This window comes from Leifsonia tongyongensis (assembly GCF_010686705.1).
In the GTDB taxonomy this organism is placed as follows: domain Bacteria; phylum Actinomycetota; class Actinomycetes; order Actinomycetales; family Microbacteriaceae; genus Diaminobutyricibacter; species Diaminobutyricibacter tongyongensis.
Window position 1 is genome coordinate 228,208 of record NZ_JAAGWY010000003.1, and the last position, 115,343, is coordinate 343,550.

A 115,343-nucleotide genomic window follows, 5' to 3' on the forward strand; every position below is an offset into this window, starting at 1 on the left:
ACGGCATGCTCGGCCGATGGGAGAACACCTGTGCCGGGATGCCCACATCGAGCGGTTTCGCGCCCTCGAGAACCAGGACGGCGACGTGGTGGTCGGTGCGACTCATCGGGTCTCCTTCGACTCGAAAGCTCAGCTGCTCGGCGCGACCGTGGTTCGGCTCCGCCGATGCGCTCGTCGGCGGTTCCGCGCCTATTCTGTACCAGTCCGCGGCTTCGCAGAAGTGCCCGGCTTCGCAGTCGTGCCCGGCTTCGCGGTCGTGCCGACCTTCGGCGCTTTCGTCGTGGCCCGTGCGGTCGCCGCAGCCGCGGACGCTGGGCGCTTCACCGGGGCGCGACGTGCCGGGGTGGCGGCGACGGCATCCGCCGCATCCGCCGCACGGGCCGCAGCGGGCGCGAGCGGAGTCAGCCGCGCGAGCTGTGTCACGTGGCCGGGGTTCAGCTCGTCCAGGGACGCGACGCCGAGGAGGCGCATCGTGCGGGCGATCTGGCCCGACAGGATCGCGATGGTGCGGTCGACGCCTTCGCGTCCGCCGGCCATGAGCCCGTACAGGTATGCGCGCCCGATCATCGTGAACCGGGCGCCGAGGGCGATGGCGGCGACGATGTCGGCACCGGACATGATGCCCGTGTCCAGGTGGACCTCGGTGTCGCGCCCGACCTCGCGGACGACCTCGGGCAGCAGGTGGAACGGAATGGGGGCGCGGTCCAGCTGGCGTCCGCCGTGGTTCGACAGAGTGATCCCGTCGACGCCCATGGCGGCGAGCTTCTTCGCGTCGTCGACGTTCTGCACGCCCTTGACGACGAGCTTGCCCGGCCACTGCTCCTTGATCCAGGCGAGGTCTTCGAACGTGACCGTCGGATCGAACATGGAGTCGAGCAAGGCCGCCACCGTGCCCGACCAGCGATCGAGCGACGCGAACGCGAGGGGTTCCGTCGTGAGGAAGTTGATCCACCAGGCCGGGCGCGGGATGGCGTTGACGACGGTCTTGGGGGTCAGGGTCGGCGGAATGGTCATCCCGTTGCGGGTGTCGCGGAGGCGCTGACCGGCGACCGGGACGTCGACCGTCACGAGAAGGGTGTCGAACCCGGAAGCGGCTGCGCGTTCGACGAGTGCCATCGAGCGTTCGCGATCCTTCCACATGTACAGCTGGAACCAGTTGCGTCCGTTCGGATTCGCGGCCTTCACGTCTTCGATCGAGGCGGTGCCCATGGTCGAGAGCGAGAAGGGGATGCCTGCCGCACCGGCCGCAGCCGCGCCGGCACGTTCGCCCTCGGTCTGCATCATCCGCGTGAAGCCCGTCGGGGCGATTCCGAAGGGGAGCGCGACGGGTGCGCCGAGCACCTCACGTGTGGTGTCGACGGTCGACACGTCCCGCAGGATCGACGGGTTGAACTGGATGTCCTCGAATGCCTGCCGGGCACGGGCGAGCGAGATCTCGGCCTCTGCGGCGCCCTCGGTGTAGTCGAACGCAGCCTTGGGCGTGCGGCGTTTCGCGATCGCCCGCAGGTCGGAGATCGTCAGCGCAGCATCCAGGCGCCGCTTTTTGGCGTCGAGTTCCGGCTTCTTGAATCTCATCAGTGGCGCGAGATCACGGGGGCGGGGGATGCGGCGTTCAACCATGGGGGCTTTTCCTGTCTGGGTTCGGTCACGTCGTGACGGTCGTGGCGATCGGTGCGATTGGCGCGGTCGGTGCGTTGAAGGTCGGTGCGTGTCGGTCGGAGGTGAGGCGCGAGTCGCGGTAGTAGTCGGTGATGTGGTCGTGGACGAGCGTGCGGGCGAGGTCGGCGTGGCCCGAGCGGATGGCCGACAGGATGCCGCGATGCTCGCCGCGGAGGCGGGCGGCCATGCCCTCCCAGTCGGGCAGGCGCTCGGCGCCGGCGCGCACATAGCCCTCGATGGAGGTGCGGAGGCCGGCCATCATGGCCGAGACGACCTGGTTTTCGGCGGCGACGGCGAGTGCGAGATGGAACTGGGCGTCGAGGGCGAGGAATTCCCGCGGAGTCAGGTGGGGCGCATCCATCGCGTCGAGGAGTTCGACGGCGTCGCTGAGCTCGACGGAACCCTCTTCGCCGTCGCGGGCCGGCGCGCGGTCGGCGAGTTCGCCGACGACGGCCGTCTCGAGGAGGAGCCGGGTGCGCACGACGTCGGCGACGGGGAACCCGTTCGCCGCGACCTGAAGTCGCATGAGCGCCTGCATGCCGCCGTTCGGCCGGGCCACGATGATCGCACCGGAGTTCGGCCCCGAGCCCGTCTGGGTGCGGATGAGCCCCATGACCTCGAGCACGCGCACGGCTTCGCGCACACTCGACCGCCCGACGTCGAGCTCACTGGCCAGGGCGCGCTCGGGAGGAAGGTGATCGCCGGGCTGAAGTCGCCCTTCAACGAGCTGCGTCTCGATGTGGGAGAGCACCTGTTCCCACGCGCGGCGGTCGTCGGCGGTCATGCTGACTCCTTCGGGCGGGCTGCGGTGGGGTGAGGCACGTGGCCTCGGTGTGGTCAGACCACATGTGGTCCGACCACAGACTAACGCATCACGGCGCCCGCCGCTACGGGTTGCTACGGCTCAGGCGGTGCCTTCGTCGGGCTGCACCGCCGGGCGCACCACCTCGATGTCCTCGACCCGCCCCTTCGGCATGGCGAGGCCCGCGCCGATCGTGAGGATCGCGGCGATGGCGACGGAGAGGAACACCGCGCCTCCGGCCGCCTCCACCGTCCCGGGGTCGTGTTCGCCGCCTGCGGAGCCGGCAATGATCGCGTTGGCGATCGCGCCGAAGATCGCGACACCGACGGAGCTGCCGATCGAGCGGGCGAACAGGTTGGTGCCGGTGACGACGCCGCGTTCGTTCCACGGCACGCTCGACTGCGCGGCGATGAGCGTCGGGGTCGCGACGAGTCCCATTCCGAGTCCGATGATGAAACAGCTGATCGCGACGAAGGCGACATTCGGATGCGGCGATGTCAGCACGAGGCTGATCGCGCCGATGATCGCGATACCCATACCGACGAGGGCGGTGTTGCGGAAGCCGATACGCAGGTAGAAGCGGCCGGAGAGGGCCGCACTGATCGGCCATCCGATCGTGAGTGCCGCGACGGCAAGGCCCGCGACGACCGGCACCGCGCCGATCGACCCCTCGAGGTAGGTGGGCACGTACGAGGTCAGCCCGATGAGCATGGCACCGACGCCGAGCGAGATCAGGGTCGTGGTCACCAGGAGCCGCCGCGAGAAGATCCAGAGGGGCAGGATGGGCTCGGCCGCGCGCCGTTCGACGAGCACGAAGGCGACGAGCAGGATGGCGCTGAGCACGAATGCGCCGATGCTCTGCACCGAGTCCCAGGCCCACGCCTGGCCGCCCTCGAGCACGGCGAGGATGAGGAGGCTCATCCCGGCTGTGAGCAGCACGGCCCCCGCATAGTCGATGCGGTGGCGGCGGGGCTCGATGCTTTCATGGAAGTTGCGGATGAGCATCCACCCCGCGACGATGCACAACGGCACATTGACGAAGAAGATCCAGCGCCAGGAGGTGAACTGCGAGAAGATGCCGCCCAGCGTGGGGCCGACGACCGACGAGATCGCCCAGACGCTCGCGAGGTACCCCTGCACCTTCGCGCGCTCGGCGACGGTGTAGATGTCGCCGGCGATGGTGACCGCCATCGGCTGCACCGCGCCCGCGCCGAGGCCCTGAACGACGCGGAAGGCGATGAGGGCCGGCATGCTCCAGGCGAACCCGCAGAGGATCGAGCCGAGCAGGAAGAGCGAGATGCCGATCAGGACGATCGGTTTGCGGCCGACTGTGTCGGCGAGTTTCGCGTAGACGGGCACGGAGGCCGCCTGGGCGAGGAGGTAGACCGAGAAGAGCCACGGGAATTGGGAGAACCCGCCGAGGTCGGCGACGATCGACGGGACCGCGGTCGCGAGGATCGTCGCATCGATGGCGACGAGGCCCGTCGTGAGCATGAGGGCGATGAGCACCGGCCCGCGCTCCGAACGGAACCCGACCCCTTCGCGTACGGCGGTGGACATGGGCCTCCTGGGGGCTTGCCGGCGGATCGGACTCTCAGAACAACGTACGCGTTCCTGTTGCATTCCCGTGAGCCGGGCATGCATAATGTGAAACATGTCTTTCACATCTCCCGAAGACAGCGGGCGCCCCGAAGTACGCCGCGAGGTCACGGATGTGCGCGCACTCCGTGCCCTCGCGCATCCGCTGCGCCTCGCGCTCCTCAACCACCTGATGTCGTTCGGTGCCCAGACGGCGAGCCAGTGTGCGGAGGTCGTGGGCTCGACCGCATCCAACTGCAGCTACCACCTCCGCTCGCTCGCACGCTTCGGACTGGTCGAGTCGGTGGAGCCGGTGGATGGTCGCGAGCACCCGTGGCGCAGCACGGCGACAGGGCTGCAGTTCGGGGCCAGCGCTGCGCAGGGGGGAGACGCAGCGACCGCGCTCGGCATCGACTCCGCGGAACGCCTGCTCGTCGACCGGCAGATCGACGACGAGGCGAACCTCGCGCACCGGGCAGTCGCGCAACGTGACGAGATCCCTGCCGCGTGGCGCGACGCGACCATGCTTTCCGGGTATTCGCTGCGCCTGACCCCGGATGAGCTCAAGGCGCTCGGCGAGAAGCTCGACGCGCTCATCCGCCCCTACATCGGCCTGACCCGCGCCGACGCCCCCGCCGACAGCGATGTCGTTGCGCTGACCCTGAACGCTTTCCTGCATCCGGATGCGCTGCGCACCGCGGCCGCACACCTCACCAACCCGACCCCGAAAGACGGCGAGCGATGACCGACACCCTCCCCGCAGCCAAGCGGCAGCGCTCACCGCTCCGGCAGCGGAACTTCGCCCTCGTGTGGTCGAGCAGCTTCGTCTCCGACGCCGGCGACTGGCTGCTGATGATCGCGCTGCCGCTCTTCGCTTTCGCCGTGACCGGTTCGGCGCTCGGCGCGTCCACGGTCTTCCTCGCAGAACTGCTGCCGGCTCTCGTGCTCGGCAGCTTCCTCGGTGTGCTCGTCGACCGCTGGGACCACCGACGCACGATGATCGTCGTCAACCTGCTGCAGGGACTGTTCCTGCTGCCCCTCCTCTTCGCGTCGGCCGAGCACATCTGGATCGTCTACATCGTCGCAGCGGTCGAAGCGTGCCTGGCGGCGCTCTTCAACCCGGCACGGCAGGCGCTCGTCCCGCGCCTGGTCGAACCCGACCAGCTCGGCACGGGCAACTCCCTGATGGCGGTGAGCGAGAATCTCGCCCGCCTGATCGGCTCCCCGCTCGGCGGTCTCGCCTTCGCGACGGTCGGGTTGCCCGGGGTGGTCATGGTGGATGCGGCCACCTACGTCGTCAGCGCGATACTCGTCGCTGCGAGCCGGCCGATTCCCGCACCCGCTGAGGCCGCGGACGGGCCGCTGCCGCGCATCCACTTCCTCCACCAGTGGGTGGACGGCCTGTCCACGATCCGGCGCACCCGGCCGCTCGGCACGATCGCCGTCCTCACCTTGCTCGGCCAGTTCGCCCAGGGCATCTTCCTCGTGCTGTTCATCGTGTACGTGGTCCAGCAGCTCGACGCGGGCGACACGGCCGTCGGCCTGCTCCGTGGTGTGCAGGCGATCGGGGGAGTCGCGGGCGGCCTGCTGGTCGGCGTGCTCATCCGCCGGGTCTCACCGCGGGCGCTGGTCGGCTGGGGGTTCGTGCTCTTCGGTGCGATCTCCATGCTCACCTGGAACCTCTACTCGGTGACGACAGCGATCGGCGTGTACGTGGCGCTGTTCATCGTGGTCGGCATCCCGGCCGTGGCGACCACAGCAGGCGAGATCACGATCGTTCAGAAGGTGACGCCACCGGATGCGCTTGGCCGGGTCATCGCCAGCGTGCAGACTCTCGGCGGCGCTGCACAGGGCCTCGGACTGCTCGCAGCCGGGCTGCTCGTTCAGCATGTGGACGTGGTGACCATCCTGAACGGCCAGGCGACCGTGTACATCCTCTGCGGACTGATCGGACTGGCCTTCCTCGGGCGCAGGTCGGCGCCGGGCGCCGATCCTGCGACGCCCGCAGGGCCGCCGAGCGCCCAGTAGCGCGAAACTCGGCCTGATTGCCGGGGAAATCCGCCACCGGGCACGTATGGTGGCCGTGTGTGGCGACTCGACAGAAGACATGAGGAGGACGACGTGACGTCGGATTCCCGGACCGACGACGCCCTCAACCCCCGGAACTCCACCGAGCCTCACAAGCTGAGCCTGGGAGACCCCAACGTGGTCGCGGGCAACATCGCCGAGCCGGTGTGGCGACGCTGGCGCGAAGAGCTCGAGAACGTCGGGGGCCGGTCACCCCTGCTCCACTTCGACGACAACGCACGAACGCGGATCGAGCTGAGTTCGACCCATCCCGGCGGCCTCCCTCAGTTCATCACCGGGCAGAGCACGCTCCTCTCCAGTCTCATCCGCGACGAACTGGCCCTGCGCAACGCCCGCCTCGCGGCGAACGCGATCACGTCGAAAGGCATCGAGCTGCGGTCGGTGCGCGGCATCGAATCCGTGCACCTGGCGATCGGTCTCGCCCAGTGGAGGCACGGCGGCGACGAGTTCATGGCGCCGATCCTGCTGCGTCCGCTCGCCATCCGCCGGTACGGGCGCGACTTCGAGCTGAAGCTGAAGGGCCAGCCGTTCCTCAACCCGGAACTCGCCCGTGCGCTCTCCGAGCAGTTCCAGATCACGCTCGACGCTCAGGCGTTCGTCGCCCTCGCGCTCACCAACGGCGTCTTCAAGCCCCAGCCGGTCATCGATCGGCTGCGGGGGCTCACCTCCCACCTCGCCTGGTTCAACGTCCAGCCCCGGCTCGTGGTGTCGTCCTTCGCGGATGTCGCCAGCGGCATGCGCGCGGACGCCGAGAACCTCGACAGCCCGGTGCTCGACGCGCTCGCAGGAAACCCATCCGCCCGCCGCACCATCGAAGAGGCGTACCGCCCCGCCGAGACGGTCGGGCAGGACGAGCGGCCGCCCGCGACGGACACGCTGCTGCTCGACGCCGACGAAGAGCAGGAGAACGTCGTCGCCCAGATCGGCGCAGGCAACTCGCTCGTCGTCAAGACGCTGCCGGGCACGGGCGGAACCCAGACGATCGTGAACGCCATCGGTGTTCTCGTCGCTCAGCACAAGCGGGTGCTCGTGGTCAGCCCGCGGCGTTCCAGCCTCGACGACATCGCCCACCGGCTGAGCCAGGTCGGGCTCGCCGGCCTCGCCGTGACGCCACGCACGCTGCGCCGCGACGTCATCCAGTCGATCGGGCGCAACGAGAAGGCGACGCAACCGCGGGTCACCGAGGTCGATGATGCGCTCGTCCGCCTCCGCAAGGTGCTGCTCGACTACCGCCACGCGCTGGTGCGGCGCGATCCGGCACTCGGCGTCTCGGTGCTCGACGCCATCCACGAACTCTCGCGCCTCGCGCTCCTGCCCACCCCGCCGTCGACGACGGCACGACTCGACAGGCTGTCGATCGAACTGCTCGCGACCGACAGGTCGGATGCGGCCGATGCGCTCATCAAGGCCGCGCGTCTCGGCGAGTTCCGCTACGGCCCGAACGACTCGCCCTGGTACGGGGCCTCCTTCGCCACGACGGCCGAAGGCAATGCGGCGCACGAACTCGCGAAGAAGCTGAACCGTGCGGAGCTCCCGCGCCTGCTCGACCGCGCGAACACCCTGATCGGGCAGACGCGGATGCGCCCCTTCGAGTCGATCGCCGAACTGGGCGTCTACCTGCGACTCCTGCTCGACGTGCGCGAGACGCTCGACAAGTTCCAGCCGTCCGTCTACGACCGTTCGCTCGCCGAACTGATCGCCGCGACCTCGAACCGTCGTGACGCGCCGAACATGTCGGGCGCGAACCGGCGTCGCCTGCGCAAACTGGCGCTCGAATACGTCCGTCCCGGCGTTCACGTCACCGACCTGAACGAATGCCTGCGGCGCATCCAGCAGCAGCGCATCCTGTGGCAGCGTTTCGCGGCCGCGGGAGTGGTCCCCGAGGTTCCGGTGGGGATCGCGGATGTCATGGTCGCCTACCAGCGCGTCGCCGAAGATCTCGCCCGCCTCGACATCCCGCTGCGCCGGGTCGGAACGCCGTACTCGCTGGCGGTGCTCCCGATCGCCCAGCTGACCTCGCAGATGGCGGGGCTCGCGGCGGACTCCGAAGTGCTCGCCAACCTGCAGGAACGCACGGCGCTGCTCGCTTCGCTGCGCGACCGCAACCTGGACCCGCTGCTGGCCGACCTGTCGGAGCGTCATGTTCCCGAGAGCCAGGTGAGCGCCGAACTCGAGCTCGCCTGGTGGCAGTCGGTGCTCGAGACGCTGCTCGCGGGCGACCGCGCGCTCCTGAACGCCAACACCGGCGTGCTCGACCGGCTCGAGGCGGACTTCCGGCTGGTCGACGAGGCCCATGCGTCGGCGACCGGGCAACAGCTGGCGTGGATGCTCGCCGAGACCTGGAAGATCGGCGTCGTCGACTGGCCGGACGAGGCAGCAGCCCTGCGCCGGCTCCTCAAAGGCGAGCGCGCGACGGCCGAGACCCTCAACGCCGCGACCCTGAACTCCGTCGCGCCGCACCTGGCACGTGCCCTTGCCCCGGTATGGCTGGCGTCACCGTACGACGTGCCGGCGATCTCGACGGAACTCAGCTTCGACGCGGTCTTCATCGTCGATGCGGGCGCGTCGAGCCTGGCCGAGAACGTGGGTGTGGTGCGCCGTGCGCGCCAGGTCGTCGCATTCGGTGACCCGGTCACCCAGACGCCCTCGCCCTTCGAGATCGGGCTCCACGAGCTTCCGGATGAGCAGGCCGACCTCGACGTCGACCGGCTGCACGCCGACTCGGCTCTCGCCCAGCTGAGCGAACTGCTCCCTGTGTTCACGCTCACCCGGAGCTACCGGGCCGGCGGCGAAGACCTCGCAGACCTGGTCAACAGGCGCTTCTACGGCGGCAAGATCGACTCGCTGCCGTGGGCGGGAACCTTCCTCGGGCACGGCAGCCTCACCCTCAACTACGTCGAGGGCGGCCACGGCATGCCGGATGCCGACAGCGGCGCCGTCGAGAGCGTCGACGCCGAAGTGTCCAAAGTCGTCGACCTCGTGCTCGACCACGCCCTCAACCGTCCGCGTGAGTCGTTGATGGTCATCACGGCCAGCGCCCGTCATGCGGTGCGCGTGCACCAGGCGGTGCTGGCGGCGTTCGCGTCCCGCAGCGACCTGGCCGACTTCATCCTGAAAGACCGCGCTGAGCCGTTCACGGTCGTGACCCTCGAGCAGTCGGTCGCGCAGAGCCGCGACCGGGTGATCTTCTCGATCGGCTACGGCCGCACCCCGCACGGTCGTCTGCTCTCCAACTTCGGAGCGCTCGCGGAGCCGGGCGGCGAACGGCTGCTCGCGGTCGGCATGACGCGTGCCCGCCGTTCGATGGACATCGTCTCGTGCTTCGCGCCCGACGACATCGACGACTCGAGGATGCGGCACGGGATCGTCGCGCTCGCGCAGGTGCTGAGTGAAGCGGATGCGATCCAGTCCGCCGAATTCATGGTCGAGGAGAGCGAACCGATGCTCGTCGACCTGGCCAAGAGACTCGAGCGCCGTGGACTCACCGTGCGGCTCGGCTACCGCGGCAAGCTGGCGCTGGTCGCCTCGCACGCGGGGCGCGCGGTCGCGATCGAGACGGACGCGGTTGTCAACCAGGGGAGCCTGCGCGAGTCGCTGCGGCTGCGTCCGGAGGTGCTGCGCCGGCTCGGCTGGCATTACCTCCGGGTGCACAGCTTCGAGCTGTTCGCCGACCCGGACGCCGTGGCCGTGCGGATCGCCCGCCTGATCGGCGTGACGGATGCGAGCACCGAGACGGCGCCCATCCACATCCCCGTCGCCGTCTGAGGGCTGGTCCGCCCGGTCTGCCCGGTCTGTTGGGAGGGACGGCCGGGATCCGCGCCGCCAGCCCGCGCGGGTTCTAGCGGTCAGCGCGACTGACGTCTTTTGCCGAATCGCGGGCGGATGCTGGACCCGGGTGGCGCGGTTACGCTTGAAGGATGAGCCAGAAGCCGGTGCGACGCGGAGCGCGGCGCGCGCAGCTGCCTGCCGCGCCGGGCACCGACCCGACGCCGCAGAAGGTGCCGAAGCAGGCGGATGCGCCGGTTCGTGCCGGCGAGGACACCGACCGCGCCTGGGGCGACACCTCCGACTCGAACGACGAGCGCCTCAAGGGAGATGTCCCGCCGCACTGGTAGCGCCCGCGCGCGTTGCGCCGCGCGCGTTGCGCCCCCGTTGCGCCGCACCAGTTGCGCCGCACCTGTGCGGCACCCGTTGCGCCCGCGCGCGTTGCGCCGCACCGCACTCGTTGGCAGCGCGCGCACTCGTTGGCATCGACCGCACGCGTACGTACGGGTGCGGTCGAACATACGGAGTGCGCTGGGGCAGCGGGAAGCTGGGCTCAGGCGTCGGGGGTGTGCTTGCCGCCGGCGGGCGCCTGGTCGCGTGCGAGCAGGTCGCGGATCTCGGTGAGCAGGTCGAGCTCGGTTACGGGTGCCTCGGCATCCACGACGCCGGTCTCGCGGCGTTTCTGGGCGTGCTCCTTGGCGAGGTTGATCGGGTAGACGAACACGAAATACACGACGACCGCGACGATCAGGAATTGGATGACCGCACCCAGAACCAGCCCGAGCTGGACCTTGCCGTGCCCGATCTGAATGACGCCGAGGTTGTTCAGGCTGTCGGCCTGGAAGAAGGCGCCGATCAGCGGGTTGAAGATCCCGTTGACGACCGCATTGACGACACCGGTGAAGGCTGCGCCGATGACGACGGCGACAGCCAGGTCGATGACGTTGCCACGGAGGATGAACTCCCTGAACCCTTTGAGCATGAGAGCTCCTTCTCGTCGAATCAGGACGCGGAGGTGGTGCTTTTTGCCGGCGTGGAGGAAGTCGAGGTGGACGAAGAGGATGCCGCCGCAGGTGCGGGGGCGGATGCCGGCGTCGCAGCGGGCGCAGGCGACCCGGTTCCGGCATCCTTGGGCGCGCCGCCCGGGCGGGAGTCGGTGCGGTAGAAGCCCGACCCGTTGAACGTCACACCGACGGCGCTGAACACTTTGCGCAACGCGCCGCCGCAGTTCGGGCAGTCGGTGAGCGAGTCGTCGGTGAACGACTGCTGGATGTCGAAGGCGTGCCCGCAGGTCGGGCACTTATAGGAATAGGTGGGCACTTCAGCCTCGGCTTTCAGGGGTGTTGCTGGACGCCGTCGAACTCGCCGGCGGCACGCTCACGTGAATTGGACGATCCGTGTCGGGGTGACCGCGCCGTCGACCGGCTGGTCGTGTTTCTCGCGGGGAACCTCGTCGACGAGTTCGGCATCGAACAGTACGGCGTATACAGGGGGACATTTTTCCATGCTGCCGAGCGTTTTGTCGAAATAGCCCCGGCCCCAGCCCATGCGCATCCCGGTCTGGTCGACGGCCGCGGCGGGGACGACGATGAGGTCGACGTCGTTGATGGCGATCGGACCGAGCAGGCCGCCGACCGGTTCGGGCAGCCCATACAGGCCCTCGGTCTCGCTTTCGCCGTCGCCGGTCGTCCAGTCGAGCAGCCCGTCTTCGCGACTGATCGGGAGGAGAACGCGGATGCCCTGACGGTGCGCCCAGTTGAGGAACGGGCGGGTGTTCGGCTCGGCTGTCGTCGAGAGGTAGGCGGCGATCGACTGCGCGGAGAGGTCGGTGGCCAGATCGACGAGGTTGCGGGTGATCCCGGCGGTCGCCGCATCGCGTTCCGGACCGGTCAGATTGCGTCGTCGCTCGCGGAGTTCGGCACGCAGTGCGCGCTTGCGGTTGCCTGCATCCGAGTCCATGTACGTCATCCTAAATGCCGATAACCTGTCCAACATGGCAATCAAAGTGACCAAGGCAGTTATTCCTGCAGCGGGGCTCGGCACCAGATTCCTTCCTGCGACCAAGGCGATGCCGAAGGAGATGCTTCCCGTCGTCGACAAGCCGGCCATCCAGTACGTGGTCGAGGAGGCCGTCGAAGCGGGCCTCCACGACGTGCTGCTGGTGACGGGCCGGAACAAGAACGCGCTCGAGAACCATTTCGACCGCGCCACCGAACTCGAGGCCACCCTGAAGCAGAAGGGCGACATCGAGCGCCTGCAGAAGGTCATGTACTCCACCGATCTCGCCGACATGCACTATGTGCGCCAGGGTGACCCGAAGGGGCTCGGGCATGCTGTGCTGCGCGCCAAGATGCACGTCGGCCGCGAACCCTTCGCTGTGCTCCTCGGCGACGACATCATCGACAGCCGCGATGTTCTGCTGAAGCGGATGCTCGACGTGCAGGAGGCACGCAACGCGACGGTGATCGCGCTTCTCGAGGTCGACCCCGACCAGATCCACCTCTACGGTGCAGCGGCGGTCGAGGCGACAGACGAGGAAGACGTCGTACGCATCACCGGGCTGGTCGAGAAGCCGGACCGCGAGCACGCCCCGTCGAACTACGCGATCATCGGCCGTTACGTGCTGCGCCCCGAGGTCTTCGACGTGCTGGAGAAGACGGAGCCCGGCAAGGGCGGCGAGATCCAGCTGACGGATGCGCTGCAGAAGATGGCGCAGGCTCCGGAGTGGACCGGCGGCGTCTACGGCGTCGTCTTCCGGGGTCGCCGTTACGATACCGGCGACAGGCTCGACTACATCAAGGCGATCGTCCAGCTCGCCGTCGACCGGGAAGACCTGGGACCTGCGCTGCGGCCCTGGCTGCGGACCTTCGTCGACGGCCTGGACGACAACCCCAAGCCGGACGACATCGTCGAGGAGCTGCCCGTGCCGGTCGGCGACGGCGTGGACACCGGTCGCTGAGCGATCGGCCATAAAGAGAGGTCAGAGGTCCGTCAGTGTCGATCGTTGTTCCGACCCTGCGCGAGGGTTCGGTGGGGCTGCGGCCGATCCGCCTGCGCGACGCGCGCGCACTCGAGCGCTCGCTGCTCGACAACCGGAGCTGGCTGCGGCAGTGGGAGGCCACGAGCCCGTACGCCCCGATGGCGTTCGACACCAGGTCGAGCATCCGTTCGCTCCAGAACAACGCGCGCGCCGGCCACGGCCTGCCGTTCATCGTCGAGTACGACGGGGAGCTCGCCGGCCAGCTGAACGTCTCGTCGATCACGTACGGGTCGCTGTCGTCGGCGACGATCGGCTACTGGATCGCCGAGCAGTTCGCCGGCCGCAACATCACGCCGACGGCGGTCGCCCTGGCCACCGACTACTGCTTCTACCAGCTCGGCCTGCACCGCATGGAGATCTGCATCCGCCCGGAGAACGCGCCCAGCCTGCGCGTCGTCGAAAAGCTCGGGTTCCGCTACGAGGGGCTCCGCCGCCGGTACATCCACATCAACGGGGACTGGCGCGACCATTTCTGTTTCGGGCTGGTCTCGGAAGAACTGACGCAGGGCGTCCTCCGCCGGTGGCTCGACGGGCAGGCGCCGCAGGATGCCGCGACCGTTTCGGCGGAGGACCGCGCTGCGGCGGCCATCCCGCTTCCGGTCGCGCGCGATCGGTGACACACCCCACGGCATAGGACCAGAGACCGACCGTTCCCCCTACCGTAGGAACATGAGCGGGGACGTGCTTGGCGGTGGGGTCGTGGTCGCCCTTGCGGCTGCCTTGTGGCTGGCGTACCTGATCCCGGTCTGGCTGCGCCGGCGCGAGTATCTCGCGACCGAGCGCAACGCCGTGAGGCTGCAGCAGACGCTCCGGATCCTCGCTGAGACGTCGGAGCTTCCACAGGCCGTGCGCTATGAGGCCACGGCGCGGACGGTCGCGGAGCAGCAGCGCATCCTGCGCAAGGCCGAAGGCCGCGTCAAGGCGGATGCCCGCGCTGCGGCCGAAGCCGATGCGCGACGTGAACGAGCTGTCGCCGAGGCGCAGCGGGCTGCCGCCGAAGAGGCGGAAAGAGCGGCCCTGGCCGCGATCGACGTCGAACGGGCATCCCGGGCAGGCGTCGCCGCGTCCGCACGCGACCGGGATGCTGCGCCTCGCGCCGCCCGGTCCGTGATCGCGCCGAGCGCGCAACGCCGTCGCCGCCGCCTGCGCCGCGTACGGGCGACCACGTCGGCGATCCTCCTGGCCGGGCTTCTGGGGACGATCGGGGGTGTCGCGCTGCTCGCGACGGGTGGGACGTGGATGCTGCTCGCGGCATCCGCTGCTGTCGCCGTCGCCAGCTTCGGGATGCTCGGCCGCCTCGCCCGCGTCCGCCATCGCCCGCAGGCGGTCCGCCCTGTCGCCGTGGCGCCCGTCGCCGCTCAGCTCTACGACCACGCGGACGACGAGGTCGTGCCCGAGGCGCGTCCGACCTGGACTCCCCAGCCGCTCCCGAAGCCGCTCCATCTTTCGCGAGGCACGATCGCTGCAAGCGCGATGGCCTCCATCGATGCGGCGACGGAGCTGCGCCGCGCGGCCGCCCGTGCGGAGATCGAGGAGCGCGCGGCACGTCTCGCGTCCGAGGTCACGGCCCTCCGGCCGCCCGTCCCGGTGTCCGTTCCCGCAGCTGCCGCTGTGGGGCACGGGAGCGCGGGCCCCTCGTCGCCCGTGCCGGCCGACCCGCGTTTCGCCGCGATGGGACTCGTAGACGACGCCGCATTTTCGTCGATCGACCTCGACGCAGCGCTCCGTCGGCGCCGTGCCGTCGGTTAGTTTTCCTCAGTTCGATCTGGTGCCGGTCGGGGTGCTATCGTAGCTAAGCAGTTCCCGGGGCTATGGCGCAGTTGGTAGCGCGCTTCGTTCGCATCGAAGAGGTCAGGAGTTCGAATCTCCTTAGCTCCACCACGTGACACTGTCGTGTGTCCATCGCCGCGAGCAGTGCGGTTCAGGATCATCCACGATACGGACGCCTAGACTGGCCCAAGCAATCCCGAGGCCATCGAGTAGGTGCGGAGTACAGGTTTGAAAGCGCTGGTAGGCATCCTTCGCGAGCTGATGCCGCTGCTTCCCCGGTCGGGCAGGCGGTTCCTGAAACTGTATGCGGTGCTCCTGGGGCTCCTCGCACTGCTCGACGCTTTCTCCCTCGGTCTGCTCGCCGTCGTGATCTCACCGCTCGTCTCCGGTCACCCGCTGACCCTGCCGGGAATCGGCACGGTATCGACGACCGGCCTCATCTGGCTGCTGGTGATCATCTGCGCAGTCGTGGTCCTGAAGGGCGTCCTCGCTTCGGTGCTCCAGTTCTACGCGACACGACGATTCGCGTCCTATGAGCTGGAGATCGGCGACCGCCTGCTCGCGGGCTATCTTGCGGCGCCCTGGGTCGAGCGCCTGAAACGCAACTCGGCAGACGTGGTGCGCATCGCCGACTGGGGCATCGCCAACACCATCGCGGGTGTCCTGCTGCCGGCGGCGACCCTCGTCGGCGAAGCGATGACGTTCATCGTCGTGCTCGCGGTGCTGGTGATCGCGCAGCCCGCGATCGCCATCACAGCGCTGCTGTACCTCGGCCTCGTCGGTGTGGTGCTCTACTTCTGGGTGTCCCGCAACTCGCAGATCGCCGGCCGGGTCAACCGCGACTACTCGTTCACCGTGTCTCGTCTTCTCACCGAGATGATGGGCGCGCTCAAGGAGATCACACTCCGCAACAAGGCCGGCGAAGTCGCAGCGGTCGTGCACGCCAACCGGATCCGCACGTCGCGGGCGCGGGCGAACATCCAGTTCTTCGGCATCGTTCCGCGCTATGTGCTCGAGACGGCGCTGATCGGTGGGTTCGTGCTGGTCGGCGTCGTCGGCTATCTCACCACCGGCGGCATCGTCGGAGCGGTGACCGCGGTCTCCGTCTTCAGTCTCGCCGGGTTCCGCATGGTCCCGTCCATCACCCGGTTCCAGGCGATCGTCTCCGTGACAGCGGCGAACATTCCGCACGCCCGCAACGTGATCGATGACATCCACTCGATGGAGAAGCTGCAGCTCATCTCGCAGGAAGGGCTCGACTCCGGGACGCTCGCCGAGCATCCGTCGAACCTCGAGCTCCGGGACGTCGGGTTCCGTTACGCGCCGGAGGCGGCACCGGCCCTCCGTCACGTGAACCTGACCATTCCCTTCGGTTCCACGGTGGCGTTCGTCGGGTCGTCGGGTGCGGGCAAGTCGACCCTGGTCGACCTCATCCTCGGGCTCGTCGACCCCACCGAGGGCACGATCTCGATCGACGGGACTCCGCTGCGTCACATCGCGTCAGCCTGGCACTCCCGCGTCGGCTACGTCCCGCAGGACGTCTCGCTCTTCGACGCGACGGTCGGCCAGAACGTCGCGCTGACCTGGACGAACGACATCGACGAGGAGCGGGCCAGGCGCGCGCTGCAACAGGCGCAGCTGTGGGACATCATCGACGGCCGCGAGGGCGGCCTCAACGGGTCGATCGGCGAGCGCGGGCTCTCCCTGTCCGGTGGACAGCGCCAGCGCCTCGGTATCGCGCGGGCGCTCTACGTCGATCCGTACGTTCTGGTGATGGACGAGGCGACCAGCGCTCTCGACACCGCGACCGAGGCCGCAGTGGCGCAGGCGATCCGCGACCTGCACGGCAAGGTGACGGTCATCCTGGTCGCGCACCGGCTCTCGACGATCCGCCACGCGGACCAGATCTTCTTCATGTCCGGCGGCGAGGTCGCGGCGAGCGGGACGTTCGACGAGCTCATCCGCTCGGTTCCCGAATTCGCGGAGCAGGCCGCGCTCGCGGGGATGACGGGCTGAACCGCGTGAACGAACCCCTCGTCGACGCGGTCATCGCCATTCACGATCCGGGTCGCCCGATCGCGCGCGCCGTGCGATCCCTGACCGAATCGGGTCTCCCGGTCGGCGAAGGCGGCGTGCGGATCACGGTCGTGTGCCACAACCTGTCGGCTCAGCCCATCACCCAGGCGCTGGGGGAGGACCTCACCGCGCAGGTGCGGCTGGTGGAGCATCCGGACGGCATCCGCAGCCCGGCCGGACCGTTCAATGCCGGCATCGCCGCCGCAACGGGACGCTTCGTCTCGATCATGGGATCCGACGACTATCTCGAGCCGGGAGCGCTTCGCGCGTGGTGCGATGAAGCAGGTGACGCCGCCGACGCCGTAATCGCCCCCCAGGCGCACGCGAACGGGGCGAAGGTCAGGACGCCTCCGGTGCGACCGTTCCGTCGTGGAGACCGGGATGCGCTCAAGGATCGGCTCTTCTACCGGACCGCGCCCCTGGGGCTGATCCGCCGGGAGGCCGTCGAGCGGCTCGGGCTGACGCTGACCGAAGGGCTCGCCTCAGGCGAGGACCAGGGGTTCAGCGCACGCCTCTGGGTGGAAGGGCGCGGCATCCGCTATGCCGCTCGCGCGCCCCGCTACATCGTGGGCGCCGATGCCGAGGCCCGCGTGAGCATGACCTATCGGCCGATGCATCAGGACCTGGCGTTCGTCGATGGCCTGCTCGACGATCCGTGGTTCGCCGGTCTGCCCGGCCGCACCCGGAGTGCGCTGGCCGTCAAGATCGCACGCGTCCATCTGTTCTCGGCGGTGCTGGTGCGCATCGACGGCGGAGTGTGGGACGACGACGACCACGCGTACCTGGCCGAACTCGTGGAACGGATGCGGGCCCTGGCGCCGGGGTTCGAGCGCTCGCTCTCCATCGCCGACGTCCGCGTTCTCGACGCGCTCGTGGACCGAGCTGCCCGTGTCGAGCAGCTTGCGTCGCTCTCGCGAGCCCGCCGCCGGTTCGGTCGGCCGTCGACCCTGCTGACCCGGCACCCGGCAACACTGCTCAGCGTCGAGGCGCCTCTGCGGTTCATCGCCGCGTCCGCGCTGCTGTAGGCGGCAGCGCGGTGTAGGCGGCCGCGCGGGTCCGTGCCGGCTCGCGCTACGACGCTTCGCCAGGGGTTCCGAGGAGGGCGGCGATCGAGGTCTTCCAGGTCGCCTGCTGCGCCTCGGCCGAGAGGTCCTTCGCCGCGGCATCGGCCGCCTGCTTCCACGATGCGACCTTCTCCGGGGTCAGGGCGCGGATCACCGAACGAAGCGACTCCACCGTGAAGTCCGGGACGATCTCGCCGAGACCGTACTGCGTGAGGATCGCGACCATCTCCGGCGACGGCCCGATGATGAGGCCCAGTCGCGCCTGCACCGCTTCGAAGAACTTGTTCGGAAGCGCGTGCGCGAGGTTGAAGTTCGTCGGTGGCAGGAAGGTCATCGACACGTCGTATTCGGCCAGGGTGTCGACCAGCCGCGCGTACGGAACCGGGTCGCGGAACGTCAGGCCGGGCACACCTTCGCCCAGCGTCCTGAGTTCGGCGACATAGTCGGGCTCGTGTGGCATGACGATCATGTCGAGGGTCACATTCGGGGGAGCATCCTTCATCACCTCGATGAAGTTCTCGAGGCGCCGGTAGCGCTGGCCTGCGGCCGAATGGATGAGCCGGATGGGCGAATGCACCGGAGCCGGTTCGCGTTCGGAGTACGGGGCGGCATTCGTGACGACGCCGACCGTGACCCCGTAGTCGGCTTCATACTGGTCGGCGATGCCGCGCGCCACAGTCGTGATCGACGTCAGCCTCTTCAAGTAGGTACGGCACATCCACCGCATGAAGGGGGCGACGGTGAGCCGCCAGCGGAGGTCGTCGTCCTTCTCCTTCGGTGCGAACTCGTGGAGGTCGCCGTGAACGCCGCGACGAGGCTCGAGCGAGAGCGCCAGGGGGATCGCGTTGAGGTCGTTCGCGAGGATCCCGTCGAACGTGCGGCCGGCTAGTCGCGGCTTCGCCTCCGCCACAGCCTTGATGTTCCAGTACGCCTTTTCGTAGCGGCGCGTCGCGATGGCGACCCGGTCGTCGACCCAGGCTCGGGCCTCGCCAGGTATCTCGATGTGCTCGACGACGCCCTCCGGGGCATCCCCGAAACCGCACGTGGTGACGTCGTAGAGCGGTGCGAACAACTGGACCTGTTTCAGCACTCTCGGATCGGAGCGGATCGGAGAGAACGACAGGATCAGCAGGGAAGGGCGATTCGGCATGGAACGATCCTCCCATTCTTGGCGAACCGCTCGTGCGCGGCTACTTGAGCAGCCGCGACAGCACCCGGTCTGCCAGCGGCTTGCCGCCCGTCTGGCAGGTCGGGCAGTACTCGAGGGTCGAATCGTGGAAGATCACCTGCCGCACGGTGTCGCCGCAGACAGGGCAGGGCTGGCCCGCCTTCCCGTGCACCTGAAGCCCGGACTTCTTCTCGCGTTTCAGTTCGGAGGCGGCCAGGCCGTCGGCGCGCGCGATCGCCTCGCGGAGAGTGGACTGCATGGCGGCATAGAGCCTGGCGACGTCGTCGTCGCTCATCGCCGCCGGTTTGAACGGGGACATCTTCGCGGCGTGGAGGATCTCGTCGGAGTAGGCATTGCCGATCCCCGCGATCACCGCCTGGTTGCGCAGCACCCCCTTGATCTGCGCTCTGCCCGCCGAGGCCAGGATCGCGGCGAACTCCGCTTCGGTGAAGTCGTCGGCAAGCGGGTCCGGCCCGAGCCGGGCGACACCCGGCACCTCGGAGGGGTCGTGGACCACGTAGATGGCCAGGCTCTTCTTGGTTCCCGCCTCGGTGATATCGAGGCCCGAGCCGTCGTCGAGCACGAGTCGCGCAGCCAGCGGTCCCCTTCCGAGTCCTTTGAGCGGCGCGGGCGCGGCCTCGCGCCAGCGGATCCAGCCCGCACGGGCAAGGTGCATGACGACGTGCAGGTCGCCGACGGCGATGTCGAGGAACTTGCCGTGTCGCGTCACACCGGAGATCGTCTGGCCGGCGAGCGCCGACACGGGCGGATCGAACGTCTTGAGCACCGCAAACGAAACGATGTCGAAACGGTCGAGGGTGCGCCCTGACAGGCGTGCGGCGAGGTCGGCGGCAAGCGCGTTGACCTCGGGAAGCTCAGGCACCATCCCATTCTGCGCCATGCCGCCGACAGCGCGGCGGAACCGTCAGACTTCGACGGCGATCTCGTACACTTCCGCGGTCGGGTGGCCGGTGCGCTCGTGGATGCGCATCACCGACTCCTTGGTGGGGCCTTCGGAGAGACAGAACGCCTTGCCCGCCTCGGGGTCGAGCCAGGCCTTGATGAAGTGGACGCCTTCTTCGCCTTCGATGGCGAGGTCGGCCGCGTGGGCTTCGGCCAGTTCGTCGGCACTGACGCCGACGAAGCCGTCGTGAACATCCATGAATGTTGCCATGAGCGGATCCTTTCGTAGGTGGTGCTGCAGCCGGTCATCGGTGCACGATCAGTGTCGGGCGGCGCGCGTGCGCACACATCGGTCATCCGACCGATCATCGTCGGGCCGCGCGGAGTTACCATATGGCCATGCCCACTGAGGAAGTCTCAGCTGCGGAGCAGATCCGGATTTCGCCCGTACCCGTCGGGAGAGACGACCTGTTGGCGCTCGCGGAGCGGCGGTGGACGGCCGCCGCGGCCGGCGACGGACACCTGCTGCTGCTCGCGGGCGAGGCCGGGATCGGCAAGAGCAGGCTCCTCGACGACATCGCGAGCCGCACCGGCGGTGTCCGGACCCGCCTCGGCGCCGCCGCCTTCCGACGCGGCTCGGAGATCGTGGGAGGAGTCCTGCTCGAACTGGCGGCCGACCTCCGCCGAGCGCACCAGGCCGACGTCGCCGACCGGCTCCGCGGAGTGATCTTCGCGGGCGCGGAAGGCGGGGACAGCGCCCGCCGTCGCCGCGTCCTCGTGACCGACCTCGCCGACATCCTGGTCGAATTCCTCGAAACCAGCGGGCCGACGCTTCTCTCGCTCGAAGACCTGCACTGGGCGGACGAACTGAGCCTCGATGTGTTCGAACGGCTGGCCGTCCCCCTCAGGCAGACGCGGACACTGGTGCTGGCCACCTATCGGACGGAAGAACTCTTTCCCGGCACGCCGCTGCGTCAGTGGCGCGACAGGCTCGTCGGGCAACGCCTCGCCGAAGAGGCCCATGTCCGGCGCCTCGATCGCGCGCAGACGGGCGAACTCGCCGAAGCGATCACCGGAACCGTGCTCTCGTCGGTCTACCTCGATCAGCTCTATGCCCGCAGCGACGGCATTCCGCTCCACGTGGAGGAGCTGATCGCGGCAGGTGCGGTCAGCCGGGTGCCGGGGACGGTCGCGGAGGCGGTCATGCTCGGCCGGGGTGCACTCAGCCCCCACGCGCGTGCCCTGGTCGACGCGGCGGCCGTCATCGGACGGTCCTTCGACATCGACGTGCTCGCCGGGACCGTCGGCGAATCGGTCGACGAACTCGATTCCGGACTCACCGAGCTCCTCGACCGGCACGTCATCGTCTCGACCGGGGACGGAACGAATTTCGACTTCCGTCACGCCATGATCCGCGACACCATCTACGAGAGCATCCCGCCGAGCAGGCGCCGGCGGCTGCACGAGGCGGCCGGGGTCGCGGCGATCGTCGCGGAGTACTGTTACGCGGACGTCTCCGACCACTACGAGCGGGCGAACCTGCCCGACATCGCGTACGGGCACGCCCTGTTCGCGGCCGCGGACGCTGCGCGGGTATCCGCTCATCGGGAGGCGGCGACGCTGTACGAGCGCGCGCGCCGCACCGCGCCATCCGGGCTTCCGCCGTCCGAACGGGCCGACCTGCACGCCCGCCTCGCCGCGGAGCTGGCTGCCGTCGACGAGAACGAGGAGGCGGCCGAGCATTTCTCGAGGGCCATCCACCTGTTCCGCGTGGCCGGAGACGAAGTGGCTGCGGCGGCCATCGTTCCGCGATTGATGTCGGCGCGCCATCTCGTCGGGCATCCGATCGAGTCGCGGGTGCGCCTCGCCCTCGATGCGCTAGCACGGCTGAGCGACGCGGGCATCGACCAGGCGACCGTTCCTCCGCTGGTGCGCTACGAACTGTTCTCCGCGCTCGCCGCGGCCTACATGCTGGACAGGCGGCTCTACACCGCGATGGAATACGGGACGGCTGCAGCGGCGATCAGGCTCCCAGACGATCCTGACGATGTCGCGACCGTGGCCGCGCGGGTCAATCTCAACGCGACCCTCGGGGCCGTGATGGTGTTCGCGGGGCGGATGGAGGAAGGCTGGCGTCTCCTCGAGAGCGCCATCGTCAGCGGGCGCAAGGCGGGAGTCGAGGCGGAGACCGCGCGCGCCTTCCGGATGCTCGGGTCGTCGGCATCCGTGCTGGTCGAATACGACCGTGCCGAACGCTGGCTCGACGACGGGCTCGCGTACACCGAACGGACGGAGCGGTGGAACGATCACCACTACCTCGCCTCGCACCTCGCGCACGTGTGCTGGGCGCGCGGCGACTGGCAGCGAGCCGACCATGAGGCGAGAAAGGCGCTCGCCGACGGGCGCGGCGGCATCACCACGCGTGTGACGGCGCTGATCGTGCTCGGCTACCTGGCAGTGGGGCGAGGGGACGCCGCTGAGGCGCGCACGGTTCTCGACGAGGCGCGCTCGATCGGCGAGCACATGAACGAGCTCCAGCGGCTGTCCCCGGCGCTCTGGGGGCTGGCCGAACTCGCCCTTCTCGAGGATCGCGCACAGGATGCGGTCGAGCTCTGCGACCGGGCTCTCCGCGATTCGGAGCGCGTCGGCGACGCGGCCTACCTGTTCCCCTTCCTCGTCACCGGGGTGAGGGCGCACCTGGCCATGCACGCGGCGACGGCGGCGCGCGCCTGGACGGCACGCTGCTCGCAGCTGATCACCTCCAGGGGCATCCCGGGAACGCTGCCCGCGCTCGAACATGCTGACGGCCTCCTGGCATCGGGGGAGACGCACTGGGTGCAGGCGAGGGAGCACCTCGAGTCCGCGCTCTCCGGCTGGGAGGAGCGCCACCGGTTCTGGGAGTCCGCCCAGGCGTCGATCGATCTCGCCGCCGCCCTCAACCGGTCCCGCCGGGGCAGGGAGGCCGCGGAGGCGTCGGCGCACGCTCGCGCGCTGGCCCGGCAGGCGGGGGCGCAGACCCTCGAACGGCGAGCGGATGCACTGGGCGTCCGCACCGCGCCGGAATCGGGGATCGCGCCGCTGTCCGAGCGAGAATTCGAGGTCGCCGCTCTGATCGCCGCAGGAGCGACCAATAAAGAGATCGGTGCCACGCTCACGATCGCTCCCAAGACCGTCGGCGCCCACGTCGAGCACATCCTCGCGAAGCTCGATGCGTCGCGACGCTCCGAGATCGCAGCCTGGGTGGCCGAGCACCGGGTCGAGTCCCACTAGCGGCGCTGCACCTCCGTTACGCCTGGACGACGAGCAGCACCGCGAGCGTCACCATGAGGACGGCGACGCCCGCATCGAGGATGCGCCACGCGATGGGACGCGCGAAGAGCGGCGCGAGGAAGCGGGCGCCGAAGCCGAGGGCGGCGAACCAGATCGTGCTGGCGATGAGGGCGCCGAGCCCGAAGAACCAGCGCCCGGGGTCACCGTGCGGCGTGGCGAGGGAGCCGAGCAGGACGACCGTGTCCAGGTAGACGTGCGGGTTCAGCCAGGTGAGGGCGACGCAGGTCAGCACGGCGGATGCGAGGGTGGTGCGTGCGGCGCTGCCGCCGGTCTCGAGCCGCTCGGGTCGGAACGCGCGCCGAGCGGCGAGGATTCCGTAGAGGACCAGGAACGCGAACCCGGCCCACCTCACGACTTCCAGGGCGGCTGGTGCTGCGCGCACCAGACCGCCGATCCCGGCGATTCCGAGGGCGATGAGGATGCCGTCGCTCGCGATGCAGATCAGCACGACCGGAAGGACGTGTTCCCGGCGAAGGCCCTGGCGCAGGACGAAGGCGTTCTGTGCGCCGATAGCAATGATCAGGGACGCCCCCGCAGCCAGGCCGGCGAGGATGGTCGTTGCGATGGCTGCGGCGGGCATGGTTCGACGTTAGGGGAGATCTGGACTGAAGTGAAGTTCATTATTCTTCAACCGCATTAGCATTGCTTGTGATGGAGGCCAACGTCGAACACTTGAGAACGCTCGCCGCGGTCGTGGACCACGGCAGTTTCGAACGCGCGGCCGAGGCGCTCCGCATTACGCCGTCGGCGGTGAGCCAGCGCATCAAGGCCCTCGAGCAGCGCGCGGGCCGCGTGCTGGTGCTCCGGTCGAAGCCCGCCGCCGTGACGGAGTCGGGGCAGGTGCTCCTCCGCCTGGCACGGCAGGTCGCCCTCCTCGAAGGCGAAGCGCTCGCACGGCTCGGCACCGAAGCGGAGGGAGCCGTCCGCGCCATCCCGCTCGTCGTGAACGCCGACTCGCTGGCGACCTGGGTCCTTCCCGCGCTGGCGGGTCTCGACGGAATGAGTTTCGAACTGTACCTCGACGACCAGGCTCACTCCACCGCCCGGCTGCGCGACGGCACGGTCGTCGGCGCGGTGACGTCCGATCCGGTCCCCGTGCAGGGCTGCGTCGTACGGCCACTCGGCTCGATGACGTATCGCGCCGTCGCCACGCCGGAATTCGCCGCACGGTGGTTTCCGGCTGGACCGACCAGGGAAGCACTCGCCGTGGCCCCGATGATCGTCTTCGACCGCAAAGACACTCTCCAGGATCGCTATCTCGACGCGCGCGGGACGGACGCCGAGCCCCCTCGGCACCAGGTTCCCGCATCCACCGAGTTCGTGGCCGCGACCGCACTCGGCCTCGGCTGGGCGATGATCCCCGACCAGCAATCGGCCGGACTCGTGACGGAGGGCCGCCTGATCGACCTCGACCCCGCGCATCCGATCGATGTGCCGCTGTTCTGGCAGCACTGGTCGGTGGAGTCCGAATCCCTCGCGAGAGTCACGGATGCGCTGGCGCAGCAGGCCGCGCTGGCGCTTACCGTCAGTCCGACAGCACCCGCTCGAGGGCGTCCGCGAAGAAGTCCGCTGCCTCGACGGTGAGGCAGAGCGGCGGCTTGATCTTGAGCACGTTCTTGTAGTCGCCGGTCGGCTGCACGATGCATCCCTCGGCGAGCAGGGCGTCGCAGATCCGGGCGGCCTCGGCTCCAGCGGGTTCGAGGGTCACCGGGTCTCTCACCAGTTCGACGCCCAGGTAGAGGCCGAGACCGTGCACGGCTCCGATGGTCGGGAAGCGTTTCGCGAGCTCGTCGAGTCGGGCAGCGAGGTGGGCGCCGACGATGCGCGCGTTCTCCTGCAGGTGCTCGTCGCGCATGATGTCGAGCACGGTCAGCCCGACCCTGGCGCTGACGGGGCTGCCTCCTGCCGAGGAGAAGAAGCTGCCTTCGGCGGCGAATCGCTCGGCGATCTCTCGTGTCGTGATGACGGCGCCGAGAGGATGGCCGTTGCCCATCGCCTTGGCGACCGTGATGATGTCGGGGATCACCCCCTGCTGCTCGCTGCCCCAGAAGTATTCGCCCAGGCGTCCGTAGCCGACCTGAACCTCGTCGGCGATGCAGACGCCGCCGCGCTCCCGCACCAGTTCGTAGGCGCCGGCGAGGTAGCCGTCCGGCAGCATGACACCGCCGGCGTTCCCGAAGACGGGTTCGGCGATGAACCCGGCGAGCCCTGCGTCGTCGGGACCTGCGTCGTCGAGCGCTGCAAGCTGGGCTGCGACGTCGGCGAGGTAGCCGGCCGCGGCACCGGGGCCGCGATACTTTCCGCGATAGGAGTGGGGCGATTCGACGAGTCGCACCCAGTCCGGCCGGGTCTCGAGGGCACGCGGGTTGTCGCCGATCGACGAGGAGACGGCGTCTGCGCCGACGGTCCAGCCGTGGTAGGCCTCGCGAACGGCGAGGATGGTGCGCCGCCCCGTGAACGTCTGGGCGAGGCGGATCGCGAGGTCGACGGCCTCGCTTCCACTGTTCACGAGGAAGACGGTGTCGAGCGGGCCGGGAGCCAGCTCGGCGAGCCGGGAGGTGAAATCCGAGAGCTCCTCGTAGTGGAAGCGCGAGTTCGTGTTGAGGAGCGCCCACTGGTCGCGGACCGCGTTCACGAGACGGGGATGGGCATGGCCGACGGCGGTCACATTGTTGACCATGTCGACGTAGGTCTGGGCGCGCGTGTCGACGAGGTGATGGCGCCAGCCCCGCTCGATCTGCGGCGGATGCGCGTAATAGTGCTCCTGAACCCGGGCGAAACTCGCGTCGCGGCGTCGCAGCAGGGCGTCAGGGTCCTCCTCAGGAGCGGCGAGTCCGATGCCGAACAGCGGTGAGGGATCCGGGCTGAGCGCGCGCCATTCAGGTTCGGCGCCGGGTCGCACGAACGCGGGTGGCCGGTGCCCCGCGAGACGGGAGAGCTGCACGGTGAGCGTCTCGGTCGTCCCCAGCGGGTCGCCCGCGGCGACCTCACGAGCGGCGGCATCGAGGGGGACCAGCCCGCTGAACCAGACATCGAGTCCGGGGGAGCTGAGTACCCAGTCGTCGCCCGACGCCGTGAGCATCCCGGACACGGGGGCGTGCACGCGCGTGCCCTCGGGAACCCGGGCGGTGACCGCGAGCGCGAGGGTCGGCGTCGCTGCGGCGGACTCCGGGACGGCGCGCGTGAGACGGAACTCGCCGTAGCGCGTCACGGCGCGCCCGTTCGAGCGGCCGGTCTCCGTGAGGAGTCGCGCTTCGATGTCCGGCTCCAGCCAACGGCCTTCGTCGAGACGGTGGCTGGTGACCGAGAGGTCGAGAACATCGGAATCGTCGAACCCGAGGTCGAAGAGTGGGAGCGGCGCGCACGCGGCGGCATCGCGCCGGAGTCGCCAGCGGATGAGCGACTCCACTTCGTCGGGATCGACGCGCCTGGCGACGTCGAACACCAGCCATTCGTGCGCCCTGTTCTCAGCGGCGTAGGTGTTCCCGGCATCCACGGCGACCTGCTGCTCACCGCTCACCACCAGGACCGCGGCGCGGAGGAGTACGAGCGGCCAGAGCGCTTCGATCTCCGGGTCGGTCAACGGCTGGTGCGCGGTGAACGCAGCGATCGTCTCGAGCGCTCGCAGCGGCTCGCCCGGCACGTGGTGCAGCGCGGATGCGACGGCGACGGCGAGTTCCGCGACGATCCAGCCGCGGGAGACGTCCCCGAAGTCGATCACGCCCGCCGGTACATCCGTGCCGTCGATGTCGGCACCGGTGATCACGATGTTGTCGTCGGTCACATCGCCGTGGATCACCCCGATGCGCAGGGAGTCCCGCAGGGGCTCGAGTCGGGCGAGGGCGCCACGCGTGGCCTCCTCGATGAGGCGTCGCCGTGCAGGCTGGGCCACATGATCGGCCAGCCGGTCGACGACCTCGCCGGCGATCCGCAGGTCCCACTGGGTCGACCGCTCGGTGCCCGGGTGTTCGAGTCCGGTCAGCCCGGCGGCCACCCGGCCGGCGATGTCGCCGAGGGAGCGCAGCTGGGCATCCGAGAGCTCGCCCTCGCCGGTGAGCGGATCACCGTCGACATACGTGAGCAGCCGCGCGATGAGACGCTCGCCCCCCAGCTCGACCCGTTGCAGGTCGGAGCCGTCCAGCCCGGGGAGCGCCCGGGGAGCGATGACGCCGCGATCGTGCAGCGCGCCCATCGCCAGGTTCTGCGCGGCGAGCTCATCGGCTGAGAAGACCGGATTGGCGACCTTGAGGACGAAGACGCCGGATGGCCCATCGATGCGGAAGTTGCGATCCTGCTGGCTGCCCAGCTCGGTCGGTGTGCCGTCCACGCCGAAACGGTCGCGCGCGATCGCCTGGGCGTCGGCAGCGGTGACGTCGGGGCGCGGGAGCGCGGAGGGCTGGGCCAGGAAGTCGAAATTCGTCATGGTCTCTCATCGTGGTCGAGTCGGTCATGAGGGATGTGGTCATTGTACTGACGAAACAGCATCGCTTCGAATTCGCAAATGCGGAGTACGCAATAGACTGGCTCTCATGATGACGAATCACGAATCGACACTCGAGGACGGACTCGACTCGATCGACCGTGCGCTCATCGTCGCGCTGCAGGAAGACGGTCGTCTCAGCTACGCCGAACTCGGCGAACTCGTCGGGTTGTCGCCCGGTGGAGCGCGCCTGCGGGTGCTGCGTCTCCAGGAGCGCGGGATCCTGCAGGTCGTGGGAGTGACCGACCCGCTGAAGCTCGGGTACGAGCGCATGGCGATGATCGGGATCGAGGTCGACGGCGACATCCGCGCGGTGGCCGATGCGATCGGCGCGATCGACGGGGTGATCTACCTCGTGCTGGCGGCGGGCACGTTCGACATCCTCGTCGAGGTCATCGCGGCCGACTCGGAGGCCCTGTTCGAGCTCATCAACGAGCGCATCCGCGCCGTTCCGGGCGTCGCAAAGGCACAGACGTTCTCCTATTACTCCATCCACACGCACCGCTTCACCTGGGGGCCACGATGACCGATCCGGATCTTCCCCTGCTCGGTCGTGCCGCGATCGTCACCGGCGTATCGCGCCGGCGCGGCATCGGCTTCGCCATCGCGCACCGCCTCGCCGAGCTGGGCGCCGACCTGTTCGTCCATCACTTCGCGCCGCACGACAGCGAGCTTCCCTGGGGTGCGGACGATCTGGGCGCCGTCTTCACCGCGCTCCGGGATGCACAGCCCTCGGGCGCACGGTTCGGTGAGCTGAGCGCCGACCTGGCCGTTGCCGATTCGGCCGCCGCGGTGATCACCGCTGCCATCGAGGACGTGGGCACCCCGCGCATCCTGGTCTGCAACCACGCGCGCAGCGGTGGTGACGGCTCGATCTTCGACATGACGGCCGAACGCCTCGACGCGCACTGGTCGGTGAACACGCGTGCGACACTGCTGCTCACGCGGTACTTCGCCGAAGCGTTCTCCGGCTCGCCCGTCGACGGCTCAGCACCGCCGGCGACGGCGCCCGGCGTCAGGCAGCGGACCGACGGCCCGTTCGACGAGCACCAGACGGGCCGCGTGTTCTGGATGACCTCGGGCCAGCAGGACGGGCCGATGCCCGGAGAGGTCGCGTACGCGGCGAGCAAGGCAGCACTCGCAGGGCTCACGCCGACGGTGGCGAGCGAACTGCTCACCCGGGGCATCCTGCTCAACACGATCAACCCTGGGCCGGTCAACACGGGCTACCTCGATGAAGAGACCACCGACCGTCCCCTCGACGAGATACAGGAACGCATGCGGAGCCTGCCGCTCGGTCGATTCGGCCTTCCGGACGACCCGGCCCGGCTGATCGGCTGGCTCGCCACGGACGAAGGCCGCTGGGTGGTCGGGCAGGTGATCACCAGCGACGGCGGATTCCGGCTGTGACCGGGCATGGCGCGACCGCGCGCCGCAGCGTCGTTGCCAGCCAACGCTCGGCGACGGGTGCCTAAGATCACTGTGTGAAGAACCCGGGTACGGTTGCGCTCGCGGCCGTGATCGATGTCGCCGGGGTGGTGCTTTTCGTGCTCCTCGGCCGGTCGAGCCATTCCGAGGCCCTCACCTCCATCGGTACCCTCGACACCCTGTGGCCGTTCCTGGCCGGGCTTGCGCTCGGATGGGTGCTCACGTTCGCCTGGCTCCGTCCGCTGGCGATCCTCTGGCCGGGCATCCCGATCTGGATCATCACGGTCGCCGCGGCCATGCTGTTCCGTGCATCGGCCGGCCAGGGCGTCGACGCCGCGTTCGTCGTCGTCGCCACCGTGTTCCTCGGACTCTTCCTCGTCGGATGGCGGCTGATCGCCATGCCCATCGCGAGGCGCCGCGTCGCCTGAGCTAGTCGACGATGTGCAGCTCGCGGCTCGTGTTGTTCAGCCGGCGCGCCCCATCGGCCGTGGCCACGACGATGTCCTCGATGCGAACGCCGAACCGGCCGGGGAGGTAGATCCCCGGCTCGATCGAGAAGCACATCCCGGCACGGATCGGGTGCTCCTCGCCCTCGACCATGTACGGCGGTTCGTGGGTGGTGAGGCCGATGCCATGACCCACCCGGTGGATGAAGCGGTCGCCGAATCCCGCATCCGCGATGACCCGGCGCGCGACACGATCGATCTCCTGGCAAGTGACCCCTACCGCGACAGCCTCGAACGCCTCCTGCTGCGCCCGCCTGACGACCTCGTAGACCTCGCGCTCCTCAGCGGTCGGCTCCCCGACGTGGACGGTGCGGGTCGTGTCCGACCCGTAGCCGTCCTTCAGCCCCCCGAAGTCGAGCACCACCATGTCGCCCGTTTCGATCGTGCGCTCTCCCGCCTCGTGGTGCGGGTTGGCGCCGTTGGGACCGGAGCCCACCACGGTGAAGTCCACCTGCGAATGCCCGTGCTCGCGCAGCAGCGCGGCCAGGTCGGCGGCGACCTCGTTCTCCGTACGGCCGGCGAAACGGACGTGGATGATCTGCTCGAACGTGGCGTCGGCCGCAGCTCCCGCCGAGGCGAGTCGCTCGATCTCGTCGTCGCCCTTGACAGCACGCAACATCGGGAGGGCGCGCGTCATCGCTTCGAAGCGGGCGCGGGGCAGCTTCTGCTGGAGCCCGAGAAGGTGCATCGCCCACGTCGAATCGGAGATCGCATAGCCTCCCTCCGGAGCCAGCAGCCCCGCGGTGGGCACATACTCGTCCGTCCCGTCCGACCAGTCGACGAGGTGGACGGACCCGGCCCCGAGCGCTTCGGCTGCACTGTCGTGCTCGAGGATCGGAACGACCATGCTCGGCTCGCCGTCGGCAGGGATCACGAGCAGGGTGATCCGCTCGGTGACGGCCACGGGCAGATAGTCGATGAAGTAGGCGAGGTCGGGGCCCGGCGCGATCAGCAGACCGTCGAGACCCGCATCCCGGGCCTGGGCCGCTCCGCGCTGGAGCCGGGCCGCATAGTCGTCGGCGGTGAACGGTCTCATGGGCGCTCCCCTTCTGCAGCTCGCGTTCCCTGTGCAGGACCGGCCCGGTCGTCGATCGGGCCGAGATAGGCGTTGGCCACGGTCGAATGCGCCGACTCTGCATCCGAGGGATGGAAGATGCCGGCGAGCACGTCGCGGTACAGCCTGCCGAGCTCGCTCGAGGCGAAATAGGTCGAGCCTCCGCTGACGCGCACCGCCTGGTCGACGACGTGCCTGGCGGTCTCGGTCGCCCTGATCTTCAGCCCGACGAGCCGGGGGAACCACTGGCTGCCGTGGTCGACCCGCTGGTCGACGTCTCGGGCGAGCGTGTCGAGCTGGGGCGGTAGGGCGTCTTGCGCGATCGCCGCATCCGCAATGCGCCACCGGATGTCCGGGTCCTGAGCGTAGGTGCGCCCCTCGTTCTTGAGGGAGGTGCGCCGCCGGGCCGCAGCGACGGCGAGTTCGAGCGCGCGAGCTCCGATGCCCGTGTACACCGCGGCGAGCAGGATCTCGAAGTTCGCGAAGATCGCGAAGACGAGCGAATCGGGGTTCGGACCGGGGTCGAGCCGCCGGACGATCCGGTCGGCCGGTGCGTAGGCTCCGTCGAGCACGGTCGTGTTGCTCTGGCTGGCCCGCATGCCGATGGTGTCCCAGTCCTCCTTCACCTCGAACCCGCCGCCGTCGCGCGTGATGAACCCGTAGACGATCTTGGGCGCATCCGCGCTCGCCGTGTCGAGGCCCATGGTGCCGAGACGCGTCCACGCGGGGGAGAGGGAGGTGAAGATCTTGGTGCCGTGAAAGCGGTATCCGCCGTCGGGCTGGGGTCGCGCATCCGTCGTCGAGCCGAACAGCACGAGATCGTTGCCCGCCTCGCTCAGGCCGAAAGCGAAGATCTCGCCGTCGCCCGCCTCGCGGAGGAGGAAGTCGAACGAATCGTCGCCGCGATCGTGCAGGACTTTCGCCACGCCGGTCCAGACCAGGTGCATGTTGACGGCGAGGGCCGTCGCCGGCGCCGCGGACGCCAGGCGCAGCTGCTCCCGTGCGGTGCGCTCGAGGCCGAGACCCAGACCGCCGAACTCGACCGGGACCATGGCTTTCAGGTAGCCGACACGCACCAGGTCGGCGAGATCGTCGTCGAAGAACGCATTCTCGCGGTCGTAGGCCGCCGCACGCGATCGGATGCGTTCGAGCAGGTCGTCGGTCAGCAGCGGTTCGGTTACGTGCGCGCTCTCGGTCACCCTCCAAGCCTACGCAGCGGCGCCCTTCTTGCGCCCGATCCAGCGGGCGATCCACCACGCGATACCGCCGAGCACCGCCAGCACGACGAGCCAGGGGAGGATGACGCCCAGGCCGATCAGCAGGCCGTTCACAGCGGCCACGAGCGCATTCCAGCCGGTGGTCAGGCCGCTCCAGAACGACCCGGGGGCGGCGGCGACGACGGTGGCCTTCGTGTGGATCGTGAGCGTGATCGTCGACATGGCGACTTGGTCGGCGAGCGCTTTCTGCTGGGCGCGCAGGCTGTCGAGCTGCGCCTGGCGGTCGGAGAGCGTCGACTCGATCGTGATGAGGTCGGCGGTCGTGGTCGCCCTGGCCATCAGGGCGAGGAGGCGGTCGACCGAGGTCTGCAGCGCGGTGATCCGTCCGTCGATGTCCTTCGACTGTGCGGTCACGTCGGTCGCGTTGAGCGTCGCCGATTCGACCGTGCCGAGGCGCTTGACAGCCGTGAGGGTGCTATCGAGACGGGACGACGGGATGCGGAGAACGAGTGTCGCACTCGCCTTCTCGTCGCCCGTGCCGGGCTGCTCGGAGCTGCTGTCGACGCGACCGCCCGAGCCGAGGACGATCGCCGTCGCGCGGTCGGCCGTGCCGATCGGATCGGCCGCCGTGAGCGAGACGGACCCGGTTGTGACGACATCCCTGTCGGTGGAGATGACGGTGTCGCTCTTCGACGCCGGAGCCGCGAAGCCGCCCGACGCATCCTGACCCGGTTTTCCCTGAACAGTCGAGCCTCCGGGACCCGCCGAACTCGACGATGTGCCCGCACCCGTGCATCCCGCCAGCAACAGCGCCGCCACCGCCAGCACTGCCGCACCCGCCCATATGCGCTTCATGGCATAAGAGTAGAAGCGCTGCGTCGCCCGCAGGGTCACGGTCCGGCGACGAATCGGTCACGAAACGGTATCGCCGTGGCCGGCGGCATAATGAGGGGATGGGGTGGCTGGCCGACCGGACGCGATCGCTCTTCGGTCGTCGCGCCCCGATCCTCCATGTCGCCGGCGACGAAGGCGACGGGCCGGTCGTCGTGCTCGTGCACGGCATCGCGTCGTCGTCCGTCACGTTCCAGAACCTCGTTCCGTTGCTGGAGCCCACGCACCGGGTGATCTCGATCGACATCCTCGGCTTCGGACGGTCGCCGGCGCCCCCGGATGCCGACTACACGATCGAAGAGCACGTCGCCTGGCTGCACGCCACGCTCCGAGCGCTCAAGGTGCACGACTTCGTCCTGGTCGGACACTCCCTGGGAAGCCTGATCGTCGCACGCTACGCGGCCGACCATCCGTCGGGGATCACGCGGCTGGTGCTGATCGGTCCGCCGGTGTACGGATCGCCGAACGAGATCGGCGACCGGCGGGTGCGGAGCCGGGTGAGCGCGTACCTCCGCGCCTACGAGTTCCTGCGTGCGAACAAGGAGTTCACGATGTTCAACGCGTCGGTGCTCGCACGAATGCTTCCGATCAAGGGCGTGTTCGAGGTGACGGAGAAGAACTGGGATCCGTTCGTGAAATCACTCGAGAACTGCATCGAGTCCCAGACGATCGTCAGCGACCTGGCCCGGGTGAGGGTTCCCGTCGAGGTGATCTACGGATCGCTCGACGCCTTCATCGCGCCGGGAAGCCTGTCGGTGATCGAGGCGATGCGCCACGTCCAGATGCACCGGGTCGACGGCAACGACCACATCATCCGGAAGCGCCTGGCCCGAGTGGTCGCCGTGGCTATCGGCTCAGGTCCGCCGGGCTGAGCTGGGCGGCCCCGGGGCCCGCGACCGGCAGGATCGACGAAGCCGCTTCGAGGTAGGCCTCGCTGTCGAAGTGGGTAAAGATCGACGACTGCACGATGAATCCCTGCACGATGCCGACATACAGGCCGGAGTAGAGCTGTGCCGCGCGTTCGGCGTCGTCGGCGGGGAGCTTGAGTTCCTTGAGGTACCAGGCGCGGAGGTAGTCGTGGAAGATCCCTTTGACGCGATCGCCGACCTTCGCCAGGGTCGCGCCGACGGCCGGCTCGACGGCAGCGTGCGCCCAGATCTGCACGAGGATGCTCAGCGAGCCGAGTTCGCCCTGCATGCCGCTCATCACGATGCGGACGATCTCGCCGGGCGCAGGCATCGGCGTCTGCTCGCGCGCCGACTCGAGTTCACCGAGGCGAAGGTCGAGGACCTCGGTGATCGCCAGCGTGATCAGCTCGTCCTTGCTCTTGTAGTGACCGTAGATCGCACCGGCCGACAACCCGCTCTCCGCGATGATGTCGCTCATCGACGTGGCGGCGAATCCTTTGCGCGCGAAGCATCGCAGCGCGGCCGTCGCGATCTCGTGGCGACGGGCCGCGCGGTGGGCGTCGCTGACCTTGGGCATGCATCCACCTTAAAAAGGAACGTTCGTTCTTGACAACTCGACTTCAGGGTATCACCATAAAAGAACGAACATTCTTTTTATTTGGAGTCGATCATGTCAAACAGCACAACACCACAGCCCCACACCGCGTGGGGCCGTGCCGTCGGGATCGCGATCGCCGCCGCAGTCGTCGTCGTCGCCATCCTGATCGCCTTCGTGTGGCCGATCATCACATCCTCCGTCAAAAACATGCCGATCGCCGTCGCCGGGTCGTCCGAGCAGGTCGCGGCCGTGACGAGCGCGCTCGACAAGAATGCGAACGGCGTGTTCTCGGTCACGAAAGTGGCCGACCGCGCAGCCGCGATCGACCTGATCAAGACGCGGGACGTCTACGGGGCGGTCGTCGTCGGCGACAAGCCGGAAGTCCTCACCGCGTCGGCGAACGGGGCGGCGACCAGCCAGATCCTCGGGCAGCTCGCCGTTCAGCTGCAGGCGCAGGCGAACCAGCAGGCGGCCGCCGCCGTCGAGCAGGCGATCGCCGCGGGCCAGGCGCCGGCAGGGACGAAACCGCCGACGATAACCGTCGCCGTCACGGACGTCGTCCCGCTCACCTCCGGCGATCCCCGCGGCCTCGGCCTCACAGCCGCCTCGTTCCCGCTCGTACTCGGCGGCATCATCGGTGGCGTGCTCATCTCGCTCCTGGTCGTCGGGCCGTGGCGGAGGCTCGTGAGCGTGGTCGTCTACGGCTTCGCCGCCGGATTCTCGGTCGTCGGGATCATGCAGGGATGGTTCGGGGTGCTCCAGGGGAACTTCTGGATCAACGGGCTCGCGGTCTCACTGGCGATGGCTGCGACGGTGTCGCTCATCGTGGGGATGAACGCCCTCATCGGGCGTGCCGGCATCGCGGTCGGCGCGGTCATCACCATGCTCATCGGCAACCCGCTCTCGTCGGCGGCTCAGCCCATCCAGTTCACGGTTGCGCCATGGGGCGTTGTCGGCCAGTGGTTCGTGCCGGGGGCGGCGTCGACGCTCGTCCGCGATCTGTCCTACTTCCCCGATGCGAACGCGACCTTCCCGTGGCTCGTGCTGGCCGGCTGGACCGTGCTCGGGATGATCGCGATGGTCGCGGGGCACTTCCGCAACCAGGAGGTAGTGCACGTCGAAGACGCACTCGAGAAGCCATCGGGCGAGACCGAGCGTGAGGGCAGCCTCCAGCCCGCCTAGGCTGGGAGCATGCAGACCAGGACACTCGGACGTACAGGACGCACCGTCTCCGTCATCGGACTCGGAACATGGCAGCTCGGCGCCGACTGGGGTGACGTGTCGGAGGCGGATGCGCTGGCCGTGCTCGAGGCATCCGCCGACTCCGGCGTGACCTTCTTCGACACGGCGGACGTGTACGGCGACGGGCGCAGCGAGCAGCTCATCGGAAAGTTCCTGGCCGCGCATCCCGACCGTGGGATCACCGTCGCGACCAAGATGGGGCGGCGGGTGGCGCAGGAGCCGGCGAACTACACGCTCGCCAACTTCCGCGCCTGGGTCGATCGATCACGCCGGAACCTCGGCGTCGACACCCTCGACCTCGTGCAGCTGCACTGCCCGCCGACACCGGTGTATTCCGCGGATGCGGTCTACGACGCACTCGACACGCTCGTTGCCGACGGCGCGATCGCTGCGTACGGCGTGAGCGTGGAGACGTGCGACGAGGCGCTCGCGGCGATCTCGCGGCCGGGGACGGCGACGGTGCAGATCATCCTCAACGCGTTCCGGCTGAAGCCCCTCGACCAGGTGCTGCCGGCTGCGCGCGACGCAGGAGTCGGCATCATCGCGCGTGTGCCACTGGCCTCCGGGCTGCTGAGTGGGAAATACACGGCGTCGACCACGTTCTCGGCTGACGACCACCGCTCCTACAACCGTCACGGCGAGGCGTTCGACGTGGGCGAGACCTTCTCAGGCGTCGACTTCGAGACCGGGGTCGCTGCCGCGCACGAATTCGCAACACTGGTGCCCGCGGGTCTCACGCCGAGTGAGGCCGCGATCGCCTGGGTCGCCGAGCAGGACGGTGTGAGCGCTGTCATCCCCGGTGCGCGATCTGTCGAGCAGGCGAGGGCGAACGCGGCGGCAGGGTCCGTCGGCCCGCTCGGCGCGCCGTTCGACGGGGCTGTGGTCGCGCTCTACGACCGGCGACTGCGCGCATCCATCCACTCCCGCTGGTAGGCCCGGCGCGCGGCGTTGCTGCCGCGGCGCGCGCGACCGCACTCGTTGCGCCCGCGACGTGCGCCACCGCACTCGTTGCGCCTGCGACGTGCGCTACCGCACTCGTTTGGCGCCTGCGCACTCGTACATACTCGTGCGCTCGCGCATAACGAGTGCGGTGACCGCGGCGGCGGTTAGGGCGGCGCAGGACGCCTCCGCTCAGGAGGGCTGGACGGGGACGGGCTCGGTGTCGGGGATGGGGCTGGAGTCGCGGTTCCGCAGGTCGGGATGCCAGCGGTGGGCCAGGGCGGGCACGATGAAGCCGACGAGCGCGAAAGCGCTCGCTGCCCAGAAGGCGCCGATCGGACCCTGCGAGTCGATGAGGAACCCGGCGAGCGCCGACCCGAGGGCAGCGCCGATGAGCTGACCGGTGCCGACCCAGCCGTATGCCTCCGCTGTGTCGCTGAACTTGACGCTCGCCGAGACGATCGAGAAGAGGACCGCGAGGGCAGGGGCGATCCCGAGGCCCGCGATGATCAGCGTCAGTGAGAGGCCCCACCAGGTGGCCAGCGCGAACATCGAGATCGTCACGCCGACGAACACGATGAGCATGCGGCGTGCGGTCGCCCACGGACCGATCGGGATGTGACCGAACGCGAGGCCTCCGACCAGCGAACCGAGCGACCAGATGGCGAGCACCACGCCCGCCTCCGGGCCCTGGTTGCCGAAATTGGCGACGACGCCCGCTTCGATCGCCGCACACGACCCGATGAGGAGAAACCCGACGACCGTCGCGAGCAGCACCGGAGGGCGCTGCAGCACGGACCCGAACCGGCGCTTGCTGCGAGGGATGCGCACCCGGCCGACTTCGGGGGAGGAGATGAACCACGTTCCCCCGAGGAGCATGATCGCCACCGACATGAGGATGCCCTCCACGGTGCCGATCTGCGTGGAGACGAAGGTGATCGCGACCGGGCCCGCGATCCAGATGATCTCCTGCGCCGACGCGTCGAGCGAGAAGAGCGGGGTGAGCTGCCGCGAGTTCACCATCTTGGGGTAGATCGTCCGCACGGCAGGCTGGATGGGGGGCATGCTCAGACCCGCGAAGAAGGCGATGCCCATCGTGACCGGGATGGGCAGCACGAAGAGGCCGATGCTCGCGACCGCTGCCGAGCAGAGTGCGAGTGTCGTCCAGAGCACGGTGCGCATCCCGAGCACTCCCATGAGACGGCTGGTCATCGGCCCCGCGATCGCCTGCCCGATGCTCATCGCGCCGAGCACGAGGCCCGCCGCGCCGTAGGAGTGATGGACGCGCTCGATGTGGAGCAGGAATGCCAGTGAGAGCATCCCGAACGGGAAGCGTGCAGTGAGCTGCGCAGCGATGATACGAGCGACGCCGGGCGTCTTCAGAAGGCTCGTATAGGTGCTCACAAGGTGCCCAGTCTATCGGTCGGCACCCCTGTCGGTGGGGGGTCGTAGGGTGTGCATAAGTCGGACAAGTTATGCACATCTGTGGATGACACGCCCACTAGATGTGGGGTTACGCGTGTCGTGATACCCCGCTATATAGTGGTCACACGCCGTTACGAAGCTAGTGAAAATGCCCCCACGACTGGGGAGTGACAGAGCGATTTCAGGGGATTAGAAGGCGTCTGCAGACCGGGGCATCCGGTGAGGTTTCGCCGTTCGCGGAGAACGGCATGAAAGAGGGAGAAGAAGTGGCAATCACCGTCGTCAAGCGGAACGGCCAGCGCGAGCCGTACGACGCGAACAAGATCAACCTGGCGATCGAACACGCCTCGCAGGGGCTCGACGAGAACATCACGTGGGTCACCCAGATCGCGAGCGAACTCGAACTGACCCTGTTCGACGGCATCACGACCCAGCAGCTCGACGAGGCCGTCATCCAGGTCGCGCTCCAGAACGTCAAGGACGACCCGGCGTTCGACATCGTCGCCGCGCGCCTGCTGCTGAAGACCATCTACAAGCGCGTGCTCGGCGACTACGAGAGCGACGACGAGCTCCGGTCGCTGCACGCCTCCCACTTCCGCGGTTACATCGACCGCGGCGTCTCCGAGCAGCTGCTCGACCCGCGCTTCACCTCCCTCTACGACCTCGACCGCCTCGCGGCCGCCCTCGAGCCCGGGCGCGACGAACTGCTCAAGTACATCGGCGTCGTCACCCTCAACAACCGCTACGGGATCAAGGCGCGCAACGGCGAGACCCTCGAGGTGCCGCAGTTCTTCTGGATGCGCATCGCCATGGGCCTCGCACTCAACGAGGCAGACCCGACGCGTCACGCCCTCGAGTTCTACACGAAGATGTCGAAGCTCGAATACCTCGCAGCGGGCTCGACGCTCGTCAACGCCGGAACCGCGTACCCGCAGCTCTCCAACTGCTTCGTCATGGAGATGCAGGACGACATCGAGCACATCGCGAAGTCGGTTCGCGATGTGATGTGGCTCACGAAGGGCACCGGCGGCATCGGCCTCTCGGTCACGAAGCTGCGCGCGCAGGGTTCGCCCATCCGCTCGAACAACACGACCTCGACCGGTCCGATCCCGTTCATGCACACCATCGACTCCGTGCTGCGCGCGGTCAGTCGCGGCGGCAAGAAGTTCGGCGCCCTGTGCTTCTACATGGAGAACTGGCACATGGACTTCCCGGAGTTCCTCGACCTGCGCCAGAACTCCGGCGACCCGTACCGCCGCACCCGCACCGCGAACACCGCCGTGTGGATCAGCGACGAGTTCATGAAGCGCGTGCAGAACGATGAGCCGTGGTACCTGTTCGACCCGCTGGAGGTCGCCGACCTCAACGAGCTGTACGGCAAGGCCTTCTCCGAGCGCTACGCCCACTACGCCGCCGAGGCAGAGGCCGGCCGGCTGCACATGTTCAAGAAGATCACGGCCCGCGAGCAGTTCAAGGCGATCCTGATGAGCCTCCAGACCACCAGCCACCCGTGGCTGACCTGGAAGGACACGATCAACAACCGTGCCCTCAACAACAACACCGGCACGATCCACCTGTCGAACCTGTGCACCGAGATCTGCCTGCCGCAGGACCGTGACAACGTCTCGGTCTGCAACCTCGCCTCGATCAACCTGACCCGTCACCTCGAGAACGGTGTCTTCGACTGGGCCCGCATCGAAGAGAGCGCGCGCAGTGCCGTCCGCCAGCTCGACAACCTCATCGACATCACGATCTCGAGCGTCGACGAGGCCGACTTCTCGAACACCCAGAACCGCGCGATCGGCCTGGGCGTCATGGGCTTCACCGACGTCGTCGAGAAGCTCGGCATCAGCTACGAGAGCGAAGAGGCCTACGACCTGATCGACGAGATCATGGAGCACGTCTCGTATGCGGCGATCGACGAGAGCGCCGACCTCGCCCGCGAACGTGGCGCCTACCCGAACTTCGAGGGCTCACGCTGGTCGCAGGGCCTCGTGCCGTTCGACTCCATCGCCCTCACCGAGCAGGACCGCGGCGTGCCGATCAAGGTCAACCGCAAGACCCGTCTCGACTGGGACTCGCTGCGTGAGAAGGTCAAGGGCGGCATGCGCAACGCGACGCTGATGGCGATCGCGCCCACCGCATCCATCGGTCTCGTCGCGGGAACCACCCCCGGATTCGACCCGCAGTTCTCGCAGATCTTCAGCCGGTCGACCTCGTCGGGCAAGTTCCTGGAGGTCAACCGCAACCTCGTCGCCGCGCTGCAGGAGGAGGGCATCTGGGAGAAGGTCCGCGAGTCGATCCTGCGCAGCCAGGGCGACATCCAGGGCATCCCCGAGATCCCGGATGCGATCAAGGCGACCTACAAGACCAGCTTCCAGCTCTCGCCCTACTCGTTCATCGAGGTCGCAGCACGCGCCCAGAAATGGATCGACCAGGCGATCAGCCGCAACATGTACCTCGAGACGCGCGATCTCGGCGACATGATGGACATCTACTACGCCGCGTGGGAGCGTGGGGTGAAGACCACCTACTACCTGCACATGAAGCCGCGTCATCAGGCCGAGCAGTCGACCGTCAAGGTCAACAAGGCCGAGGAGATCGCGGCCGGTGCGACTCGCAAGGGGTTCGCATCCGTCGGCGCGGGCGAGGGTGCGGATGCCGCTCCCGCCGCCGCTCCGGCACCGGCTCGCCGCGGCTTCGGCTTCGGAGGTCTCGCGACGGGTGGTGACAAGTAAATGAGCAACAACACCACCCGCGTCGAGGAATACTACGTTCCGGTCGACCCGATGGACGACCTGCAGTGCGAGTCGTGCCAGTAACGCTGGAGCTTGGAGCGACGCATCGCGTCGCCGCGACGCCAGTTCCGACGGAGCTCCGCTCCGTCGGCGTAAACAAAGTTGGAGATTAGATATGGCGATTTTGGGAACGGGAATCCAGGAAGGATTGCTTCTCAAGCCGGTCACCTACAAATGGGCGATGGATCTGTACGACCAGGCAGTGGCGAACACCTGGTTCCCGAACGAGATCCAGCTGGGCGAGGACATCGCCGATTTCAAGAAGATGACGGATGAGGAACGGCACGCCATCACCTTCCTCATGAGCTACTTCAACCCGAATGAGCTGCTGGTGAACAAGGCGCTCGCGTTCGGTGTCTACCCGTACCTGAACGCGGCCGAGGCGCACCTCTATCTCGCGAAGCAGATGTGGGAGGAGGCGAACCACTGCATGTCGTTCGAATACGTCCTCGAGACATTCCCGATCGATCGTGCAGCGGCGTACAACTCCCACATCGATGTCCCGTCGATGGCGCGCAAAGAAGAGTTCGAGATCCGGTTCATCAAGCGGATGACCGAAGAGACGCTCGACATCACGACGACCGCGGGCAAGCAGGACTTCATCCGCAACCTCGTGGCGTACAACGTGATCCTCGAGGGTATCTGGTTCTACTCGGGCTTCATGGTCGCGTTGTCGTTCCGTCAGCGCAACCTGCTGCGCAACTTCGGGTCGCTCATGGACTGGGTGGTGCGCGACGAGTCGCTGCACCTCAAGTTCGGCATCAACCTCATCCTGACGGTGCTGGAGGAGAACCCCGACCTGCAGACGGCGGAGTTCGCGGCGGAGATCCGCCAGATGATCCTCGACGCCGTCGAGATGGAGGAGGAGTACAACCGCGACCTCCTGCCGAACGGCATCCTGGGGCTCAACGCGAACTACATCAACCAGTACGTGAAGTACCTGGCCGACCGTCGCCTCGAAGAGCTCGGGTTCGAGGCGGAGTACAAGGTGTCCAACCCCGCGAAGTGGATGGCGACGGCGAACGACACGCTTGAGCTGGTCAACTTCTTCGAGTCGACGAACACGTCGTACGAGTCGAACGCGAAGGCGTCGACCGGCAACCGGTAAGCGCCCGCCGCGCCCTGTGGCCGCCGCGACCTGTGCCCGCCACCCCCTGTGCCCGCCACTCCGGTGCGTCCCCTCCCGCTCGAGCGGGCCGGGTTGTACCGAGGTGGCGGGCACGTGCGTGGCGGCGCCGTCTTGGAGCTTGAGCACCCCGCGGTTCGGGATGCTGGGCCCGCCAGTTGGGTGCGATCCCGCCAGCTCGAGCGGGCCGGGTTGTACCGAAATGGCGGGTTCACACTCGGCGAGAGGCGCACGCGAGCGGCGCGCGCGGGCGGCGCGCGCGAGAGGATAGGAGGGTGTCCACACTGATCCAGGCCGCCGACCTCGCCGCGGAGCTTGCCGCATCCACCCGACCGCGCCTGCTCGACGTGCGCTGGAAGCTCGGCGGACCGCCGGGGCGACCACTCTACGAAGCGGGCCACATTCCGGGCGCTGTCTACGTCGACCTCGACACCGAGCTGGCGGGCCACGGCCTGCCGACGGACGGCCGGCATCCGGTTCCCGCAGTCGCCGACCTGCAGGACGCGGCTCGGCGCTGGGGCCTCAATCGGGGCGACGCTGTCGTTGTCTACGACGACCTCTCCGCCATGTCCGCGGCCCGGGCCTGGTGGCTGCTGCGGTATGCGGGAGTGCGCGACGTTCGCGTACTCGACGGCGGACTCTCCGCGTGGACCGCCGCCGGCTTCCCGCTCGAGACGGGCGACATCGTGCCCGAGCCGGGCGACATCGAGCTGGCCTACGGTCACCTCCCCGCCCTGAGTGCGGACGAGGCGGCCGCCGTGGCACGCGACGGCGTGCTCCTCGACGCACGGGCCGCAGAGCGGTATCGGGGCGAAGTGGAGCCGATCGATCCGCGCGCAGGCCACGTGCCGGGCGCGATCAGCGCGCCGACGACTGAGAACCTGGCAGCGGATGGGCGCTTCCTCCCCCCGGATCTGCTGGCCGCACGCTTCGCAGCGCTCGGGGTCACAGCGGATGCGCCGGTCGGCGCGTACTGCGGCTCCGGCGTCACCGCAGCCCACGAAGTGCTCGCGCTCGAACTCGCGGGCCTCCAGGGCGTCGTGTACCCCGGCTCGTGGTCCGCCTGGTCGAACGACCCGCACCGCCAGGTCGCGACCGGAGCGGCTCCATGACCCGTGTAACACAGGGCAACAGCCCTTTGCCGGCCTCGCGCACGCGCCTAGTGTCGACGCATGACCACCGTGGATGCGCATCCGGACGAGCGGCCCGCCGGCCTGCTCGCGTTCGGTGACGTCCCCGAGCTGAGGGCGGTGAGCGCGACGGACGGAATCCTCGATTCTGCGGCGGCCCTCATCGGCAACACGCCTGTGGTGGAACTCCGTTCGCTCACCCGTGGGCTCCCGGGTCGCATCCTCGTCAAGCTCGAATCCCGGAATCCGGGCGGTTCGTCGAAGGACCGCGTTGCACTGAACATGGTCCGCACCGCGGAAGCGACCGGTGTGCTCCGGCCCGGCGGGACCATCGTCGAGGCGACGTCGGGCAACACCGGCATCGGCCTGGCACTCGTGGGTCGCCTCACCGGGCATCCGGTGGTCATCGTGCACAGCGCCGACATCTCCGACGAGAAGCGTGCGGTCCTCACGGCCTACGGCGCGCGCCTCGTCGAAGCCGACTGGGATGCGTCACCCAGCGACCCCCGGAACCCGCGCGCTGTCGCCGATCGCATCGCCGCCGAGACCCTGGGAGCCTGGCGTTCGTCGCAGTTCGAGAACCTCGCCAACCCGCACGCGCACTACCAGACGACGGGCCCGGAGATCTGGCGCCAGACCGCGGGTGCGGTCACGCACTTCGTCGCGTCGATCGGCACGGGAGGAACGGTGAGCGGGGCAGGCCGCTTCCTCAAAGACGTGAGCGCGGGCGCGGTCCGGGTCGTCGGCGCCAACCCTGCGGGATCGACCTATGGCGGAGCATCCGCCGGCCCGATCGTCGTCGATGGCGTGGGGACGAGCTGGCCGCGCGAATTCTGGCCGACGACGTTCGACCGCGAACTGGTCGACGAGGTGCGAACGGTCGACGATCGCACGGTCTACCAGACCATCCACCGGCTCGCAGCGGAGGAGGCGCTGCTGCTCGGCCCCTCGTCGGGGCTGGCCGTCGCGGTCGCGCTTCAGGAGGCCGCCACGGCGAAGCCGGGCGACGTGATCGTGGCGATCGCGCCGGACGGCGGCATCAACTACCTCACCAAGGCGTTCAACCCCGTGTGGCTGGCGAAAGCCGGGCTCACTCCATCCGACACACCGTCACGAGACCGGAACGGCGAGTAGTTTCGCACCATGACCCTTCTCCATTTCGGCTGGTTCCTCGGCGCCGGTTTCGGCGTCCAGGGCTGGGGCGACCCCACCTACGGCATCGGCTACGACTGGAAGCAGCCGCAGGTCTACCAGGACGCTGCACGCCTCTTCGAGGCCAGCGGTTTCGACCTGTTCATCATCGAAGACGGCGTGGCCGTTCCCGACACCTACGGCGGCACGGCCGAGGTCAACCTCGCCAACGCACGGTTCGTGCCGAAGCACGACCCGCTGCCACTGGTCCCTTACCTGCTCGGCGCGACCCGAGACCTCGGGATCGTGCCGACGCTGAGCGCGAGCTTCTACGAGCCGTTCACCGCGGCCCGGCTGCTGGCCACGCTCCAGCATTTCGCGAACGGCCGCCTCGGCTTCAACGTCGTGACCAGCGGCTCCGATCTGGCCGCACAGAACTACGGCCTGGACAAGCAGGTCGAACACGATCTCCGTTACGACCGCGCCGACGAGTGGGTGGACGTGGTGCGTCGCCTCTGGCGCAGCTGGGATGCCGACGCGGTTCTCGAAGACACCGAGCGGGGCGTCTACGCCGACTTCACGAAAGTGCGGCCGATCAACCACGACGGGCGGTTCTTCCGGGTGCGTGGCCCGCTCAACACGGTTCCGCCTGTGGAGGAGCCGGTCATGGTGCAGGCGGGCGCGTCCGGTCGTGGCCGCGATTTCGCCGGCAAGAACTCCGACGTCATCCTGGCGCTCGCATCCACCCCCGAGCGGATGCGCGAATACCGCGACTCCATTCGCGAGGTTGCGGCCGCCAACGGCCGGAATCCGGATGCCGTGAAAGTGCTCTTCGTCGTCAATCCGGTCGTCACGGCGAACGCCGAGGAGACCGCTACGGTGAAGGCGGCCCGGGCGGAGCTCACGCAGGCTGCGATCGACGAGGCGCTCCAGTCGATCTCCTACCTGTCCGGCGTCGACTTCAAGGAGTTCGACCTGGACGCGCCGCTGCCCGAGGTCACGACGAACAGCAACCAGGGCACGCTCGACAATTTCGTCAAGTCGGCGCCCGAGGGTTCGACTCTGCGCGAGATCCTCCAGGTCCGCGCCCGCAAGGACGGGCTCGCGATCGTGGGAACGGCCGACGAGATCGCCGACCACCTGGGCGAACTCGGCGAGGCGGTCGGGGGCGACGGCTTCCTGTTCACCGGCCAGGTGCATCCGTCGCATGTGCACCGCACGCTCGATCCACTCGTGCCCGCCCTGCGGCGGCGCGGGCTGATCCGCACCGGCTTCGGCGGCTCGGGGTTGCGGGCGAATCTTCTGGAGTTCTGACGTGGCGGCGGAGATCGTCACGTTGGGCGCCGACGCTCCGACGTCGGCGGACGTCGTCGCCATCGCCGAGGGTGCGCAGGTTGCCATCGATACGGATGCGCGCGAAGCGATCGCGGCATCCCGTGCCGTCGTCGACGCGGCCATCGCCGCCGGCAGGGCGGTCTACGGACTGAACACGCGACTCGGCGCCGGCCGCGACGACCGAGTCGGCGACGACGAACTGCTCGACTTCCAGCGGCTCGTCATTGCCAACCATCGCGGCGGGATCGGCGAAGCGCTGGGGGAGCGCCAGGCGCGCGCGCTGATCGCCGTGCGCCTCATCGGGTTCACGCGCGGCGGTGCGGGCGTGCGCGTCGAGCTGGCCCAGGCGTACGCCGACCTGCTGAACGCCCGCATCCATCCGGTCATCCCGGCCCGAGGTTCGGTCGGCGCGGCAGACCTGACACACCTCGCCGAGGTGGCCGCCGTCGTGACCGGTGGCGGGCGTGCCTTCGTCGACGGTGTCGTCGTTCCGGGTGATGAAGCCCTCGCCTCCGCAGCGCTCGCGCCGGTCGTCCTTGCTCCGCACGAAGGACTCGCCGTGCTCAGTTCGAACGCTTACAGCCTCGGTGCAGGCGCGCTCGTGCTCTCTGCTCTCGCCGGCCGGGTCGGCGCCTGGGATAGCGTCGTCGCACTGGCGCTGGAAGCGCTGGGCGCCGCGGGACCGGCAGGCAACCTGGGCGCCTTCAGCGCGGAGATAGCGGATGCTCGGGGCGGTCCCGGCCAGCGAGCGTCGGCTGCCGTGCTTCGTGCCGCCCTCGAAGGCAGTGCTCTCACGGCATCCGATCGCACCGTGACGGTGCAGGATCCGATCGCGTTCCGCACCGTTCCTCAGCTCCACGGCGCGTTGCGCGAGGCGGTCGACCGGGGGCTGGCCGAGATCGACCTCGAGCTCGCGGCTCGCTCGGACAACCCTTTGGTGGATGCGGGAACGGGGCGAATGATCTCCGGCGGCAACTTCCAGGCGGTTCCGCTGGCGCTGGCCCTCGAAAACGTGCGGCTCGCACTCGCGCACGTGGCGTCGGCGACCGAACGCCGCATCTCGACGCTGTCCGGCGCGCTCACGCCTGCGCGCCGGGAGGGGAGGACGCGCGTACCCGGACTGCTCGCGTACTCGGCTGCTGCGGCGCTCGCCGAAGTGCGGCAGCTGGCGGCTCCTGCGACGCTCGGGGTGACGACGCTGTCCGGGGTGGAGGATCACGCGTCGCTCGCGCCGCTGGCCCTCCAGCTGCTGGAGCGGTCGGCCGTCCTCGTCGACGAACTCGCGGCGATCGAGGCGCTGCACGCGGTCGATCTGCTTCTGGTGACCGGTGTTCGGCCGACCGGCGCCGGGACAGGCGCACTGTTCGGACGGGTCGACGCGGCCATCGCATCCGGAATCCCTGCTTCGGAACTCGTGCCGGTGGTCGTCGCGTCGCTCGGTTGAGCGCTGCCCGGTCGCCGGTCCTGCCTACTGCTCAGTCGGCCGACCCGCCGGCGGACGGGAGCTCCTTCTCGAACGAGAGGTAGCCGATCGCCTCGTAGTCGGCGTCGAGGTCGAAGAGCGGCCGGTAGCCGAGCGAGAGGTAGAGGGCGACGGCCTCGGGCTGGCGCGCGCCGGTCGTGAGCTCGATCCGTCGCACCCCACGCGCGGCTGCCTCTGCCTCGAGCTCAGCCATGACACGCCTCGCCAGGCCCTTCCGGCGATGACCGGAGTGCGTCCAGACCCTTTTCACCTCGACGGTCTGGTCGTCGATGCGCATGAACGCGCCGCCGGCGACCGGGGTGCCGTCGACAAGCAGCAGGAGGAACACCCCTCCGGTCGATTCGTGGAAGCGTTCCGCGGGGTAGCGCGACAGTTCGGCCGAGGACGGGATGCCGTCGTTGAACCCGTAGCGTTCGTCGTATTCGCGCGAGAGCTCCTCGACGAGAGGCGCTGCCAGCGGGTCGTCGGGACTGGAGTGGACGACGGTCGCCGTCGATGCGAAATCGTTAGGCAAAACAGGCACTCACCGACGATATGTCGGCGCTGTGCGCGTGACAACATGGATTGTTCACACTTCGTCATGCCAGACGGGGCGGCGATGCAATTAATCGCGAAATACGCGACAAATCTCTGCGAAATGTTGCGTTGCACGCGTCAATTAGGTTGATTGTCAGCGCCAGCGCTGAGGTAGGCTCCACTCACCGCGATTCTCCCGAACCTGCAACCAAGAGAAGGAATACACACATATGCGAACCCGTTATGCGGCTCCCGCACTGCTCGCCGTGGCAGCGCTCGCGCTGACCGGATGCGTCGACAACTCGACGCCTTCGAGCGGCTCGACGTCGACGTCCACGGTCTCGAAGGATTCCGCTGCCGCAGCCCTCCTGCCCGACGCCATCAAGAAGGCCGGCGTCATCACGGTCGGTGTCGACGCGACCTACCCGCCGAACGAGTCGAAGGACGCGAACGGCAACGCCGTCGGCTGGGACATCGACCTCTTCAATGCCGTTGCACAGAAGCTCGGCGTCAAGGCCACGTATGTCATCGCAGGCTTCGACACGATCATCCCGAACATCACCGGTGGAAAGTACGACGTCGGCGTCTCCTCGTTCACGGACAACGTCGAGCGCGAGAAGCAGGTCGACTTCGTGAACTACTACTCGGCCGGCATCCTCTGGGCCGCGCCGAAGGGCAAGAGCGTCGACCCCGACAATGCCTGCGGCCTCAAGGTCGCGGTCGAGACCGGAACGACCGAAGAGACGGATGAGATCCCCGCCAAGTCGAAGGCCTGCACCACCGCCGGTAAGCCTGCGATCCAGATCCTCAAGTTCGACGGCCAGGACCAGGCGACCAACGCAGTCGTCCTCGGCCAGGCCGACGCGATGAGTGCCGACTCCCCGATCACCGAGTACGCGATCGCCAAGTCCAACGGCAAGCTCGAGGTCGCCGGCAAGACCTTCGAGGTCGCTCCGTACGGAATCGCTGTCAACAAGGGATCGAAGCTCACCGATGCCGTTCAGAAGGCGATGCAGTCGCTCGTCGACGACGGCACCTACAAGAAGATCCTCGACAAGTGGGGTGTCGCTGACGGCGCACTGTCCTCGATCACGGTCAACGCGGCGTCCAAGGGCTGACAATGACCACCGACGGTCACAGCGGTGCGGCGGCGGGCACAGCCCCGTCGCCGCACGGCGACACCATCTCGCAACCGATCAAGGCGGTCCGGCTGCGCCACCCGTGGCGCACGGTCATCGCGATCATCCTCATCGTCTACCTCGTGGCGTTCATCTGGGATGCCGCCCAGCGGTCGGCGTTCCAGTGGGACATCTTCGCCAAATACGTCTTCGACCAGCGCATCCCCATAGCAGCGGTGAACACCCTGCTGCTGACGCTGTACTCGATGATCATCGCAGCGGTGCTCGCGCTGATCCTGGCGGTGATGCGGCTCTCCGACAACCCCGTGTTCAAGTCCGTCGCGTGGTTCTACCTGTGGATCTTCCGCGGCACACCCGTATACGTGCAGCTCGTGTTCTGGGGACTGCTGTCGGTGATCTACCCGACGCTGATGATCGGGCTCCCGTTCCTCCAGCCGGTCATTTCGCTGCCAACCCAGAACACCCTCAACTTCTTCACCCTCGCCGTCATCGGCCTGGGACTCAACGAGGCCGCCTACCTCGCGGAGATCATCCGGGCCGGCATCCTCTCGGTCGACCGCGGCCAGGAGGAGGCGGCGACTGCGCTCGGAATGAGCTGGAGCCAGACGATGTGGCGCATCGTCATCCCGCAGTCCATGCGCATCATCATTCCGCCGACGGGCAACGAAGTCATTTCAATGCTGAAGACCACGTCGCTCGTCACCGCTGTCCCATACAGTCTCGAGCTCTTCACGAGATCGAGGGACATCGCAACGACGCTGTTCGCGCCCATCCCGCTGCTCCTCGTGGCGTCGGTCTGGTATCTCGCGATCACGTCTGTCCTGATGATCGGCCAGTACTTCCTCGAGAAGCGCTTCTCGCGCGGCATCGGAGCCAGGCGGAACACAAAGAACGAGGAACCGCCACCTGTGCTGCCCCCGGTAATGCCGACGACCGACGGCGCTGCCGGAATCGACCTGGGAGGAAAACATTGACCGCGACAGCCGTCACGCCGATGGTCGAATCCGTCGGCGTCTCGAAGAGCTTCGGTTCCAACCAGGTGCTGAAAAGCATCTCGCTCACGGTGCTGCCCGCTGAAGTGCTCTGCATCGTAGGCCCGAGCGGGTCGGGCAAATCGACCTTCCTGCGCTGCATCAACCACCTGGAGACGATCGACTCCGGGCGGCTGTCGGTCGATGGCCAACTGGTCGGCTACCGCCAGAAGGGCGACAAGCTCTACGAGCTCAAACCCAAGGAGGCCGCGCTGCAGCGCCGCGATATCGGCATGGTGTTCCAGCGCTTCAACCTGTTCCCGCACATGACCGCGCTGGAGAACGTGATCGAGGCGCCCATGCGGGTGAAGGGCGTACCGAAGTCGCAGGCCGTCGCCCGGGCCGAGGAACTGCTCACTCGGGTGGGGCTGGGCGACAAGGGCGACCACTACCCGGCACATCTCTCCGGTGGCCAGCAGCAGCGCGTCGCGATCGCTCGTGCCCTTGCGATGGAACCGAAACTGATGCTGTTCGACGAGCCGACCTCCGCGCTCGACCCCGAACTCGTCGGCGAAGTGCTCGACGTGATGAAGGAGCTGGCGAAATCGGGCATGACCATGATCGTGGTCACGCACGAGATGGGTTTCGCACGCGAAGTGGCCGACTCGCTCGTCTTCATGGACGGCGGCGTGGTCGTGGAGTCGGGCGACCCGCGCGAAGTGCTCGCGAACCCGCAGCACCAGCGCACCCAGGCCTTCCTCTCGAAGGTGCTCTAGCGCACTCCCGACCGCCCCGACCGCCGAGAGTCACTACCGCCGCCGAGATGACCCGATGAAAGGGTTACTCTCGGCGCGGACGGCGACTCTCGGCGGCGGGCTCGCGGGCAGGCGGCGCGCGTCAGGCGTCGAGGACTTTGCGGATGCGCTGCAGCGAGACCGTCTCTGCCGTGCCGAGCGACTGCGCGAACAGGCTCACGCGGAACTCCTCGAGCATCCAGCGGGCGTGGACCAGTGACGGCGACGATTCGGGGGCGAGCGGGATGCGGCCACCCGCATCCGTGAACAGGGCCGTGGCCGTCTCGACCTGCGTCATCCAGGCGCGGTCGCGGGCCGGATTCGTCGGTAAGGCCGCCATCCGCTGGCTGATGCCGTTCAGATACCGCGGAAGGTGGCGCAGACGCTCCAGACCGGTCGCCGAGACGAACCCGGAGTAGACGAGCCCGGCCAGCTGGCCTTTCGCATCATTCAGCGCCGAAAGGAACGTGAGACTCGTCGCACCCGCGATGGCCTTGTCGGCGGCGCGGGCCGCGGTCAGGATGCGCGTGACGAGCGCGACCGTCTCGAACATCGAATCCATCACGATGGCCGACACGCGGTCGCGCACGGCCTCGAACTCCGCACGCATGAAAAGCTGCCCGTCGGGCTTCATGCGGTAGAGCACACTGTCGACGACGGCGAGGAGGCAATCGTCGAACAGTGCCTTCGTGTTGGGGTAGGGGCTGGCCGCGAGGGTGAGTTTCTCGGTCGATGTCAGGTGCTGCTGCACGTAGGCGACCGGGGAGGGCACGGCAGCAAGGAGCAGGCGCCGCACCCCGCCGGGCATCGCAGCGGCCTGGTCGGCCGGCGTGCCCATCAGGCGGATGCTCACACTCGCGCCGTCGTCGACCAGCGCGGGATAGGCGCGGATCACGTTCACGCTCCCACCCGGGCCTTTCTGCTCCGTGTCGAGGAACCGCGGGAGCTCGTCGAAGTCCCACGTGGTGAGGCCGCTGCGCTCGATCGCGTTCGGTGTGCGAGCCTCGGCGACCTTGACCACCGATTCACGGGCGCGCGAACGGAGCCGCTCCTGCAGCTCGGGCAGGTCCTTGCCCGAAGCGACGACCCTGCCCCGTTCCCCGATGACGGCGAAGGTCGGGCGGAGGTGGCCGGGGATCCGGCTGAGGTCGAAGTCCGATCCGGATACGCGTGAGCCGGTGAGCCTGCTGATCACCGCCGCGAGCGTGTCGGGGAGGGATGCCGCGGGGCGCTCGCCGTCCTGGGCGTGCATCCCGGCCGTGTCGGCGAGTTCGCCAAGCAGTCGCCTCGCCCAGTCGGCCGCGGGCACGACCTGTCGCCGGATCGACTTCGGCAGCGATTTGATGAGCGCGGTCACGAGGTCGTGGCGGAGGCCGGGCACCTGCCAGTCGAATCCTTCCGCACGCAGGCCGGCCAGCAGCGCCAGGGGAACCTGCACGGTCACGCCGTCGTCGTCGGCGCCGGGCTCGAAACGGTAGCGGAGTGTCAGGCGCTGTTCGCCTTGACGCCAGACCGGCGGGAACGCTTCGTCGTCGACCGGTGCGGAATCCTCGGCGAGCAGCGACTCCTGCGTCATCGTCAGCAGGTCGGGCGTCTCGGCGCGGGCCTTGCGCCACCAGCCCTCGAAGCTCCGGGTGGAGACGACATCGGCAGGGATGCGCCGTTCGTAGAAGTCGAACACGGCTTCGTCGTCGTTCAGGATGTCGCGGCGCCTGGTGCGCTCCTCCAGCTCGCGGAGCTCGGCCCGGAGTGCGCGGTTGGAGCGGTCGAACGCCTGCTTCGAATCCCATTCGCCATCGACGAGTGCGTGGCGGATGAAGAGCTCGCGCGAGAGCTCCTGGTCGATGCGCGAATACTGAACGCGCCGTCGCGGGATGATCGGCACGCCGAAAAGCGTGACCCGCTCGTACGCGACGACCGCCCCCTGGGTCTTCTCCCAGTGCGGCTCGCTGTAGCTGCGTTTGCAGAGGTCGCCCGCGATCGGTTCGGCCCATGCGGGGTCGATGGCGGCGTTCATCCGCGCGAACAGCCGGCTCGTCTCGACGAGCTCGGCGCTCATCAGAGCGTTCGGCTGGCGCTTCGCGAGCGTCGAACCCGGGAAGATCACGAATTTCGCCTGGCGGGCCCCGACGTATTCCGCGCTGCGGGATTTCGGGCCGGCCTTCGTCGAGGCGGGCCGGCCGCCGGTGCTCGCCGTCGCATCCTTCAGACCGATGTGCGACAGGAGGCCGGCCAGCAGAGACTTGTGGATGCCGTCGGGGTTGACGCTCGCATCACCGATCGTCAGCCCCAGTGGCTTCGCCAGCTGCCGCAGCTGCCGGTACACGTCCTGCCACTCGCGGACACGGAGGAAGTTGAGGAACTCGGCCTTGCAGAGACGCCGGAACGCGCTCGACGACAGCTCCCGCTGTTGCTCCTCGAGGTAGTTCCAGAGGTTCAGCAGAGTAAGGAAGTCGCTGGTCGGGTCGGCGAAACGGGCGTGGAATCCGTCCGCGGTGCCGCGTCGTTCGACCGGTCGCTCGCGCGGGTCCTGGATGGTCAGCCCGGCGACGATCGCCATCACTTCGCGGCTCGTCCCGTGGCGCTTCGACTCGACAACCATTCGTGCGAACCGCGGATCGATGGGCAGCTGTGCCAGCTGGCGTCCGATCCGCGTGAGAACGGGCTCGCCGGTCTTCGACTTCACGACCGCGTTCAGCTCGGCCAGCAGGTCGAGGCCGTCCTTGATTCCGCGCGAATCGGGAGGGGTGAGGAACGGGAAGGCGGCGATGTCGCCGAGCCCCAGCGAGATCATCTGCAGGATGACGGCAGCGAGGTTCGTGCGCAGGATCTCCGGTTCGGTGAACGCGGGTCGCTTCTCGAAATCCTCCTGCGAGTACAGACGGATGGCGATGCCGTCGCTCGTGCGCCCGGAACGTCCCGAGCGCTGGTTCGCCGACGCCTGCGAGATCGCCTCGATCGGAAGGCGCTGGACCTTGGCGCGGACGCTGTAACGACTGATGCGTGCCGTCCCCGCATCCACCACGTATTTGATCCCGGGAACGGTCAGGCTCGTCTCGGCGACGTTGGTCGCCAGGACGATGCGACGCCGCACGCCCGCGACCTGCGAGGGCTGGAAGACCCGATGCTGCTCGGCGCTCGACAGGCGCCCGTAGAGGGGGAGGACTTCGGTGAACGGGAGATTGCGGCCGCGCACCGCATCCGCCGCATCCCGGATCTCGTTCTCACCGGACAGGAAGACGAGCACATCGCCGTCGGACTCTCGGGCCAGCTCATCGAGGGCGTCGTTGATGCCCTGCAGATAATCTCTGTCGCTGGACTCGACCGTCTCACCGTCCTCGTCCTCCTCGATCTCGCCGACGAGGGGACGGTAGCGGACCTCGACAGGGAAGGTGCGGCCGGAGACCTCGACCACGGGTGCGGGCGTGCCGTCGGGCGCAGCGAAATGACGTGCGAAACTCTCGGGGTCGATGGTGGCCGACGTGACGATCACCTTCAGGTCGGGGCGCTTCGGCAGCAGCTCCCGCAGGTAGCCGATCAGGAAATCGATGTTGAGGCTGCGTTCGTGGGCTTCGTCGATGATGATCGTGTCGTACTTGCGCAGCATGCGGTCGCGATGGATCTCGTTCAGCAGGATGCCGTCGGTCATCAGCTTGATCCGGGTCGCCGACCCCACGCGATCGGTGAAGCGCACCTGGTAGCCGACCAGTCCGCCGACCTCTTCGCCCAGCTCTTCGGCGATGCGCTCGGCAATCGTGCGTGCGGCGAGCCGACGGGGCTGCGTGTGGCCGATGCTCTCCCGGCCCAGTTCCAGGCAGATCTTCGGCAGCTGGGTGGTCTTTCCCGACCCGGTCTCGCCGGCCACGATCACGACCTGGTGGTCGCGAATGGCGCGGGCGATCTCCTCCCGCCTCTGGCTGACCGGAAGCTCGGGAGGGAAGTGAAGTCGGGCGGGGGAGACCGTGGAAGACATGAGCCTTCCATTCTATTTGCTGGGAGCACGGCGTGCCGCAGACGAGGGAATTGCCGTCGGCGCCACCCGGGGCGTAGCGTTCATCCACACGCCCAGAGCGCCTCGAGTCGATGGAGACATGAGAATATGACGAATACGGGATATGCGACGATGTCGGTCGCGTCCATCCTCGCCGAAACGGCCAAACGGATGCCCGAAAATGTGGCCTTGATCTTCGGCGAGCAGAAGATCACCTACGCAGAACTGTGGGACCAGACGCTCGCATACGCCGGCGCACTCCGCGCTCGCGGCATCGGCCCGGGGGATGCGGTCGCCCTTCTGGTGCCCAACGTGCCGGACTTCCCGCGGGCGTACTACGCGATCCTGTCGCTCGGAGCGGTCGTCGTGCCGGTCCATGCGTTGCTGAAAGCCGACGAGATCGCCTACGTGCTGCGCGACAGCGGTTCCCGGCTGCTGATCTGCGCGGCTCCGCTCCTCGGTGAGGGCGCGAAGGGCGCGGCGATTGCGGGCATCGAGACGCTGTCGGTGCTGGTTCCGGATGAGATGCTCGCGCAGGCCCCGTTCGCCCGGCTCGAAGACGAGGCGCGCGCCGCAGACCCCATCGACTCCTACGTTCCGCGCAACCCGTTCGACACGGCCACGATCCTCTACACGAGTGGGACGACGGGCAAGCCGAAGGGCGCGGAAGGGTGCCACTTCTCGCTCGTCGAACAGGTGAACACACTGTCGGGCGACGCCTTCGACGTGACGCCGGAAGACCGCATCCTCGGCTGTCTTCCCCTGTTCCACACGTTCGGGCAGACGTGTGTGATGAACCTCGGATTCCGGATCGGTTCGGCGATCGTCCTGGTTCCGAAATTCGACGGTGCGACGGCGCTCTCGCTGCTGAACGCGCACCAGTGCACGATCATGACGGGTGTGCCCACGATGTACATCGCGCTGCTCGAGGCGGCGAAGTCGAACCCGGAACGGCCCCCGCTGCGCTACGGGATGTCCGGCGGCGCCGCGATCCCCGTCGCTGTCATCGAGCGGATGAAGGAGGTCTACGGCATCGACATCCACGAAGGATACGGGCTCACCGAGACGTCGCCCGTCGCGACCTTCAACCATCGCGGCCGGCCGACGCGTGTCGGCACGGTCGGCCAGCCGATCTGGGGGGTCGACGTCGAGATCGCCGACGCCGAGATCGACGACCGCATCGAACTGCTCCCGCGGGGCGAACTCGGCGAGATCATCGTGCGCGGACACAACCTCATGAAGGGGTACCTGCACCTGCCCGAAGCGAATGCGGAAGCCGTGGTCGACGGCTGGTTCCGCACCGGAGACCTCGGAACGAAGAGCGACGACGACTACGTCACGATCGTCGACCGCAAGAAGGACATGATCGTGCGCAACGGCTACAACGTGTATCCGCGCGAAGTCGAAGAGGTGCTGTCGACGCATCCGGCCGTTGCGATGGTGGCCGTCTTCGGGGTCAGCGACGCGACCCGTGGCCAGGAGATCGTGGCGGCTGTCACGCTGATGCCCGGCCAGACCGTGGACCCGAGCGACCTCGTCGCCTTCGCGCAGGAGCAGGTCGCGGCCTACAAGTATCCGCGGCGGGTGGAGATCCTCGAGGTGCTTCCCCTCGGGCCGAGCGGCAAGGTGCTGAAGCGCGAACTGGTGGCCAGGTTCGACACCGCCTAGGCTCGCGACGTGCGCATAACCACGGCGATCAACAAGGCCATCTACATCCTCGTGGGCGAAGCGGTCGTGCTTTCGCTGAACGGGCTCCTGCTCTACAACATCCTTCCGCCCGTCGTCGACCTCGCCGCCGTGCTCGTGCTCAACTTCGTCTACGTCTTCATCGGCGTGCGCACCTTTCGGGGGCCCGGCGAGGACGTCGCCGCGCCGCGCCCGTGGTGGCGTGCGACCAACCGGCCTCTGGCTGGTTTCATCATCGGCGGCGTCGCCGGTGTCCTCTCGCTGATCTCCCTGCTGGGGGCGCTCGCGGCGCCACCTGAACAGTCCGGCACCGCCGCCGTCGTCTGTGTCGCCTGGGCGCTCCTCGCCGCCTTCTACCTGCACTCGTCGGTCCGCCTCCGTGCGCTCGACCAGCCCGGGTAGCCCGCCGCCGCCCGCCGCGCCCGCTCCCGCACTACTTCCGTCCCGCCGCACTCGATATGCGCGAGCGCACGTGTCTGTACGAGTGCGCTCGAACTTTGCGGGTGCGAAAGCCTGCTAGGCGCGACGCGGAACCCCCGCAGCGGTCAAGAGCTGGCGCATCGCGAGCGGATCCATCGCATCTGCCCAGGTCCACCGGATCACGCGCGCCCTCGTCGCAGCCCGGAGCGCATCTTCGCGCTTCTTCTCGCGCCAGACGACGTCCCCCGCGGGTGCGCCGCCCGTGTATTCATCGCGTGTGTACTTCACACGGCCGTCGAATTCGCCGACGAGGTTCGATTTCCTCCAATAGAAGTCGACGACGTAGTCGTGCCCCGCGACGTCGAACACGACTTGGATCTCGGGCAGCTCGAATTCGAGTTCGTGGATGCGAGCCCGTGAGAGGGATTCACCCGGACTCTCCGCGCCCGCATTGCCGAACGCGATCGCTCGTGCCGCGCGGCGTGCCCTCGTGCGCGTCCGGAAGCCTCCAGTTCCTGGGCGAGAATCGATCGCAGACTCTCGCCTCGCCGTCGGAGGGCAGCGTCTACAACAGAGACCGCGTCCGTGAAGGGGCTCGTTGCCGCTACATCGATCACCGTGCGGGCCAGTGATGTCACCGTCAGGTCCCCAACATCGACGGTGTCTCCAGGATTCGCACAGGTGTGCGCCGTGATTGCTTTTTGCGAACTCCCGCCGCGAGCGTTCGGGGTCGCGATATGGACCGTGGCCGGCCACGGCGAAACCAGCGGCAGTCCGTGGATTGCTGCCGCAGTCTCTCGGCAGAACACCAGCCGGCGATTGCTGACTGATGCCACCGCCCTGACGCGCAGAAGGTAGCGGGCATCCTGGTCGAGGGAGGCCCAGCGAGGGCCGCCGATGTACATCCCTCGGTGGATGCGCACCAGATCGCCTGCCTGGAGAGCCGACTCGAGCCGACCACCGGTGATGCCGTTCTCACGAAGGCGTCGAGCAGGAATGAGGCCGGACTCCTCCGGTATCAGCGTGTCGACATTCATCCCTCGAGCATGGCCGAGCGGATGGAGCGCGAGCCGGTACGAGTGCGCATCTGTGGAGAACGCGTTGGTGGTGCAACCTGTGGAGGGACGCAGGCCACGTGATGCTTGGTCGGGCGCCGCCGCACTACTTCGCCACGACGGCACTCGTACCACGACGTGCGGTGGGAAAGAAGTAGTGCGGCAGCGCGGGGCGGCAGCGCGGGGCGGCGGGGCGGCGCGGCGGCGCCGCCGCCTCTTTACGTTGTGTGTCGGGCAGGGTGGCACCGGCCCGGGGCCCGGTCTACCGTCTACTCATGTCCCAGCCATCGACCGCCCGACCGCTCCGCGTCGTTGCCGTCTCCGGCAGCCTGCACACGCCATCCCGGACGACGGCGCTCGTCAAGGAGATCCTCGCCGCGTTCGGGCGCGAACTTCCGATCGAAGCCCACCTCATCGAGGTCACCGAGATCGGTCCGGAGTTCGCGGGCGCCCTGCGGCGCGACCAGCTCCCCGAATCGGTCGAGGCCGTACTGGACCGCATCGAGACCGCCGACCTCCTGATCGTGGCGAGCCCGGTGTACCGCGCATCCTTCACCGGGCTCTTCAAGCACCTCTTCGATTTCGTGGGGCAGTACGCCCTTGTCGACAAGCCGGTCCTGCTCGCGGCAACGGGCGGCAGCGACCGCCACGCCCTCATCATCGAGCACCAGTTCCGGCCGCTGTTCGGGTTCTTCCAGGCACTGACGCTGCCCATCGGCGTCTACGCAAACGACTCCGATTTCACCAACCACCAGGTCTCCAGTCTCGAATTGCACGAGCGCATCGACCTGGCGGTCGCACGAGCGCTGCCGCTCATCCGCCTGAGCGTCGCCGAGACCGACTCGATCGCACGCTACCTGGGTGGACGATGAGCACCGCCGACTGTCCGCTGCTGCCGGTGATCGGCGGCGACCTCCAGGTTCCCCTCGTCGACGGGAGCGAGACACGGTACGTGAACCTCGACTACGCCGCGAGCTCTCCCGCTCTCGATGTGGTCGCCCGGCATGTGACCGAAGTGCTTCCGCTGTACGCCAGTGTGCACCGCGGCGCAGGTTACGCATCCCAGATCTCGACCGCGGCGTATGAGCATGCGCGCCGCGTCGTCGGCGATTTCGTGGGCGCGCGCCAGGACGACCTGGTGATCTTCACCCGTAACACGACCGATTCGATCAACCTGCTCGCGTCGATCGTCCCCGGCGAGACGGTGGTCCTCGATATCGAGCATCACGCCAACCTGCTTCCGTGGGTGAACGCGAACGCCCGCGTCGTCAAAGCGGCGGACACGCTCGAGGAGACGCTGAAACGGGTGGATGCGGAACTCGCCGCCCGGCCCGCCGCCCTTCTCGCCGTCACCGGCGCGAGCAACGTGACGGGGGAGACGCTTCCCCTGCGCCGCCTGGCCACGATCGCCCACCGCCATGGCACGCGCCTCGCGGTCGACGGCGCGCAGCTGGTGCCGCACCGCCGGGTCTCGATCGCGTTCGACGGCGTCGACTATCTGGCGTTCTCAGGTCACAAGACCTACGCACCGTTCGGTTCCGGAGTGCTGGTGGGCCGGCGCGACTGGCTCGATTTCGGCGAACCGTACCTGCGCGGAGGAGGCGCCGTCACCCAGGTCAGCCTCGAGTCCACCACGTGGCGTACGGGACCTGCCCGGCATGAAGCCGGCTCCCCGAACGTCATCGGTGTCGCCGCCCTGGCGCGCGCGATCCAGGAACTCGCAGCACTCGACATCAGCGCGTGGGAGGCGCACGAGCGCGCGCTCCGCGAGCGCCTTGTCGCCGGTATCGGCGGGCTGCCCGGTGTGCGCATCCACAGCATCTTCCCCGACGCGACGGACGCCGTCGGCGTCGTGAGCTTCTCGGTCGACGGAGTCGACTCGCGCCTGCTGGCGACGGCGCTGTCGGCCGAGGCGGGCATCGGAGTGCGGGACGGCAAGTTCTGCGCGCATCCGCTGCTGGAGCGGCTCGGGATCACCGGCCCGGCCGTGCGCGCGAGTTTCGGCGTCGGGTCGCGGCTGTCGGATGTGGAGCTGCTCATCGCAGAGCTCTCGCGGTTCCTGGAGCACGGCCCTCGCTGGACGTATGAGCTCGTCGGCGGCCACTGGGTCGCACTCGACGATGCGCGCCCGCGCCCCGACTGGGCGCCCGAGCTCGACGCCGACCAGGGCTTCTACGGCTGCGCCGCCTGAGCGCCTCGCCGGCATGCGCCCCGCGCGTCGTCACACCCGACCCGCGCGCCCGGACCACCAGGAGCCTATTCTGGGCAGATGAACCGGCTCGCAGCAGCGATCAGCCCGTACCTGCGTTCCCACGCCGACAATCCTGTCGACTGGTTTCCGTGGGGAGCCGAAGCGTTCGCCGAAGCGGAGCGGCGCGACCTTCCCGTCCTGATCTCGATCGGCTACGCGACGTGCCACTGGTGCCACGTCATGGCGCGCGAGAGCTTCAGCGACCCGGTGCTCGCCGCGTACCTGAATGAGCGTTTCGTCGCGATCAAGGTGGACCGCGAGGAGCATCCGGAGGTCGACGCCAGCTACCTCTCCGCTGCGAGCGCGTTCACCGGCAACCTGGGCTGGCCGCTGACCGTGTTCACGACCACCCGCGGTCGCGCGTTCTTCGCCGGCACCTACTTCCCGCCGGAGCCGGTGGGCGATCGCGCCTCCTTCCACCAGGTGCTCGAGGCCGTCTCGGATGCGTGGTCCACGCGTCGTGCGGAGGTCGAGGACAACGCCGCGAAGGTCGTCGAAGCCATCCGTGCCGCGTCGACGGCTGCGACCACGGGTTCCGACCTCCCTTCCGGCGCAGTCCTCGACGGCGCCATCGAGCAGCTCGCCCGTTTCGAGGATGCCGAGTTCGGCGGTTTCGGTGGCGCGCCCAAGTTTCCGATCGCGCCGGCGCTCCGTTTCCTGCTCGCGCGTGCTAATGGTGAGGAGCTGGCCGTGCGGACCCTCGAGCGCATGGCGTCCTCTCCGTTGCGCGATCCCGTCGAGGGCGGCTTCTTCCGTTATGCCACGCGTCGCGACTGGGGCGATCCGCATTACGAGCGGATGCTCTACGACAACGCCCTCCTGCTCGACGCCTACACGAGGGCGTGGCAACTGAGCGGCGCCGGCTGGGCGTCGGACACGGCCGAGGGCATCGCCGAATTCCTTCTCACGGTGATGCGCCGTGAGGGCGGCGGGTTCGCTTCGGCGCAGGATTCGGAGTCGGTCATCGACGGGGTGCGCGTGGAGGGCCGGTACTATTCGCTGTCGGCCGCAGAACGCCGGATGCTCGAACCGCCGCCCGTCGACGGCAAGGTGCTGACCGGCTGGAACGGCCTCGCCATCGGCGCCCTGGCGCGCGCCGGGTTCGCGTTCGACCGGCCTGACTGGACGGCCGCGGCACGACGCGCGGCGGACTATTTGCTCGAACGTCACCGGCGACCTGACGGCACGCTCCTGCGGGCATCCCTCGACGACCGGCTGTCGGATGCGCTCGCAACGCTCGAAGACTACGGCGGCCTCGCAGGCGGACTGCTCGCGCTCGCCACGACGACCGGCTCGCCCGATTATGCGCTGGCCGCCCGCGACCTCGTCGATCTCGCACTCGCAGCCGGCCCGGTCGGCGAGGAGCCGTTCGGTGTGCCGGGCGGCCCCGACCCTGTGCTGGAGAGCAATGGGATGGCCATCCGGGTGGATCCGTCGGAGGGCGCCTACCCGTCCGGCCTCACCTCTGCGGCGTCGGCTGCGCACACGGTGTACCTCCTGACCGGGGAGCGGCGCTACGAGCGGGCCGCCCGTGAGGGGATGCGGGTGGTCGCCGCGCAGGCGGTCGAGAACCCGACGGCGTTCGGTGGGGCGCTGGAGCTCATGTCGGCGCTCGCCGACGAACACCAGCAGCTCGTGGTCGTCACCGAGGGTGAGGACGTGTTCGGCCTCGTGGCCGCCGTCCGGCGTCGGCCCGGCGGCCTGGTGGCGGTCGTCACGGACGAGCAGGCTCGGTCGCTCGCCGCCGAAGGGTTCGACCTGTTCGAGGGGAGGGTGGCCGTGGATGCGCATCCGACCGCGTACGCGTGCCGCGATTTCGTCTGCCGGATGCCGCTGCAGGACCCGGCGGCGCTCGGCTGACGTCAGTGCGTGTCGAGCCGGTCGAGCATGCCCCAGACGGCGGTGCTCAGGTCGGGGTGATCGAGCGCGATCTGGCGCAGGAGCTGGTATTCGAAGCGCACGAGCGTCGTCCGGCTCGCGGTCGGATGGTGGGCTCTCGCGCGCTCTTCGCCGAGCCCGTACGTGTCGATGGCGTCTTCGCGGAGCGTGTGCACGACCTGTTCGTCGACGCTGGGCAGGTCGGGGATGAACTCCCACGGGTCGTCGCCCAGGCGGCACCGGTACTCGATCACGGCTGAGAGTTCGTCGCGTGCCTGCTGGCGCAGGACCTCGAGGCTGGTTGGCACGTGCTCCGACACGGTCGTCCTCCTCGTACGCGATCGCCGTTCGTCAGTCCGTCCAGCCTACGTGGCTGAGCCGGAACGGCAAGTCCGCGACCCGCACGGCGATCCTCGCGCGCAGCAGCCGGTCAGTGCGTGCGCGAGAGCAGGTAGGTGTTCAGCTCGGCTGCGAGTGCCGCGTCCACGTGGAAGTCTTTGCCGTCCAGGTTCGTGATGGGAGATGCCTGCCGGACGCTGGACACCAGCCAGAGCGCGTCGGCTTCGGCGAGCTCACGGGCCGGGATGTGCTCGTAGGAGGTCTCGATGCCCCGCGCCTCGAAGAACTCGAACACGGCCGCCTGCGTCGTCCCGGCGAGGATGCCCTGGTCGGTCTGCGGGGTTCGCACGCGGTCGCCGTTGCGGATGATCACATTGGAGGTCGGCCCTTCGAGTGCGTACCCGTCGGAGCTCACGAAGATGACGTCGTCGGCGCCGCGGCGCGCTGCCTCGCGCAGGGCGGCCCGGTTGGCCGCGTAGGAGAGGGTCTTCGCGCCTTGCAGCAGCCACGGTGAGGTCTCGGCGACGTCGTGCCGGTAGCCGCGGTCGAGGCTCACGACCCGGATCCCCAGGCGCGAGGCGGTGAAGTCCTCGCCGGTGTCCAGGTACACCCAGCCGGTGGCGATACCGGTTCCTTCGACGCCCCGCGTCATGATCAGTTTGGCGAAGATCTCGCGTTGCACGCCGTGTTCGCGCTGGTGCGCGTCGATGCCCGCGAGAACCGCCCGGCGCCACACATCGGTGTCCGGTGCGGGCATGTCCATGAGCTCGGCGGAGTGGCCGAGCCGCTTCAGGTGCGGCTCGAGGGCTTGCGGATGCCCGTCCACGACACTGATCGTCTCGAAGAAGCCGTCTCCGCGGGTGACTCCGAGGTCCATGACATTCACGTGCGGTGCGTCGGCTTCGGCCTCCACGAACCCGGCGTCGCCGGTCGGTGCGGAGGTGGTCGCGGGACGGGTCAGCAGGAGCAGCGTCGCAGTGTTCATGTGGCTATTGTCTCGCGATGATGCGAAAAGCGTCATCGCCGACCGGTTCGAGGTCGGATACGTCGATGGCCGTGACCCGCGAGCCGGGCGGTCCGTCGGCCAGCCAGGTGAGCATCCGTTCGATCGCCGCCGGTTCCCCTTCGACTTCCAGTTCGACGGCGCCGTCCGCCCGATTGAAGGCGAAGCCCGCGACGCCGATGCGCCGCGCGGTCTCGCGTGCGCTCCAGCGGAAGCCGACGCCTTGCACGACACCGGTGACGACGACGCGTTTGCGGATCATCGAACCATTGTCGCCGTCGACTCGTCACGAAGCGACGACGTTCTGCTTTCGAAGGGGGAGTCGGTGACGACTCGACTGGGGCCGGAGGGGCCGGGGGATGCGGTTGAATGGGGCGATGACCGAATCGTCCGTCGACCTCCTGCGTCGTGATCTGGTCTCGGCGCACTTCTCGGTCGCCGCTCTGGGAGGGCTGTGGGGCGAGGTCGCGGCAGCCGCGCTCTATCGGGGCCAGCGCATCCCGGCCCTGCGTGCGCTCGAAGCGCACCGTTCGGGGACGTCGGCACCGCTCGCGACCCTGGGCCGCTTGTTCGTGCTCGGCGACGCCGTGCCTGTGGAGAGCCTCGCGGCCGCCCTGCCCGCCCTCGGCGTCCCCGGGGCGATCGGCCTCGGACTCGTGGACGTGAAGGACGGTGACGCCCTCCCCCTGCTCGACCTCCGCCCGTACAGTTTCGTGGACGCTCTCGGTCCGGGCGAATGGTGGATCGCATCCGACCTGGGCGAACTGGCGCTCGGCCGCGCTCTGCCCGAAGACCATGTGCTGGGGGTGGGCGGCGCGTCGATGACCTTGAGCGGCCTGATGCTGCAGGCGCCGGTCGCTTCGGCTCTCGACCTCGGCACCGGATGCGGGATCCAGGCGCTGCACGCCTCCCGGCACGCGGACCGCGTCGTGGCCACCGACGTCTCGCAGCGCGCGCTCGAACTCGCGGCCTTCAACGCCGGCCTGAACGGCGTCGGGAACATCGATTTCCGCCTGGGGAGCCTTTTCGACCCGGTCGAGGGCGAACGCTTCGAGCACATCGTGTCGAATCCGCCGTTCGTCATCACCCCGCGCAGCGAGGGTGTTCCCGCGTACGACTACCGGGACGGCGGGATGGTCGGCGACGCCCTCGTCGAAGCCGTGATCGAGAGCGCCGGCGACTACCTCGCACCGGGCGGGGTCGCGCAGCTTCTCGCGAACTGGGAGTACGGGGGCGACGGGGACGCCTTCGACAGGGTGCGCGGCTGGCTCGACAGCGGTCGCGCCGCGGGCCTCGACGCCTGGGTCGTCGAGCGCGACGTCCAGGATGCTGCGGAATACGCCGAGACTTGGATCCGCGACGGCGGCACCAGGCCGGGGACGCGCGAATTCGACGACCTCCTCGGCGCGTGGATCGACGACTTCGCCGCGCGCGACGTGACAGCGGTCGGTTTCGGCTACGTGCTGCTGCGGCGCCCGGAGACCGGATCGCCGAGTCTGCGCCGGCTGGAACGGCTCCATGGGTCGCTCGGCCGGCACGAGGCCGGTCTCGGCGTCCATCTCGGAGCCGCTCTCGCCGCCCACGACTGGCAGGCGGGGACCAGTGATGCGGAGCTCGAAGCGGCGTTGCTGACCGTGGCGCCGGATGTGACCGAGGAGCGCCACTCCTGGCCGGGCGACGAGGGTCCGACGGCCATGGTGCTCCGCCAGGGCGGCGGTTTCGGCCGCACGGTGCAGGCGGGCACCGCGTTGATCGCGTTCGTGGGCGCCTGCGACGGCGAGCTGAGCGTCGGCGCCATCGTGGCGGCCATCGCCCAGTTGCTCGAGGTCGATGCGGCAGCGCTGACAGAGGAGCTCCTGCCGGCGATCCGGGGACTCATCGACGACGGCTTCCTCGTGCCCGTCGCCTGACCCCTTCGAAGGGCCCGATCAGGGGACCGAGACGAGTTCGACGTCGTGCAGGCCGCCTTCCCGCACGTTCGCCGTGAGGAACGTGCAGCGGGGCTGGCGCCGGCGGTCCGTCGGCGAACCCGGGTTCAGAAGCCGCAGCCCTCGCGCCGACACGGTGTCCCAGGGGATGTGACTGTGTCCGAACACGAGGACGTCGGTCTCGGGGAAGGCGAGGTCCATCCGGGCTTCGCGTCCGGTGGCCGGCCCGGTCTCGTGGACGACGGCGAAGCGAACCCCGCCGAGCTCGACGGCCGCCACCTCCGGCAGGCGCCTCCGGAGGTCGGCACCGTCGTTGTTGCCATACACACCGATGAGCCTGCTGGAGCGCGCTTCGAGCGCATCCAGGGTCGCGACGTCGACCCAGTCGCCGGCGTGGACGACGGCGTCCGCAGCATCCACCGCCTGCCACAGCGCGCCCGGCAGGTCCCGCGCCCGTCGGGGGATGTGCGTGTCGGACATCACCACCAGGCGGATCACGGCCGGCTCAGGAGACATGCACCCAGCGTATGCGCCGGTCGTGCTCGCGGGCGCGTTGTGCCAGAGTGGATGCGCCCGGCGAACCCAGTTGCTCAACACACGGAGGAAGGCATGTCGTTCCAGGCATATCTCGACACGATCACCGCGAAGACCGGCATGTCCATCGACGAGCTCCTCGTGATCGCCCGCGACAAAGGCTTCGATGAGCCGTCGACGAAAGCGGGCGACGTCGTGTCGTGGCTTGCGGACGACTACGGCCTGGGCCGGGGCCACGCCATGGCGATCGTGCGCCTGCTGAAGGACCAGTCCGGCCCGGCAGTGACGAAGAACGACAAGGTGGATGCGCTCTTCGCGGGCTCCCGCGCACGGTGGCGACCGCTCTTCGACGGCGTTCTCGCTCGCGCGGAAGGCTGGGGCGACGACGTGGCGGTCGCACCGACCGACAGCTATGTGAGTCTCACGCGGGGCGGCAAGAAGTTCGCGATCGTGCAGCCGACGGGGGAACGCCTCGACCTCGGCATCAAGCGCAAGGGCGTCGACCCGGACGGACGCTTCGAGGCGGCCGGGAGCTGGAACGCGATGGTGACCCACCGGGTGCGGATCACCGACCCGGCGGAACTCGACGACGAGGTCTTCGACTGGCTCAAGGCCGCATACGAAGCAGACTGACCACGAACCGGCCGTGCGCGGCAGGGGCATCCTGGTCTAGCGTCGGAATATGGACTATCGCACACTCGGCACCAGCGGAACCGTCGTCTCCGAGCTCGCCCTCGGGACGATGACCTTCGGGGCGGAGGCGGACGAGACGGATTCCCATGCGATCCTCGACGCCTTCGTCGAAGCAGGAGGGACGTTCGTCGACACCGCCGACGTCTACAGCAGGGGCGCATCCGAGTCGATCATCGGGCGCTGGCTGGCCTCGCATCCCGGAAGTCGCGACCGTGTCGTGATCGCGACGAAAGGGCGTTTCCCCATGGGCGCGGGACCCAACGACCTCGGCCTCTCGCGAACCCACCTGCGCCAGGCGCTCGAGGGCTCCCTGCGTCGACTGGGTGTCGACCACATCGACCTCTACCAGATGCACGCGTGGGACGCCGTGACACCGATCGACGAGACCCTGCGGTTCCTCGACGATGCCGTCAGCAGCGGCTCGATCGGCTACTACGGCTTCTCGAACTATCTGGGCTGGCAGCTCACGAAGGCCGCCTCTGTCGCGCAGTCGCACGGCTGGGCGCCTCCTGTCACGCTGCAGCCGCAGTACAGCCTGCTGGTGCGCGGCATCGAACACGAGGTCGTCCCTGCGGCGCTCGACGCGGGCCTGGGGCTCCTTCCGTGGTCGCCGCTGGCCGGAGGATGGCTGAGCGGCAAGTATGTGCGCGATCAGGCGCCGACCGGAGCGACACGGCTCGGCGAGAACCCGAAGCGCGGCATGGAGGCGTGGGATGCGCGCAACGCCGATCCGCGCACGTGGGACGTCATCGACGCGGTCGCGCAGGTCGCCGGGGCGCACGGCGTGTCGTCGGCGCAGGTCGCGCTCGCGTGGCTGCTCACGCGACCGGCCGTCACCTCGGTCATCCTCGGCGCCCGCACGGTCGACCAGCTCGCGGACAATCTGGGTGCCGGGAGCGTCGCGCTCAGCGACGACGAGGTGCGGATGCTCGACGAGGTGTCCACTCCGCGAACCGAGGACTACCCGTACGGGGCACCGGCGATCGAGCAGCGCACCCGCAAGCTGACCGGAGGGCGCTGACGGGACAGCGCTGACGGAAATTGGCGTCACGGCCTGGCGTCACGGCCTGGCGGGCCCCGGCACCACCGTGAGGACGCGCTCGATGAACTCGAAGAACGACACCATGTACGCACGCAGGAAGTCTTCCGTCGCCGGGTTCGTGACCTCGCCCTCGGGCGTGATGAGACCAGGGCGAGCCGTGATGTAGGCCTCGGGTGCGTTCATCTGGGGCGCGTTCAGGAAGCTGAGGACGCTTCGCAGGCTCTGCTGGGCCACGGCCGTGCCGATCGCGCCCGGCGATGCACCGATGACGGCGGTCGCCTTGCGAGCGATCACGTTCTCGCCGTACGGCCGGCTCGCCCAGTCGATGGCGTTCTTGAGCGCGCCTGGGATCGACCGGTTGTACTCGGGGGTCACGAACAGGAGAGCATCCTGTTTCGCGATCTCGGCCTTGTAGTCGACCGCTACCTTCGGGAAGTGGCCGTCGAGGTCGCGGTTGTAGAGCGGGAGGTCCTTGATGACCATCTCGCTGAGCTCCAGTTCCTGCGGTGCGAGTCGGATGAGTGCCCGGGCGAGAGCCCGGTTGATCGACTGTTCGGAGAGGCTTCCGACGAAGTATCCGACGTAGTACGGCGGCATGTGCTCGATGATTGTGGCCATGTCCCCAGCTTTCTCCGCATCCGCCCCGGTGTCGAGAGGACGACCAGGGCGATAAATAGGGCATCCTCCCGATGTCCGGCACCCACCTTAGAAACCACGATGGAAGGCACAAGGAGAACAAGCACAGGGGAGAGATCATGCAGTTCGCCGAAGAATACGCAGCACACCGGCTCAACGCGTTCGCCGAAGCCGAGCGGGCGCGGGAGCTCGAACTCCGCCGCGTCATCGCGGAACGGAAGGCACTCGCACACGAGCAGCGTGCGGCAGCCCGGAGGGCGCGGCGCACGGTCGAAGTCGTCGCCGGATCCGAGGTGCCCGTCGTGCCCGAGACGGTGACCGTCGAGACCATCCTGCGGTCCGCACCGCCGGTCGTCGTCGGGGCCCCCGTCAGCGGTGGACCCGCCTCGCGAGACGATTCCGAGGCGCGCAGGGAGCTTCACGCGGCGATGCGATGAAAGCGATTTCGCCCGTGGCGAAGGCGAGCGAAAAAACGGGTTCGAACGTCGGTGGCTCGTGGCACGATGAAGCCATGAAGTCACCGGCGGCGAGCCCTTCGATGATCGGGCGTGAGGCCGATCTCGAGACGTTGCGCGAACAGCTCGCGGAGAGCTCCGAGGGTCATCCGCGGGCCGTCGTCGTGGGGGGAGAGGCAGGCATAGGCAAGACGCGCCTGCTCGACGAATTCCGGGCCGAAGCGTCGCGGTCTGCTCTCGTCCTGACCGGCCGCAGTGTCGACCTGGGGGCCGACGGGGCGCCGTACGCCCCGTTCACCGCCATCCTCCGCCAGCTCGCCGACGACATCGGAATCGATGCCCTCCTCGAGGCGGCCGGTACGAGTCGCAGCGTGCTGACGGTGCTGCTTCCGGAGCTCGGCGCGATCGAGGGGCTCGGTCCGCCGGCAATAGCCGAGCGCGCCGGGGTCGAGCGGCTCTACGAACTCGTCGCGGTGCTGCTCGAGAACGTCTCGCGGGCGCGCCAGCTGGTCATCGTGATCGAAGACATCCACTGGGCAGACATGGCGACGCTCGACCTCGTGCGGTTCCTAATCCGCATGCTCACAGGCGGCCGCATCCTGATCATGCTCAGCTACCGCAGCGACGAAGTTCTGCGCGGGCATCCGCTGCGCTCCTACCTGCCCGAGCTCGACCGCACGCGACGTGTCGTCCGCTGGGAGCTCGCGCGTCTCGATCGCGCCCAGGTCGCGGCGCAGTGCGAGCAGATCCTCGGATGCCCCGCCGACGCCGCAACGGTCGACCGGGTGTACCAGCTGAGCGAAGGTGTTCCGTTCTTCGTCGAAGAGCTGATCGGCATCGACCATCTCGGCACGGGCGACGACCTGCCCGAGACGCTCCGGGAGTTGCTGCTCGCACGCTACGAGCGGCTCAGCGAACCGACCCAGCACGTCCTCCGGCTCATGTCGGCCGGTGGCAGCTGTGTCGACCACGAGCTCGTCGCCGCGGTGTTCACGGGCACCCCGGAGGAGCTCGACGCTGCTGCACGCGAAGCGGTGACCGCCAACGTGCTCACCACCGACGGAAATGAGTACTCGTTCCGGCACGCCCTCGTGCGCGAGGCGATCCACACCGACCTGCTTCCCGGGGAGCGCGCGCGATTCCACACCCGCTACGCCGAAGCACTCGAGAGCGGCCGTGGAGGTCCCCGTTCCCCGAGCGAGATCTCCTACCACTGGATGGCCGCGCATGATGTGGGCCGCGCGTTCGTCGCGACCCTCGAGGCGATGGAAGAAGCGCGGCTCTCGTACGCTTACGTTGCGGCAGCCACGATGGGCGAACGCGCCATCGAGCTGTGGGACCGTGTCGCCGGCGCCGAAGAGATAGCAGGGCGCAGCAGGATCGACTTGCTGGCGCAGACTGCGTCCGCGCTGCGGAACGCCGGGGAGAGCGACCGGGCGCTGTCGATGATCAACGTGGCCATCGACGAGAGCCCGCGCGAGCCGGGCGACAGGTATGCGCGACTTCTGCGCGACAAGGCACAGTACCTGGCGAACCTCAGCCGTCCCGGTTCCACCCAGCTGTTGCGGCAGGCGCTCGAACTCCTGCCTGACAGCGCGGACAGCTCATTGCGTGCACAGCTGCTCGGCGAGCTCGCCGGCCGCCTCATGCTGGAGGCACGTGACGACGAAGCCGTCGAGACGGCCACCCTCGCCTTCGAGGAGGCGAGCGCCGGGGGAGTGACCGAGCGCATGTCGATCGCCGCAACCGTACGCGGGGTCGCTCGCGTCGGTCGCGGAGAGATCGACGCAGGGCTCGCCGACCTCGAGAAGGCGCGCATGCTCGCCGGAGTCGACGGAGGTCCGCTCCTGCGCTACTTCGTCAATGCGTCCGACGTGATGAACCTTCTCGGCAGGTACGACGACGCGATCGCGATCGCCCAGACCGGCGCCGAGCAGGCGCGCGAGCGCGGCATGGAACGCACGTCGGGTGTGATGCTGTCGTCGAACACGGTCGAACCGCTGCTGGCGGCGGGCAGGCTCGATTCGGCGGAGGCGCTCCTCGACCCGGCTCTCGCGCTCGATCCTCCGCCGGGATTCCGGGTTCACCTGCAGCGCATGAAACTCTGGCTCACGCTCTGGCGCGGTGATCCCGCGCGTGCCGACGAGCTGCTGCGCGGGTGGCGTGCGGGCATGGTCGCGCAAAGCGAACTCGAAATGCAGTCGCGCCTCGGTTTCGCCCGTGTCGCCGCCGAGATCGCGTTCGCCCAAGGCGACCTGCAGCGTGCCTGGAACGATGCCGGCGCCATCACCGCACCCGAACGGCGCCGGATGCCCGCCTACGACCTCCCGCTGCTCGCGATCGCATCGCGCACCCTCGTCGCGCTGTCGAAAGCGGATTCGTCAATCGACACCACGGATGAAGAGACACGACTGCGGAAAGTCATGGCCGATGTCGGCGACTGGCCGACCGCGCCGGTCTGGCGGGCCGTGTTCGACGCTGAACTCGGCGGCACCGATCACGATGGCACCTCCGTGAGCGGATGGCAGGCGGCGAGCGAAGCGGTCGTCGTCGAGACCGCACCGGTCCACCTGCGTCCATACACGCGCTTCCGACTCGCACAGGCGCTCGTCGTGAACGGTGAGCGGGCAGAGGCGGAGATGGTCGCACGAGCGGCGCGCCGCGGTGCCGAACGGCTCGGCCTCGGGCTCATAACGTCCTGGATCGACGACTTCGCCGCGCAAGCAGGGCTCGACCTCGGCGCGGAAGCGGCCAGGCATCCACGGGTCGATCTCGACCCGAGCAGACTCACCGAGCGCGAGCAGCAGGTGCTGGCGCTCATCGAACAGGGGCTCAGCAACCGGCAGATCGGCGAGCGTCTCTACATCAGCGCCAAGACGGCGAGCGTTCACGTCTCGAGCATCCTGCGGAAAGTCGGGGCATCCTCACGAACCGAGGCCGTCTATCGGGCGGCACACACGATGCACTGAACGTGCACTCACCGCCGGGGCAGTGACACCGGGCCGGCGTAGTCGTTTGCGATGGTGGTCTCGAACGAGTGGAGCTGCTGAGGAAGCAGGTCGGCCTTGACGAACAGCGAGACACCGAGGCCTGCGCCCGCGACGATGACGACGTTCGCCAGTAGAACCCACAGCGGCGCCCATCCGCGGCCCGAGACCCGGTGAACGCGCACACCCCGGGCGATCAGGTAGGCGAACGGGCTGAGGATCACCCATGCCCACGACGCACGCTTGTGGTACCCGAACCCGGCGAGCCGTCGGCGATCCCGTACCGCGAAGGCGATCCACAGGAGCGGCATCAGCAGCATGGCAGCCAGCATGACGTACCAGGCCGCGCCGACAGCCGCGAGCACACCGAGCGTCGCAGCGATCACCACGGAGATCCACGGCGTGAACGCCATCATCCAGACACCGGGGGTGTTCCAGTGGGTCGGTTGCAGCCAGCTGCTCTCCGCGGCGGTAGTCGCAACGCGGTCGGCGCGCGCCGGGCGGCCGCGGGTGGGAAGGTCATCGTCCCCGGTCAGCGCCAGAGCCGGCGTCTGCTCGGTCGAGAGCGTCGGCGCAAGAGTCGGCGCCGTCACCACGGGTGCCGCCGGCGCAGCAGGGACGGGCGCAGCAGGAACGGGGGCGACCGCAGGAACGGGGGCGACCGCAGGGGCGGCGGGAGCAGCTGACGGGCCGTCGAAGTAGGTCGCCCAGCTCGACGCGAAGTCCCCGGCGGGCGACGGCGGAGCCTGTGTGTGCTCGGTCCAGCCCTGACCGTTCCACCAGCGCACGGCGGACGGCGTCAGAGGGTCTTCGTACCAGCCGGCGACGGGAATCGCCTCCATCGTCGATGTGCTCACAGCCTGACCTCCTCACGCTCGTGGCTCGCTCCGGTCGGTCCGGAGGGCATACGTCGAGTCTAAGGAAGTACTGGTGAGGGCCGGTTACCCCAAACCGAGGGCGTAGAAGTGGCGACACGCCGGTGGTAGTGCACGGGTCAGCCGCTGATCAGGCGGGCGCAGTCGATGCACAGTTCGGCCGTCGGTCGCGCGTTCAGTCGGTCGATCCCGATCGGTCGCCCGCACCGCGCACACACTCCGAACGTGCCGTCCGCGAGGCGCGAGAGCGCAGCATCGACGGCGTGCAGATCGGCCGCGGCTTCACGTTGCACAGCGTCGAGTCGTGACCACTCGAACGAGAGCGTGGGGCCCTCCGGGTCGTGCTCGTCATCCGCCTGACCGTCGGCTCGGGCAGAAAGCACGTCGCCCATCGACGCAGCCAGCGTGCTGGCCTCCTCGGCGTCGAGCGCGCGGCGCTCTCGAAGGACGCGCTTGAAGCGGGCGAGTGTCGGTGTGGACAGCCCTGACGCGCTCATAGCGCCGCTCGCTTCGTCTCCGCCGTCAGGCGACGGGAAGCGACGCCTCGATGAGCTGAAGGATCTCGGGCGCATCCGGCTCGACCTGCGGGCGGAAGCGGTGGACCTCGCCGGTCGGTGTGATCACGAACTTCTCGAAATTCCATTTGACCTTGCCGGCCTTGCCTTCGGCATCCGGCGTCTTGGTGAGCTCGGTGTAGAGCGGGTGCTGCGAACGGCCGTTCACCCGCACCTTCTCCATCATCGGAAAGGTGACACCCCAGGTCGTCGAGCAGTACTCCTTGATCGCCTCGGTCGAACTCAGCTCCTGGAGGAACTGGTTGCTCGGGAACCCGATCACGGTGAAGCCGCGGTCGCCGTAGGTCTTCTGCAGGTTCTCGAGCTTCTCGTACTGCGGCGAGAGCCCGCAGCGCGAGGCCACATTGACGACCAGGATGACTTTGCCGTCGAACTCGGCGAGCGAGGTCGGGTCCCCGTCGATGGTCTGGATGGGGATGTCCGTGAGACTCATGAATTGAGTTTATGCATCCACTGCAAGTATTCGTATGCATGGAAGCGAATGACCCAGCCAAGTGTCAGTTTCACTCACAGAATCGTCGCCGGCCGGCGACGGGGTGCAGGATTGTGAACTATGAACTCCATCACCTCGAATGCGTCCAGTCGTCAATGGCAGCTCGTCAGACGGCCTGTCGGCTGGCCGGTCGAGGAGGACTTCCGGTTCGTCACGGTCGAGCTTCCCGACCTCTCCGAGGGCGACGTCCGGGTGAGCAACGAGTTCGTCTCCGTCGACCCGTACATGCGGGGCCGCATGAACGACGTCAAGTCATACACTCCGCCCTACGCGCTCGGCCAGACCATGGTCGGCGGCGCGGTCGGCCGGGTCATCGAGTCCCGCTCGGCGGCCCACGCTGTCGGCGACCTCGTCCAGCACTTCCAGGGCTGGCGTGATGTCGCCCAGGGGCCCGGCGCCCAGTTCCGCAAAGTCGCCGAGATTCCGGGCATCTCGTCGTCGGCCTACCTCAGTGCCGTCGGGATGACGAGTCTCACGGCCTGGGTCGGCCTGCTGGTCATCGCCGAGATGCGTCCGGGTGACACGGTCTTCGTGTCCGGTGCGGCCGGCGCGGTCGGGTCGGCGGCAGGCCAGATCGCCCGGCTACGGGGCGCCGCCCGCGTGATCGGCAGTGCCGGATCGGATGAGAAGGTCGCCCTGCTGACCGAGCGTTACGGTTTCGACGCGGCCTTCAACTACCGCAACGGGCACATCGCGCGTCAACTGCAGGCGGCCGCGCCCGACGGCATCGACGTGTACTTCGACAATGTCGGTGGCGAGCACCTGGAGGCCGCCATCTTCGCGTTCAAGGACGGCGGACGGGCCGCCCTGTGCGGGGCGATCTCGGGCTACAACGCCGAGACCGCGGAGCCGGGGCCGCGCAACCTGTCGATGATCACGAGCAAAGGGCTCACCCTGCGCGGGTTCACCATCGGCAACTACCAGCAGCACGCCGCCGACTTCGCCGCGGAGATCGCCCCGAAGGTCGCTTCGGGCGAGATCGTCTACGACGAGACCGTGGTCGACGGGATCGAGAACGCCCTCGAGGCCTTCTTCGGGCTCATGCGCGGCGAGAACACCGGCAAGATGGTGGTGCGTACCGCCTGAGCGGACCGCCGCGTGTCAGGCTGATTCGCGTGTCAGGCTGATTCGCGTGTCAGGCTGATTCGCGTGTCAGGCGGCTTCGCGCGCCAGCGGCGCATCCTCGTCGTCGGCCCACTCGTTGAGGGAGCCGTCGTAGATCGCGACATCGGTGCGTCCGAGCAGCGCCAGCACCAGTGCATCCGCCGCCGCCGCGATGCCGCCCCCGCAGTAGCTGACGATCGGGTCGGGCGAGGCCAGGACAGCCGCGAACGTGGCGCGCAGGTCCGCCAAGGGCAGGAGGGCGTTCGTCTCGCGCGAGACGAGCCGGCCGGCCGGGGCGTTCACGCTGCCGGGGATGTGGCCGAGCCGGCCCCGCTGTCCCGCTTCGCCGGCGAATTCCTTCGGCGGCACGGCGCAGACGAGTGTCGCACGCTCGTCGCCGTTCACGACGGATTCGACGTACGCCTTGTCGACCCACAGGTCTGGGCGCTCGTCGGCGGTGAAACCTGCCGCCCGGCGGGGCTCGACGTTGCCGAGTTCGGTCGCTCGGCCTTCGGCCTTCCACTTGGTCAGGCCACCGTCGAGGATCGCCACCCGGTCGTAGCCGAAGGCACGGAAGAGCCACCAGACCCGCGCTGCCCAGGTTCCGACGGCGCTGTCGTAGACGATCACGGTGGTCTCGTTGTCGACCCCGACGGATGCGGCCGCCGCGACGAACTGCTCGTCGTCCGGGCGGCTGAACGCGTAGGCGCCGGCCGGGTCGCTGAAAGTCTCCAGGAGGTCGGCGAAAACCGAGCCGGGGATGTGGCCGTCGACGAGGTACTGGTCGAGCCCGCTCAGCCAGGCCAGCCCGCCGTGCGGGTGCGGCACCTGAAGCACCGTCGCGTCGAGGATGACGAGCCCGTCGGAGCCCAGGTGGTCGGCGAGCCATTGCGTCGACACGGTCGGCCCGTCGAGGGCGGCGCCGACGATCGGGCTGGTCGGGTCGGTGGAGGCGGATGCGGTTGAGCTGGTCACGCGTCCACGGTAGCCAGTCCCGGCGTGGCGCGCTCTCGCACCCGCAACACGTCGTAACGAGAGGAGCGCGTCAGCACTCGATGACGTTGACGGCGAGTCCGCCTTCGCTGGTCTCCTTGTACTTCGTGGACATGTCGAGCCCGGTCTGGCGCATCGTCTCGATCACGGTGTCGAGCGAGACCAGGTGGATCCCGTCGCCGTGGAGGGCGAGCCTGGCCGCAGAGACGGCGGTCGACGAGGCGATGGCGTTGCGTTCGATGCAGGGGATCTGTACCAGGCCGCCGACCGGGTCGCAGGTGAGTCCGAGGTGGTGTTCCATCGCGATCTCGGCCGCGTTCTCCACCTGGCGTGGGGTGCCGCCCAGCACTGCGCACAGGGCCCCGGCGGCCATCGCGCAGGCCGATCCGACTTCGGCCTGGCAGCCGCCTTCGGCTCCGGAGATCGATGCGTTCGCCTTGAACAGCGAGCCGATCGCGGTGGCCGTGAGCAGGTACTTCCGGATGCCCTCCTGCGACGCTCCGGGAACGAAGCGCATGTAGTAGTGCGCGACGGCCGGCACGATTCCTGCGGCGCCGTTCGTGGGCGCTGTCACCACGCGCCCGCCGGATGCGTTCTCTTCGTTGACCGCGAGAGCGAACGCGTGCAGCCATTCGATGGAGGTGTCGCGCTGGGGCTCACGGTCTGCCACCTCGAGGTGCTCGCGCAGTGCCGCCGCCCGGCGCCTCACGCCCAGTCCGCCCGGGAGTGTTCCGCCGCCGGCGAGACCGTTCGCCACGCATTCGGCCATCGCCGACCAGATCAGGTCGAGCCTTTCGATGGTCTGCTGCTCGCCGTGCAGGGCGAACTCGTTGAGCCGCGCCACCTCGCAGATGGGGATGTCGAGATCGTCGCAGATCCCGATGAGCTGTTCGGACGTGTGGTACGGCAGCGGATGCGCGGCCCGGGCCGCCAGTTCGGCCTCTTCGCCGTCGCGCCGGATGAACCCGCCCCCGATCGAGTAGTAGGTCTCTTCGACGAGGGGGAGCACGTCGGTCGTCCCGTCGGGTCCGGGGCCCCACGCGCTGAGCGTGAGGGCGTTGGGGTGGCCGGGCAGGCGCGTGCGCGGCTCGAACGAGATATCGTCTTTGGCGATCGGGATGCGGTGGGTGCCGGCCAGCAGGAGCGTCGCGTCTGCGCCGAGGTCGGCCCACGAGCCGCGGACCTGGGCTGGGTCGCAGTTCTCCGGGGCGATGTCGGCGAGGCCCGCGAGGATCGCATCCGGAGTTCCGTGGCCGATGCCGGTCGCCCCGAGCGACCCGTAGAGGGTGCAGGTGACATGGCTCACCTGGTCGAGGACTCCGACGTCGACGAGTCCGCCCGCGAATGCGCGCGCCGCTCTCATCGGCCCGACGGTGTGGGAACTCGAGGGGCCGATACCGATCGAGAAGAGGTCGAAGGCCGAGACGTACGCTGTCACATTTCCAGTCTACGTTCCCATTCGCGCATGATTCGTGCGCGGATGCGCAGAAGCACGCACGATTCCGCTGACCCCAGAAATAAGCAACCGGGGTTGACAAATCCGAGATAGCAACCTAGGTTGCTTATATGCCTCCCATCACACCGGACCCCATCGGGGGAGTCGCAGACGGACTGGCCTCGGTCGTCGCGCTCCGCGAACTCGCCGATCGGCTCGAAGACGCCGAAGTCGAACGCGCCCTCCGCGAGGGCTGGAGCTGGAGCCAGGTCGCCGAAGCCCTCGGGGTGAGCCGGCAGGCCGTCCACAAGAAGCACCTGCGCCGTATCGCCGACGCAGGAATCGACCTCAGGAGACGAAATGGATGAGTCGAACTTCCCCCGCACGCTCCGGCCGATCATCCTCCGCGCCGTGAGCGAAGCGCAGCGTCGCGGCGACAGCGCCGTCGAAGCGGAGCACCTCCTGCTCGCGCTGGCCGACGACAGCGACCGCGAGCCCGCTGCGACGTTCGCGGCGGTCGGACTCGATCACGCAGGCATCATCCGGGCGCTCCGTGCCGAGCGCGTCGCAAGCCTCGAAGCGGCCGGCGTGACGCCCGTGCCGGAGGACCGACTCGTATCGGCCGCCCGAATCACCCGTCCGCGCTGGGGCGCGTCGGCGCGCCAGGCCATGGTCGCCGCCTCCCGGATGCGCACGGGCCCCGAACGGCGACGGCGCATGGCGGAGAAAGATCTGGCGATCGCGTTGCTCGACCTCCAGCTCGGAACAGTTCCCCGGGCACTCGAACTCGCCGGGATCGACCGCACAGCACTCGTCGCCGCACTCTCCGGTTGAGGGTCGGCCGCCCATCCGGTCCACTTTCACGCGTGAGACGAGCCTGTAAGCGCCGCGTAAGCGGCGTGTAAGCGGGCTGCCCCACCATGGACATCGCACCACGAATCCACAGGAAGGATCATCATGACCACCAGCTCCGACTGGGCTGTCGAAGCCCACGGGCTCGTCAAGGTCTTCGGCGACAACCGTGCGGTCGACGGCGTCGACCTCAGTGTCCGTGCCGGGACGGTCTACGGCGTGCTCGGCCCGAACGGGGCCGGCAAGACGACGACCATCAGCATGCTCGCCACCCTGCTCAAGCCCGATGGCGGGACGGCCACGATCTTCGGCCACGACGTGCGCCGCGAGCAGCAGATCGTTCGCCAGCTCATCGGCGTGACGGCGCAGTTCGCCTCGGTGGACGAGCGCCTGTCGGCGACCGAGAACCTCGTCATCTTCTCGCGCCTCCTCGGTCTCAGCCGGTCGGAGGCGAAGCGCAAGAGCGCCGAGCTGCTCGAGGAGTTCGGTCTCACCGATGCCGCGAAGCGCCCGCTGAGCAAATTCTCCGGCGGGATGCGCCGCCGCCTCGACCTCGCGGCCAGCCTGATCGCGCAGCCGCCGCTCATCTTCCTCGACGAGCCGACGACCGGGCTCGACCCGCGCACGCGCGCCCAGATGTGGGACACCATCCGCCGCCTGGTCGCCACGGGCTCCACGGTTCTCCTGACCACCCAGTACCTCGACGAGGCGGACCAGCTCGCCGACCGCATCGCGGTCATCGACCGCGGCCGCGTGGTCGCCGAAGGCACCGCAGACGAACTGAAGGCCTCCGTCGGCGAGTCGTCACTGCAACTGCGCCTCGCCGATCGGGCCGACATGGAGGATGCGCGCCGCGCGATCACCTCGGTGCTCGGGGTCGAGTCGGTCGTCTCGCCGGAAGGCACCCGGGTCACGGCCCCCATGCGCAACCCCGACACCGTCGCCGAACTCCTGGTCACCTTCCGGGAGGCCGGCATCCACCTCACCGAGCTGTCGGTGCAGAAGCCGACCCTCGACGAGGTGTTCCTGACACTCACCGGTCACGGTGTCGACGACGAGAAATCCGGCTCCGACGAGGACGCCGCCGAAGCAGAAAGGGTCAGCGCATGAGCGCCGTCACCCTCAACACACCGACCATCACCCCGCCGTCGCAACGGAATCTCCGCAACCATGTGAGCATCCGCCAGTCGTTCGCGAACTCGTTCACGATGGCCTACCGCGGCGTGCTCAAGATCAAGCGCACGCCCGAGCAGCTCTTCGATGTGACGCTCCAGCCGATCATCTTCACCGTGATGTTCGCGTACCTGTTCGGTGGCGCGATCTCCGGCAGCGTGGAGAACTATCTGCCAGCGCTCATCCCGGGAATCCTGGTACAGACCGTGATCACGACGTCCGTGGTCACGGGTGTGCAGCTGCGCGAAGACATGGACAAAGGTGTTTTCGACAGGTTCAAGTCACTGCCGATCGCACGAATAGCGCCACTTGCAGGCGCTTTGCTCGCCGATACGATCCGCTATGCGATCGCCACCACCATCACGTTCGCGGTCGGATTCCTGATGGGCTACCACCCCAAGGCCGGGTTCGGCTTCGTCGTGTTGGCCGGGATGCTGGTGATCGTCTCGTCCTGGGCGATCAGCTGGATCTTCGCCTTCTTCGGCGTCATCGCCAGAACAGCGAGCTCAGTCCAGGGCATCTCGTTCCTGATCCTGTTCCCGCTGACGTTCCTCTCGAACGCGTACGTGCCGGTCGACACTTTGCCGGGCTGGCTCCAGACCTTCGTCAACATCAACCCGGTGTCGCACCTCGTCACCGCAGTGCGCGACCTGGCCAACAACGGGACCTTCGGAGCCGAGGGCTGGCTGGCGATCCTCGGCGCTGCGGTCATCGTGCTGGTGTTCGCACCGCTCACGGTGCGCGCCTACATGCGCAAGGCGTAGCGCAGCAGGTCGATCACGCGGTCGACGGCTTCGTCACGGGTGAGGGATGCGGCGGATGACAGGGCGGCCTCGACCGCCTCGTCACCCCACGCATCCCTCACTTCGCGTTCGAGGATGGGGCGTTCGAGCGACCGGAGGTCCTGGCGGGCGTTGAGGCGCGCGGAGAGGCCGAAGAGCTCCAGCCCCGCTTCGACCCGTTCGGCGCTCGGTTCGGCGTCGCCGCGCTCCCAGAGGGTCCACGCCGCGAGACCTGCTACTGCGGATCCGAGCACGGGTCTGTCGACGTAGGCGGACCGCATCCGGTACTGGACGAGCACGCGAGTGCGGAGATCCCGCGCGACCCCGTCGATGAAGGTGTAATCGGAAACCTGGGCGCGGATGTGCGCGAGCAGGCACGCTGCCGACACGATGTTCAGCCAGGGGGCGGGTCCTGGGACCGCTGACGGATCGGTCGTGGCGAACACCGCGACCGCCTCCCGGTACTGGGCCAGGCCCGACTCGACGCGCCCGGTCACGAGGTCGATCTCGGCCAGCCCGCTCCGCCCGATCGCGCGGAGGTCGAGGAAGTCGAAGCCGAGGGCATCGGCATCGTCGGTCGCGAAACGTTCCAGGATGGGCCGGCCCCGGTCGAGGTCCCCGGTCGCGACGGCGTTCATCGCGATCAGCCATTCGAGCTGCCGCAGGTCGCCGTCGGCCTGGAGGGAGGAGAGGCCCGCCTCGGCCCGGACCGCCCACTCGAGTGCCTCGGCCCGATGGGCGAGCTGGCTGTGCAGCTGGGTGAGCCCCTGCGCGGCCGAGGCCTGCCCCCAGGTGTCGTCGAGTCGCACGGCGAGCTCGTATGAGCGCTGCGCCTCAGCGAGCGCTACGTCCAGCTCGCCCGCGTTCTCGTGGAACTGGGCGGAGATCAACGTCGCCATCGACGCCGTCGCCGGGTCGGGGGATGCGGTGTACTCCGCGAGCAGTCCGAATCCTTCTGCCGGTCTGCCCGCGGCGAGGATGAGGTTGGTGAGCGCCTCGAGGCGCCCGTCCGGCAGCACAGTGCCGCGCTTGATGCGCTTGAGTCGCGCGAGCGCGCGGCCGGCGACGCTCGAGTCGAAGTAGAGGAAAGTCGCCCCGATCACCGCATACGTGGCGGCCGTCTCCAGCCGCTCGGCCGGCTCCGGCTCGTAGCCGCGAAGCGCTTCGAGCACAGTCGGCCCGAACGCGATGACCTCCGAATGCGCGCTCCGGAGCGTCCAGTAGTAGGCGAGGGTCGCGAACACCACGGCGACGACGTCCGGCCTGTCCTCGTCCATCGCGGAGCGGAGCACCGAGACGAGGTTGTCCTGCTCCGACGTGACGAGCTGGAAGGTATGCACCTGCTCGGCGCCGTTCAGGTGACCGAGCGACGCACTGCTGAACGCCCGTGCCCACCGGTACATCCCCTCGCGGACCAGGTCGGTCTCACCGGCCCGGATGAGGACGAGGTCGCCGAATTCGCGTACCGTCTCGAGCATCCGGTAGCGCAGGATGCCCGTCGTAGCGTCCTCGGCGACCGAGACGAGGGACTGGTTGACGAGGGCGTCGAGGTCGTCGAGGATGTCGTCCTGTGAGCCGGCCACCACCTCGGCAGCCTCCGCGCTGAACCCGTCGGGAAAACGGGACAGCCGGCGCAACAGGGCCCGCTGCGGGTCGGTGAGCAGGTTCCAGCTCCAGTCGATGACGGCGAGAAGCGTGCGGTGACGCTCGGGGGCCGTGCGCTCGCCGCTGGTCAGCAGCGCGAACCGGTTGCCGAGGCGGCGTTCGACCTCTTCGACCGACATCGAGCGGATGCGCGCGGCCGCCAGCTCGATGGCCAGCGGCAGTCCATCCAGCCGATCGCAGAGCCGCACCACGACGTCGAGGGGGAGCACGACGGCTGGGCGTGCCGCCCGCGCACGTTCCACGAACAGGGCGACCGCAGGACCGAGCGATGACAGATCGGTAGAAACCGGCGTCGACGGCACGATGTCGGTTGGTGACAGGCCACTCTTGAGCGAATCGAGCTGGTAGACACGCTCGGCGCCGATCGCAAGCGGGGCACGGCTGGTCGCGAGGATGCGCACCATGGTCGTCGAATCGAGGATGTCCGCGACCCAGGCCGCCGCCGCATCCACGATGTGCTCGCAGTTGTCGACGATGAGCAGGGTCTCCCGTTCGGCGAGCAGGCTCAGGATGCGCGACCGCAGGTCGATCCGCGCGATGGGGTCGATCGACTGCACGCGGGTCGACCGGGCCTCACGGATGCCCAGCGTGGAGGCCAGCGCCAGTCCCAGGTCGTCGCCGCTGCGCACGCTCGCCAGTTCGAGCACGATGACCGCAGGGGTGAGCACGGCGCGATTGCCGATCTCCTGGGCGAGTCGGGTCTTGCCGAGGCCCCCGGCCCCGAGGATGGTCGTGAGCCGCCCGGTCGCGACGAGGTCCTCGACCGCATCGAGGTCGTACTCGCGGCCGATCAGGGTGTTCGGAGCGGTGCGCAGCCCGATGCGGGTGCGGGCGCCGGCGACGGGCGCCGTCGGAACCTCCTCGACGAGGAGCGCAGCATTGAGTGCGACGAGCTCCGGCCCCGGCCGCGTGCCGAGGGCGTCGCGCAGGCGGGAACGGAAGTCGTCGAACGCACGGATGGCGTCGTTGCGGCGCCCCGCCGCGTCGAGCGTCAAGAGGAGTTCGCGCTGCAGACCCTCGTCGAGCGGTGAGGCGGCCAGGAGCGGATCGAGATCGGCGAGGGCCGCGGAGGTGTCGCCCTCTGCCCGGTGCGACCGTGCGCGGATCAGCAGCAGCTCGGACCGGAGGGAACCGGCGACCCGTTCGAGTTCGGATGCGAGCGGGGTCGAACCGAGTTCTGCGCCGGGGTCGCCCCGCCAGAGTGCGAGGGCCGCGGACGCGTCGTTGGCGGCGCGGGCAGGGTCGCCCGCGACCTCGGCCGCGCGTGCGCGCTCGAGGAGGGCGCGTGCCAGGCCCAGGTCGGTGTGCTCCGGAGGTACCGCGAGCGCATACCCACTGGCAGTGGATTCGAGGATGCCGTCAGCACTGGCCGTGCGGACGCGCGAGACGAGCGTCTGGAGCGCTGCGCGCTCCTGCCGGGGCGGTGCGTCATCCCAGAGGTCGTCGACCAGCGACGGGACGCTGACGGATCCGCGCGCGAGGACGAGCGAGACGATGAGGCTCTTGCCGAGGGTGCCCGAGGGCTCGGCGAGTACACCCGAGCGATCCTCGACCAGGACGGGGCCGAGGACGGCGACGCGAGGCCGCGGCCGGGTCGAGGAGTCCACTCGCCGAGTTTAGCGAGCGCGGGCGCGACGAACCGGCATCGTCCGGGGCGTGCGGCGGAGAGCGGCGATAGGCTCAGCGAGAGACGGTGCTGCAGCGAATGCGCAGCGCACTCCGGGAGGCGCACATGGCGAACGATTGGTCGGAGTTCTACACGGCGCAGGCGGGACGGGGGGTCCGCGCGACATTCGTCGCGGGACTCGAGGCACGCGACGATCTCCCGCCGGGCCGGGCGATCGACCTGGGCTGCGGCGACGGCGTGGAGACCCGCGAGCTTCTCGAACGCGGCTGGCGTGTGCTCGCCATCGACTCAGACGACGCCGTCGAAGATCGCGTCCGGTCGACGATCGGCGACGCCGCCGACGGCGCGCCCGTCGAGATCTGGCAGCGTTCGTTCGAAACCCTGACCGGGCTGCCCGAGGCCGACTTCGTCTATGCCGGGTTCGCCCTGCCGTTCTGCGACGCCTCGCATTTTCCGTACCTCTGGGCGGACATCCGCGAATCCCTCCAGCCCGGCGGCGTCTTCGCCGGCGAGTTCTTCGGCCCGGACGACGACTGGTTCGGGCGACCCGGGATGAATTTCCACGACAGCGCCGGCGTGCAGCGGATGCTCGCCGATCTCGACATCGTCCAGGTCGTCGAGGACAACCGCGACGGGCTCTCGTTCGAAGGCCCGAAGCACTGGCACGTGTTCCACGTCGTCGCTCGCAACCCCGCCTGAGGGAGCGGGCGCCGAGGCTGCGGTTCGCTTCAGCGGATGGTCTTGCGCGAGGTGATCTGCCCCGTGTCGAAGCCGAGCAGGTGCAGCCCCCCGTGGAAGCGCGCGTGCTCGATCTTGATGCAGCGGTCCATCACGACCGTCAGGCCTTTCGATTCGCCGTACTCGGCGGCGTCCTGGTTCCAGATGCCGAGCTGGACCCAGATCGTCGGGGCGCCGATCGCGACGACCTCGTCGATGACGGCGGGGATGTCGCTGCCCTTGCGGAAGACGTCGACGATGTCGGGCACTTCGGGGAGCGACGCCAGGTCGGGGTAGGCCTTCTGCCCAAGGATCTCGTCGGCATTCGGGTTCACGAAGTAGACCCGGTAGTCGCTGGACTGCTGCAGGTACGTTCCCACGAAATAGCTGGAGCGAGCCGGGTTCGGCGAGGCTCCCACGATCGCGACCGATTTCGCCGCACGAAGGATCTTCAGCCGCTCCTTGGCGTCGGGGCCGACCCAGGTGCGCTGTGACTTGAGCAGTTTGGCGAGCGGGGAGTCGGCGGGGAGCTCGCAGCTGAGGCCGTTCGCGAGCTGCACTTCGGCAACGTCTGTCATGAGTTCTCCTTCACGGCCAGCTCGAGCGCCTGGTCGAGGTCGTAGATGATGTCATCAACGTCTTCGATACCTACGCTAATCCTCACGACGCCCGGGAGGACCCCCGCGTCGACGAGTTGCTGCTCCGTGAGCTGGGCGTGAGTGGTCGAAGCCGGGTGGATGACCAGAGTCTTGGCGTCGCCGATGTTGGCGAGGTGGCTCGCGAGGTTCACCGACTCGATGAACCTCTGGCCGGCCGCGCGGCCGCCCTTGACCTCGAAGCTGAACACGCTGCCCGGGCCCTTGGGCAGGTATTTCAGCGCACGTTCGTGATGCGGATGCGCGGGGAGGCCCGCCCAGAGCACGGACTCGATCCGCGGGTCGGCGTCGAGCCACTCGGCGACGGCTCGCGCGTTGTCGACATGCGCCTGGATGCGGTAGGGGAGCGTCTCCACTCCCTGCGCGAGCAGGAACGCCGAGTGGGGCGCCAGCGTCGGACCGATGTCGCGCAGCTGTTCGGCCCGGAGCCGGGTGAGGAACGCGTACTCGCCGAAGTTGCCCGACCACTGGAGTCCGCCGTACGACGGCACCGGCTGCCCGAAGAGCGGGAACTTCTCGCTGTGCCAGTCGAAACGGCCGCTCTCGACGACGACCCCTCCGAGCGTCGTGCCATGACCGCCGAGGAACTTGGTGGCCGAATGGATGACGATGTCGGCGCCCCACTCGAACGGGCGGTTCAGGTAGGGAGTGGCGATCGTCGAGTCGATGATGAGGGGGATGCCTGCGGCGTGCGCGACCGCGGCGAGCCCTTCGATGTCGGCGATCTCGCCCGACGGGTTGGCCACCGTCTCGGCGAAGACGAGCTTGGTGCGGTCGGTGATGGCGGCGGCGTAGTCGGCCGGGTCGGCGCTCTGGACGAACGTCGTCTCGACACCGAACCGGCGCAGGGTGACGTCGAGCTGGGTGATCGACCCGCCGTACAGGTTCGCGGATGCGACGATGTGGTCCCCGGCGCCGGCGAGCGAGGCGAAGGTGATGTACTGCGCGCTGAGGCCACTTGCGGTCGCGACAGCTCCCAGGCCGCCCTCGAGGCTCGCGATGCGCTCTTCGAACGAGGCCACCGTGGGGTTGGCGAGGCGCGAGTAGATGTTGCCGTACTTCTGCAGGGCGAAGCGAGCCGCGGCATCCGCCGTGTCGTCGAAGACGAACGCGCTGGTCTGGTAGATCGGAAGTGCGCGTGCGCCCGTCACGGGGTCGGGGATGTTGCCCGCGTGAATCGCACGCGTGCGGAAGCCGTATTCGCGATCTGCCATGCGTTCACGCTACCCGAGCGTGCAGGACGCGCTGTGCCACGGTGTAACAGTCCGCAACCGGCGCCGGCGGTCGTCCCGGCGGTCGCCTCGGCGGTCTCAGCTCGAGAGCTCGACGGCTCCGAGCGCCAGTGCCGCGATGAGCACCCACGAGAGCAGCCCGACCGCGAGCGCGCGCCATCCGGTCCCCAGCAGGGTGCGGAGGCGGACCGCCGAACCGAGCCCGAACAGGGCCATCGCCAGCAGTAAGGTCTGCAGGGTGTCGGCGCCGTTCAGTACCGCAGGCGGAACCGGCAGGAACGACCGCACCAGCATGGCCGCGATGAACCCGGCGACGAACAGCGGGACGATCGGCGGCCGCTTCGCTGCAGGGTCGGGGTCGACGTGCCGGCGACGCTCGACGACCGACGTGAGCGCGACCATCGGCGCGAGCATCAGCACGCGGGTGAGCTTGACGACGAGGGCGACGGCCAGGGCCGCGGAGCCGGCGATCTGGGCGGTCGCGACGACCTGTCCGACGTCGTGGACACCGGCGCCCGCCCAGTGGCCGAACTGGACGCTCGTGAGTCCGAGCGGATGCCAGAACACCGGCAGGACGAAGATCGCCAGCGTGCCGCAGAGGGTGACGAGCGCAACCGGTGTCGCTGTCTCCTCGTCCTTCGCGCGCACCACCCCGCTCATCGCACCGATCGCCGACGCGCCGCAGATCGAGAAGCCGGTCGCGACCAGCAGAGGCTGCTGCCCGGGAAGGCGGAACAGGCGGCCGAGCCCGATCGTGCCGACGAAGGTGAGCACGACGATCACCACGGTCGTGAGGATCGTCAGCCAGCCCAGCTTCGCGATGTCGACGAGGCTCAGCTTGAGGCCGAGCAGCACGATGCCGATGCGCATCAGCCGGCGGGATGCGACGGCGAGCCCCGGCGCGAGCGACCCCGTGATCGCAGGGCGTGCGAACGGGAGCTGGCCGACGATGATGCCGAGCGCGACAGCCGCCGTCAGCAGTGGAATCGCGGGCACGAGCCAGTGGATGCCCCACGCGGCTGCAGCTGCGGCTGCGGCGGCAATCAGCCCGGGAAGCCACGCGAGCGTGGATCGCGTATCGGCGGCGGCGGCGTTCATCCCCTCTATTCTGGCCGTCCTGCCCGACCTCACTTGATCGCCGAGCACAGGCAAAGTCCGGTTATGACGGCCTCAAAACGCGAATAACCCTGTGCTCGGCGAGGCGAGGCGCCCGAGGCGAGGCGGCGAGGCGAGGCGCCCGAGGCGAGGCGGTCGAGGGCCCCGGTCAGAGGGCGGCGAGGAGCGCGGAGCCGTTGGGTACGCCGAGACCGGTGCAGGCGTCCCAGCCCGGACCGGCATCGTACGCGCCGTTGTCGCCCTTCGTGATGTCGCGGAAGCCCGGCGCGACCTGTCCCGCGCTGATCGTGTCGTAGAGCTTCGGCTGGGCCAGACCCAGTGGTCTGCCGGTCGACTGGACGAGCCGCGCGATCAGCGCGGCCCACAGCGGAGCGACCGCACTGGTGCCGCCGATCACGATCTCCTGCCCGTCGACGAGGATGCGGTAGCCGGTCTGCGGGTCGGCGTCGGCAGCCACATCCGGAACCCCGCGACCGGACGCCTGGGCCGAGGTCGGAACTCCGACATTCGCCTGCCACGCCGGTCGCGGGAAGGTGTCGCTCACGCCGCCGCCGGTCGCTCCGTTGCCCGGCCCGTTGTTCCACACGGTTTCCGACCGCACGGTGGCTGTCGAGGCGTCCGCGTTGAGTCGAGTCCCTCCGCACGCCAGTGCGTGAGGGCTGGATGCGGGGAAATCGACGTGCGGGCGACCATCGGTCTCGCGATCCGAGCTTCCGTCGTCTCCGGCGGCCGCCGTGGTTGTCGCACCGAGGGCCGCCGCGTCGACGAGCGCCTGGTCGAAGGCCGTGCGGGCCTGAGCGGTCCACTGGTCTTCGCTCTGGCCCCAGCTGATGCTGATCGCCGCAGGTGTGGGGGTCGCGTGCGCAGCGGTGACGACGGCATCGAGGAACCCGGCGTCGGTGTTGGGCGCGAAGTAGACGATGATGTGTGCGCCCGGTGCGAGGGCGCCGGCGACCTCGATGTCGAGGAGCACCTCACCGTCTGCGCCGTTCGGGTCCTGGCCGGGCACGTTCGTCGCGCCGTCGACCCCGACCGCAGTCACTGTCGGCGGCGTGATCCCGAGACCGCCGAAGTAGGCGTCGAGGTCGCTCTGCGCGAAGCCGCCCCCGAGTTCGATGATCGCGATGGTGGTGCCGGAGCCGTCCGTGTTCGGGGGGAACGAGTAGATCGCGCCCAGTTCGATCGGCGTGTAGCTGGTGTTCACGGCTGCCGGCATCGCGACGCGGAAGAGCGCGCGCGCCTGTGGCCGGTCGTCGAGTCCGATCACAGCGGTGACGACCCCGCTGAGTACGGAGGGCACGCTGAGTCCGCCGGTGCGGTGCCGGTGGGTGACCGCGTTGTCGTTCGCGTCGACGCTGGTGGCGAGGCCGAGGTCGGTGCCGAACACCCGGCTGAGGAGGGCCGCCGTGCCGGACACCCTGACCCGTCGATCGGCCACGCTGCTGTCGATCACCGTGACGCCCAGCGACTCGAGCGTCGATGTGACGAGTTGGAGGTCGGCCGGGTCGGCGCCGTACCGGGCAGCGAACTCGTCGGGCGGAAGCGGATTCGTGAGCACGTCTTCCGGAACTTCTGCGCGACGACGGACGATGAGGGTCGCCTGGATCGGTGTCTCGGGCGGAAGCGGCTCCGAGGAGGTGACTCCGGGAGCGGGGGCCCGCTCGCTTCCGGGGAGCGGCGTCAGGTCGAGCGGTTCGTTCTCGTGTGGAGTGGCCATGTCCCCGGTCTACCACCGCTCACCGACACCCGACACCCTGAACGGCCTATCGCCAGCTGGGTAGCCAGATGTGCAGCTGCCAGAACCAGAACGGAACCTGCTGGGCAGTCCAGATCGAATAGAAGAACACACTCACCGCAGCCGTGATGGCGAGGTAGATCGCGACCGTGAGGATGCCGCGCTTGCGCCGCCACGCCGCATCCGTCGGCTTGCCGAGAATCAGCGCGATGACGAAGGTCAGCGCCAGGATCAGGTAGGGCTCGAACGCGATCGTATAGAACTGGAACACCGTGCGGTTGATGTACAGCAGCCACGGCAGGTAGCCGGCGGCCACGCCGGTGAGGATCAGACCGACACGCCATTCGCGGTATCGGATGAGCCGGTAGACCAGGTAGAAGACAGCCGCGGCCGCAGCCCACCAGATCAGCGGATTCCCGACCGAGGTGATGGCGGAGGAGCACGACGATGACGTGCAGCCGTCCTGTCCGAGCACGGTTCCCTGGTAGTACATGCTCGTCGGCCGGATCATGAAGAGCCAGGTCAGCGGGTTCGCCTGGTACGGGTGCGGCACGTGCAGGTTGATGCTGTAGTTGTACATCTCCGTTTGGTAGTGCCACAGGTTCTGGAGCCAGTGCGGGACCCAGGCCAGTACGCCCTCCCAGGGCTTGCCGACCGTGGTGGCCCACGACCGGTCGTAGCCGCCTTTCGTGACGATCCAGCCCGACCAGGTCGCGACGTAGCTGACGAGAGCGATGGGGACCATGAGCACGAAGGTGGCAGGTGCCTGCTTGAGGATGCTGCCCGAGATCCAGAACGGCAGGCCGGCGCGGCGCCTGGCCACCGCATCCACGATCACCGTGTAGATCGCGAAGATCGCGAGGAAGTACAGCCCGGTCCACTTGACACCGGCGCACAGCCCGCACAGGATGCCCGCCGCGATCAGCCAGGGACGCCACCAGACCACGGGGCCCCACGCCGGTTCGCCGGTCCGCCTTTGCTCCGCGACTTTCGCGGCGAGGCGTGTTGCGTGCCAGTCGCGGTCGAGAAGGATGCACCAGAAGGCGAGCAGGGCGAAGAGCATCACCGAGTTGTCGAGGATCGCGACGCGGCTCATCACGATCGCGTGCCCGTCGATCGCCATCAGGAACCCGGCGATCACGGCCAGGATGGTCGAACGGAACAGTTTGCGCGCGATGAGCATGAGCACCACGACCGCGAGGATGCCGACGACCGCCGTGCTGACGCGCCAGCCGAAACTGTTCCCCGCACCGTAGGCCGCGAGCCCCAGCGCGATGATCCACTTGCCGAGCGGAGGGTGCGCTACGAACGACGGCGCCGTTGCATAGATGTTCGTGTTGCCGTCGTTGAAGCTCAGGTCTGCTTTGTCGGGCCAGCTGCCCTCATAGCCGAGATGCAGGAGCGTCCAGGCGTCCTTCACGTAGAAGGTCTCGTCGAATACCAGGGCGTGCGGGTTCGCCAGGTTCCACAGTCGGAGCACGGCCGCGAGCAGGGTCACCGCCAGCGGACCGCCCCAGTACCAGAGCTTCAGGCGCAGCGGAGTCCGCAGGGTGCGCGCCCACCAGTGGTCGAGGCGGCTGCCGGTCGGTTCGGCGACGACGGCGTCGAAGCCGATTGTGGGAGTCCTGGTCACGCTGCAATGTTAGTGAGGTCCGCCTGTCAGACTGGGCTGATGATCATCCTCGCCGCCACTCCCATAGGCAATCTGAAGGATGCGTCGATGCGTCTGGTCGAGACGCTCGGCACGGTCGGGATCGTCGCATCCGAGGACACGAGGGTCACGCAGCGACTGCTTGCGGGCCTCGGGGTGGAGAACCGGCCGCGGCTCATCGCCCTGCACGATCACAACGAGCGCGACCGCGCTGGGGAGCTGGTCGAGCTGGCACGGGAGTCGGATGTGCTGGTCCTCAGCGACGCGGGCATGCCGACCGTGTCCGACCCCGGCTTCCACCTGGTCGAGGCCGCGGCCGCCGCCGGGGTTGCCGTGACAGCGCTGCCCGGCCCGTCGGCCGTGATCACCGCGCTCGCCGTCTCCGGCCTCCCGACCGACCGTTTCACTTTCGAAGGATTCCTCCCGCGCAAACAGGGCGAGCGGATGAGCGCGTTGCGCGCTCTCACCGGCGAGCGCCGCACCATGGTCTTCTTCGAGTCGCCGAACCGGCTTGCCGCCGCGCTCGCCGATGTCGCCTCGGTGCTGGGCTCCGACCGCCGGGTCGTCGTCTGCCGTGAACTCACGAAGATGTTCGAGGAGGTGCGCAGAGGGACCGCCGCCGAGCTGGCGGCGTGGGCGGCGGATGGCGTTCGCGGTGAGATCTGCATCGTCGTCGAGGGCGCACCCGAGGCCGTCGCCGACCTCGAGACCGGCGTCGAGCAGGTGCTGGCTCTGGTCGCGGCGGGCACGCGCCTCAAGGACGCATCCGCCGAGGTCGCCGAGGCGACCGGGCTCGGCAGGCGCGACCTCTACCAGGCGGCGCTGGCCGCGCGCGTAACAGCCGCCGAAGGGGCTCGCCCGCGCCCGTAGGATAGTCAGCATGTCCGACGGCTCTTCGTTCTACATCACCACGCCGATCTTCTACGTGAACGATGTTCCCCACATCGGGCACGCGTACACCGAGGTCGCCGCTGATGTGCTGGCCCGGTGGCACCGCCAGGCCGGCGACGACAGCTGGCTGCTCACGGGCACCGATGAGCACGGCCAGAAGATCCTGCGCACGGCGACCGCCAACGGCACGACGCCGAAGGAGTGGGCCGACCGCCTCGTGCACGACGAGTGGCTGCCGCTGCTGAAGACGATCGACATCGCGAACGACGACTTCATCCGCACGACGGACGAGCGGCACGAGAAGAACGTCCAGCTGTTCCTGCAGAAGCTCTACGACGACGGCTTCATCTACGCGGGCGAATACGAGGCGCTGTACTGCGTCGGCTGCGAGGAGTTCAAGCCGCAGAGTGAGATCGTCGACGGCACCGGCGAGTACGTCGGCCAGAAGGTGTGCGCCATCCACTCGAAGCCGCTCGAGCTGCTGCAGGAGAAGAACTATTTCTTTCGCATGAGCGACTTCGCCGAGAAGCTCCTCGACCTGTACGACTCCCGACCGGACTTCGTGCAGCCCGACGCGGCGCGCAACGAAGTCGTCTCGTTCGTGCGCCAGGGCCTGTCCGACCTGTCGATCTCCCGGTCGAGCTTCGACTGGGGCATCAAGGTGCCGTGGGATGAATCCCACGTCGTCTACGTCTGGTTCGACGCGCTCCTCAACTACGTCACCGCTGTCGGCTACGGCCAGGACGACGAGCAGTTCGCGCGCCGCTGGCCGGCCACCCACATCGTCGGCAAGGACATCCTCCGCTTCCACGCCGTCATCTGGCCCGCAATGCTGATGGCCGCGGGGCTCGAGGTTCCGAACCAGGTGTTCGGTCACGGCTGGCTGCTGGTCGGCGGCGAGAAGATGTCGAAGTCGAAGCTCACCGGCATCGCCCCGACGCAGATCACGGAGACGTTCGGCTCGGACGCCTTCCGCTACTACTTCATGCGCGCCATCAGCTTCGGACAGGACGGCTCGTTCAGCTGGGAGGATCTCGCGGCCCGCTACCAGGCGGAGCTCGCGAACGGTTTCGGCAACCTCGCCTCGCGGGTGATCGCGATGGTCTCGCGCTACTTCGACGGCATCGTGCCACCGGCGGGCGACTACGACGCGGCCGACCTGGTGGTGCAGGATGTGGTGGCCAAGGCCGTAACAGACGCGGATGCGGCGATGGGCGGCCTCGCCATCCACGATGCGCTCTCAGCGATCTGGACGATCGTCGACGAACTCAACGGGTACATCACGACCCAGGAGCCGTGGTCGATCGCGAAGGACGAGACCCAGCGCGAACGCCTGGGCACCGTGCTCTACACGGCCGCGGAAGGCCTGCGGGCGCTCGCCGTCCTGTTGTCGCCGGTGCTGCCCGCCGCCACGGAGCGGCTCTGGGAATCGCTCGGTGCGGGTCAGGAGCTGGGTCCCCTCACTGCGCAGCCGATCCGCGACGCGGGCCGGTGGGGCCAGCTCGCGGCGGGCACGACCGTCAATGGGCTCGAAGCGCTGTTCCCCCGGATCGAAGCGACCGTTGTCTGACGAGTCCCACATCCGTCACCGGCACAAGGCGGAGGGCCGCGATCTGAGCTATCCGCCCCTGCCGGAGGCGCTCGTGGTCGGCGTGTACGACAACCACACGCACCTCGAGATCTCGGACGGCGACGATCCTCTCGACTACCGCGAGCAGCTGGACCGCGCATCCAGTGTCGGCGTGCGGGGAGTCGTCCAGGTCGGCAACGATGTCGAGACGTCGCGCTGGTCGGCCGACATGGCGGCGATCGAGCCGCGGATGCTCGCAGCGGTCGCTGTCCACCCGAACGACGCGCCCGACTACGCGGCGCGCGGCGAACTCGACGATGCACTCCAGATCATCGCGGAACTGGCAGGGCGGCCGCGGGTCCGTGCCGTCGGCGAGACGGGGCTCGACTTCTTCCGCACCGACGAATCCGGGCGCGACGCCCAGTTCCGCTCGTTCGAGGCGCACATCGAGATCGCCAAAGAGAACGATCTCGCGCTCCAGATCCACGACCGCGACGCGCACGACGACGTCATCCGAACCCTGAGGCGCGTCGGCGCCCCCGAACGCACGGTCTTCCACTGCTTCTCCGGCGACGCAGAGCTTGCCCAGCTCTGCGCCGACAACGGCTGGTACATGTCGTTTGCGGGAAACGTGACGTTCAAGAACGCGGGGCAGCTGCGCGAGGCCCTCGAGGTGGCGCCGCGCGCCCTGCTCCTGGTGGAGACGGATGCACCGTTCCTCACGCCGATGCCGTATCGCGGCCGCCCCAACGCGCCCTACCTCATCCCGCACACCTTGCGCGCCATGGCCGAGCACCTCCGCACCGACGTCTCGATGCTCGCCGCCCAGATCTCGTCGAACACCGAGCTCGTCTACGGTCGCTGGGATTCCGAGCCTGTCGCATCGCCGCCGACCACCCCCATCGGGTCCGTCGCATGACCGACGTCCGGCTCCTGGGGCCGGCGGAGATCCGCGACCTGGCGGAGCTGCTCGACGTGACGCCCACCAAGAAGCTCGGCCAGAACTTCGTGATCGACGCCAACACCGTCCGGCGCATCGTGCGGGTAGCCGGCGTCGAGGCGGGTGACAGCGTCGTCGAGGTCGGCCCCGGACTCGGGTCGCTCACGCTGGGCCTGCTCGAGGCCGGAGCATCCGTCGTCGCCGTCGAGATCGACGGGCGGCTCGCGCGCCAGCTGCCGGTCACGGTCGAATCGCTCGCGCCGTCCGCCGCCGGCCGACTGAGTGTCGTCCACCGCGACGCGCTCACCGTCACCGAGCTCGCCGGCGAGCCGACACGGCTGGTGGCGAACCTTCCGTACAACGTGTCCGTCCCTGTGCTGCTTCATTTCCTCGAGCATTTCCCGAGCATCCGCACCGGTGTGGTCATGGTGCAGGCGGAGGTCGGCCAGCGCGTCGCAGCTGAGCCCGGTTCGAAGGTGTACGGGTCGCCGAGCGTGAAGGCCGCGTGGTACGGGCGCTGGCGGACCGCCGGCACCGTCAGCCGCCAGGTCTTCTGGCCCGTCCCCAACGTGGACTCCATCCTGGTCGGCTTCGAGCGTCACGAGACGGAGCCGGGCGATGAGGCACTCCGGGCGCGCACCTTCGCGGTCGTCGACGCGGCCTTCCAGCAGCGGCGGAAGATGCTCCGGCAGTCGCTCTCCAGCGTGTTCGGCGACGCTGCGAGCGCATCCGCCGCCCTCGTGCGAGCGGGCGTCGAACCGACCGAACGCGGCGAGCAGCTGACCGTCGACGACTTCATCGCGATCGCGCGGGAGATCTGAGCGCTGCGAGGGCTGTAGGTTGGAAGCATGACCTCCGAGGCCTCGCTCCACATGGTGCACGCCAGGGCGCCGGGCAAGATCAACGTGTTCCTCCGGGTCGGGGCTGTCATGGACGACGGGTACCACGACGTCGCAACGGCCTATCAGGCGGTCTCCCTCTACGAAGATGTCCGCGCCTACCCTTCCGATGATTTCTCGGTTTCTTTCAGCGGCACGATCGACTCGTCGGGCCTGCCGACGGACGGCAACAATCTCGCCATCAAGGCGGCACGGATGCTCGCCCGCAAGGCCGACTACCGGGGTGGCGTGCACCTGGAGATCGAGAAGCACGTGCCCATCGCCGGGGGGATGGGCGGCGGCTCCGCGGACGCCGCAGCGACCCTGCTGGCCTGCGACGCGCTCTGGGGAACGGACTGCACCAAAGAGGAGCTGCTGGCACTCGCATCCCGGCTCGGCGCCGACGTGCCGTTCGCACTCATCGGGGGCACGGCGATCGGCACAGGGCGCGGTGACCGTCTCAGCCCCGCGCTCGCCAAGGGCCAGTTCCACTGGGTGCTGGTGCTGCCCGAAGAAGGCATGAGCACGCCCGAGGTCTACAACGAGCTCGACCGGCACCGCGAACGCCACTCGCAAGACATCTTCCCGGCGCAGAAGCAGCCGACGGTCGACGCCAATGTGCTGCAGGCGCTGCGCGCGGGCGATCCGCGGATGCTCGCCGAAACGCTGGTCAACGACCTGCAGGCGCCGGCCATCCATCTCGCCCCCCACATCGGCGAGATCATCGAGCTCGGCGAGATGAACGGCGCGCTCGCCGGGATCGTCTCGGGCTCGGGGCCGACGGTGGCGTTCCTGACCGCGGACCTCGACAGCGCGCTCGACCTGCAGATCGCGCTGAGCGCATCCCGTCACACCGCCGTGAGGGCGACGGCGCCCGTGCACGGTGCGCGCATCCTCTCGGAGTAGCGCTCCGCACGCGTTTCGTCCCAGCGCACGAGATTGGCCCCAGCGCACGCACGCGTTTCGTCCCAGCGCACGCGTTTCGTCCCAGCGCACTCGTGCAACGAAGTGCGCTGGGACGAAGGAAGTGCGACGACCTACCTGGCCCGACAGGGCGCGACGCGACGAAGCCCCGCGCGAGCATCACTCACGGCGTGAGGTCGATCGCCGCCCGGAACCCGGTGCTCGGATCCATGTAGAACGGCGTCGAGCCGTGGTCGTGGGCGATCAGCCAGCGGTCGCCGACCCTGCGGAGGCCCAGCGTCGACCGGAACCAGAGGGTGAACGGCGAGTCGCTTCCCTTTGGCGTCGCCGACAGGCGATTGATGCTGTGGACGAAAGCGATGTCGTCGGCCGCCTCGACGACCGCGTCGGTGATGTCGAACCCGATCGGCCCGTCGAACGTGGCGAGCCACGCGCGCAGCCCCTCGACGTCGCGCCCCTGCGACGACAGGGGTGGCGCCAGCGAGAAGCTGACGAGATCGTCGGTGAACAGGGCTCCGAGCGATTCGGCGTCCCGTGCCCTCATCGCGCGCTCGCGTTCGGCCAGAACCGCCCGGATGTCGGTGTCTGCTGTCGTTGTCGTGGTGGTCATGATCTTCTCCTTCGTGTGCATCCGATCTGGACTTCCACAAGAGACGTCGAAGCAGACGTGTCGGTCTCGACGTATCGGGTGAGAAGATTCACCCAACGATGGAGGCAGTGATGAAGTACCTCATTCTCATCAACGGCAACCCGCAGTCCCGCGCCGCATGGGAGAGCTTCACCGACCAGCAGCGTGCCGAAGGGTACGAACTCTATGCCGAACTGCACGAGCGTTTGCGTGCATCCGGTGAGCTGGTCGCCGCCGAGGCGCTCACGGATCCGTCGCTCGCCGTGCGCATCCCCGCCCGTGACACGTCCCTCACCGCGACCGACGGACCCTTCGCCGAGGTGAAGGAGCAGCTGAACGGGTTCTACCTGGTCGACTGCGAAAGCCTCGACCGGGCCGTCGAGATCGCCGAATGGTTTCCCGAGGCCGCATACGGGCTGGTCGAGGTGCGGCCGGTGCTCAGCCTGGGCGGGCCTGACGTGTGAGCGGGCCGACCGAGATCGAAGCCCTGCTGCGTGAGCTCGCGCCGCAGGCCGTCGCCGCGCTGACCCGGAGGTACGGCGACTTCGACCTGTGCGAGGACGCAGTACAGGAGGCGCTGCTGAGCGCCTCGCAGACGTGGCCCGCGGCGGGCATCCCGGACAGTCCGCGCGGCTGGCTGATCACCGTCGCCTCCCGCCGGCGCATCGAACTATGGCGCGCGGATTCGGCGCGACGCCACCGTGAGGAGGCCGTGGCGTCGCTCGACGAGGCCGATGCGCCTGCACCGAGCTCGATCGACGACAGCCTCACCCTCATCATGCTCTGCTGCAATCCCGCACTCACGCCCACCTCCCAGGTCGCGCTCACCCTCCGTGCGGTCGGAGGACTCACGACAGCGGAGATCGCCCGTGCCTTCCTCGTGCCGGAGGCGACGATCGCACAACGGATCAGCCGTGCCAAGCAGCGCATCCGCGACGCGGGCGGGACGTTCTCGATGCCGGATGACGCCGAGCGCCCGTCGAGGCTCACGAGCGTCCGGCGGGTGCTCTACCTGATCTTCACCGAAGGCCACACCGCGAGCTCGGGCCGCGAGGCGACGCGGGTGGAACTGGCGGCCGAGGCCATCCGGCTGGCCCGGATGCTCCGCGAGCTGGTGCCCGAGGACGGCGAGGTGGTCGGGCTGCTGGCCCTGATGCTTCTCACCGACGCACGCCGGCCCGCCCGAAGCGGCCCCGACGGCGCCTTGATCCCGCTGGCGGCGCAGGATCGCTCGCTCTGGGACAAGGCCGCGATCGCGGAGGGGGTCGCGCTCATCAGCGACAGCCTCGCCAACACCTCGGTCGGGCCGTACCAGGTGCAGGCGGCGATCGCCGCCGTCCACGACGAGGCCCCCACCGCCGCCGACACGGACTGGAACGAGATCCTCGGGCTGTACGACGTGCTCGAACGCCTCGAGCCCGGCCCGATGGTCACACTCAACCGGATCGTCGCCCTGGCCGAGGTCGACGGCCCGGTCGTGGCCCTCGCCCAGCTCGAGAGCGTCGCCGACGGCGTCGGGCTCTCGGGTCATTACCGCGTCGACGTCGTGCGCGCACACCTGCTCGAGCAGGCCGGCGACCGGGACGCGGCCCGAGAGGCGTTCACGACGGCCGCGCGGCGCACGCTGAGCACCCCGGAACAGCGCTACCTCGAACAGCAGGCGCTGCGGCTCGCCGACGCGCGCTGAGCGCCGGCCGCCTGACTCGTGACTCCGGCGACGGAGTGCCGGGGCTCCAGGGATGTGCCGGGGCCCCAGGGATGCCGACCGAGCGGGCAGAGCGCATGTCGGGTTGAGACGATTCGTGTCGGAAGCGTTTCCACGCGATCAGCCAGGGTGGTCGGTCATCCCGGGGTGAATTTCACGGTATCGACGTGAGCGGCGACGCACCAAGCGCTGGACGGAAAACCGTCAACTCTTGACGGGGTCGGTGCGGTCTGCCCACGCACGAGTCGGGTCAGCGGGTCCGATCCGGCCGGCGGCCGCTCGGCGCGGACCTGTCCCGTGCCGCGCGCGCGAGGCTGCGCAACTCGCGCCGCGACGAGATTCGCAGCTTGGCGAGGATGTTTCGCACATGGAAGTTGACCGTCGTGACCGAGACGTAGAGATGTTCGGCGATCTCCTTGTTGGTCATGCCGGCGGCCAGCGCGTGCGCGACCTGGCGCTCTCGGGTCGTGAGGTCGGCGAACGGGTCGTCGCGGGTCGTCGGGAGAGCGGTCTCCGCCCCGGCGCGGCGCAGGGCCTCGAGTTGTTCGGTGCAGCGCGCGAGGTAGTCGGCGGCCCCGAGACGCCGGAAGACGGCGGCGGCGCGCTCCAGCAGGTCGACGGCCTCCGGATGCCGTCCTTCGGTCGCGAGGAGCCGCCCGGCATCCAGCATGGTCACCGCATGCGGGAAGGGGAGACGGGCGGATGCGGGGGAGTCGGCGGCGAGCAGGTAGGAGGTGATCGCCGCATCCGCGTGACCCTCCGCTTCGAGGACCCGGCCCTCCAGCCAGGAGAGCGATCCGTAGTAGGGCCGCCAGAGACGCGAGCGGTCGTCGCAGACCGCCAGCTCGGCCCTGGCTTCGTCGCTGCGGCCGAGGGCAGCGAGCGCGTCGATGCGGTAGGTCAGCCATCCGAGAGTGGAGGATGCGGCGGCTTCGCGGGTCGCCGGTTCCGTCGCGGCGAGCTGCGTCAGGCGGTCGCCGGCCGCGCGGGCCGCCTCGGCGCGTGCGATGAATGGCAGGTCGGTGTCGTAGGAGCCACTGATTCCGGGTCGGGCCTCGCCTGCGGAGGCCAGGCGCTCCTCGACGGCGCGGCCCTTTCCGCGCCCAGCCCGCACCAGTGTGGAGACCGTGAGGGCGATCGGCCACGCCGACAGGTCGGTCTCGTCCAGCGCGAGGGCAACGGCGGTGTCGGCGACGGTGACCGACTCGTCCCATTCGCCGAGGAGGAAGAGCACGTGGGCGTAGATCGACCGGCCATGGCCAGCCGTCCAGCTCGACGGGAACAGCCGGATGAGGTCGTTCGCGCGCTCCAGGTCGTCGAGGGCGCGATCGATGTCCCCGAGGCGGATGAACACACTGGCGCGCGAGACGAGGGCGTCGACGACGGCCGGGGATCCTGGTCCGTCCAGCAAGGTGTCGAGTTCGTCGACGCTCGCCGCGAGGAGTTCCGTCCGGCCCATGTGGGATGCCGCGGTGATCAGCCAGCCGAGCAGCCGCAGGAGTTCCTCGCGCGGCTGGACGAGCCAGCTCACGGCTGGGTCGGCGACCTCGTCGGGATGTGTGGGCGACGTCGCCAGGAAGGAGCGGGCTATGTCGATCTGGCCGAGGACGGAGCCGAAGTCGCGCGTCGCCATCTGCACCATCGGAAGAGCGCAGGCGACGTGCGCCCGCAGGACCCGCTCCTCGGCGCTGGTCGCCGGGGCCGCCTGGAGGGCGAGTCCGAGTGCGAGTGCCCCGGAGATGTTCCCGGTCAGCGTGCGGAGCTCCACCAGGATCGCGTCGCGCGGCGGGCTCGGCCGAAGCTCTTCGATCGCCGGCACCAGGTCGAAGATGCGCTCATGGAGCCGCGTCCGCAGAGCGAGCATCCCGATCTCGATGAGCGCCCGCTCCCTCTCGTCACCGGCAGTGGACAGGTGGACGGCCGACCGGGCGTAGCTCATGGCCTGGCCCGCGTGGCCCAGCTCCGCCGCCTCACGACTTGCGGCCATCAGCTCGGCGACGAGCGTCGGGTCGGCTCGGTCGGCGGCCTCGACGCGGTGGCGAAGTGCCCGGTGACCGGAGAGAACGGACGCAGCGACCCGGTGGATCTCGACGCGTCGCGCAACCAGCAGATCGGCGGTGATCGCATCCGCGAGGATCGCATGGGCGGGTTCCAGCCACACGACGCCGTCACGCACTTTCGATGCGACCAGGCCGCGTTCGATCGCCGTGTCGACGTCGACGACCAGTCCGAGTCGGTCCGCGATGGTGCCGTAGAAGGGAACGGGGATGGGGTCGCGCAGCACCGCGACGACTTCTGCCGCCGCGCGCACGGACGGGTCGGTTCCGTCCAGGGCAGCCGCGACGGCGCCCGAGAGGGGAACGGCCGCGTCGATCGGAATCTCCCATCCGGCCGGGTGGAGGGCTTCCGCGAACGATTCCCGCAGCTGCACGAGCAACACGTTCAGCAGCAGCGGCGAGCCCTGCGTCGCCTCCGTGAGCCGGGCGGCAGTGCGGCGCGAGACGGCGTGTCCGAGGATGCGGTTGGCGAGCTCCTGCGTGTCGTCGACGGTGAACGGGGTGAGGTCGATGCGCGCGCCGTTGGGCAGCGCGGCGGCCAGGCCGTCGAAGAGGGCGGATGCGTTTCCCGCGTTCGGTCGTGTCGCTGCGATGAGGAGGAACGGCTGGTCGACGAGACGACGCACGGTGAAGCGCAGGGCGCGCGCAGATGCTTCGTCGACCCATTGCGCGTCGTCGATGAGAATCGCGACGGGGGAGCCGATCCCGTCCACGGCGTCCAGGAGGAGCCGACCGACCGTGATGGCGCTGTCTGTCGGGTCCGGGGCGCGCACCCGCGATGCTGTGCGGGTGTTCAGACCGCGGACCAGGGTCTCCACGGTCGCGTAGCCCAGGTCGGATTCGAACGAGTCGGCATGCACCCGCACCACCGCCCAGCCGTCGAGGCGTGTGGCCACATCGGCGAGGAGGGTGGTCTTGCCGAGACCCGGCTCGCCGGTGACCAGCACGGCGCCGCCCTCGAGGAGCGCGCGCCCGGCGACCGTGAGGATGGACTCGCGGGGGAAGTCTCTGCCGATCAGCATGATGTCATCTCCCCACACGACGGCGGCGCGTCCAGCTCGGGTGGGATGCGCCGGTCGCTTCGAGTCTTTCACGGGCGCAACATTGCGCGGCAGCACCCATTCGGGGAGGGCGGCACGCGCGACTAAACTGGGGCATACATGGCACACCTTCTGGGCGCTGAGGCGCTCCACCTCGAGTACCCGACCCGCGTCATCTTCGACAGTGTGACCGTCGGGATCGATGAGGGCGACCGCATCGGCGTCGTCGGCCGCAACGGCGACGGAAAGTCGACCTTGCTCGCCCTGCTTTCGGGCCGCATCCAGCCCGACTCGGGTCGCGTGACCCGCCGTCGTGGGGTGAGCATCGGCGTACTCGACCAGGGCGACGAGCTCGACCCGTCGCTGACGGTGGGCAAGACTATCGTCGGCGAACTGGATGAGCATGTCTGGGCCGGCGACGCACGCGTGCGCGATGTGCTCGCCGGGCTGGTCTCGGACATCCGCTGGGATGCCCTGGTCGCCGACCTCTCCGGCGGCCAGCGGCGTCGTGTCGCCCTCGCGACCCTGCTGGTGCAGGACCTCGACGTGCTGTTCCTCGACGAACCGACGAACCATCTCGACATCGAGGGTGTCGCCTGGCTGGCGAATCACCTGAAGTCGCGCTGGCCGGCGAACGCGGGCGGTCTCCTCGTGGTCACCCACGACCGGTGGTTCCTCGACGAGGTCTCGACCGCCACCTGGGAGGTGCACGACCGCCTGATCGAGCCGTTCGAGGGCGGCTACGCCGCGTACATCCTGCAACGCGTCGAGCGTGACCGGATGGCCGCCGCCAGCGAATCGAAACGGCAGAACCTCCTGCGCAAAGAGCTGGCCTGGCTGCGCCGCGGAGCACCAGCACGCACCTCCAAGCCGAAGTTCCGGATGGATGCGGCTTACGAACTGATCGAGAACGAACCGCCGCCCCGCGACACCGTCGCCCTCAGCCAGATGGCCATGGCACGGCTCGGCAAGGATGTGGTGGATCTTCTCGACGCCACGGTCGTCTACCCGCCGAAGACGGTGCTCCGCGACATCGAGTGGCGGATCGCGCCGGGCGAGCGCACGGGCATTCTCGGGGTGAACGGCGCGGGCAAGTCGACGCTGCTGGGTCTCATCGCGGGGACCGTCACCCCGACGAGCGGCCGGGTGAAGCGCGGCAAGACCGTGAAGATCGCAACGCTGACGCAGCTGCTGGGCGATCTCGACGACATCCTCGACGAGCGGGTCAGTGCCGTCATCGCCGGCAAGCGCACCACGTATCTGGCCGGTGGCAAAGAGATGACGCCGGGGCAGATGCTCGAGCGCCTCGGCTTCACCAGCGCGCAGCTCTCTACGCCGGTCAAAGACCTCTCCGGCGGTCAGAAGCGCCGGCTGCAGCTGCTGCTGATCCTGCTGGACGAGCCGAACGTGCTCATCCTCGACGAGCCCACGAACGACCTCGACACCGACATGCTCGCCGCGATGGAGGACCTTCTCGACTCCTGGCCGGGCACGCTCATCGTGGTCTCGCACGACAGGTACCTCATCGAGCGGATCACCGACAACCAGTACGCGGTGATGGATGCGGCACTGCGGCACCTGCCCGGCGGCGTCGACCAGTACCTGGCGTTGCGTCGGTCCGAGTCGGCGGCGGCCACCACCGCCGCGTCGGATGCAGCCACCGCGACCCGGGCCGCCGCATCCGCCGCATCCGCTTCGCCCGCGCTGGCCGGCGCGGAGCTCCGCAACGCGCAGAAGGAGATCGCGTCGATCGACCGCAGGCTGGCGAAGCTCGCCGACCGGGTCGCCAGCACCCACGAGCTCCTCGCCGAGCACGACCAGAGCGACTACCAGGGCCTCGGGGTCCTCACCGACGAGCTCCGCAGACTCGAGAACGAGGTGGCGGACCTCGAGACGCGCTGGCTCGAACTGTCCGAACAACTGGAGCATTAGGACGGCAGAAAATGGTCACCCACGAGGTCACGAACCAGGTCCCGAGACGCGTCGGAGTCGACGAGTTCAGCACCAACACCGCCCTCGTGGAAGGCGTCCGACACTACGACGCGGGTTGGGCCGACGGTGAGCTCACGCGCGTCGGCACCCACGTCGGCACCGAGGAGTTCCAGCGCGACGCCGAGCTGGCGAACACCTGCGAGCCGCGCCTCGTCGCGTTCGATCGCGTCGGGAACAGGATCGACGAGGTCGAATACCACCCGTCGTACCATCGGATCCTCGCCCAAGCCGTACGCTCTGGCGCCCACACCTCGGCCTGGGCCGAGCCGAGACCCGGCGCGAACGTCGCACGCGCGGCGACCTTCATGCTGTTCGCGCAGATCGAGCCCGGCCACGCCTGCCCGATCTCGATGACCCACGCGGCGGTGCCTGCGCTCGCCGCGAATCCGGAACTCGCACAGCGCTGGAATCCACGCCTGCTCAGCCGCGACTACGACCCGAATCTGCGGCCCGGCAAGACGTCCGCACTGTTCGGGATGGCGATGACCGAGAAGCAGGGCGGATCGGATGTGCGGGCCAACACCACGCGCGCCGTCGATGCTGGTGACGGCAGCTGGCTCCTCACCGGCCACAAATGGTTCTGCAGCGCGCCGATGTCCGACGCCTTCCTGGTGCTCGCGCAGACGGATGCGGGGCTCGGCTGCTTCCTGGTTCCGCGCGTCCTCGACGACGGCACCCGCAATCCGTTCCTGATCCAGCGGCTGAAGGACAAGCTCGGCAATCGGTCGAACGCGTCGGCCGAGATCGAGTTCGACCGCACGGTCGGCTTCCTCGTCGGGGAGGAGGGTCGAGGCGTGCGAACCATCATCGAGATGGTCAACCGCACTCGGCTCGACTGCATCTTCGGGACGGCGGCCGGGATGCGGCAGTCGGTCGCCGAAGCGCTCTGGCATGTCCGGCACCGTCGCGCGTTCGGCGCCCTGCTGGTCGACCAGCCGGCCATGACCGCGGTGGTCGCCGACCTGGCGCTGGAGTCGGAGGCCGCGATCGCCGTCTCGCTCCGGCTCGCCCGTGCCCACGATGATGACGCATCCGACACGGACCGCGCGTTCCGAAGGCTGGCCACAGCGGTCACGAAGTACTGGGTCTGCAAGCGGGGGCCCGGCCACGCGTACGAGGCACTGGAATGCCTGGGCGGCAACGGCTACACCGAAGCGTTCCCGCTGGCACGCCGGTACCGCGAACAGCCGGTGATGGCGGTCTGGGAGGGGTCGGGCAACGTGATCGCGCTGGATGTCCTGCGCGCGATCACCCGTGAGCCGGACACGCTCGACGCCTTCGATGCCGAGGTCGCGACGGCCCGGGGAATCGACCCCGTCTTCGACGCCCACCTCGAGTCCACGCGGTCGCTCGCGCGGTCGGTCGCCGGCGGCGACCTCGCCGCAGCTCAGGCGCGCCGTCTCGTCGGAGCCCTCGCGCTCACCCTGCAGGCGTCCCTGATGCTCCGCACGGCCCCGGATGCGGTCTCCCGCGCCTTCGTCGCCGCCCGCCTCGGCGAACACCGCTCCACCCTCTACGGCGAGCTCGACCCGGGGACAGACGTCGCTCCCATCCTCGCCCGCGCCTGACCCGCCTGACCCGCCCGCCCAGTCCGCCCAGTCCGCCGAGAGTCACCGGCGTAGCCGAGCTGACCCGGCAGAGCAGCGACTCTCGGCGGTAAGGGTGATTCTCAGCGGCTGCAGCGCGCCAGGGTGGGGGCTCAGACGGGCTGGGGCTCGTCCGCCGTGGCGCCGATCGCGCGGTAGAACTGGTCGACCGCCTTGCGGTTGTACGCGTGGTAGTCGAACACGCTCGCTGGGACCTCGCCACGCAGGAACGCCGCCATCCCGTCCGCCACGCCCTCGTCCGTCTGTGGCACGACCATGCCCGACCCGGCGGGCAGGGCGTTCTTCGCCGACGCGAACTCCACGGTGACGATCGGCAGGCCGAGTACGAGCGCCTCCAGGATGACCATCGGCTGGCCCTCGTAGTCGCTGGAGAGCACGAAGCAGTCGGCGTGGGCCATGATCACGTGCGGGTTGCGCTGCATGCCGGTCAGGAACACCGCGCCGGTGAGCCCGAGTTCGGCGATCAGGGCGTTCAGCTCGTCCTCCAACGGGCCGGAGCCCACGATGACGAGGCGGGTCTGCGGGTTCGCCGCATGCACGGTTGCGAACGCGCGGATGAGCCGACCCTGGTTCTTCTCGGGTGAAAGCCGCCCGACCGTGACGAACGTGGTGACGTCGTCGTCGGGCGAAAGCAGGGCTTCGGCCCACGCGGGAACCGTGCCCGTCTCGTCGTCGAAGCTCGCCGCTCGCAGATCGGCGACCGAGTATTCGAGGATGTGGTCCGCATCCACCGTGTTCAGAGCCGAGACGAACTTGCGCGGGTCGGCATACTCGGCGAGCTCGCGGCGGTTGATGTCCGACAGAGTCGGGGAGACCGACACGAGGTGGTCGTACTGCTCGTAGAGCGTGAAGATCTGGGTGAGGCTGTGCAGCATCCGCTTCCGCCCGTCGATCTCGCGGTGTGCATCCGACGCCAGGTCGTTATGCAGCCAGATCGACCGTTTCGCGTCGGGGGAATGCAGCAGCAGGGTCGCCCAGAACGGACCGTAGCCGCTGAAGTCGACGACGTACTCGAACACGCTGTCACCGAAGCAGCGTGTCCACTCGTCGTTCCAGAGCTCGTCCTGCAGCGGGTGGTCACGGTGTTCGGCGATCCGGCCGCGCCGGAAATGGAGGTGGCGGGCCAGATGCCGCGCCTTGGGCCCGTTCATCCCGCCCACCCGCGGGAACTGCCGTACCTCGGGGTTGATGGCCCGCTGTTTGGCTATCGCCGCCGGCGACGTGCTCTGGGCGAAGAACGCCGAGACGTCGTACACCGAATGGTCGATGTTGTTCAGCAGGTTCAGCACGGAAGTCGTGATGCCGTTCGGTTGCATCCCGCCGAGGTAGAGCAGGATCGACGTGCGGCCGTCCGAGTGGTCGGTGCGCAGTCGGTAGCCGTCCGTCTTGCCGCGGAAGACGATGTCGACCACGCGATCGGAGGCGTGCCCGTCCTCGGAGCCGCAGTACTCCTGCTGCATCCGGAGGTACCGTTCGCGGTGCCCAGCGGGGATGGCGTCGCCGTCCTCTGCGATCGTCTTCAGCGTGTCGCCCAGTTCGTGAGCGGTCATCGCCACGGGTCCGGGCCACTGGTCGGGTTCCAGGTAGAGGCCGCGGGTGTCGTTGTAGTCGGCGAGATCGGGAGCGAAGAAGGCGACGGGCCTACCTGTCTCGAGGAAGTCGAAGAAGATGCTGGAGTAGTCGGTCACCAGGATGTCGGTGGCGCCGAGGATCTCATTGGTCGGCAATTCGTTCGGCACGAGCATCCGCTTCAGTTCGGGCCGCGTGTGCGCGAGGCGGTGCACGATCTGGTGCGTCTTCAGGAGCACGGCGTATCGGCTGGTGTCGATCCGGCTCTCGACGGCCGCGACATGGGTCAGCAGGTCGTCGATGTCGTCGTTCGGCTCCGAGAAGGATGTGCCCTTCCAGGTGGGTGCATACAGGATGACCTTGCGGTCGCCGAGCGGGATCCCCGCCTCGACCAGCTTGCTCCGGATGCTCGCCCGCCCCGCCTCATCCAGCCGCTGGCGGTCGATCCGGGGATAGCCCTCGTCGACGATGGTGCCGCGGTAGATGCCGCGGAGCTTGTATGCCGTCTCGTACATCTGGTCGGCCATGAACGGGTTCGCGGCGAGCAGGTAGTCGGCGGCGACGAAGTTGCGGATGATGTTCGCCGTCGCCAGCGCGCCGTCTTCGATGTCGTAGCCCATCCGCTTGAGCGGGGTGCCGTGCCACGTGTTGAGGTACACCTGGCCGTCGCGCTTGCTGAAATCGGGAGGGAAGGTCGCATTGTTGACGAGGTAATTGCTCGTCGCCAGCGCGCGCAGGTAGGCGGGAGAACCGTAGCGGACGAAGGTCACGTCAGATCGGCCGGCGAATTCAGCGATCGTGGACGCGTACTGGTCGAAATCGGAGAGCACCCAGGTGTGGGTGAGGTGCGAAAGATCGGGTGACGCGAGGAGCTTCCGGAAGATCGCCTCCGGGTTGCAGAGCATGCCGTTGCCGGAGAACGACTCGTAGAGGACCGACCCCGGCACGATCGGCTGGCGACGCCAGTACGCGTGGATCTCGAAGCGGGCGGCGCGCTTGACACGGGAGGGCAATCGTTTCAGGCGTGACAGTCTCATCGCCTCCGATTGTATTGGCGCGGCATAACGGTCTCCTGTGAGCCGCCTATGCCGGTACGTCCTCTCGCGCAGCGCAGCCATGTCGCGCCGGGCGGGGACCGGCGCGACCAGAAGCTCAGTCGAAGCCGAGGGACAGCCGCCGCAGGAGTCCCGCGAGCCGTTCCTGGTCGCTTGTCGACAGTGACGACAGGAGCTCGGCCTCCGCGTCGACGAGGCGGGTGATCGCTGCATCCACGCGAGTAAGTCCCTGGGGCGTCATGTGCACCAGGATGCCGCGCCCGTCGTTCGGGTCGGTGCGACGTTCGACCAGACCGCGCTCGACGAGCCGGTCGATCCTGTTCGTCATCGTCCCGCTGGAGACCAGGGTCTGCTGCAGCAACGCCTTCGGGCTCAGCTGATACGGCGCGCCCGCACGGCGGAGTGCCGAGAGCACATCGAACTCCCACGAGTCCAGGTCGGACCGTGTGAATGCCGTCTTGCGTGCGCGGTCGAGGTGCTTCGACAGCCGCGCAACCCTCGACAGGACCTGCAAAGGCGAGAAGTCGAGGTCGGGGCGTTCTCGCATCCACGAGTCCACGATCCGGTCGACTTCGTCGCTTGCATCAGGCATTTCACCATGCTATTTCTTCGCCCTCCGGTTTGGCCGACAGGTGCCCGTTGCGGCCGCGCGCGTCCGGGTGCGACGTCGCCGTCTGGCAAACTGGGGGATGCGAACGATGTAGTGCTCGCGGTCCGCCTTGGTGTAATGGCAGCACGACAGCCTTTGGAGCTGTTAGGTCCAGGTTCGAGTCCTGGAGGCGGAGCCACGCGAACCCGTGACGGCGTTTCGTCGCGGCTGAGAGGAAGAGACCACGCATGACCGATGCACATCTCGCGATCGTCGTCCTGGCGGCGGGCCAGGGCACGCGAATGAAATCCGCCACACCGAAACTCCTCCACCCGCTCGCCGGCGTGCCGATCGTGAGCCATGTGCTGGCGACCGCCCGCGCCCTCGACGCCGCGCATGTCGTCACCGTGGTGCGCCACGAGCGTGACCGGCTCGTCGAGGTGATCGAAGCCGACCTTCCCGAGAGTGTGATCGTCGACCAGGACGACGTCGCCGGCACCGGGCGTGCAGTCGAAATGGCCGTCGCAGCGCTTCCCGCCGACTTCGACGGTGATGTGCTGGTCGTGAACGGCGACGTCCCGCTCCTCGACGCCGACACCCTGTCGTCGTTGATCGCGGCCCACCGTTCCGGCGGCGCCGCCGCGACCATCCTGTCGAGCTTCCCGGCCGACGCATCCGGATACGGGCGCATCGTGCGGACCCCCGAAGGCCACCTCGACCGCATCGTCGAGCACAAGGACGCCACAGAGGCCGAACGCGAGATCGGTGAGATCAATGCGGGCATCTACCTATTCGGGCTGTCGGCGCTGCGCGACCAGCTGGCGTCGCTGACGACCGACAACGCGCAGGGTGAGAAGTACCTTACCGACGTGATCGAACTGCTGCGCCGTGCCGGCTCGGAGGTCGACGCCCTTCCGGTGTCGGAGTCGTGGCTGGTCGAAGGGATCAACGACCGGGCCCAGCTCAGTGAGGCGGCTGCGAAGCTCAATGCGCTGCTCGTGCGCGGCTGGCAGCTGGCGGGTGTCACCGTGCAGGACCCGGCGACCACCTGGATCGACCTGAAGGCGAAGCTCGCCGAGGACGTGACCCTGCTGCCCGGCACCCAGATCCTCGGTGCGACGGTGATCGCACGCGGCGCGACCGTCGGCCCGGACACGACACTCCTCGACTGCGAGATCGGCGAGAACGCCCGCGTCAACCGCACCGACGCGACCCTCTCGGTCATCGAATCGGATGCGACCGTCGGCCCGTTCGCCTACCTTCGCCCCGGAACCTACCTGGGCGCATCCGGCAAGATCGGGACCTTCGTCGAGACCAAGAACGCGCGCATCGGCTCAGGGACGAAGCTCGCGCACTTCAACTACGTCGGCGACGCCGAGGTGGGGGAGAAGTCGAACCTGGGCGCCGGCGTCATCACGGCGAACTACGACGGCGTCAACAAACACCGCACCGAGATCGGCTCCCACGTGCGCGTCAGCACCAATACCGTGTTCGTCGCTCCCGTTAGGATGGGGGACGGAGCCTACACCGGCGCAGGCACGGTCGTCCGTAAGGACGTCCCACCGGGCGCACTCGCCATCACGGTAGCTCCGCAACGCAACATCGAGGGCTGGGTCGCCACGAAACGCCCTGGCACCGACGCCGCACGAGCTGCGGAAGAGAGCGGGGAATAGGTGTCAGGAATCACGGCCACCGGGCAGAAGCGACTGGTTCTGATCTCGGGGCGTGCACATCCCGCCCTGGCGCAGCAGATCGCCGACGAGCTCGGAAGCGACCTGGTTCCCACCGACGCCCGCACCTTCGCGAACGGCGAGATCTACGCGCGCTTCGATGAGAGCGTGCGCGGCTCCGACGCGTTCGTCATCCAGTCGCACACGTCGCCCATCAACGAGTGGCTGATGGAACAACTGATCATGGTGGATGCGCTCAAGCGGGCATCCGCCAAGCGCATCACCGTCGTCGCACCCTTCTACCCGTATGCGCGCCAGGACAAGAAGGGCCGCGGCCGCGAGCCCATCTCGGCACGCCTGGTCGCCGACCTCTTCAAGGTGGCCGGAGCCGACCGGATCATGTCGGTCGACCTGCACGCGGCGCAGATCCAGGGCTTCTTCGACGGCCCGGTCGATCACCTGTTCGCCATGCCCGTGCTCCTCGAGCACATGCGCAACGAACTCGACCCGACGACCCTCACCGTCGTATCGCCGGACATGGGGCGCGTGCGTGTCGCGGATGTCTGGAGCGACCGGCTCGGAGTGCCACTCGCCATCATCCACAAGCGTCGTGACCCGCTGGTTCCGAACCAGGTCTCCGTGCACGAGATCGTCGGCGAGGTCAGCGGTCGCGTCTGCCTGCTCGTCGACGACCTGATCGACACGGGGCGCACCATCGTCAAGGCGGCGGAAGCCCTCAAGGCGGCCGGCGCGATCGGCGTCGTCGTCGCCGCCACCCACGCCGTCTTCAGCGACCCGGCGGTCGAGCTTCTCCAGAGCGATGCGATCGACTCGGTTGTCGTCACCGACACGCTTCCGCTGCCGGAGCACAAGCGGTTCGAGAAGCTGACGATCCTCCCGATCGCGCCGCTGCTCGCCCGCGCGATCCACCAGGTGTTCACCGAAGGCTCCGTCACGTCGATGTTCGACGGGGCTGCGTAGCGCCCACCCGCTGTCCCGGCGTTCACGCTGTCCTGCCTAGATGGCAAAAACTACGAGTGCGCCGCGCTGACACCCACCCTTCTTGACACCTTTCTGTGCATCCGCGCCCTTCGCGAGCCGCGCCACGTGTTCGTAGAACAGGAGTTCCGGGGCCGGATGCGGTCCAAAGTGGCCGAATCGGCCGGATCGGGTGCGCATCCGTCACTCTCGTCACACGAAGTCCTGAATTCCTGGACGGACGGACGGTACGGGCGACCGGGAAGCGTGGGCTGGATGGAGGCGGCCGGGCGGCGCCGGCTCAGCTGTTCGTGGCCGGCCGCGGCGGCCGCGGAGTCGTCGGGATGAGGCCGAGCGGAGCAACGAACCGCGCGTCGCCTTCCGTGTTGAGTGCGTAGCACTGCCAGCCCGGGCCGAACGGACCGAACAGCTCGAATCGTGCGGAGGAACTCTGCGCATCCGGGGTGTACTGCCGCACGTAGACGGAACACGTGCTCTCGGCCGTGGCCGACGACACCGAGACCGTGGTCAGCACTCCGGGAAGGATCAGCGCGAGCAGTCCGAGCACGACGACGGCCCTGGTCATGCTCTTCCTGCGGCGCCCGTGGAGGGGCTCGCCGAGCGGCTCGTACCCTGCGAGCTCCGGGTGGTCGTCGAACGTCATGATTCGAGTCTCAGTGCCGTACGAGCACTGACGCAACCCCCGCGGCACATGCGATGAGCGTCACCCCGGCGAGGATGCTCATCGGGAGCGCCGGTGCGGCGGGAGGAATCTGGTGTCCACCGTGGCCCGCGAGAGCGCGTCCGCGGACGTTTCCGTACAGCACTGCGCCGATCGCCGCGACGAGCAGGACGACGCCCACGACGGTCAGGGCGAGCTGACCGGAGACGAGCCCGCTCCGGAGAGCGAGCAGCGCGTTGACCGTGATGACGAGCGCCGTGCGCGTCCACGACAGGGCGGTGCGCTCGCCCTGAAGTCCCGGATCGCGGCCTGGCTCATCGCCGGGCTCCCTGGGGGGCATCGTCAGTGCACCGCGAGCAGTACTGCGATCACAGCGGCCACGGCGAGGACCACCGCAGACAGGAGCGGGATCGCGACCGTGGTGGGCAGTCGTCTGCCGTGCCGCATGGCGATCTCGTTGGCCCGCCAGCGCACGAAAGCGATGACGCTCAGTACTGCGGAGATGACGCTGAGTGCGACCGCGAGGACGACGATCACGTCGTGAGGGCCGATCTCGGTCGAGAACTGCTCGAGGACGACACCCCCGGCGAGGAGGGCGAGCGCGGTGCGCACCCAAGCCAGGAAGGTGCGCTCGTTCGCGAGCGAGAACCGGTAGTCGGGTTCCTCGCCTTCTTGTCGCCAACTCGGCTCGCGCACTAGTGAGAAGACCCCGTTGTCTGAATCTCGGAGCGGTCGCCCGACCACAGCGTGTGGAAGACGCCGTCTTCGTCGACCCGCTTGTAGGTGTGGGCGCCGAAGAAGTCGCGCTGTCCCTGCACGAGGGCGGCGGGGAGCCGCTTGGATGCGAGCGAGTCGTAGTAGCTCAGCGCGGAGCCGAACCCGGGCACCGGCACGCCTGAGAGAGCCGCAGTGGCCACGACGCGTCGCCACGCCGCTTCGCCCTCTGCCACGGCGTCCGCGAAGTACGGGGCTTCGAGCAGAGTAGCGATGTCGGGATTCTCGTCGTACGCGTCGGCGATGCGGTTGAGGAACTGCGCGCGGATGATGCAGCCACCGCGCCAGATTTTGGCGATCTTGTCCTTGTTGATGTTCCAGCCGTACTTCTCCGCGCCCGCGATGATCGCGTCGAACCCCTGGGCGTAGGCGACGACTTTGGATGCGTACAGCGCCTTGGACACGTCGTCGGCGAACGAGGCATCCACCTTCTGAATCTCCGGCCGGCTCTTCACGACGGACTGCACGGCGGCACGCTGCGTCGGTTTCGACGACACCGCGCGCGCGAACACCGCCTCCGCGATGCCTCCGACCGGGATGCCGAGGTCGAGCGCGTTCTGCACCGTCCACACACCGGTGCCCTTCGACCCCGCCTCATCGAGCACGATGTCGACGAACGGCTTGCCCGTCTTGGCGTCCACCTGGCGCAGCACCTCGGCCGTGATCTCGATCAGGTACGACTCGAGGTAGCCCTTGTTCCATTCGCTGAAGACGTCGGCGATGGCGGCGGGCTCGAGGCCGCCGACCGTGCGCAGCAGGTCGTATGCTTCGGCGATCAGTTGCATGTCGGCGTATTCGATGCCGTTGTGGATCATCTTGACGAAATGGCCGGCGCCGTCGGTGCCGATGTGGGTCACGCACGGCTCGCCTTCGGCGATCGCCGCGATCGAGGCGAGGATGGGGCCGAGGGTCTTGTAGGACTCCTCCGAGCCGCCCGGCATGATCGACGGGCCTTTCAGGGCGCCCTCTTCGCCGCCGGAGATGCCGGCACCGACGAAGTGGATTCCGGTCGGGCTGATGCGCTTCTCGCGGGCGATGGTGTCATGGAAGTTGGCGTTTCCCCCGTCGACGATGATGTCGCCGGGCTCGAAACGCTCGACGAGCTCGTCGATGACGGCGTCCGTGCCCGCCCCGGCCTGGACCATGATGATCGCGGTGCGCGGCTTCTGCAGCGAGGCGACGAAGTCGTCGATGGCCTCGCTCGCGACGAAGCCGGCCTCCGGATGTTCGCCGGTGAGTGTCTCCGTGCGCGCGAACGTGCGGTTGTACACCGCGACCGTGTTCCCTTCGCGCGAAGCGAGGTTGCGGGCGAGGTTGGAGCCCATCACCGCCAGACCGACGACTCCGATGTTGGCTTTTCCGACGGTGGACTCGGGCACGATCGACTCCTTCAGTGGATGGGGGTTTTGTTCCAGCGTAGCGGGAGGCTGCTGCGCCGTTCTGCTCGGTTACGGAAGACGGAAGGTCGCCCGCGGGATGTCCGAGACGAGCCGCTGGGCGATGGTGAAAGCGTCCTCTTCGCTGAGCTGGTGGGTCGCGACCAGCGACGACAGGTAGGCGGCATCCACGCGGCGGGACATGTCGTGGCGTGCGGGGATCGAGCAGAACGCCCTGGTGTCGTCGATGAAGCCGCTCGTCTTGGTGAACCCGGCGCTGTCGGTGACCGCCTGGCGGTAGCGGAGGATCGCGGCCGGTGTGTCGAGGAACCACCAGGGCGCCCCGGCGTAGACCGACGGGTAGAAGCCGGCGAGCGGAGCGATCTCGCGCGAGAACGTCGTCTCGTCGACGGTGAACAGCACCAGCCGGAACGTCGGGTTCGTGCCGAAGTCGCGCAGGATCGGCGTGAGCGGTCGGGTGAACGAGCCGACGTCGGGAAGATCGTGACCCGTGTCGGGCCCGTACGCGTCGAACGTCGGCCGGTGGTGGTTGCGGATGACCCCCGGGTGCAGCTGCATGACGAGGCCGTCTTCGCTGGACATCGCCGCGAGCTGGTAGAGCATGTTGCGCCGGTAGGCCGTGGCCTCCGCGGCGGTCAGCGGCCCCAGGAGCGCTTCACGGTGGAGGCGTTCGGCGTCGGATGCGTCGAGCGGCTCGGATCCCGCATCCAGCACGCCGTTGTCGGTCGCGGTCCCTCCGGCCGCGATGAACGCCTGCCGACGGCTGCGGAGGGCGTCGAGCAGCCCGCGGTAGGTCGAGCAGTCGATTCCGGAGCGCGCCGAAAGCTGGTCGAGTTTCCCGCCCCAGGCCGGTTCGTCCGGATGCATGTAGCGGTCGGCGCGGAACGTCGGGATGACGCTCGCTCCGAACGTCGGGTCGTCGCGCAGTGCGTGGTGCGCAGCAAGGTCGTCGGCGGGGTCGTCCGTGGTGGCGAGCACCGCGATCCGGAACCGCTCGATGAGCGCGCGCGGCCGGAACTCGTCGCGCGCGAGCGTCTCGGCGAGCTGGTCGTAGAGCTCGTCCGCGTTGGCGGCCGACGGCTGCTCGGTCAGGCCGAAGACCTCGTTCAGCTCGGTTTCGAACCAGTAGCGGACGGGCGTGCCGAGGAAGTCGTCCCAGTGTTCGCAGAGGCGCCGCCAGATGGACCGGCCGGATGGGCGGGCCGTGGCTCCGGCGCGTGCCACCCCGAGCTCGTCGAGGGGCACCCCGACCGCATGCAGCATGCGCAGAACGTAGTGGTCGGGGGTGATCAGCAGCGCCGCAGGGTCGGGGAACGGAGCGTCGTCGGCCAGCATGGCAGCGTCGATGTGGCCGTGCGGCGAGTAGATCGGCGCCTGGGCGACGGATGCGTGGAGGCGCCGCGCGAGGTCGCGCTCGATCGGTTCGATGGGGAACAGCCGGTCGGGATGCGGCGCAAGAGCAGTCATGATCGTCCTTTCACGTGGGGGGCGGGCCCCGTCGATGCGCGGATCGTGAGGTGGGTGGGGAGCGTCGCGCTCTGCCGGGCAGCGACGATCGAGTCGGATTCGAGACGGGAGAGCAGGATCGACACGGCGGTTCGCCCCGCCTGCTCGATCGGTGCCGTCAGGGTGGTGAGGGGCGGGCTGCAGAAGTCAGCCCCGAAGATGTCGTCGCAGCCGACGATGCTGATCTCGTCCGGAACGCTCACGCCGCGTTCGCGCAAACGCATCAGCATGCCGATCGCGAGCAGATCGTTGAAGGCGATGCACGCCGTCACGCCCGCGTTGAGCAGAGCGTCGGCAGCCGCGGCACCGGCGCTCTTCTTGGGTGTGAACGGCCCGATCCGCCGGACCGTGACGCCGTAGGCGCCGCCCGCCCGTTGGAGCGCGCGCCAGCGGCCTTCGTTCGGCCAGGAGGTCTCCGGGCCGGAGACATAGGCGATCTCGCGGTGCCCGAGGGAGACCAGGTGCCCGAGCGCCTGCTCCATCCCGCTCGGGGTGTCGATGAAGACGCTGGGGACCCCTCTGGTCTGGCGGTTGATCGCGACCAGGGGCAGTTCGGTGGCGAGAGTGGTGAGGCGTCTGTCGGTCAGGCGCGAGGCGGCGAGGATGGCCCCGTCGAAGGACCGGCGGAGCTTGTGCAGCATCCCGTCCTCGAATTCGTCGGACTCCTCGGTGTCGATGAGCAGCTGCGTGTACCCGGCCGCCTTGAGTTGCTGCTGCGTGCCGCGGATGATCCCGAAGTAGAACGGGTTGGTCACATCGGACACGAGGACTGCGATCGCCCGTGTCCTGCCCGAGGTGAGCGCGCGGGCCTGGGAGTTGGGAACGTAGTCGAGTTCACGTGCCGCGCGCTCGATCCGCTCCCGTGTCATCGCATTGACGCGGCCAGGATTGGAGAGGGCGCGCGAGACCGTCGACGTCGCGACGCCGCTGGCTGCTGCAACGTCTGCGAGGGTCGCGG

General features: G+C 68.6%; 99 protein-coding genes and 2 tRNA genes (2 of these 101 only partly in view). 55 read left to right on the top strand and 46 right to left on the bottom strand.

Features of this window, described 5'->3' with window-relative positions:
* The 4 genes from G3T36_RS14515 to G3T36_RS14530 all read right to left on the bottom strand — a co-directional run.
* Positions 1-106, bottom strand: the start of a protein-coding gene (locus tag G3T36_RS14515; protein WP_163290530.1) for a GlxA family transcriptional regulator. Its footprint begins 842 nt before the window's first position; the window shows 106 of its 948 coding nt (coding positions 1-106); the start codon lies at positions 104-106; the stop codon falls past the left edge of the window.
* Between the two features lie 83 nt (positions 107-189).
* The gene (locus tag G3T36_RS14520; protein ID WP_205245068.1) at positions 190-1,620 is read right to left on the bottom strand and encodes an alpha-hydroxy acid oxidase; all 1,431 of its coding nucleotides are present in this window, start codon (positions 1,618-1,620) and stop codon (positions 190-192) included.
* 25 nt (positions 1,621-1,645) lie between these two features.
* The gene (locus G3T36_RS14525) at positions 1,646-2,443 is read right to left on the bottom strand and encodes a FadR/GntR family transcriptional regulator (protein ID WP_163290531.1); all 798 of its coding nucleotides are present in this window, start codon (positions 2,441-2,443) and stop codon (positions 1,646-1,648) included.
* Between the two features lie 120 nt (positions 2,444-2,563).
* Positions 2,564-4,021, bottom strand: coding sequence for an MDR family MFS transporter (locus G3T36_RS14530; RefSeq protein WP_163290532.1), 1,458 nt, complete (start codon positions 4,019-4,021; stop codon positions 2,564-2,566).
* 94 nt (positions 4,022-4,115) lie between these two features.
* Between G3T36_RS14530 and G3T36_RS14535 the strand changes: the two genes are divergently transcribed.
* The 4 genes from G3T36_RS14535 (at position 4,116) to G3T36_RS14550 (ending at position 10,242) form a co-directional block, all read left to right on the top strand.
* On the top strand, positions 4,116-4,784 hold the full coding sequence (locus G3T36_RS14535) for an ArsR/SmtB family transcription factor (protein WP_163290533.1): 669 nt from the start codon (positions 4,116-4,118) through the stop codon (positions 4,782-4,784).
* On the top strand, positions 4,781-6,067 hold the full coding sequence (locus tag G3T36_RS14540) for an MFS transporter (RefSeq protein ID WP_163290534.1): 1,287 nt from the start codon (positions 4,781-4,783) through the stop codon (positions 6,065-6,067). Before G3T36_RS14535 ends, G3T36_RS14540 begins: the two co-directional genes overlap by 4 nt.
* 57 nt (positions 6,068-6,124) lie before the next feature.
* Complete coding sequence (locus G3T36_RS14545; protein ID WP_163290535.1) at positions 6,125-9,892, top strand: AAA family ATPase; 3,768 nt, start codon at positions 6,125-6,127, stop codon at positions 9,890-9,892.
* Between the two features lie 152 nt (positions 9,893-10,044).
* Positions 10,045-10,242 carry a hypothetical protein gene (locus G3T36_RS14550; protein ID WP_163290536.1) on the top strand — a complete coding sequence of 66 codons (198 nt, stop codon included), beginning with the start codon at positions 10,045-10,047 and terminating at the stop codon, positions 10,240-10,242.
* 203 nt (positions 10,243-10,445) lie between these two features.
* Here the strand turns inward: G3T36_RS14550 and mscL are convergent, their stop codons facing one another.
* From mscL to G3T36_RS14565, 3 genes are read right to left on the bottom strand one after another with little or no spacing between them, the layout of a single operon-like run.
* Positions 10,446-10,874, bottom strand: a complete 429-nt coding sequence (gene mscL / locus G3T36_RS14555; RefSeq protein ID WP_163290537.1) for a large conductance mechanosensitive channel protein MscL — start codon at positions 10,872-10,874, stop codon at positions 10,446-10,448.
* A gap of 20 nt (positions 10,875-10,894) precedes the next feature.
* Entirely contained in the window at positions 10,895-11,212 is a 318-nt protein-coding gene (locus G3T36_RS14560; RefSeq protein ID WP_163290538.1) for an FmdB family zinc ribbon protein, read from the bottom strand.
* A gap of 57 nt (positions 11,213-11,269) precedes the next feature.
* Positions 11,270-11,851, bottom strand: coding sequence for a 5-formyltetrahydrofolate cyclo-ligase (locus G3T36_RS14565; protein WP_163290539.1), 582 nt, complete (start codon positions 11,849-11,851; stop codon positions 11,270-11,272).
* Between the two features lie 34 nt (positions 11,852-11,885).
* Between G3T36_RS14565 and galU the strand changes: the two genes are divergently transcribed.
* From galU to G3T36_RS14595, 6 genes are all read left to right on the top strand, one after another.
* Positions 11,886-12,851, top strand: coding sequence for a UTP--glucose-1-phosphate uridylyltransferase GalU (gene galU / locus G3T36_RS14570; protein ID WP_163290540.1), 966 nt, complete (start codon positions 11,886-11,888; stop codon positions 12,849-12,851).
* Positions 12,852-12,886: 35 nt separating this feature from the next.
* Positions 12,887-13,549, top strand: a complete 663-nt coding sequence (locus G3T36_RS14575) for a GNAT family N-acetyltransferase (protein ID WP_163290541.1) — start codon at positions 12,887-12,889, stop codon at positions 13,547-13,549.
* Between the two features lie 52 nt (positions 13,550-13,601).
* Entirely contained in the window at positions 13,602-14,681 is a 1,080-nt protein-coding gene (locus G3T36_RS14580; protein ID WP_163290542.1) for a hypothetical protein, read from the top strand.
* Between the two features lie 56 nt (positions 14,682-14,737).
* Positions 14,738-14,813, top strand: a tRNA-Ala gene (locus G3T36_RS14585).
* A gap of 117 nt (positions 14,814-14,930) precedes the next feature.
* Positions 14,931-16,718 (top strand): ABC transporter ATP-binding protein, encoded by a 1,788-nt coding sequence (locus tag G3T36_RS14590; protein WP_240148552.1) that lies wholly within the window; start codon positions 14,931-14,933, stop codon positions 16,716-16,718.
* Positions 16,719-16,723: 5 nt separating this feature from the next.
* Positions 16,724-17,803 carry a glycosyltransferase gene (locus G3T36_RS14595; RefSeq protein WP_163290543.1) on the top strand — a complete coding sequence of 360 codons (1,080 nt, stop codon included), beginning with the start codon at positions 16,724-16,726 and terminating at the stop codon, positions 17,801-17,803.
* 46 nt (positions 17,804-17,849) lie between these two features.
* On the opposite strand, the gene G3T36_RS14600 is transcribed toward G3T36_RS14595, so the two are convergent.
* The 3 genes from G3T36_RS14600 to G3T36_RS14610 are packed head-to-tail and all read right to left on the bottom strand — an operon-like array spanning position 17,850 to position 20,184.
* Positions 17,850-18,992, bottom strand: coding sequence for a glycosyltransferase family protein (locus G3T36_RS14600; protein WP_163290544.1), 1,143 nt, complete (start codon positions 18,990-18,992; stop codon positions 17,850-17,852).
* A gap of 40 nt (positions 18,993-19,032) precedes the next feature.
* On the bottom strand, positions 19,033-19,893 hold the full coding sequence (locus G3T36_RS14605) for a DNA-formamidopyrimidine glycosylase family protein (RefSeq protein WP_163290545.1): 861 nt from the start codon (positions 19,891-19,893) through the stop codon (positions 19,033-19,035).
* A gap of 42 nt (positions 19,894-19,935) precedes the next feature.
* Positions 19,936-20,184 carry an SCO4226 family nickel-binding protein gene (locus G3T36_RS14610; RefSeq protein ID WP_163290546.1) on the bottom strand — a complete coding sequence of 83 codons (249 nt, stop codon included), beginning with the start codon at positions 20,182-20,184 and terminating at the stop codon, positions 19,936-19,938.
* Between the two features lie 128 nt (positions 20,185-20,312).
* On the opposite strand from G3T36_RS14610, the gene G3T36_RS14615 reads away from it, so the two are divergent.
* Complete coding sequence (locus tag G3T36_RS14615; protein ID WP_163290547.1) at positions 20,313-23,183, top strand: helix-turn-helix transcriptional regulator; 2,871 nt, start codon at positions 20,313-20,315, stop codon at positions 23,181-23,183.
* Positions 23,184-23,199: 16 nt separating this feature from the next.
* Here the strand turns inward: G3T36_RS14615 and G3T36_RS14620 are convergent, their stop codons facing one another.
* Entirely contained in the window at positions 23,200-23,823 is a 624-nt protein-coding gene (locus tag G3T36_RS14620; RefSeq protein WP_163290548.1) for a LysE/ArgO family amino acid transporter, read from the bottom strand.
* Between the two features lie 71 nt (positions 23,824-23,894).
* Between G3T36_RS14620 and G3T36_RS14625 the strand changes: the two genes are divergently transcribed.
* The gene (locus G3T36_RS14625) at positions 23,895-24,827 is read left to right on the top strand and encodes a LysR family transcriptional regulator ArgP (RefSeq protein WP_163290549.1); all 933 of its coding nucleotides are present in this window, start codon (positions 23,895-23,897) and stop codon (positions 24,825-24,827) included.
* Here G3T36_RS14625 and G3T36_RS14630 read toward each other — a convergent pair.
* Entirely contained in the window at positions 24,769-27,666 is a 2,898-nt protein-coding gene (locus G3T36_RS14630) for an aminotransferase (RefSeq protein WP_163290550.1), read from the bottom strand. The genes G3T36_RS14625 and G3T36_RS14630 overlap by 59 nt on opposite strands.
* 106 nt (positions 27,667-27,772) lie before the next feature.
* On the opposite strand from G3T36_RS14630, the gene G3T36_RS14635 reads away from it, so the two are divergent.
* The 3 genes from G3T36_RS14635 (at position 27,773) to G3T36_RS14645 (ending at position 29,579) form a co-directional block, all read left to right on the top strand.
* Positions 27,773-28,249: an Lrp/AsnC family transcriptional regulator gene (locus G3T36_RS14635; RefSeq protein WP_240148553.1), complete on the top strand. Its 477-nt coding sequence runs from the start codon at positions 27,773-27,775 to the stop codon at positions 28,247-28,249.
* A complete protein-coding gene (locus tag G3T36_RS14640; protein ID WP_163290551.1) occupies positions 28,246-29,133 on the top strand; it encodes an SDR family oxidoreductase in 888 nt (295 codons plus the stop codon). The genes G3T36_RS14635 and G3T36_RS14640 overlap by 4 nt, the downstream gene beginning before the upstream one ends.
* A gap of 74 nt (positions 29,134-29,207) precedes the next feature.
* Complete coding sequence (locus G3T36_RS14645; protein ID WP_163290552.1) at positions 29,208-29,579, top strand: DUF3054 family protein; 372 nt, start codon at positions 29,208-29,210, stop codon at positions 29,577-29,579.
* Position 29,580: 1 nt separating this feature from the next.
* On the opposite strand, the gene G3T36_RS14650 is transcribed toward G3T36_RS14645, so the two are convergent.
* The 3 genes from G3T36_RS14650 to G3T36_RS14660 are packed head-to-tail and all read right to left on the bottom strand — an operon-like array spanning position 29,581 to position 32,783.
* Entirely contained in the window at positions 29,581-30,693 is a 1,113-nt protein-coding gene (locus tag G3T36_RS14650; protein ID WP_163290553.1) for an aminopeptidase P family protein, read from the bottom strand.
* On the bottom strand, positions 30,690-31,910 hold the full coding sequence (locus G3T36_RS14655) for an acyl-CoA dehydrogenase family protein (RefSeq protein WP_163290554.1): 1,221 nt from the start codon (positions 31,908-31,910) through the stop codon (positions 30,690-30,692). Before G3T36_RS14655 ends, G3T36_RS14650 begins: the two co-directional genes overlap by 4 nt.
* 9 nt (positions 31,911-31,919) lie before the next feature.
* Complete coding sequence (locus G3T36_RS14660; RefSeq protein ID WP_163290555.1) at positions 31,920-32,783, bottom strand: DUF4349 domain-containing protein; 864 nt, start codon at positions 32,781-32,783, stop codon at positions 31,920-31,922.
* 98 nt (positions 32,784-32,881) lie between these two features.
* On the opposite strand from G3T36_RS14660, the gene G3T36_RS14665 reads away from it, so the two are divergent.
* Positions 32,882-33,691 (top strand): alpha/beta fold hydrolase, encoded by an 810-nt coding sequence (locus tag G3T36_RS14665; RefSeq protein WP_163290556.1) that lies wholly within the window; start codon positions 32,882-32,884, stop codon positions 33,689-33,691.
* On the opposite strand, the gene G3T36_RS14670 is transcribed toward G3T36_RS14665, so the two are convergent.
* Positions 33,666-34,304 (bottom strand): TetR/AcrR family transcriptional regulator, encoded by a 639-nt coding sequence (locus G3T36_RS14670; RefSeq protein ID WP_163290557.1) that lies wholly within the window; start codon positions 34,302-34,304, stop codon positions 33,666-33,668. The two genes, G3T36_RS14665 and G3T36_RS14670, sit on opposite strands and share 26 nt — an antisense overlap.
* Before the next feature lie 93 nt (positions 34,305-34,397).
* On the opposite strand from G3T36_RS14670, the gene G3T36_RS14675 reads away from it, so the two are divergent.
* Positions 34,398-35,507, top strand: a complete 1,110-nt coding sequence (locus tag G3T36_RS14675; RefSeq protein WP_163290558.1) for an ABC transporter permease — start codon at positions 34,398-34,400, stop codon at positions 35,505-35,507.
* A 9-nt stretch (positions 35,508-35,516) separates the two neighbouring features.
* Positions 35,517-36,500 carry an aldo/keto reductase gene (locus G3T36_RS14680; RefSeq protein WP_163290559.1) on the top strand — a complete coding sequence of 328 codons (984 nt, stop codon included), beginning with the start codon at positions 35,517-35,519 and terminating at the stop codon, positions 36,498-36,500.
* 198 nt (positions 36,501-36,698) lie between these two features.
* Here G3T36_RS14680 and G3T36_RS14685 read toward each other — a convergent pair whose 3' ends face one another.
* Entirely contained in the window at positions 36,699-37,910 is a 1,212-nt protein-coding gene (locus G3T36_RS14685; protein WP_163290560.1) for an MFS transporter, read from the bottom strand.
* A 287-nt stretch (positions 37,911-38,197) separates the two neighbouring features.
* On the opposite strand from G3T36_RS14685, the gene G3T36_RS14690 reads away from it, so the two are divergent.
* From G3T36_RS14690 to G3T36_RS14720, 6 genes are all read left to right on the top strand, one after another.
* A complete protein-coding gene (locus G3T36_RS14690; protein WP_338031594.1) occupies positions 38,198-40,669 on the top strand; it encodes a ribonucleoside-diphosphate reductase subunit alpha in 2,472 nt (823 codons plus the stop codon).
* A 175-nt stretch (positions 40,670-40,844) separates the two neighbouring features.
* Positions 40,845-41,837: a ribonucleotide-diphosphate reductase subunit beta gene (locus tag G3T36_RS14700; RefSeq protein ID WP_163290562.1), complete on the top strand. Its 993-nt coding sequence runs from the start codon at positions 40,845-40,847 to the stop codon at positions 41,835-41,837.
* A gap of 293 nt (positions 41,838-42,130) precedes the next feature.
* On the top strand, positions 42,131-42,967 hold the full coding sequence (locus G3T36_RS14705) for a rhodanese-like domain-containing protein (RefSeq protein WP_163290563.1): 837 nt from the start codon (positions 42,131-42,133) through the stop codon (positions 42,965-42,967).
* 60 nt (positions 42,968-43,027) lie between these two features.
* Entirely contained in the window at positions 43,028-44,119 is a 1,092-nt protein-coding gene (locus G3T36_RS14710; RefSeq protein ID WP_163290564.1) for a PLP-dependent cysteine synthase family protein, read from the top strand.
* A 9-nt stretch (positions 44,120-44,128) separates the two neighbouring features.
* Entirely contained in the window at positions 44,129-45,430 is a 1,302-nt protein-coding gene (locus G3T36_RS14715; RefSeq protein ID WP_163290565.1) for an NtaA/DmoA family FMN-dependent monooxygenase, read from the top strand.
* Between the two features lies 1 nt (position 45,431).
* Positions 45,432-46,895 carry an aromatic amino acid lyase gene (locus G3T36_RS14720; RefSeq protein ID WP_163290566.1) on the top strand — a complete coding sequence of 488 codons (1,464 nt, stop codon included), beginning with the start codon at positions 45,432-45,434 and terminating at the stop codon, positions 46,893-46,895.
* Positions 46,896-46,926: 31 nt separating this feature from the next.
* Here the strand turns inward: G3T36_RS14720 and G3T36_RS14725 are convergent, their stop codons facing one another.
* Entirely contained in the window at positions 46,927-47,457 is a 531-nt protein-coding gene (locus G3T36_RS14725) for a GNAT family N-acetyltransferase (RefSeq protein ID WP_338031595.1), read from the bottom strand.
* Between the two features lie 223 nt (positions 47,458-47,680).
* On the opposite strand from G3T36_RS14725, the gene G3T36_RS14730 reads away from it, so the two are divergent.
* From G3T36_RS14730 to G3T36_RS14740, 3 genes are read left to right on the top strand one after another with little or no spacing between them, the layout of a single operon-like run.
* On the top strand, positions 47,681-48,568 hold the full coding sequence (locus G3T36_RS14730) for an ABC transporter substrate-binding protein (RefSeq protein ID WP_163290567.1): 888 nt from the start codon (positions 47,681-47,683) through the stop codon (positions 48,566-48,568).
* 2 nt (positions 48,569-48,570) lie between these two features.
* Positions 48,571-49,563, top strand: coding sequence for an amino acid ABC transporter permease (locus G3T36_RS14735; RefSeq protein WP_163290568.1), 993 nt, complete (start codon positions 48,571-48,573; stop codon positions 49,561-49,563).
* 20 nt (positions 49,564-49,583) lie between these two features.
* Entirely contained in the window at positions 49,584-50,336 is a 753-nt protein-coding gene (locus tag G3T36_RS14740) for an amino acid ABC transporter ATP-binding protein (protein ID WP_193571267.1), read from the top strand.
* Between the two features lie 121 nt (positions 50,337-50,457).
* On the opposite strand, the gene hrpA is transcribed toward G3T36_RS14740, so the two are convergent.
* Positions 50,458-54,327 (bottom strand): ATP-dependent RNA helicase HrpA, encoded by a 3,870-nt coding sequence (hrpA, locus tag G3T36_RS14745; RefSeq protein WP_163290570.1) that lies wholly within the window; start codon positions 54,325-54,327, stop codon positions 50,458-50,460.
* Between the two features lie 126 nt (positions 54,328-54,453).
* Between hrpA and G3T36_RS14750 the strand changes: the two genes are divergently transcribed.
* Positions 54,454-56,013 (top strand): long-chain-fatty-acid--CoA ligase, encoded by a 1,560-nt coding sequence (locus tag G3T36_RS14750; RefSeq protein WP_163290571.1) that lies wholly within the window; start codon positions 54,454-54,456, stop codon positions 56,011-56,013.
* A 9-nt stretch (positions 56,014-56,022) separates the two neighbouring features.
* Positions 56,023-56,433, top strand: coding sequence for a hypothetical protein (locus G3T36_RS14755; protein WP_163290572.1), 411 nt, complete (start codon positions 56,023-56,025; stop codon positions 56,431-56,433).
* Between the two features lie 114 nt (positions 56,434-56,547).
* Here the strand turns inward: G3T36_RS14755 and G3T36_RS14760 are convergent, their stop codons facing one another.
* Complete coding sequence (locus tag G3T36_RS14760; RefSeq protein ID WP_163290573.1) at positions 56,548-56,820, bottom strand: hypothetical protein; 273 nt, start codon at positions 56,818-56,820, stop codon at positions 56,548-56,550.
* A gap of 961 nt (positions 56,821-57,781) precedes the next feature.
* Between G3T36_RS14760 and msuE the strand changes: the two genes are divergently transcribed.
* The 3 genes from msuE to G3T36_RS14775 all read left to right on the top strand — a co-directional run bounded on the left by msuE (position 57,782) and on the right by G3T36_RS14775 (position 61,617).
* On the top strand, positions 57,782-58,378 hold the full coding sequence (gene msuE / locus G3T36_RS14765; protein WP_163290574.1) for an FMN reductase: 597 nt from the start codon (positions 57,782-57,784) through the stop codon (positions 58,376-58,378).
* On the top strand, positions 58,375-59,697 hold the full coding sequence (locus G3T36_RS14770) for an aminotransferase class V-fold PLP-dependent enzyme (protein ID WP_163290575.1): 1,323 nt from the start codon (positions 58,375-58,377) through the stop codon (positions 59,695-59,697). The genes msuE and G3T36_RS14770 overlap by 4 nt, the downstream gene beginning before the upstream one ends.
* A gap of 78 nt (positions 59,698-59,775) precedes the next feature.
* Positions 59,776-61,617: a thioredoxin domain-containing protein gene (locus tag G3T36_RS14775; protein ID WP_163290576.1), complete on the top strand. Its 1,842-nt coding sequence runs from the start codon at positions 59,776-59,778 to the stop codon at positions 61,615-61,617.
* Positions 61,618-61,619: 2 nt separating this feature from the next.
* Here the strand turns inward: G3T36_RS14775 and G3T36_RS14780 are convergent, their stop codons facing one another.
* From G3T36_RS14780 to G3T36_RS14790, 3 genes are all read right to left on the bottom strand, one after another.
* Entirely contained in the window at positions 61,620-61,955 is a 336-nt protein-coding gene (locus tag G3T36_RS14780; protein WP_163290577.1) for a hypothetical protein, read from the bottom strand.
* A 110-nt stretch (positions 61,956-62,065) separates the two neighbouring features.
* Complete coding sequence (locus G3T36_RS14785; RefSeq protein WP_163290578.1) at positions 62,066-62,959, bottom strand: aminodeoxychorismate lyase; 894 nt, start codon at positions 62,957-62,959, stop codon at positions 62,066-62,068.
* A gap of 4 nt (positions 62,960-62,963) precedes the next feature.
* On the bottom strand, positions 62,964-63,239 hold the full coding sequence (locus G3T36_RS14790) for an acylphosphatase (RefSeq protein ID WP_163290579.1): 276 nt from the start codon (positions 63,237-63,239) through the stop codon (positions 62,964-62,966).
* Positions 63,240-63,354: 115 nt separating this feature from the next.
* On the opposite strand from G3T36_RS14790, the gene G3T36_RS14795 reads away from it, so the two are divergent.
* Entirely contained in the window at positions 63,355-64,887 is a 1,533-nt protein-coding gene (locus tag G3T36_RS14795; protein ID WP_240148554.1) for a DUF7059 domain-containing protein, read from the top strand.
* Between the two features lie 18 nt (positions 64,888-64,905).
* Here G3T36_RS14795 and G3T36_RS14800 read toward each other — a convergent pair whose 3' ends face one another.
* Positions 64,906-65,421, bottom strand: coding sequence for a metallophosphoesterase family protein (locus G3T36_RS14800; RefSeq protein ID WP_193571237.1), 516 nt, complete (start codon positions 65,419-65,421; stop codon positions 64,906-64,908).
* A gap of 93 nt (positions 65,422-65,514) precedes the next feature.
* Here G3T36_RS14800 and G3T36_RS14805 point away from each other — a divergent pair, with 93 nt between their 5' ends.
* Entirely contained in the window at positions 65,515-66,072 is a 558-nt protein-coding gene (locus G3T36_RS14805; protein WP_163290581.1) for a DUF4287 domain-containing protein, read from the top strand.
* Positions 66,073-66,121: 49 nt separating this feature from the next.
* Positions 66,122-67,153 carry an aldo/keto reductase gene (locus G3T36_RS14810; protein WP_163290582.1) on the top strand — a complete coding sequence of 344 codons (1,032 nt, stop codon included), beginning with the start codon at positions 66,122-66,124 and terminating at the stop codon, positions 67,151-67,153.
* A 39-nt stretch (positions 67,154-67,192) separates the two neighbouring features.
* Here G3T36_RS14810 and G3T36_RS14815 read toward each other — a convergent pair whose 3' ends face one another.
* Positions 67,193-67,771, bottom strand: a complete 579-nt coding sequence (locus tag G3T36_RS14815) for an NADPH-dependent FMN reductase (RefSeq protein WP_163290732.1) — start codon at positions 67,769-67,771, stop codon at positions 67,193-67,195.
* A 158-nt stretch (positions 67,772-67,929) separates the two neighbouring features.
* Here G3T36_RS14815 and G3T36_RS14820 point away from each other — a divergent pair, with 158 nt between their 5' ends.
* Complete coding sequence (locus tag G3T36_RS14820) at positions 67,930-68,247, top strand: hypothetical protein (protein ID WP_163290583.1); 318 nt, start codon at positions 67,930-67,932, stop codon at positions 68,245-68,247.
* A gap of 74 nt (positions 68,248-68,321) precedes the next feature.
* Positions 68,322-71,234 (top strand): helix-turn-helix transcriptional regulator, encoded by a 2,913-nt coding sequence (locus tag G3T36_RS14825; protein ID WP_240148556.1) that lies wholly within the window; start codon positions 68,322-68,324, stop codon positions 71,232-71,234.
* A gap of 8 nt (positions 71,235-71,242) precedes the next feature.
* Here the strand turns inward: G3T36_RS14825 and G3T36_RS14830 are convergent, their stop codons facing one another.
* The 3 genes from G3T36_RS14830 to G3T36_RS14840 all read right to left on the bottom strand — a co-directional run bounded on the left by G3T36_RS14830 (position 71,243) and on the right by G3T36_RS14840 (position 73,135).
* On the bottom strand, positions 71,243-72,109 hold the full coding sequence (locus G3T36_RS14830) for a DUF2510 domain-containing protein (protein ID WP_205245069.1): 867 nt from the start codon (positions 72,107-72,109) through the stop codon (positions 71,243-71,245).
* A gap of 137 nt (positions 72,110-72,246) precedes the next feature.
* Positions 72,247-72,624, bottom strand: a complete 378-nt coding sequence (locus G3T36_RS14835; RefSeq protein WP_163290584.1) for a TraR/DksA family transcriptional regulator — start codon at positions 72,622-72,624, stop codon at positions 72,247-72,249.
* Between the two features lie 25 nt (positions 72,625-72,649).
* Positions 72,650-73,135, bottom strand: a complete 486-nt coding sequence (locus G3T36_RS14840; RefSeq protein ID WP_163290585.1) for a glutathione peroxidase — start codon at positions 73,133-73,135, stop codon at positions 72,650-72,652.
* A 120-nt stretch (positions 73,136-73,255) separates the two neighbouring features.
* Here G3T36_RS14840 and G3T36_RS14845 point away from each other — a divergent pair, with 120 nt between their 5' ends.
* A complete protein-coding gene (locus G3T36_RS14845; RefSeq protein ID WP_163290586.1) occupies positions 73,256-74,281 on the top strand; it encodes an NADP-dependent oxidoreductase in 1,026 nt (341 codons plus the stop codon).
* Positions 74,282-74,347: 66 nt separating this feature from the next.
* On the opposite strand, the gene G3T36_RS20180 is transcribed toward G3T36_RS14845, so the two are convergent.
* Both G3T36_RS20180 and G3T36_RS14855 read right to left on the bottom strand, forming a co-directional pair.
* Positions 74,348-75,274: a rhodanese-like domain-containing protein gene (locus tag G3T36_RS20180; protein WP_163290587.1), complete on the bottom strand. Its 927-nt coding sequence runs from the start codon at positions 75,272-75,274 to the stop codon at positions 74,348-74,350.
* Between the two features lie 70 nt (positions 75,275-75,344).
* Complete coding sequence (locus G3T36_RS14855; protein WP_163290588.1) at positions 75,345-76,730, bottom strand: L-serine ammonia-lyase; 1,386 nt, start codon at positions 76,728-76,730, stop codon at positions 75,345-75,347.
* Between the two features lie 128 nt (positions 76,731-76,858).
* On the opposite strand from G3T36_RS14855, the gene G3T36_RS14860 reads away from it, so the two are divergent.
* The 4 genes from G3T36_RS14860 to G3T36_RS14875 all read left to right on the top strand — a co-directional run bounded on the left by G3T36_RS14860 (position 76,859) and on the right by G3T36_RS14875 (position 79,516).
* On the top strand, positions 76,859-77,095 hold the full coding sequence (locus tag G3T36_RS14860) for a helix-turn-helix domain-containing protein (RefSeq protein WP_163290589.1): 237 nt from the start codon (positions 76,859-76,861) through the stop codon (positions 77,093-77,095).
* The gene (locus tag G3T36_RS14865; RefSeq protein ID WP_163290590.1) at positions 77,088-77,561 is read left to right on the top strand and encodes a Clp protease N-terminal domain-containing protein; all 474 of its coding nucleotides are present in this window, start codon (positions 77,088-77,090) and stop codon (positions 77,559-77,561) included. Before G3T36_RS14860 ends, G3T36_RS14865 begins: the two co-directional genes overlap by 8 nt.
* Before the next feature lie 123 nt (positions 77,562-77,684).
* Positions 77,685-78,689, top strand: coding sequence for an ATP-binding cassette domain-containing protein (locus tag G3T36_RS14870; RefSeq protein ID WP_163290591.1), 1,005 nt, complete (start codon positions 77,685-77,687; stop codon positions 78,687-78,689).
* Positions 78,686-79,516 (top strand): ABC transporter permease, encoded by an 831-nt coding sequence (locus G3T36_RS14875; protein ID WP_163290592.1) that lies wholly within the window; start codon positions 78,686-78,688, stop codon positions 79,514-79,516. Before G3T36_RS14870 ends, G3T36_RS14875 begins: the two co-directional genes overlap by 4 nt.
* On the opposite strand, the gene G3T36_RS14880 is transcribed toward G3T36_RS14875, so the two are convergent.
* Positions 79,498-82,806: a BTAD domain-containing putative transcriptional regulator gene (locus tag G3T36_RS14880; RefSeq protein ID WP_163290593.1), complete on the bottom strand. Its 3,309-nt coding sequence runs from the start codon at positions 82,804-82,806 to the stop codon at positions 79,498-79,500. The genes G3T36_RS14875 and G3T36_RS14880 overlap by 19 nt on opposite strands.
* 125 nt (positions 82,807-82,931) lie before the next feature.
* Here G3T36_RS14880 and G3T36_RS14885 point away from each other — a divergent pair, with 125 nt between their 5' ends.
* The gene (locus G3T36_RS14885) at positions 82,932-83,525 is read left to right on the top strand and encodes a class I SAM-dependent methyltransferase (protein ID WP_163290594.1); all 594 of its coding nucleotides are present in this window, start codon (positions 82,932-82,934) and stop codon (positions 83,523-83,525) included.
* Between the two features lie 29 nt (positions 83,526-83,554).
* Here G3T36_RS14885 and G3T36_RS14890 read toward each other — a convergent pair whose 3' ends face one another.
* The 5 genes from G3T36_RS14890 to G3T36_RS14910 all read right to left on the bottom strand — a co-directional run bounded on the left by G3T36_RS14890 (position 83,555) and on the right by G3T36_RS14910 (position 89,915).
* Positions 83,555-84,121: a CoA-binding protein gene (locus G3T36_RS14890; protein WP_163290595.1), complete on the bottom strand. Its 567-nt coding sequence runs from the start codon at positions 84,119-84,121 to the stop codon at positions 83,555-83,557.
* Complete coding sequence (locus tag G3T36_RS14895) at positions 84,118-85,413, bottom strand: O-acetylhomoserine aminocarboxypropyltransferase/cysteine synthase family protein (RefSeq protein WP_163290596.1); 1,296 nt, start codon at positions 85,411-85,413, stop codon at positions 84,118-84,120. The genes G3T36_RS14890 and G3T36_RS14895 overlap by 4 nt, the downstream gene beginning before the upstream one ends.
* Positions 85,414-85,509: 96 nt before the next feature.
* On the bottom strand, positions 85,510-86,529 hold the full coding sequence (locus G3T36_RS14900; RefSeq protein WP_163290597.1) for a YeiH family protein: 1,020 nt from the start codon (positions 86,527-86,529) through the stop codon (positions 85,510-85,512).
* 166 nt (positions 86,530-86,695) lie between these two features.
* Positions 86,696-88,264 (bottom strand): S53 family peptidase, encoded by a 1,569-nt coding sequence (locus tag G3T36_RS14905; RefSeq protein WP_163290598.1) that lies wholly within the window; start codon positions 88,262-88,264, stop codon positions 86,696-86,698.
* Positions 88,265-88,310: 46 nt separating this feature from the next.
* The gene (locus tag G3T36_RS14910; protein WP_163290599.1) at positions 88,311-89,915 is read right to left on the bottom strand and encodes a phospholipid carrier-dependent glycosyltransferase; all 1,605 of its coding nucleotides are present in this window, start codon (positions 89,913-89,915) and stop codon (positions 88,311-88,313) included.
* A gap of 39 nt (positions 89,916-89,954) precedes the next feature.
* Between G3T36_RS14910 and rsmI the strand changes: the two genes are divergently transcribed.
* Genes rsmI through G3T36_RS14935 form a run of 5 tightly spaced genes read left to right on the top strand, consistent with a single transcriptional unit; the run spans position 89,955 to position 95,118 of the window.
* Positions 89,955-90,803, top strand: a complete 849-nt coding sequence (rsmI, locus tag G3T36_RS14915; protein WP_163290600.1) for a 16S rRNA (cytidine(1402)-2'-O)-methyltransferase — start codon at positions 89,955-89,957, stop codon at positions 90,801-90,803.
* 10 nt (positions 90,804-90,813) lie between these two features.
* Entirely contained in the window at positions 90,814-92,394 is a 1,581-nt protein-coding gene (gene metG / locus G3T36_RS14920; RefSeq protein ID WP_163290601.1) for a methionine--tRNA ligase, read from the top strand.
* The gene (locus G3T36_RS14925; RefSeq protein ID WP_163290602.1) at positions 92,387-93,313 is read left to right on the top strand and encodes a TatD family hydrolase; all 927 of its coding nucleotides are present in this window, start codon (positions 92,387-92,389) and stop codon (positions 93,311-93,313) included. Before metG ends, G3T36_RS14925 begins: the two co-directional genes overlap by 8 nt.
* The gene (gene rsmA / locus G3T36_RS14930; protein ID WP_163290603.1) at positions 93,310-94,155 is read left to right on the top strand and encodes a 16S rRNA (adenine(1518)-N(6)/adenine(1519)-N(6))-dimethyltransferase RsmA; all 846 of its coding nucleotides are present in this window, start codon (positions 93,310-93,312) and stop codon (positions 94,153-94,155) included. The genes G3T36_RS14925 and rsmA overlap by 4 nt, the downstream gene beginning before the upstream one ends.
* 27 nt (positions 94,156-94,182) lie before the next feature.
* Complete coding sequence (locus G3T36_RS14935) at positions 94,183-95,118, top strand: 4-(cytidine 5'-diphospho)-2-C-methyl-D-erythritol kinase (protein ID WP_163290604.1); 936 nt, start codon at positions 94,183-94,185, stop codon at positions 95,116-95,118.
* A gap of 181 nt (positions 95,119-95,299) precedes the next feature.
* Here the strand turns inward: G3T36_RS14935 and G3T36_RS14940 are convergent, their stop codons facing one another.
* Positions 95,300-95,746, bottom strand: a complete 447-nt coding sequence (locus G3T36_RS14940) for a YybH family protein (RefSeq protein WP_163290605.1) — start codon at positions 95,744-95,746, stop codon at positions 95,300-95,302.
* Between the two features lie 110 nt (positions 95,747-95,856).
* Between G3T36_RS14940 and G3T36_RS14945 the strand changes: the two genes are divergently transcribed.
* Both G3T36_RS14945 and G3T36_RS14950 read left to right on the top strand, forming a co-directional pair.
* Positions 95,857-96,228, top strand: coding sequence for a YciI family protein (locus tag G3T36_RS14945; RefSeq protein ID WP_163290606.1), 372 nt, complete (start codon positions 95,857-95,859; stop codon positions 96,226-96,228).
* Positions 96,225-97,451 carry an RNA polymerase sigma factor gene (locus tag G3T36_RS14950; protein WP_338031596.1) on the top strand — a complete coding sequence of 409 codons (1,227 nt, stop codon included), beginning with the start codon at positions 96,225-96,227 and terminating at the stop codon, positions 97,449-97,451. Before G3T36_RS14945 ends, G3T36_RS14950 begins: the two co-directional genes overlap by 4 nt.
* Positions 97,452-97,719: 268 nt before the next feature.
* Here G3T36_RS14950 and G3T36_RS14955 read toward each other — a convergent pair whose 3' ends face one another.
* The gene (locus G3T36_RS14955; protein WP_338031597.1) at positions 97,720-100,620 is read right to left on the bottom strand and encodes a helix-turn-helix transcriptional regulator; all 2,901 of its coding nucleotides are present in this window, start codon (positions 100,618-100,620) and stop codon (positions 97,720-97,722) included.
* 66 nt (positions 100,621-100,686) lie between these two features.
* Between G3T36_RS14955 and G3T36_RS14960 the strand changes: the two genes are divergently transcribed.
* Positions 100,687-102,498, top strand: coding sequence for an ABC-F family ATP-binding cassette domain-containing protein (locus G3T36_RS14960; RefSeq protein WP_163290607.1), 1,812 nt, complete (start codon positions 100,687-100,689; stop codon positions 102,496-102,498).
* A gap of 11 nt (positions 102,499-102,509) precedes the next feature.
* Complete coding sequence (locus G3T36_RS14965; protein ID WP_163290608.1) at positions 102,510-104,126, top strand: acyl-CoA dehydrogenase family protein; 1,617 nt, start codon at positions 102,510-102,512, stop codon at positions 104,124-104,126.
* Between the two features lie 131 nt (positions 104,127-104,257).
* On the opposite strand, the gene G3T36_RS14970 is transcribed toward G3T36_RS14965, so the two are convergent.
* The gene (locus G3T36_RS14970; RefSeq protein WP_163290609.1) at positions 104,258-106,771 is read right to left on the bottom strand and encodes a glycosyltransferase; all 2,514 of its coding nucleotides are present in this window, start codon (positions 106,769-106,771) and stop codon (positions 104,258-104,260) included.
* Between the two features lie 115 nt (positions 106,772-106,886).
* The gene (locus G3T36_RS14975) at positions 106,887-107,381 is read right to left on the bottom strand and encodes a MarR family winged helix-turn-helix transcriptional regulator (protein ID WP_163290610.1); all 495 of its coding nucleotides are present in this window, start codon (positions 107,379-107,381) and stop codon (positions 106,887-106,889) included.
* Positions 107,382-107,502: 121 nt separating this feature from the next.
* Here G3T36_RS14975 and G3T36_RS14980 point away from each other — a divergent pair.
* From G3T36_RS14980 to G3T36_RS14990, 3 genes are all read left to right on the top strand, one after another.
* Positions 107,503-107,577, top strand: a tRNA-Gln gene (locus G3T36_RS14980).
* Between the two features lie 49 nt (positions 107,578-107,626).
* Positions 107,627-109,051: a bifunctional UDP-N-acetylglucosamine diphosphorylase/glucosamine-1-phosphate N-acetyltransferase GlmU gene (glmU, locus tag G3T36_RS14985; RefSeq protein ID WP_163290611.1), complete on the top strand. Its 1,425-nt coding sequence runs from the start codon at positions 107,627-107,629 to the stop codon at positions 109,049-109,051.
* Positions 109,052-110,029 carry a ribose-phosphate diphosphokinase gene (locus tag G3T36_RS14990; RefSeq protein WP_163290612.1) on the top strand — a complete coding sequence of 326 codons (978 nt, stop codon included), beginning with the start codon at positions 109,052-109,054 and terminating at the stop codon, positions 110,027-110,029. It begins immediately after the preceding gene.
* A gap of 298 nt (positions 110,030-110,327) precedes the next feature.
* On the opposite strand, the gene G3T36_RS14995 is transcribed toward G3T36_RS14990, so the two are convergent.
* The 6 genes from G3T36_RS14995 to G3T36_RS15020 form a co-directional block, all read right to left on the bottom strand.
* The gene (locus G3T36_RS14995) at positions 110,328-110,690 is read right to left on the bottom strand and encodes a hypothetical protein (RefSeq protein ID WP_163290613.1); all 363 of its coding nucleotides are present in this window, start codon (positions 110,688-110,690) and stop codon (positions 110,328-110,330) included.
* A 10-nt stretch (positions 110,691-110,700) separates the two neighbouring features.
* A complete protein-coding gene (locus tag G3T36_RS15000; RefSeq protein ID WP_163290614.1) occupies positions 110,701-111,048 on the bottom strand; it encodes a DUF202 domain-containing protein in 348 nt (115 codons plus the stop codon).
* Positions 111,049-111,050: 2 nt separating this feature from the next.
* A complete protein-coding gene (locus tag G3T36_RS15005) occupies positions 111,051-111,404 on the bottom strand; it encodes a DUF202 domain-containing protein (RefSeq protein ID WP_163290615.1) in 354 nt (117 codons plus the stop codon).
* The gene (gnd, locus tag G3T36_RS15010) at positions 111,404-112,861 is read right to left on the bottom strand and encodes an NADP-dependent phosphogluconate dehydrogenase (protein WP_163290616.1); all 1,458 of its coding nucleotides are present in this window, start codon (positions 112,859-112,861) and stop codon (positions 111,404-111,406) included. The genes G3T36_RS15005 and gnd overlap by 1 nt, the downstream gene beginning before the upstream one ends.
* 69 nt (positions 112,862-112,930) lie before the next feature.
* Positions 112,931-114,346: a glucuronate isomerase gene (gene uxaC, locus G3T36_RS15015; RefSeq protein ID WP_163290617.1), complete on the bottom strand. Its 1,416-nt coding sequence runs from the start codon at positions 114,344-114,346 to the stop codon at positions 112,931-112,933.
* Positions 114,343-115,343, bottom strand: the 3' portion of a protein-coding gene (locus G3T36_RS15020) for a LacI family DNA-binding transcriptional regulator (RefSeq protein WP_163290618.1). The gene runs 34 nt beyond the window's last position; 1,001 of the gene's 1,035 nt are visible here — the last part of the coding sequence; the start codon falls outside the window, past its right edge; the stop codon is at positions 114,343-114,345. The genes uxaC and G3T36_RS15020 overlap by 4 nt, the downstream gene beginning before the upstream one ends.

Coding starts and splice junctions, on each gene's coding strand:
- G3T36_RS14520 (WP_205245068.1), bottom strand. CDS start 1,620: ATGGTTGAACGCCGCATCCCCCGCCCCCGTGATCTCGCGCCACTGATG.
- G3T36_RS14525 (WP_163290531.1), bottom strand. CDS start 2,443: ATGACCGCCGACGACCGCCGCGCGTGGGAACAGGTGCTCTCCCACATC.
- G3T36_RS14530 (WP_163290532.1), bottom strand. CDS start 4,021: ATGTCCACCGCCGTACGCGAAGGGGTCGGGTTCCGTTCGGAGCGCGGG.
- G3T36_RS14535 (WP_163290533.1), top strand. CDS start 4,116: ATGTCTTTCACATCTCCCGAAGACAGCGGGCGCCCCGAAGTACGCCGC.
- G3T36_RS14540 (WP_163290534.1), top strand. CDS start 4,781: ATGACCGACACCCTCCCCGCAGCCAAGCGGCAGCGCTCACCGCTCCGG.
- G3T36_RS14550 (WP_163290536.1), top strand. CDS start 10,045: ATGAGCCAGAAGCCGGTGCGACGCGGAGCGCGGCGCGCGCAGCTGCCT.
- mscL (WP_163290537.1), bottom strand. CDS start 10,874: ATGCTCAAAGGGTTCAGGGAGTTCATCCTCCGTGGCAACGTCATCGAC.
- G3T36_RS14565 (WP_163290539.1), bottom strand. CDS start 11,851: ATGGACTCGGATGCAGGCAACCGCAAGCGCGCACTGCGTGCCGAACTC.
- galU (WP_163290540.1), top strand. CDS start 11,886: ATGGCAATCAAAGTGACCAAGGCAGTTATTCCTGCAGCGGGGCTCGGC.
- G3T36_RS14580 (WP_163290542.1), top strand. CDS start 13,602: ATGAGCGGGGACGTGCTTGGCGGTGGGGTCGTGGTCGCCCTTGCGGCT.
- G3T36_RS14600 (WP_163290544.1), bottom strand. CDS start 18,992: ATGCCGAATCGCCCTTCCCTGCTGATCCTGTCGTTCTCTCCGATCCGC.
- G3T36_RS14610 (WP_163290546.1), bottom strand. CDS start 20,184: ATGGCAACATTCATGGATGTTCACGACGGCTTCGTCGGCGTCAGTGCC.
- G3T36_RS14615 (WP_163290547.1), top strand. CDS start 20,313: ATGCCCACTGAGGAAGTCTCAGCTGCGGAGCAGATCCGGATTTCGCCC.
- G3T36_RS14620 (WP_163290548.1), bottom strand. CDS start 23,823: ATGCCCGCCGCAGCCATCGCAACGACCATCCTCGCCGGCCTGGCTGCG.
- G3T36_RS14625 (WP_163290549.1), top strand. CDS start 23,895: ATGGAGGCCAACGTCGAACACTTGAGAACGCTCGCCGCGGTCGTGGAC.
- G3T36_RS14630 (WP_163290550.1), bottom strand. CDS start 27,666: ATGACGAATTTCGACTTCCTGGCCCAGCCCTCCGCGCTCCCGCGCCCC.
- G3T36_RS14635 (WP_240148553.1), top strand. CDS start 27,773: ATGATGACGAATCACGAATCGACACTCGAGGACGGACTCGACTCGATC.
- G3T36_RS14640 (WP_163290551.1), top strand. CDS start 28,246: ATGACCGATCCGGATCTTCCCCTGCTCGGTCGTGCCGCGATCGTCACC.
- G3T36_RS14650 (WP_163290553.1), bottom strand. CDS start 30,693: ATGAGACCGTTCACCGCCGACGACTATGCGGCCCGGCTCCAGCGCGGA.
- G3T36_RS14660 (WP_163290555.1), bottom strand. CDS start 32,783: ATGAAGCGCATATGGGCGGGTGCGGCAGTGCTGGCGGTGGCGGCGCTG.
- G3T36_RS14665 (WP_163290556.1), top strand. CDS start 32,882: ATGGGGTGGCTGGCCGACCGGACGCGATCGCTCTTCGGTCGTCGCGCC.
- G3T36_RS14670 (WP_163290557.1), bottom strand. CDS start 34,304: ATGCCCAAGGTCAGCGACGCCCACCGCGCGGCCCGTCGCCACGAGATC.
- G3T36_RS14675 (WP_163290558.1), top strand. CDS start 34,398: ATGTCAAACAGCACAACACCACAGCCCCACACCGCGTGGGGCCGTGCC.
- G3T36_RS14680 (WP_163290559.1), top strand. CDS start 35,517: ATGCAGACCAGGACACTCGGACGTACAGGACGCACCGTCTCCGTCATC.
- G3T36_RS14700 (WP_163290562.1), top strand. CDS start 40,845: ATGGCGATTTTGGGAACGGGAATCCAGGAAGGATTGCTTCTCAAGCCG.
- G3T36_RS14710 (WP_163290564.1), top strand. CDS start 43,028: ATGACCACCGTGGATGCGCATCCGGACGAGCGGCCCGCCGGCCTGCTC.
- G3T36_RS14715 (WP_163290565.1), top strand. CDS start 44,129: ATGACCCTTCTCCATTTCGGCTGGTTCCTCGGCGCCGGTTTCGGCGTC.
- G3T36_RS14730 (WP_163290567.1), top strand. CDS start 47,681: ATGCGAACCCGTTATGCGGCTCCCGCACTGCTCGCCGTGGCAGCGCTC.
- G3T36_RS14735 (WP_163290568.1), top strand. CDS start 48,571: ATGACCACCGACGGTCACAGCGGTGCGGCGGCGGGCACAGCCCCGTCG.
- G3T36_RS14740 (WP_193571267.1), top strand. CDS start 49,584: ATGGTCGAATCCGTCGGCGTCTCGAAGAGCTTCGGTTCCAACCAGGTG.
- hrpA (WP_163290570.1), bottom strand. CDS start 54,327: ATGTCTTCCACGGTCTCCCCCGCCCGACTTCACTTCCCTCCCGAGCTT.
- G3T36_RS14750 (WP_163290571.1), top strand. CDS start 54,454: ATGACGAATACGGGATATGCGACGATGTCGGTCGCGTCCATCCTCGCC.
- msuE (WP_163290574.1), top strand. CDS start 57,782: ATGTCCCAGCCATCGACCGCCCGACCGCTCCGCGTCGTTGCCGTCTCC.
- G3T36_RS14770 (WP_163290575.1), top strand. CDS start 58,375: ATGAGCACCGCCGACTGTCCGCTGCTGCCGGTGATCGGCGGCGACCTC.
- G3T36_RS14775 (WP_163290576.1), top strand. CDS start 59,776: ATGAACCGGCTCGCAGCAGCGATCAGCCCGTACCTGCGTTCCCACGCC.
- G3T36_RS14785 (WP_163290578.1), bottom strand. CDS start 62,959: ATGAACACTGCGACGCTGCTCCTGCTGACCCGTCCCGCGACCACCTCC.
- G3T36_RS14790 (WP_163290579.1), bottom strand. CDS start 63,239: ATGATCCGCAAACGCGTCGTCGTCACCGGTGTCGTGCAAGGCGTCGGC.
- G3T36_RS14795 (WP_240148554.1), top strand. CDS start 63,355: ATGACCGAATCGTCCGTCGACCTCCTGCGTCGTGATCTGGTCTCGGCG.
- G3T36_RS14800 (WP_193571237.1), bottom strand. CDS start 65,421: ATGTCTCCTGAGCCGGCCGTGATCCGCCTGGTGGTGATGTCCGACACG.
- G3T36_RS14805 (WP_163290581.1), top strand. CDS start 65,515: ATGTCGTTCCAGGCATATCTCGACACGATCACCGCGAAGACCGGCATG.
- G3T36_RS14810 (WP_163290582.1), top strand. CDS start 66,122: ATGGACTATCGCACACTCGGCACCAGCGGAACCGTCGTCTCCGAGCTC.
- G3T36_RS14815 (WP_163290732.1), bottom strand. CDS start 67,771: ATGCCGCCGTACTACGTCGGATACTTCGTCGGAAGCCTCTCCGAACAG.
- G3T36_RS14820 (WP_163290583.1), top strand. CDS start 67,930: ATGCAGTTCGCCGAAGAATACGCAGCACACCGGCTCAACGCGTTCGCC.
- G3T36_RS14825 (WP_240148556.1), top strand. CDS start 68,322: ATGAAGTCACCGGCGGCGAGCCCTTCGATGATCGGGCGTGAGGCCGAT.
- G3T36_RS14835 (WP_163290584.1), bottom strand. CDS start 72,624: ATGAGCGCGTCAGGGCTGTCCACACCGACACTCGCCCGCTTCAAGCGC.
- G3T36_RS14840 (WP_163290585.1), bottom strand. CDS start 73,135: ATGAGTCTCACGGACATCCCCATCCAGACCATCGACGGGGACCCGACC.
- G3T36_RS14845 (WP_163290586.1), top strand. CDS start 73,256: ATGAACTCCATCACCTCGAATGCGTCCAGTCGTCAATGGCAGCTCGTC.
- G3T36_RS14860 (WP_163290589.1), top strand. CDS start 76,859: ATGCCTCCCATCACACCGGACCCCATCGGGGGAGTCGCAGACGGACTG.
- G3T36_RS14865 (WP_163290590.1), top strand. CDS start 77,088: ATGGATGAGTCGAACTTCCCCCGCACGCTCCGGCCGATCATCCTCCGC.
- G3T36_RS14870 (WP_163290591.1), top strand. CDS start 77,685: ATGACCACCAGCTCCGACTGGGCTGTCGAAGCCCACGGGCTCGTCAAG.
- G3T36_RS14875 (WP_163290592.1), top strand. CDS start 78,686: ATGAGCGCCGTCACCCTCAACACACCGACCATCACCCCGCCGTCGCAA.
- G3T36_RS14885 (WP_163290594.1), top strand. CDS start 82,932: ATGGCGAACGATTGGTCGGAGTTCTACACGGCGCAGGCGGGACGGGGG.
- G3T36_RS14890 (WP_163290595.1), bottom strand. CDS start 84,121: ATGACAGACGTTGCCGAAGTGCAGCTCGCGAACGGCCTCAGCTGCGAG.
- G3T36_RS14895 (WP_163290596.1), bottom strand. CDS start 85,413: ATGGCAGATCGCGAATACGGCTTCCGCACGCGTGCGATTCACGCGGGC.
- G3T36_RS14900 (WP_163290597.1), bottom strand. CDS start 86,529: ATGAACGCCGCCGCCGCCGATACGCGATCCACGCTCGCGTGGCTTCCC.
- G3T36_RS14905 (WP_163290598.1), bottom strand. CDS start 88,264: ATGGCCACTCCACACGAGAACGAACCGCTCGACCTGACGCCGCTCCCC.
- rsmI (WP_163290600.1), top strand. CDS start 89,955: ATGATCATCCTCGCCGCCACTCCCATAGGCAATCTGAAGGATGCGTCG.
- metG (WP_163290601.1), top strand. CDS start 90,814: ATGTCCGACGGCTCTTCGTTCTACATCACCACGCCGATCTTCTACGTG.
- rsmA (WP_163290603.1), top strand. CDS start 93,310: ATGACCGACGTCCGGCTCCTGGGGCCGGCGGAGATCCGCGACCTGGCG.
- G3T36_RS14935 (WP_163290604.1), top strand. CDS start 94,183: ATGACCTCCGAGGCCTCGCTCCACATGGTGCACGCCAGGGCGCCGGGC.
- G3T36_RS14940 (WP_163290605.1), bottom strand. CDS start 95,746: ATGACCACCACGACAACGACAGCAGACACCGACATCCGGGCGGTTCTG.
- G3T36_RS14945 (WP_163290606.1), top strand. CDS start 95,857: ATGAAGTACCTCATTCTCATCAACGGCAACCCGCAGTCCCGCGCCGCA.
- G3T36_RS14960 (WP_163290607.1), top strand. CDS start 100,687: ATGGCACACCTTCTGGGCGCTGAGGCGCTCCACCTCGAGTACCCGACC.
- G3T36_RS14965 (WP_163290608.1), top strand. CDS start 102,510: ATGGTCACCCACGAGGTCACGAACCAGGTCCCGAGACGCGTCGGAGTC.
- G3T36_RS14970 (WP_163290609.1), bottom strand. CDS start 106,771: ATGAGACTGTCACGCCTGAAACGATTGCCCTCCCGTGTCAAGCGCGCC.
- G3T36_RS14975 (WP_163290610.1), bottom strand. CDS start 107,381: ATGCCTGATGCAAGCGACGAAGTCGACCGGATCGTGGACTCGTGGATG.
- glmU (WP_163290611.1), top strand. CDS start 107,627: ATGACCGATGCACATCTCGCGATCGTCGTCCTGGCGGCGGGCCAGGGC.
- G3T36_RS14995 (WP_163290613.1), bottom strand. CDS start 110,690: ATGACGTTCGACGACCACCCGGAGCTCGCAGGGTACGAGCCGCTCGGC.
- G3T36_RS15000 (WP_163290614.1), bottom strand. CDS start 111,048: ATGCCCCCCAGGGAGCCCGGCGATGAGCCAGGCCGCGATCCGGGACTT.
- uxaC (WP_163290617.1), bottom strand. CDS start 114,346: ATGACTGCTCTTGCGCCGCATCCCGACCGGCTGTTCCCCATCGAACCG.